The sequence below is a fragment of the Massilia sp. DJPM01 genome (assembly GCF_030348125.1).
Classification (GTDB): domain Bacteria; phylum Pseudomonadota; class Gammaproteobacteria; order Burkholderiales; family Burkholderiaceae_D; genus Telluria_A; species Telluria_A frigida.
Genome location: NZ_JAQOZV010000022.1, coordinates 1 through 110,463, shown reverse-complemented (window position 1 = coordinate 110,463; position 110,463 = coordinate 1). Strand labels below are relative to the sequence as shown.

General features: G+C 64.5%; 95 protein-coding genes and 1 riboswitch. Of the genes, 49 read left to right on the top strand and 46 right to left on the bottom strand.

The annotated features are described in order from the left end of the window. The 3 genes from PO883_RS16165 to PO883_RS16155 all read left to right on the top strand — a co-directional run. Positions 1 to 685: efflux RND transporter permease subunit (locus PO883_RS16165; protein ID WP_289310675.1), on the top strand; the 685-nt coding region annotated here is incomplete at its 5' end. 8 nt (positions 686 to 693) lie between these two features. After that, on the top strand, positions 694 to 2,079 hold the full coding sequence (locus PO883_RS16160; RefSeq protein WP_289310674.1) for an efflux transporter outer membrane subunit: 1,386 nt from the start codon (positions 694 to 696) through the stop codon (positions 2,077 to 2,079). 9 nt (positions 2,080 to 2,088) lie between these two features. Then, positions 2,089 to 2,589: an SET domain-containing protein gene (locus PO883_RS16155; protein WP_289310673.1), complete on the top strand. Its 501-nt coding sequence runs from the start codon at positions 2,089 to 2,091 to the stop codon at positions 2,587 to 2,589. Positions 2,590 to 2,591: 2 nt separating this feature from the next. On the opposite strand, the gene PO883_RS16150 is transcribed toward PO883_RS16155, so the two are convergent. The 3 genes from PO883_RS16150 to PO883_RS16140 are packed head-to-tail and all read right to left on the bottom strand — an operon-like array spanning position 2,592 to position 9,859. Next, a complete protein-coding gene (locus PO883_RS16150) occupies positions 2,592 to 5,759 on the bottom strand; it encodes a WG repeat-containing protein (protein ID WP_289310672.1) in 3,168 nt (1,055 codons plus the stop codon). A gap of 29 nt (positions 5,760 to 5,788) precedes the next feature. Beyond that, on the bottom strand, positions 5,789 to 9,022 hold the full coding sequence (locus tag PO883_RS16145; RefSeq protein ID WP_289310671.1) for a WG repeat-containing protein: 3,234 nt from the start codon (positions 9,020 to 9,022) through the stop codon (positions 5,789 to 5,791). Positions 9,023 to 9,067: 45 nt separating this feature from the next. Then, positions 9,068 to 9,859, bottom strand: a complete 792-nt coding sequence (locus PO883_RS16140) for a WG repeat-containing protein (protein WP_289310670.1) — start codon at positions 9,857 to 9,859, stop codon at positions 9,068 to 9,070. A gap of 217 nt (positions 9,860 to 10,076) precedes the next feature. On the opposite strand from PO883_RS16140, the gene PO883_RS16135 reads away from it, so the two are divergent. The 3 genes from PO883_RS16135 to PO883_RS16125 all read left to right on the top strand — a co-directional run bounded on the left by PO883_RS16135 (position 10,077) and on the right by PO883_RS16125 (position 13,425). After that, positions 10,077 to 12,224 carry a S46 family peptidase gene (locus tag PO883_RS16135; protein ID WP_289310669.1) on the top strand — a complete coding sequence of 716 codons (2,148 nt, stop codon included), beginning with the start codon at positions 10,077 to 10,079 and terminating at the stop codon, positions 12,222 to 12,224. Between the two features lie 86 nt (positions 12,225 to 12,310). Then, positions 12,311 to 12,907, top strand: coding sequence for a nicotinamide riboside transporter PnuC (gene pnuC, locus PO883_RS16130; protein WP_289310668.1), 597 nt, complete (start codon positions 12,311 to 12,313; stop codon positions 12,905 to 12,907). Beyond that, positions 12,904 to 13,425 carry an AAA family ATPase gene (locus PO883_RS16125; RefSeq protein WP_167084970.1) on the top strand — a complete coding sequence of 174 codons (522 nt, stop codon included), beginning with the start codon at positions 12,904 to 12,906 and terminating at the stop codon, positions 13,423 to 13,425. The genes pnuC and PO883_RS16125 overlap by 4 nt, the downstream gene beginning before the upstream one ends. A gap of 67 nt (positions 13,426 to 13,492) precedes the next feature. Here PO883_RS16125 and PO883_RS16120 read toward each other — a convergent pair whose 3' ends face one another. Together PO883_RS16120 and PO883_RS16115 are read right to left on the bottom strand one after the other, a co-directional pair. After that, on the bottom strand, positions 13,493 to 15,601 hold the full coding sequence (locus tag PO883_RS16120) for a TonB-dependent siderophore receptor (protein WP_289310667.1): 2,109 nt from the start codon (positions 15,599 to 15,601) through the stop codon (positions 13,493 to 13,495). A 76-nt stretch (positions 15,602 to 15,677) separates the two neighbouring features. Further along, positions 15,678 to 15,776, bottom strand: a riboswitch (TPP riboswitch). Positions 15,777 to 15,843: 67 nt separating this feature from the next. Further along, a complete protein-coding gene (locus tag PO883_RS16115) occupies positions 15,844 to 17,001 on the bottom strand; it encodes an iron-containing alcohol dehydrogenase (RefSeq protein ID WP_289310666.1) in 1,158 nt (385 codons plus the stop codon). Positions 17,002 to 17,159: 158 nt separating this feature from the next. Between PO883_RS16115 and PO883_RS16110 the strand changes: the two genes are divergently transcribed. Further along, positions 17,160 to 17,870: a glutathione S-transferase gene (locus PO883_RS16110; protein WP_289310683.1), complete on the top strand. Its 711-nt coding sequence runs from the start codon at positions 17,160 to 17,162 to the stop codon at positions 17,868 to 17,870. 132 nt (positions 17,871 to 18,002) lie between these two features. Here the strand turns inward: PO883_RS16110 and PO883_RS16105 are convergent, their stop codons facing one another. Both PO883_RS16105 and PO883_RS16100 read right to left on the bottom strand, forming a co-directional pair. After that, the gene (locus PO883_RS16105; protein WP_289310665.1) at positions 18,003 to 19,208 is read right to left on the bottom strand and encodes an MFS transporter; all 1,206 of its coding nucleotides are present in this window, start codon (positions 19,206 to 19,208) and stop codon (positions 18,003 to 18,005) included. Between the two features lie 146 nt (positions 19,209 to 19,354). After that, positions 19,355 to 20,248: a LysR family transcriptional regulator gene (locus PO883_RS16100; protein WP_289310664.1), complete on the bottom strand. Its 894-nt coding sequence runs from the start codon at positions 20,246 to 20,248 to the stop codon at positions 19,355 to 19,357. 100 nt (positions 20,249 to 20,348) lie between these two features. On the opposite strand from PO883_RS16100, the gene PO883_RS16095 reads away from it, so the two are divergent. Together PO883_RS16095 and PO883_RS16090 are read left to right on the top strand one after the other, a co-directional pair. Next, positions 20,349 to 21,341, top strand: coding sequence for a hypothetical protein (locus PO883_RS16095; protein WP_289310663.1), 993 nt, complete (start codon positions 20,349 to 20,351; stop codon positions 21,339 to 21,341). Positions 21,342 to 21,408: 67 nt separating this feature from the next. Further along, a complete protein-coding gene (locus tag PO883_RS16090) occupies positions 21,409 to 22,308 on the top strand; it encodes a LysR family transcriptional regulator (protein WP_289310662.1) in 900 nt (299 codons plus the stop codon). Positions 22,309 to 22,324: 16 nt separating this feature from the next. Here the strand turns inward: PO883_RS16090 and PO883_RS16085 are convergent, their stop codons facing one another. Both PO883_RS16085 and PO883_RS16080 read right to left on the bottom strand, forming a co-directional pair. After that, entirely contained in the window at positions 22,325 to 23,158 is an 834-nt protein-coding gene (locus PO883_RS16085) for an SGNH/GDSL hydrolase family protein (RefSeq protein ID WP_289310661.1), read from the bottom strand. A 173-nt stretch (positions 23,159 to 23,331) separates the two neighbouring features. Next, on the bottom strand, positions 23,332 to 24,126 hold the full coding sequence (locus tag PO883_RS16080; RefSeq protein ID WP_289310660.1) for an MBL fold metallo-hydrolase: 795 nt from the start codon (positions 24,124 to 24,126) through the stop codon (positions 23,332 to 23,334). A gap of 139 nt (positions 24,127 to 24,265) precedes the next feature. Here PO883_RS16080 and PO883_RS16075 point away from each other — a divergent pair, with 139 nt between their 5' ends. Next, the gene (locus PO883_RS16075; RefSeq protein WP_167084952.1) at positions 24,266 to 24,577 is read left to right on the top strand and encodes a thioredoxin family protein; all 312 of its coding nucleotides are present in this window, start codon (positions 24,266 to 24,268) and stop codon (positions 24,575 to 24,577) included. A 178-nt stretch (positions 24,578 to 24,755) separates the two neighbouring features. After that, complete coding sequence (locus PO883_RS16070; protein ID WP_289310659.1) at positions 24,756 to 25,103, top strand: hypothetical protein; 348 nt, start codon at positions 24,756 to 24,758, stop codon at positions 25,101 to 25,103. A 69-nt stretch (positions 25,104 to 25,172) separates the two neighbouring features. Here PO883_RS16070 and PO883_RS16065 read toward each other — a convergent pair whose 3' ends face one another. Then, complete coding sequence (locus PO883_RS16065) at positions 25,173 to 25,544, bottom strand: YXWGXW repeat-containing protein (RefSeq protein WP_373890074.1); 372 nt, start codon at positions 25,542 to 25,544, stop codon at positions 25,173 to 25,175. Positions 25,545 to 25,701: 157 nt separating this feature from the next. On the opposite strand from PO883_RS16065, the gene PO883_RS16060 reads away from it, so the two are divergent. The 3 genes from PO883_RS16060 (at position 25,702) to PO883_RS16050 (ending at position 28,599) form a co-directional block, all read left to right on the top strand. Next, on the top strand, positions 25,702 to 26,253 hold the full coding sequence (locus PO883_RS16060) for a hypothetical protein (RefSeq protein WP_289310658.1): 552 nt from the start codon (positions 25,702 to 25,704) through the stop codon (positions 26,251 to 26,253). Beyond that, positions 26,250 to 27,698 (top strand): NAD(P)/FAD-dependent oxidoreductase, encoded by a 1,449-nt coding sequence (locus PO883_RS16055; protein WP_289310657.1) that lies wholly within the window; start codon positions 26,250 to 26,252, stop codon positions 27,696 to 27,698. Before PO883_RS16060 ends, PO883_RS16055 begins: the two co-directional genes overlap by 4 nt. A gap of 154 nt (positions 27,699 to 27,852) precedes the next feature. Further along, positions 27,853 to 28,599, top strand: coding sequence for a hypothetical protein (locus tag PO883_RS16050; protein ID WP_289310656.1), 747 nt, complete (start codon positions 27,853 to 27,855; stop codon positions 28,597 to 28,599). Between the two features lie 39 nt (positions 28,600 to 28,638). Here PO883_RS16050 and PO883_RS16045 read toward each other — a convergent pair whose 3' ends face one another. Continuing rightward, positions 28,639 to 30,012, bottom strand: coding sequence for a sensor histidine kinase (locus tag PO883_RS16045; protein ID WP_289310655.1), 1,374 nt, complete (start codon positions 30,010 to 30,012; stop codon positions 28,639 to 28,641). Further along, positions 30,012 to 30,713, bottom strand: a complete 702-nt coding sequence (gene ompR / locus PO883_RS16040; RefSeq protein ID WP_229423363.1) for a two-component system response regulator OmpR — start codon at positions 30,711 to 30,713, stop codon at positions 30,012 to 30,014. Before ompR ends, PO883_RS16045 begins: the two co-directional genes overlap by 1 nt. A 267-nt stretch (positions 30,714 to 30,980) precedes the next feature. Between ompR and PO883_RS16035 the strand changes: the two genes are divergently transcribed. Together PO883_RS16035 and PO883_RS16030 are read left to right on the top strand one after the other, a co-directional pair. Then, positions 30,981 to 31,361 carry a hypothetical protein gene (locus PO883_RS16035; RefSeq protein ID WP_289310654.1) on the top strand — a complete coding sequence of 127 codons (381 nt, stop codon included), beginning with the start codon at positions 30,981 to 30,983 and terminating at the stop codon, positions 31,359 to 31,361. A gap of 197 nt (positions 31,362 to 31,558) precedes the next feature. After that, on the top strand, positions 31,559 to 33,451 hold the full coding sequence (locus tag PO883_RS16030) for a flagellar assembly protein A (RefSeq protein ID WP_289310653.1): 1,893 nt from the start codon (positions 31,559 to 31,561) through the stop codon (positions 33,449 to 33,451). A 35-nt stretch (positions 33,452 to 33,486) separates the two neighbouring features. Here PO883_RS16030 and arfB read toward each other — a convergent pair whose 3' ends face one another. Both arfB and PO883_RS16020 read right to left on the bottom strand, forming a co-directional pair. After that, positions 33,487 to 33,885, bottom strand: coding sequence for an alternative ribosome rescue aminoacyl-tRNA hydrolase ArfB (gene arfB / locus PO883_RS16025; protein ID WP_289310652.1), 399 nt, complete (start codon positions 33,883 to 33,885; stop codon positions 33,487 to 33,489). Then, a complete protein-coding gene (locus PO883_RS16020; protein ID WP_289310651.1) occupies positions 33,882 to 34,934 on the bottom strand; it encodes an HDOD domain-containing protein in 1,053 nt (350 codons plus the stop codon). Before PO883_RS16020 ends, arfB begins: the two co-directional genes overlap by 4 nt. A gap of 199 nt (positions 34,935 to 35,133) precedes the next feature. On the opposite strand from PO883_RS16020, the gene PO883_RS16015 reads away from it, so the two are divergent. Then, a complete protein-coding gene (locus tag PO883_RS16015; protein ID WP_308605917.1) occupies positions 35,134 to 35,634 on the top strand; it encodes a chemotaxis protein CheW in 501 nt (166 codons plus the stop codon). A gap of 95 nt (positions 35,635 to 35,729) precedes the next feature. On the opposite strand, the gene PO883_RS16010 is transcribed toward PO883_RS16015, so the two are convergent. The 4 genes from PO883_RS16010 to PO883_RS15995 are packed head-to-tail and all read right to left on the bottom strand — an operon-like array spanning position 35,730 to position 40,194. Beyond that, positions 35,730 to 37,727 (bottom strand): ATP-binding cassette domain-containing protein, encoded by a 1,998-nt coding sequence (locus PO883_RS16010; protein WP_289310650.1) that lies wholly within the window; start codon positions 37,725 to 37,727, stop codon positions 35,730 to 35,732. Positions 37,728 to 37,753: 26 nt separating this feature from the next. Continuing rightward, entirely contained in the window at positions 37,754 to 38,656 is a 903-nt protein-coding gene (prmB, locus tag PO883_RS16005; RefSeq protein ID WP_373890073.1) for a 50S ribosomal protein L3 N(5)-glutamine methyltransferase, read from the bottom strand. A 13-nt stretch (positions 38,657 to 38,669) separates the two neighbouring features. After that, the gene (dapE, locus tag PO883_RS16000; RefSeq protein WP_289310649.1) at positions 38,670 to 39,821 is read right to left on the bottom strand and encodes a succinyl-diaminopimelate desuccinylase; all 1,152 of its coding nucleotides are present in this window, start codon (positions 39,819 to 39,821) and stop codon (positions 38,670 to 38,672) included. 19 nt (positions 39,822 to 39,840) lie between these two features. Further along, positions 39,841 to 40,194 carry an ArsC family reductase gene (locus tag PO883_RS15995; RefSeq protein ID WP_289310648.1) on the bottom strand — a complete coding sequence of 118 codons (354 nt, stop codon included), beginning with the start codon at positions 40,192 to 40,194 and terminating at the stop codon, positions 39,841 to 39,843. Positions 40,195 to 40,493: 299 nt separating this feature from the next. Here PO883_RS15995 and PO883_RS15990 point away from each other — a divergent pair, with 299 nt between their 5' ends. Beyond that, on the top strand, positions 40,494 to 42,383 hold the full coding sequence (locus PO883_RS15990) for a hypothetical protein (RefSeq protein WP_289310647.1): 1,890 nt from the start codon (positions 40,494 to 40,496) through the stop codon (positions 42,381 to 42,383). A gap of 40 nt (positions 42,384 to 42,423) precedes the next feature. Here the strand turns inward: PO883_RS15990 and PO883_RS15985 are convergent, their stop codons facing one another. The 4 genes from PO883_RS15985 to PO883_RS15970 form a co-directional block, all read right to left on the bottom strand. Continuing rightward, a complete protein-coding gene (locus tag PO883_RS15985; protein ID WP_167084926.1) occupies positions 42,424 to 43,569 on the bottom strand; it encodes a PilT/PilU family type 4a pilus ATPase in 1,146 nt (381 codons plus the stop codon). A gap of 31 nt (positions 43,570 to 43,600) precedes the next feature. Further along, positions 43,601 to 44,428 (bottom strand): 2,3,4,5-tetrahydropyridine-2,6-dicarboxylate N-succinyltransferase, encoded by an 828-nt coding sequence (dapD, locus tag PO883_RS15980; RefSeq protein ID WP_289310646.1) that lies wholly within the window; start codon positions 44,426 to 44,428, stop codon positions 43,601 to 43,603. Between the two features lie 45 nt (positions 44,429 to 44,473). Next, positions 44,474 to 45,694, bottom strand: coding sequence for a succinyldiaminopimelate transaminase (dapC, locus tag PO883_RS15975; protein ID WP_289310645.1), 1,221 nt, complete (start codon positions 45,692 to 45,694; stop codon positions 44,474 to 44,476). Between the two features lie 61 nt (positions 45,695 to 45,755). Then, on the bottom strand, positions 45,756 to 46,775 hold the full coding sequence (locus tag PO883_RS15970; protein ID WP_289310644.1) for an AraC family transcriptional regulator: 1,020 nt from the start codon (positions 46,773 to 46,775) through the stop codon (positions 45,756 to 45,758). 118 nt (positions 46,776 to 46,893) lie between these two features. Here PO883_RS15970 and PO883_RS15965 point away from each other — a divergent pair, with 118 nt between their 5' ends. From PO883_RS15965 to PO883_RS15955, 3 genes are read left to right on the top strand one after another with little or no spacing between them, the layout of a single operon-like run. Next, a complete protein-coding gene (locus PO883_RS15965) occupies positions 46,894 to 48,489 on the top strand; it encodes an FAD-binding oxidoreductase (RefSeq protein WP_289310643.1) in 1,596 nt (531 codons plus the stop codon). After that, on the top strand, positions 48,486 to 50,072 hold the full coding sequence (locus tag PO883_RS15960) for a glycerol-3-phosphate dehydrogenase/oxidase (RefSeq protein WP_289310642.1): 1,587 nt from the start codon (positions 48,486 to 48,488) through the stop codon (positions 50,070 to 50,072). Before PO883_RS15965 ends, PO883_RS15960 begins: the two co-directional genes overlap by 4 nt. Positions 50,073 to 50,089: 17 nt before the next feature. Further along, entirely contained in the window at positions 50,090 to 51,652 is a 1,563-nt protein-coding gene (locus tag PO883_RS15955) for an FGGY-family carbohydrate kinase (protein WP_289310641.1), read from the top strand. On the opposite strand, the gene bluB is transcribed toward PO883_RS15955, so the two are convergent. The 7 genes from bluB to PO883_RS15920 form a co-directional block, all read right to left on the bottom strand. Beyond that, a complete protein-coding gene (gene bluB, locus PO883_RS15950) occupies positions 51,627 to 52,328 on the bottom strand; it encodes a 5,6-dimethylbenzimidazole synthase (RefSeq protein ID WP_289310640.1) in 702 nt (233 codons plus the stop codon). The two genes, PO883_RS15955 and bluB, sit on opposite strands and share 26 nt — an antisense overlap. 68 nt (positions 52,329 to 52,396) lie before the next feature. Further along, a complete protein-coding gene (locus PO883_RS15945) occupies positions 52,397 to 53,200 on the bottom strand; it encodes an alpha/beta fold hydrolase (RefSeq protein ID WP_289310639.1) in 804 nt (267 codons plus the stop codon). A gap of 145 nt (positions 53,201 to 53,345) precedes the next feature. After that, the gene (locus PO883_RS15940) at positions 53,346 to 55,460 is read right to left on the bottom strand and encodes a TonB-dependent siderophore receptor (RefSeq protein WP_289310638.1); all 2,115 of its coding nucleotides are present in this window, start codon (positions 55,458 to 55,460) and stop codon (positions 53,346 to 53,348) included. A 120-nt stretch (positions 55,461 to 55,580) separates the two neighbouring features. Next, a complete protein-coding gene (locus tag PO883_RS15935) occupies positions 55,581 to 56,774 on the bottom strand; it encodes a PLP-dependent aminotransferase family protein (RefSeq protein ID WP_289310637.1) in 1,194 nt (397 codons plus the stop codon). A 114-nt stretch (positions 56,775 to 56,888) separates the two neighbouring features. Next, a complete protein-coding gene (locus PO883_RS15930) occupies positions 56,889 to 57,350 on the bottom strand; it encodes a RidA family protein (protein ID WP_054263560.1) in 462 nt (153 codons plus the stop codon). Positions 57,351 to 57,710: 360 nt separating this feature from the next. Next, on the bottom strand, positions 57,711 to 58,589 hold the full coding sequence (locus PO883_RS15925; protein ID WP_289310636.1) for a DMT family transporter: 879 nt from the start codon (positions 58,587 to 58,589) through the stop codon (positions 57,711 to 57,713). A gap of 200 nt (positions 58,590 to 58,789) precedes the next feature. Beyond that, a complete protein-coding gene (locus PO883_RS15920) occupies positions 58,790 to 59,758 on the bottom strand; it encodes a threonine dehydratase (protein WP_289310635.1) in 969 nt (322 codons plus the stop codon). A gap of 111 nt (positions 59,759 to 59,869) precedes the next feature. Here PO883_RS15920 and PO883_RS15915 point away from each other — a divergent pair, with 111 nt between their 5' ends. After that, positions 59,870 to 61,315 (top strand): PLP-dependent aminotransferase family protein, encoded by a 1,446-nt coding sequence (locus PO883_RS15915; RefSeq protein ID WP_289310634.1) that lies wholly within the window; start codon positions 59,870 to 59,872, stop codon positions 61,313 to 61,315. A gap of 78 nt (positions 61,316 to 61,393) precedes the next feature. After that, entirely contained in the window at positions 61,394 to 63,313 is a 1,920-nt protein-coding gene (htpG, locus tag PO883_RS15910) for a molecular chaperone HtpG (protein ID WP_289310633.1), read from the top strand. A 105-nt stretch (positions 63,314 to 63,418) separates the two neighbouring features. On the opposite strand, the gene PO883_RS15905 is transcribed toward htpG, so the two are convergent. From PO883_RS15905 to PO883_RS15895, 3 genes are all read right to left on the bottom strand, one after another. Then, positions 63,419 to 63,964, bottom strand: a complete 546-nt coding sequence (locus PO883_RS15905; protein WP_289310632.1) for an alpha/beta hydrolase — start codon at positions 63,962 to 63,964, stop codon at positions 63,419 to 63,421. A gap of 73 nt (positions 63,965 to 64,037) precedes the next feature. Next, entirely contained in the window at positions 64,038 to 64,520 is a 483-nt protein-coding gene (locus PO883_RS15900; RefSeq protein ID WP_289310631.1) for a hypothetical protein, read from the bottom strand. Between the two features lie 136 nt (positions 64,521 to 64,656). Next, on the bottom strand, positions 64,657 to 66,465 hold the full coding sequence (locus tag PO883_RS15895) for a cellulase family glycosylhydrolase (RefSeq protein WP_289310630.1): 1,809 nt from the start codon (positions 66,463 to 66,465) through the stop codon (positions 64,657 to 64,659). A gap of 385 nt (positions 66,466 to 66,850) precedes the next feature. Here PO883_RS15895 and PO883_RS15890 point away from each other — a divergent pair, with 385 nt between their 5' ends. Continuing rightward, positions 66,851 to 67,501 carry a TonB family protein gene (locus PO883_RS15890; protein WP_289310629.1) on the top strand — a complete coding sequence of 217 codons (651 nt, stop codon included), beginning with the start codon at positions 66,851 to 66,853 and terminating at the stop codon, positions 67,499 to 67,501. 41 nt (positions 67,502 to 67,542) lie between these two features. On the opposite strand, the gene kynA is transcribed toward PO883_RS15890, so the two are convergent. Both kynA and kynU read right to left on the bottom strand, forming a co-directional pair. Continuing rightward, positions 67,543 to 68,385, bottom strand: coding sequence for a tryptophan 2,3-dioxygenase (gene kynA, locus PO883_RS15885; RefSeq protein ID WP_289310628.1), 843 nt, complete (start codon positions 68,383 to 68,385; stop codon positions 67,543 to 67,545). 23 nt (positions 68,386 to 68,408) lie between these two features. After that, on the bottom strand, positions 68,409 to 69,647 hold the full coding sequence (gene kynU / locus PO883_RS15880) for a kynureninase (protein ID WP_289310627.1): 1,239 nt from the start codon (positions 69,645 to 69,647) through the stop codon (positions 68,409 to 68,411). 534 nt (positions 69,648 to 70,181) lie between these two features. Here kynU and flhD point away from each other — a divergent pair. The 18 genes from flhD (at position 70,182) to PO883_RS15790 (ending at position 85,491) form a co-directional block, all read left to right on the top strand. Continuing rightward, a complete protein-coding gene (flhD, locus tag PO883_RS15875; RefSeq protein ID WP_054267168.1) occupies positions 70,182 to 70,499 on the top strand; it encodes a flagellar transcriptional regulator FlhD in 318 nt (105 codons plus the stop codon). Positions 70,500 to 70,556: 57 nt separating this feature from the next. Beyond that, a complete protein-coding gene (flhC, locus tag PO883_RS15870; RefSeq protein ID WP_289310626.1) occupies positions 70,557 to 71,159 on the top strand; it encodes a flagellar transcriptional regulator FlhC in 603 nt (200 codons plus the stop codon). Further along, entirely contained in the window at positions 71,156 to 71,974 is an 819-nt protein-coding gene (locus tag PO883_RS15865; RefSeq protein ID WP_289310625.1) for a class I SAM-dependent methyltransferase, read from the top strand. Before flhC ends, PO883_RS15865 begins: the two co-directional genes overlap by 4 nt. A gap of 186 nt (positions 71,975 to 72,160) precedes the next feature. Next, a complete protein-coding gene (gene motA, locus PO883_RS15860) occupies positions 72,161 to 73,021 on the top strand; it encodes a flagellar motor stator protein MotA (RefSeq protein WP_167084886.1) in 861 nt (286 codons plus the stop codon). 56 nt (positions 73,022 to 73,077) lie between these two features. Next, entirely contained in the window at positions 73,078 to 74,019 is a 942-nt protein-coding gene (gene motB, locus PO883_RS15855) for a flagellar motor protein MotB (RefSeq protein ID WP_289310624.1), read from the top strand. Between the two features lie 28 nt (positions 74,020 to 74,047). After that, positions 74,048 to 74,596: a chemotaxis protein gene (locus PO883_RS15850; RefSeq protein WP_289310623.1), complete on the top strand. Its 549-nt coding sequence runs from the start codon at positions 74,048 to 74,050 to the stop codon at positions 74,594 to 74,596. 58 nt (positions 74,597 to 74,654) lie between these two features. Then, a complete protein-coding gene (locus PO883_RS15845) occupies positions 74,655 to 75,020 on the top strand; it encodes a response regulator (protein ID WP_054267173.1) in 366 nt (121 codons plus the stop codon). 55 nt (positions 75,021 to 75,075) lie between these two features. Continuing rightward, entirely contained in the window at positions 75,076 to 77,223 is a 2,148-nt protein-coding gene (cheA, locus tag PO883_RS15840) for a chemotaxis protein CheA (RefSeq protein WP_289310622.1), read from the top strand. A gap of 29 nt (positions 77,224 to 77,252) precedes the next feature. Continuing rightward, on the top strand, positions 77,253 to 77,753 hold the full coding sequence (locus tag PO883_RS15835; protein ID WP_373890072.1) for a chemotaxis protein CheW: 501 nt from the start codon (positions 77,253 to 77,255) through the stop codon (positions 77,751 to 77,753). Between the two features lie 89 nt (positions 77,754 to 77,842). Next, complete coding sequence (locus PO883_RS15830; protein ID WP_289310621.1) at positions 77,843 to 79,540, top strand: methyl-accepting chemotaxis protein; 1,698 nt, start codon at positions 77,843 to 77,845, stop codon at positions 79,538 to 79,540. Positions 79,541 to 79,600: 60 nt separating this feature from the next. Next, positions 79,601 to 80,443: a CheR family methyltransferase gene (locus tag PO883_RS15825; protein ID WP_308605915.1), complete on the top strand. Its 843-nt coding sequence runs from the start codon at positions 79,601 to 79,603 to the stop codon at positions 80,441 to 80,443. Positions 80,444 to 80,472: 29 nt separating this feature from the next. Beyond that, entirely contained in the window at positions 80,473 to 81,081 is a 609-nt protein-coding gene (cheD, locus tag PO883_RS15820) for a chemoreceptor glutamine deamidase CheD (protein ID WP_181002760.1), read from the top strand. A gap of 31 nt (positions 81,082 to 81,112) precedes the next feature. Next, on the top strand, positions 81,113 to 82,177 hold the full coding sequence (locus PO883_RS15815; protein ID WP_167084872.1) for a chemotaxis response regulator protein-glutamate methylesterase: 1,065 nt from the start codon (positions 81,113 to 81,115) through the stop codon (positions 82,175 to 82,177). Between the two features lie 149 nt (positions 82,178 to 82,326). After that, positions 82,327 to 82,725 (top strand): chemotaxis response regulator CheY, encoded by a 399-nt coding sequence (gene cheY, locus PO883_RS15810; protein WP_054267179.1) that lies wholly within the window; start codon positions 82,327 to 82,329, stop codon positions 82,723 to 82,725. Between the two features lie 2 nt (positions 82,726 to 82,727). Continuing rightward, complete coding sequence (gene cheZ / locus PO883_RS15805) at positions 82,728 to 83,393, top strand: protein phosphatase CheZ (RefSeq protein ID WP_289310619.1); 666 nt, start codon at positions 82,728 to 82,730, stop codon at positions 83,391 to 83,393. Between the two features lie 74 nt (positions 83,394 to 83,467). After that, positions 83,468 to 84,676 carry an EAL and HDOD domain-containing protein gene (locus PO883_RS15800; protein WP_289310618.1) on the top strand — a complete coding sequence of 403 codons (1,209 nt, stop codon included), beginning with the start codon at positions 83,468 to 83,470 and terminating at the stop codon, positions 84,674 to 84,676. Positions 84,677 to 84,824: 148 nt separating this feature from the next. After that, positions 84,825 to 85,130, top strand: coding sequence for a cyclic-phosphate processing receiver domain-containing protein (locus tag PO883_RS15795; protein ID WP_289310617.1), 306 nt, complete (start codon positions 84,825 to 84,827; stop codon positions 85,128 to 85,130). Beyond that, positions 85,096 to 85,491, top strand: coding sequence for a hypothetical protein (locus tag PO883_RS15790; RefSeq protein ID WP_289310616.1), 396 nt, complete (start codon positions 85,096 to 85,098; stop codon positions 85,489 to 85,491). The genes PO883_RS15795 and PO883_RS15790 overlap by 35 nt, the downstream gene beginning before the upstream one ends. A 93-nt stretch (positions 85,492 to 85,584) precedes the next feature. On the opposite strand, the gene panC is transcribed toward PO883_RS15790, so the two are convergent. From panC to metG, 6 genes are all read right to left on the bottom strand, one after another. Continuing rightward, positions 85,585 to 86,424 carry a pantoate--beta-alanine ligase gene (gene panC, locus PO883_RS15785; protein ID WP_167084862.1) on the bottom strand — a complete coding sequence of 280 codons (840 nt, stop codon included), beginning with the start codon at positions 86,422 to 86,424 and terminating at the stop codon, positions 85,585 to 85,587. A gap of 35 nt (positions 86,425 to 86,459) precedes the next feature. Next, positions 86,460 to 87,371: a ScpA family protein gene (locus tag PO883_RS15780; RefSeq protein ID WP_289310615.1), complete on the bottom strand. Its 912-nt coding sequence runs from the start codon at positions 87,369 to 87,371 to the stop codon at positions 86,460 to 86,462. 17 nt (positions 87,372 to 87,388) lie between these two features. Beyond that, positions 87,389 to 87,598 carry a DUF3460 family protein gene (locus tag PO883_RS15775; protein ID WP_099876892.1) on the bottom strand — a complete coding sequence of 70 codons (210 nt, stop codon included), beginning with the start codon at positions 87,596 to 87,598 and terminating at the stop codon, positions 87,389 to 87,391. A gap of 103 nt (positions 87,599 to 87,701) precedes the next feature. Further along, positions 87,702 to 89,018, bottom strand: coding sequence for a hypothetical protein (locus PO883_RS15770; RefSeq protein ID WP_289310614.1), 1,317 nt, complete (start codon positions 89,016 to 89,018; stop codon positions 87,702 to 87,704). A gap of 187 nt (positions 89,019 to 89,205) precedes the next feature. Continuing rightward, positions 89,206 to 89,685, bottom strand: coding sequence for a GNAT family N-acetyltransferase (locus PO883_RS15765; RefSeq protein ID WP_289310613.1), 480 nt, complete (start codon positions 89,683 to 89,685; stop codon positions 89,206 to 89,208). An 8-nt stretch (positions 89,686 to 89,693) separates the two neighbouring features. Then, positions 89,694 to 91,844 carry a methionine--tRNA ligase gene (gene metG, locus PO883_RS15760; RefSeq protein WP_289310612.1) on the bottom strand — a complete coding sequence of 717 codons (2,151 nt, stop codon included), beginning with the start codon at positions 91,842 to 91,844 and terminating at the stop codon, positions 89,694 to 89,696. A 173-nt stretch (positions 91,845 to 92,017) separates the two neighbouring features. Here metG and apbC point away from each other — a divergent pair, with 173 nt between their 5' ends. From apbC to PO883_RS15740, 4 genes are all read left to right on the top strand, one after another. Next, positions 92,018 to 93,106, top strand: a complete 1,089-nt coding sequence (gene apbC, locus PO883_RS15755; RefSeq protein ID WP_289310611.1) for an iron-sulfur cluster carrier protein ApbC — start codon at positions 92,018 to 92,020, stop codon at positions 93,104 to 93,106. 85 nt (positions 93,107 to 93,191) lie between these two features. Then, the gene (locus PO883_RS15750) at positions 93,192 to 93,593 is read left to right on the top strand and encodes a DUF4399 domain-containing protein (RefSeq protein ID WP_289310678.1); all 402 of its coding nucleotides are present in this window, start codon (positions 93,192 to 93,194) and stop codon (positions 93,591 to 93,593) included. Between the two features lie 56 nt (positions 93,594 to 93,649). Continuing rightward, on the top strand, positions 93,650 to 94,432 hold the full coding sequence (locus PO883_RS15745; protein WP_289310610.1) for an ABC transporter substrate-binding protein: 783 nt from the start codon (positions 93,650 to 93,652) through the stop codon (positions 94,430 to 94,432). 165 nt (positions 94,433 to 94,597) lie between these two features. Next, complete coding sequence (locus tag PO883_RS15740; protein WP_289310609.1) at positions 94,598 to 95,797, top strand: hypothetical protein; 1,200 nt, start codon at positions 94,598 to 94,600, stop codon at positions 95,795 to 95,797. 55 nt (positions 95,798 to 95,852) lie between these two features. Here PO883_RS15740 and PO883_RS15735 read toward each other — a convergent pair whose 3' ends face one another. From PO883_RS15735 to PO883_RS15710, 6 genes are all read right to left on the bottom strand, one after another. Next, a complete protein-coding gene (locus tag PO883_RS15735; protein ID WP_373890071.1) occupies positions 95,853 to 97,010 on the bottom strand; it encodes a VWA domain-containing protein in 1,158 nt (385 codons plus the stop codon). Further along, entirely contained in the window at positions 97,000 to 99,276 is a 2,277-nt protein-coding gene (locus PO883_RS15730; RefSeq protein WP_289310608.1) for a DUF5682 family protein, read from the bottom strand. Before PO883_RS15730 ends, PO883_RS15735 begins: the two co-directional genes overlap by 11 nt. 7 nt (positions 99,277 to 99,283) lie before the next feature. Then, on the bottom strand, positions 99,284 to 100,366 hold the full coding sequence (locus PO883_RS15725; protein WP_289310676.1) for an AAA family ATPase: 1,083 nt from the start codon (positions 100,364 to 100,366) through the stop codon (positions 99,284 to 99,286). Positions 100,367 to 100,371: 5 nt separating this feature from the next. Next, positions 100,372 to 101,970 (bottom strand): DUF5691 domain-containing protein, encoded by a 1,599-nt coding sequence (locus PO883_RS15720; protein ID WP_289310607.1) that lies wholly within the window; start codon positions 101,968 to 101,970, stop codon positions 100,372 to 100,374. Continuing rightward, positions 101,967 to 103,322, bottom strand: a complete 1,356-nt coding sequence (locus tag PO883_RS15715; RefSeq protein ID WP_289310606.1) for an SWIM zinc finger family protein — start codon at positions 103,320 to 103,322, stop codon at positions 101,967 to 101,969. The genes PO883_RS15720 and PO883_RS15715 overlap by 4 nt, the downstream gene beginning before the upstream one ends. A 312-nt stretch (positions 103,323 to 103,634) precedes the next feature. Next, complete coding sequence (locus tag PO883_RS15710; RefSeq protein ID WP_289310605.1) at positions 103,635 to 105,134, bottom strand: vanadium-dependent haloperoxidase; 1,500 nt, start codon at positions 105,132 to 105,134, stop codon at positions 103,635 to 103,637. 303 nt (positions 105,135 to 105,437) lie between these two features. Between PO883_RS15710 and PO883_RS15705 the strand changes: the two genes are divergently transcribed. The 3 genes from PO883_RS15705 to PO883_RS15695 form a co-directional block, all read left to right on the top strand. After that, positions 105,438 to 106,700 carry a DNA repair exonuclease gene (locus PO883_RS15705; RefSeq protein WP_289310604.1) on the top strand — a complete coding sequence of 421 codons (1,263 nt, stop codon included), beginning with the start codon at positions 105,438 to 105,440 and terminating at the stop codon, positions 106,698 to 106,700. Continuing rightward, complete coding sequence (locus PO883_RS15700; protein WP_289310603.1) at positions 106,697 to 110,149, top strand: YhaN family protein; 3,453 nt, start codon at positions 106,697 to 106,699, stop codon at positions 110,147 to 110,149. The genes PO883_RS15705 and PO883_RS15700 overlap by 4 nt, the downstream gene beginning before the upstream one ends. A 68-nt stretch (positions 110,150 to 110,217) precedes the next feature. Then, on the top strand, positions 110,218 to 110,463 hold a 246-nt coding region (locus PO883_RS15695), incomplete at its 3' end, for a transposase (RefSeq protein WP_289310602.1).

Sequence of the window (110,463 nt, the reverse complement as noted above, 5' to 3'; positions counted from 1 at the left end):
CCTGGCGCAGGGCAGCAACCTGGCCGATGGGCAGGCGGCTGTGAAGCAGGCCGAGGCCGACATCGGCCTGCCGAACAATGTGCGCGGCAGCTTCCAGGGTACGGCGCGCGCGGCCGATGAATCGAACCAGGAGCAGCCGATGCTGATCGCGGCCGCCATCGTCGTCATCTACATCGTGCTCGGCATCCTGTACGAAAGCCTGGTGCACCCGATCACCGTGCTCTCGACCCTGCCATCGGCCGGCGTGGGTGCGGTGCTGGCCCTGCTGCTGTTCAAGATGGATTTTTCAATCATCGCCCTGATCGGCGTGTTCTTGCTGATCGGGATCGTGAAGAAGAATGCGATCCTGATCATCGACTTCGCGCTGGAAGCGGAGCGTACGCGCGGCCTGACGCCGCTTGAAGCGGTACGCGAAGCCTGCCTGCTGCGTTTCCGCCCGATCCTGATGACCACCCTGGCGGCGGCACTGGGCGCCTTGCCGCTGGCGATCGGCTTTGGTGAAGGCTCGGAGCTGCGCCGCCCGCTCGGCATCGCCATCATCGGTGGCCTGATCGCCAGCCAGATCCTGACCTTGCTCACCACGCCCGTCGTCTACGTCGTGATGGACAAGCTGCGCCGCCGCAGCCCCGCCGAGCGCCAGCTCGGCCATCACTCCGACAACGCTGCCTCACCCAATCCACAATGAGTATTCCTATGCGCGCCATTCCGTTGCTTCGTCTTTTACCGCTGGCGGCTTTCCTGCTTGGCGGCTGCGCCGTCGGCCCGGCGTACGTGAAGCCCACCACGCCTGAACCGGCCGCATTCAAGGAAGCCCAGGGCTGGTCGCCCGCCGCCCCGGCCGATGCGCTCGACCGCGGTCCATGGTGGACCCTGTTCAACGATGCCGTTTTGAACGAACTGGCCGGGCAGATCGAGGTCTCGAACCAGGACGTGGCCGCCGCCGTAGCCGCGTATGCGCAATCGCGCGCGCTGGTGCAGCAGCAGCGCGCGGCCCTGTTCCCGAGCGTGTCGCTCAGTACCAGCGGCGAGCGCTCGGGCACGCGCAATGCCGGCGCCGACAACAACTACCGGCTCAACATCGGCACCAGCTGGGAACCCGACCTGTGGGGCCGCTTGCGTGCCAGCGCGAGCGCGGCCAGCGCCAGTGCCCAGGCCAGCGCCGCCGACCTGGCATCGGCGCGCCTGTCGGCCCAGGGCGAACTGGCGGCCAATTACTTCGTGCTGCGCCAGACCGATGCCCAGGCGGCGCTGCTGGCGGCCACCATCGAAGGCTACCAGCGGGTGCTGCAGATCACGCAGAACCGCTTCGATGCCGGCATCGCCGCCAAATCCGACGTGCTGCAGGCCAGCACCCAACTGGCCAACGCCCGGATCGACGCCTTGTCGCTGGCGCGCCAGCGCGCCCAGTTCGAGCACGCCATCGCCATCTTGCTGGGCAAGGCGCCGGCCGACTTCACCCTGGCGGCGGCGCCGTGGCAAGCCTTTGTGCCCGAGATTCCGGTCGGCGTGCCATCGGCGCTGTTGCAGCGCCGGCCCGACATCGCCGCCGCAGAACGGCGCGTGGCGTCGGCCAATGAGCAGATCGGCATCGCGCGTTCGGCCTACTATCCCAACATCGGCCTGACCGGCTCCGTGGGCAATGCGGGCAGCCGGGTGTCGGACCTGTTCAGCGCCTCGAGCGCGCTGTGGTCCTTCGGCCTGAGCGCCGCGCAAAGCCTGTTCAATGCCGGCGCCACGCGCGCCAGCGTGGCGGGTGCCGAAGCAGGGCAGCAGGCGGCGGTGGCGCGCTACCGCCAGACGGTGCTCGATGCCTTTGGCGACGTGGAAAACCAGCTCTCCGCCACGCGCGTGCTGGCGCAGCAGATGGTGCTGCGGCGCCAGGCGTCCGAGTCGGCCGACCAGGTCGAGGCGCAGATGCTCAATCGCTACAAGGCGGGGCAGGTCGGTTACAGCGAGGTGGTGCAGGCCCAGGCCAGTGCGCTGTCGGCGCGGCGCGCGCTGGTGCAGGCGCAGGGCGACCGCCAGAGCACCGCGATTTCGTTAATCCAGTCATTGGGCGGCGGCTGGCAAGCGCAGTAAAATACGCGGATGACGACCACACCCTCCACATCCGGTACAACCGAACCCGCCTGCTACGAAGTACGGCGTTCCACCATCCACGGCAACGGCGTATTCGCCACACGCGATATCGAACCGGGCGAGCAGATCGCCGAATACACGGGCGAGCGCATCACGTCCGACGAATCGGCGGCGCGCGCCGAAGCTGGCGGCGGCCCGGTCAACCATACCTTTTTCTTTTCGCTGGCCGACGGCATGGTCATCGACGGTGGCCGTGGCGGCAACGATTCGCGCTTCATCAACCACGCCTGCGAACCGAATTGCGAAGCGCAGGAAGACGAGGGCAGGGTGTTCATCCATGCGCTGCACCCGATCATGCGCGACGAAGAACTCAAATATAACTACGCCCTGATCTACGAAGAGCGCCACACGCCGGCCGTGAAAAAGGCGTTCGAATGCCGCTGCGGCGCACCCACCTGCACCGGCACCATGCTGGCCCCCAAAAAGCGCAAGCGTGCCAAGGCCGGCTGACCTCAGCCAGCTTTACCGGTGCTGCGGAAGGCGGGCGGCACCCGGCTTTCGTGCTTGTTATTGGTGCGCACGGCCAGCGCGTACAGTGCGGCCGTCATCAGGCGCTTCGGCACATGGGCTACCGCCTCCGGGTCGATGCCGACCGCCAGGTCCACCATCGCCCGGGTGATGCGGCGCGCGGGGATTTGCGACAGCACCAGCGGATTGGAGCGCAGTTCATCGAGCAGCGTCGCCTCATCGGCCTCGTTGAAAGCGGTGCGCGCGATGGTGCGCAGCCAGTCCGTATCGACCGCCGGCCCGAATTCGGGCTCATAATCGCTGCATGAGGACAGCACGTTTGCTGCCTCCCCTGCGGCCCGAAACGCTTGCCCGTTCGCGCGGTATGCACTGGCCAGTACGTAGTGCATGTGCGCGGGATCGTCGACATGCCCGAGGGCCAGCAGCGCGTCGCTGATCGCGCCTTCCCAATTCCTGTTCCACAGCCGGGTCCAGGCACGCAGTGCATGCCAGCGGCAGCCGGTTTCCTTTGTCCCGGCCGGGCCCTGGTGGCGTGCGATGACGCTTGTAGCGATAACCTCCTTGAGCGCATCCGGCACGCCGGAAAACGCCTGCATGTTGCGCTTGATCGCCGCCAGGCAAAGCTCGGGGCTGCGCAGCCCTTCGGGCAGGTAGCCCAGCGACATCGGGTCGGTCTTGATCCAGTTCGCGCATACATCGGCGGTCAGGAACGCTTCCGGGATCAGCGCGAGATCGCTGGCATCGACGCGCATGACCATGTCCGCCGTGATGGACGCACGGGGGACGTGGCGCAGGTTGGCGCTGCTGCCGAGCCGGACCCTCGCGTACATGGTTTCGCTGCGCAGCCACAGGGGGACCGAGCCGAGACCGGCGCCGGCCGCCAGGGCGTTCATGCAAAATTGTTCGTCAATCAGGCAGCCCCAGACCTCGTACAGGCAGTTGACGTCAAACGTGGCTGGAACGCGCGAGCTGCGCTTGTCGCGCCGGCACCAGTCGTCGTCATCCCCGTACAGCGAGCGGGCCAGGGCCAGTCCCTCGGCCGTCATGCAGCTGCCCGGCACGTCGGCAGCGTGATCCGCACTGTGCCTGATGATCCGTTCCAGCCGGGCCGGCGTTTGCAGGTGCGCCGGCAGTTCCTGCAGGGCTTCCGCGTCGCGCTCGACGGCGTAGTCCGCGACGGCGTCGTCGATCAGTTCCGGCGGCATGTGCGTGATGGCGTGTTTCGTACCATAGGCCCAGTCAAACCATTCCTGCGCGGTTTGCGGCACGGGTTTTTCGTCGACGGGGGGCGCCGGAGCAACCGGACAGCGCCCTGCGAGCGCGGCCTCCAGCGTCTCTTTTGAAGGGGCGCAAAGCAGGCTGATATTGTGCCACTCGTTGCCGTCGCCATTGTCGCTTTCCAGCTCGATGGACAGCCATAGCTGGTTCGACTCGGGCCGGGTCGCATCCGGACCTGCAATCGGCTGGCGCAGCGCGACCTGCCACGCAGGCAGCCCGGCCGCCGGCGAGCCATCCGGAACGTCGGGGTCCGGGTCGGGCGGTCCGAAGTGGGCAACCAACCGCTCCATGCAGCGTGTGTACATCGCTTCGGACAACCGCTCGCGTTCAAAACTGAGGAATTCGTACACTGCGTTCACGTGTCCATCGACGTAGGACTGATAGATGCGGCGGGAGGTGCTGACCGATCTTGCCAGCCTCTCGTCGCTGTCGAGGTCATCGTCATCGTCCTCGTCCTCGTCGTCCTCTTCATCCTCAACTTCATCCGTGCCGTCGGCCGCGTGCAGGAGGGCGTCGATATTGTGCAGTTTTTCTTCCGTCTTCAGCATCATCGCTTGCGCGAAGGTGATCAGGTCGTCCACGCTATCGATCTCTTCGAGCAGCGCATCGGCGGACACCGAAAAAAACGGATGGGGCATATGCTGCGTCGCATGTGACGCACCTTGCCAGAGCAGGGCACCGGCGGCATCGTACAGTGCCGCGTGGCGGCCTTGCGGCCCCCACTCGGCGCGCAGACGATACGCCACGCGGGCGTCGCGATCGAGCAAGGCGATGCTCATGTCGCTGGCGATGAAGGCCGCCAGTGGCGTGTTTGCCTCGGCCGGTACGACCATGCAGTCGTCGTCCGTCAGCGGTTCGAGCACGCCGGCGGGCGGCATGGCAATGCTTGCGTCGTCCCTGGCAATGGCCCATACCGGCGGCAGGTCGACAGCGCCCTGCGGCGTTCGCTCGACGCCGGCAAAACGTGCGGTGCCGAATCCGAACTGGTTGAAACGGTGCGCCCAGCTGACGTACACGCCGAAGTCCAGCGTTCCTTGCGCGCTGACGTACTCGCTGTCGGCTTCCACCGCGATCCCGCACGACATGGCCTGCGACAGGCGCCGTTTGTGGCGGATCACGTGCTCGCCGCGCGCGTCGATGTAGCCGCCATCGTCCCAGCGCTCGCCGGCTTCTTCGCAATAGGCCAGGCCGTTGGCATTGAATGGGCCGATCTTCCGATGGCAAGGCTGCAAGAGCCACTCTCCCTGGAGGCCGATCAAGCCGAACAGCTCACCGTCTTCCGAGGCCGGTGCCACGCCTTGGGCGCCGAACGCCAATGCGCTTGCGAAGCGCGGCGCGATGGCCCAGGCGCCGGTGGTGTCGATGTAGCCGAACAAGTCGCGCTTGGTGCTCGCCACGGCCAGACCGGCATCGCTGAAACTGCGGGCCTCGCGAAAGGTGCCCTTGAAGGCGGGTTTACCGCTGGTGTCGATGTAGGTCCATTTGTTCGTGGCCGTTCGCACGGCCGCCCGTCCGGCGCAAAATGCCTGTGCGTTTTCGTACTGCGGCGCGATGACGGTTTTCCCTGTCAGGTCAAGATAACCCCATCGCCCATCGCTGCAAAAACGCGCCAGGCCGTTGTCGCCAAAGGTACGCGCGTTGTCGAGCGTCGGCTCGACCACCCACGTGCCGTGCGTATCGAGGTAGCCATAGCGGCCATCGGTCGCCTGTGCCGCCGCGATACCGCCGCCCTGGCCATTGTCGTGGAACGCGCCCAGGACGCGGTTCAGGGCCGGGGCGGGCTGCGTTACCTGACCGTGGCTCAGTACCAGCAGGTAGGGCTCTTCACCCGGGCCGTGCATGTAGTTTCGGATGAGGATTGGCTGCGCGATCATGTGTGGACGGCTTTCATGTAAGTGATTGTTCAGGCGGACGGCTTGGCGAGTGCGTCACGGACGGCTTCACGCAGTGGCGCCGGTACGTCGTCCATGACCCAGCTGCGTTCGCGCACCGATGCGATGCACAAGGCAAGGGTGCGCAACTCCGGCGGCACATGTTTCAGTTGGTAGCCTTGCGCATTCACGGCGGAGAGGCAAAACGCCTCGCTCATCACCGACGGCGGAAGCTGCTCGAACTGCTTGCAGCCTTCCCGGAATGCCAGTTCGTAGAGCGCCGTCGTCATCAGGCGTCGCGGCACGAATCGCACGGCTTGCGCATCGACGCCAACGGCCAGGTCGACCATGGCGCGCGTGATGCGTCGCCCCGGGATGGTTGCAAGCAGGTGTGGCTGCGATGCCAGTTCTTCCAGCAGCGTTGCGTCGTCCGCCTGGCTTGTCGCTCCCTGTGCCAGGGTGTTCAGCCAGGCGATGTCGGCGTCCGGATCGAACGGTGGAACGTAGTCGCTCCACAGCGACAGCACCTTGGCAGCTTCCAGTGCGGCGCGCTGAAGATCGCCTTTGCCGCGCCAGGCGCTGGCAAGCACGAAGTGCATGTGCACCGGAGCGTCGGTGTGGCCGAGCGCGCGCTGCGCGTCGGCGATGGCAGCATCGGGATCACCGTTGGCCAGATGTGTCCAGGCGCGCAAGGCGTGCCAGCGGCTTCCAGTGCCGTCAGCCGCTTCCGGATCGCGCGCGATCAGGGCGTGGACCACTGCCTCCCTGAGCGCAGCGGGCACTGCGGAAAACGCGTCCTCGTTCTTCAGAACCGCCCGCAGGCACAGTTCCCCGGTCAGCAGCGCGGGCGGGATGCGTGCCATCAGCTTGGCGTTGCCCCGGCTGGCCACGTACTCGGCAAGTTCCGGTGTGATCGCCGAACGGGCAATGAAATAGACGTTGTTGATGTTCGCGGCCAACGCCATGCCGACGATCTTCTCGCTGTGCAGCCACCACGGAACCTGGCGGATATCCGCATCATTGAACAAGGCGGTCTCGCACGTTTTCTCGTCGAGCAGGCAGCCCCAGATATGGTCCAGGCATTCATGATCGAGTTCCTGCGGGATCGCCGAATTGCGCGCGTCGTAATACTTCCACTCGGGATTGTCGGCATACAGTGAGCGTGCCAGGGCCAGGCCGTCGGCGCTCATGGCCACCGGCGGGATGCTGGACGCCGTCGACGCATCACGCCGGATCAGCGCCTCCAGCCGTGCAGCGGTTTGCAAACGCGGCGGCAGAAACGGGTAAGCCCGGATGTCGGACTCGATGGCGGCATCGGCGATTGCGTCGTCGATCAGTTCCTCGGGCATGGTGACGATGGTGTCGGGCGATGCGCGTACGCGGGCCAGCCAGTCGTTGCCAGCGCCGGGCGCGGGATCGCTGTCATCTTCGTCGCTCCCATGGTGGGCCAGGGTGCGGCCTCCCATAGCCGCTTCCAGCGTCTCTTTCGATGGCGCGCACACCAGCCAGATGTGGTGCCATACGTCGCCGTCGCCATAGCCGACCTGGGTGGAAAGTCCCAGCCACAGCTGGTTCGATTCCGGCCCTGCCAGTGCCTGGTCAAGTTGAATGCACCAGGCGATGGTGTCGGGGGTGGCCGCTTCGCCGGCGTAATCGGGGTCGCGCGCCGGCAAGCCAAAGTGCTCAGTCAGGCGCGCCACGCTGCGCGCGTGCATCGCTTCCATCAGCGCTTGCCGCTCGGCGGCGAGAAACTCATAGCGCGCGTTCTCGTCCTCGTCCAGATAGGAGCGGAAGATGCGATGCCGCGTGCGCATGGACTTCGCCAGCCGCTCGCCGATGTCGAGGTCGTCGTCGTACTCTTCGAAGTCCCCGGGCAGGTTGTCATATACAGGGTTCTGTTCGTCCTCACCGCTTTCCAGCGCTTGCAGCAAGCCGTCGATAGCGTGGAGCCGGGCCTCGGCTGCCTGCACCATCGATTCGGCCAGCCCGGTCAGCTCGTCGAACTTTCCAAGTTCAGTGAGGAGCGAATCGGCGGACGCTGAAAAGAAGAACAGCGGCGCATGCAGCACGGCGCTTGGTGCTCCTTTCCACAATAGCTGGCCGGCGCCGTCGTACAGCGCTGCGTATTTGCCCTCGGGGCATGGCTCGGAATACCAGCGGTAGGCGATGTGCGCATCGCGGTCGATCAGGACGATGCTCCTGGCGGGCGGGGCGCCATCCGGGCGGGCGAAACGGGTGTCGCTCGCCAGGAAGGCGACCAGCGGCGTGTTCGCTTCCGACGGAACGACATGCGCGTGTTGAACCCGGAGCGGTTCAATGACGTCGGCGGGTGTCGGGACGAAGGTGCCGTCGGTGCGCGCGATACCCCATGCAGGCGCTTGCGTTGCGCCGCGCAGATGCGCTACCGCGAAGCCGTCGGCGTTGAACTGGTCGCACCAGTCCAGGGACGCGTCAAATGCCAGCTCGCCTTGCGCAGTCATGCACGTGCGATGGGAATCGACGGCAATTCCGCACTGCATGGTCTGCGACAAGCGGTCCATGTCGCGAATGAGGAGCACACCATGCGTGTCGAGATAGCCTTCATGGTTGTACGACTCCCTGCAGAAGGCGAGATTATCGTCATTGAAGTCGTGGATTTGCTCGTAAGACGGCTCAAGAACCCATTTGCCTTGCTGGTCGATGAGGCCATATTTGCTGTTTTCTTCGGTTGCCGGCGCCACGCCTGCTGGCGCGAATGCGTAAGGCAGTGCAAAGCGCGGCGCAATCGCCCAGGCGCCAGTACGGTCGATGTAGCCGTATTTGCTCGAGGTGCCGCGCGCGGCGGCCAGGCCGACCACGCTGAACGAGTTGGCGTGGCCGAAGCTGGCGTCGAAAGCGAATTGACCGCTCATGTCGATGTAGCGCCACTTGTTTCGCCCCACCTGAACCGCGGCGAGGCCTTGCCGGAACGGTTCCACCCGCATGAACTGTGCCGGGATGACGGCCTTTCCACCCAGGTTCCGGTATCCCCATGAGCCATCTTCGCAGAAATGCGACAGTCCTTCGCTGAACGGAAACGCATATTCGAGCGTCGGTGCCACCACCCATTCTCCTTTGGCGTTCAGATAACCGTACATGCCGTTGACGGCCATCGCGGCGGCAATGGTCCCTCCAGCGCCGTCATCGAGAAATGGCCCGAATACTTGCAGCAGTCCGGGCGACGCGACGTGGACCTGTCCATCGTGCAGCATGAGCAGTTCGTTCCACTCGTCGGTTGGCCGAATCATGTAGTTTCGGATGAGGGCAGGCTGGGTAATCATATGTGGCATGTGTCAGTCGATTGGGCGGTGATAGTGGACGCTCAGGGAACGCGGTGGCTTGCCAGCGCCGTTTCCAGCGCTTCGCGGGACGCCGCTCGCATCGAGGTAGTCTTCGTGATCCCGGCCGGCCTGGAAGTAGGCCAGACCATCGTCGTTGAAGGCGTCGATCTGGCTGTGGCAGGGCGCCAGCACCCATTCGCCCTGCTGGTTGATGATGCCATACAGCTCGCCGTCTTCGGAGGCCGGGGCCACGCCGAGCGCTGAAAACGGCGCCGGCCGCTCGAAGCGCGGCGCAATGGCCCACGCGCCGCTGCGGTCGATGTAGCCGCATTTGCAGGTCGAGCCGCGCGCGACGGCCAGGCCGGCCGCGGTGAACGGCCCGGCATGGCGCAGGAAACCATCGAATGCGAACTGCCCGCTGGTATCGATGTAGCGCCATTGACGGCTGCCGGTCCTGACGGCGGCCAGGCCGAAATTGAACGCTTCCGCCTTTTCGTACTGGGCCGCGATGACCACCGCGCCTTTCAGGTTGCGGTAGCCCCACAGGCCCTGGTCGCAAAAGCGCGCCAGTCCATCGCTGCCGAACGAACGCGCGTCTTTCAAGGTGGGTTCGACGATCCAGTCCCCGCTGGCGTTCAGGTAGCCATGGCGCCCGTCGACAGCGACTGCCGCCACGATGGCGCCGCCGTCGCCGTCGCCGTCGTCGCAAAATGCACCGAGCACCTGCAACAGGGCAGGGACAGGCTGGCGCACCTGGCCGCGATGAAGTACCAGCAGATCGGGCGGCTCGCCCGCCGCTTTCATGGGGTTTCTGATGACGACGACAGAGGGCATGGACATGGAATGAGGGTGATTATTTGTCAACTGTCGATTGTAACGCAGGGCGTTGCCGATGCCATCGGCCCGCCGACTACCATCCGCTCCCGGTACGCCGGCCGTCAATACGCCGCCGACAAAATCATTTCCACCGCTTTGCATCAGCGATATACTCCCCGCTTGCTTTTATCTTCTGGGGTATATCTTGTTGAAATCCATCGCCTTACCCGTCGCCCTGCTCGGCGTATTCGCTACCGCGAATGCCGATGAAGGCCAGTGGCAGCCATACCAGCTTCCGCAACTGTCGTCGGAACTGAAACGCATCGGCATCACCATCCCTGCCGAGAAGCTGGCCGACCTGTCCAAGCATCCCATGAGCGCCATCGTGTCGGTGGGCGGCTGCTCGGCCTCGTTCGTGTCCGGCGATGGACTGGTGGTCACCAATCACCACTGCGCCTACGGCGCCATCCAGCGCAATTCGACCGCCGACAAGAACTACATCGTCAACGGCTTCCTCGCCAAGACGCGCGACGCCGAACTGCCGGGCGGCCCGAATACCCTGGTCTATGTCACGGAAAAAGTCGAAAACGTCACCGACCGCGTGCTCAAGGGCCTGTCGCCGTCGATGTCCGGGCGCGAGCGCAATGAGGAAGTCCAGAACCGCATCAAGGCGCTGACCGCCGAATGCGAGACCGACAAGGCGTATCGCTGCTCGGTACCGAGCTTTCACCGTGGCCTTGAGTATTACCGCATCCGCCAGCTGATGATCCGCGATGTGCGCCTGGTGTACGCGCCATCGGACATGATCGGCAATTTCGGCGGCGAGGTCGATAACTTCGAGTGGCCGCGCCAGACCGGCGACTACTCCTTCCTGCGCGCTTACGTCGGCAAGGATGGCCGTCCGGCCGATCCGTCGCCCGACAACGTGCCGTATAAATCGAAGGACTTCCTGGTCGTCTCGGCCGAAGGCCTGAAGAATGGCGATCCGATCCTGCTGGCCGGTTACCCCGGCCGCACCAGCCGCTACAAGCTGCCGTCCGAGATCCGCTTCGCGCGCGACGCCAACTTCCCGGTGCGCGTGGCCGAAATGCAGGCCGACCTGGCCGTCATCGCCGCCGCCACCAGGGGCAATGCCGCCCACGACGTGCGCTACGCCAGCGTGGTCAAGGGCATCAACAACGTGCTCAAGAAAACCCAGGGCCTGCTCGACGGCTTCGCACGCAAGGACATCGCCGCCATCAAGGATGTGCAGGACGCTGAGTTCCGCGCCTGGTTCAACAAGCCGGGTAACCAGCAGGGCGTGTCGCCGACGCTGCTGGCCGACCTGGACGCCGCCATCGCCGCCGACATGGCATTGTCGGAACAGGAATTCGCCTGGTCGGTCGCTGGTAACAGCGACCTGCTGAAAAGCGCGCGCACCGTCTACCGCCTGGCGCTGGAAGCGGCCAAGCCCGATGCCAAGCGCGAATCCGCTTACCAGGAGCGCGACCTGTCGTTCATCAAGGCGCGCCTGATCCGCCTTGAGCAATCGTACGTCGGCAGCGTGGACGAGGCGCGCTTTGGCGCCGGCTTGCAGCGCTACCAGAAGCTGGCCGCGAAGTTGCATCCGCAAGGCCTGGACGCGCTGCTGCCGGCGCCGGATGCCGTCGGCGCGCTGTACAAACAGTCGGACCTGGGCGACACCGCCAAGCGCCTGGGCTGGATCGGCAAGGATGCGGCGGCGTTTGCCAAATCGGACGACGCCTTCATCAAGCTGGCCGTCAAGCTGCATGAGGTGACCATGGCGCTGGAAAACCGCCGCAAGGAAATCGACGGCAACCTCGAACGCATCATCCCGCAATACATGTCGGCCGTGATCGCGTGGAAGAAGTCGCAAGGCAAGCCGGTCTACGCCGACGCCAACTCGACCCTGCGCGTGACCTTCGGCACGGTGGCGCCGTACTCGCCGCGCGACGGCATCGTCAAGGGCCCGTTCACGACGGTGGAAGGCATCGTCGAGAAGCACACCGCCACCGAGCCGTTCAACGCACCGAAGCCGCTGCTCGATGCGGTCAAGGAGAAGCGCTATGGCGTGTTCAAGGACCCGGTGCTGAACACGGTGCCGGTCAATTTCCTGTCCAGCGCGGATACCACGGGTGGCAACTCCGGTTCCGCGGTGATGAACAAGCGCGGCGAACTGGTTGGCCTGAACTTCGATTCGACCTATGAATCGGTAACCAAGGACTGGTACTTCGACGGCGACATCACGCGCGCCATTCACGTGGACATCCGCTACATGCTGTGGGTGATGAAGGAAGTCGACCATGCCGACAACCTGCTCAAGGAAATGACCATCAAGTACCCGCGTAAATAAATGCGCTCAAGGTGGGGGCCGCGTTCCCACCTTTTGGAAAGCGGCGCATACGCTACAATTGCGCCACTTTCCGCCACTCCCTCCGTATGAACGAATCCTTTGTCCTGCTTGGCCTGGCCACCACACGGCTCGAATTGACGGCGCTGGTCCTGTCGGTCATCACCGTCGTGCTCAATATCCGCCAGATTCACTGGGCGTGGCTGTTCGCCATCGCCTCGTCGGCCGTCTACGGCGTCGTCTTTTTCAACGCGCGCCTGTACGGCGACATGGGCCTGCAAGGCGTGTTCATCGCCGTGTCGGTATGGGGCTGGTATCAGTGGCTGCATGGTGGTGAGCAGCATGCGCCGCTGGTGGCGACGCGCTCGAGCCCCCGTGGCTGGATTGGCGGCATCGCCGCCTGGCTGGTGCTGTTCGCCGCGATCGGCTACGCGCTGCGCACCCTGACCGACACCGACGTGCCGCACATCGACGGTTTCCTGACGGCGGGCAGCCTGCTCGGCCAGCTGCTTTTATCGCGCAAGAAGGTTGAAAACTGGATTGTGTGGATCGTGGTCGATGTGCTGTATGTCGGTTTGTACATCCACAAGGACCTGCATGCGACGGCGGTGCTGTATGCGGCGTTTGTCGTGATGGCGTGCTTCGGATGGCGCGCCTGGGCGCGCGTTGCGGACGGCAAGCCATGACGCCGGTGCTGCGGGTTGCCATCCTGGGCGCCGAATCGTCAGGCAAGTCGACGCTGGCCGCCGCGCTGGCGACGCACTTCGGAACCGTGTGGGTGCCCGAGTACCTGCGCGAGTTTGTCGATGCCACCGGCCGCGTGCCGCAAGAGAGCGACCAGTTTCCGATCGCGCTGACCCAGATGGCGCGCGAAGACGCGGCGGCACGGCAGGCCAGCCGCTTCCTGTTCTGCGATACCACGCCGCTGATGACGGCTATTTATAGCCGCTGGTACTGGAACAGGGTCGATGCGCAGTTGTCAGTGCTGGAGCAGCGCCATGACTATGCGATAACGCTCGTGACGGCGCCGGATGGGCCGTGGGAGGCGGATGGTTTGCAGCGCGAATCGGAGGCGGTGCGCCAGACGATTCATGAGCAGGTGGTTCAGATGCTTGACGAGCGGGGGATCGGGTATTCGCTGGTGACAGGGAGTCTGGACGAGCGGATGGTGCAGGCGATACGGTTGCTTACCGCGTATCGCTAACTCTTCGCCGTCGTTTCTGCCAATGGCAGGAACGACGGTTTTCCGGTTAGCGGTGCCGGTACTTTACTTAAAAATCAAACTGCGCCGATACCCGCACCGTACGCGGAGCACCCGGCAGCAGATATCCACCCAGTTCCGGGGTCACATCGCGCCAGTAGAACTTGTCCGCCACGTTGTCGACCGTCGCGCGCACGGTCGTCGACACACCGGCGATGCGCGTCGCGTACGCGGTGCCCAGGTTGAACACGCTGTAACCCGGCACCATCGTCTTGTTCTCGATGTCGAATGCCTTCTTGCCGGTGTACTGCCACATCCCGTTGACCTTCAAACCCGCGACCGCTGGCACCGCATATTCCAGCACCGTCGCCGTTTTGAACTTCGGTACATTGGTCACGCGCTTGCCGTCCAGTGAGGCGGTGCCGGTGCCTTCCTGCTGCGTGTCGAGCGCCATCAGCGAGACGCTGTATTTCAAGTCCTTGCCAGCCTTGCCCTGGGCGGCCAGTTCCAGTCCATTGTGCTTTTGCTCGCCGCTGCGTACGAACGTATTGGCCGCGTTGGTGTACTCCAGCCCCTTGACGATGCTGAACACCGACGCCGACACGCTGAGCGCATCGCCCACCATCGCCTTCACGCCAAATTCCACCTGCTTCGAGCGGCTCGGTTCGAGCGACGCGAATTGATTGGTGGTGCGCTTGGGCGCCACGCCGCCGTGTTCCATTCCGTGCGCCAGCGAGCCGTAGATCGTCCAGTCGGGCGTCGGGTTGTACACCAGCGCCACGTTGGGCAGCAAAAAGCTGGTGTCGGTGGCCGCATTGCGCTTGATGGCCGCATGGCGCAAGCCGGTGTGCAGCTTGAACTGCGCGCCCAGCGACAGGATGTCCTGCACCACGAAGCCGCGTTCATGGTCGTTCAGGCGTTCGGTGATCGGTCCGGTCGTGCGGGCCGCGTCCACCGGAGGGACGATCAGGTTGTTGTAGATATTGCTGTAGCCGACGTAGTCGTACACATATGCGCCGGCCTTGTCGCTGCGTTCAAGATATGTCGCACCAAACGTCAGTTCGTGGCCTATCGCGCCGGTGGCGAACTTGCCCTGCAACAGGGCCTGCGCGCCGAGCGGCGACTTGCGTTCGCCCACGCTCTGGTAGTCGTACACGTCGTAGTCGCCGTTCGAGCAGTAGCCCGGATAGAAACCCTCGCCCTCGTTGCTGCAACCGTAAGGGAAGGCGGTGAAGTCGTCGCGCTTGAATTCATGCTTGTTGGCGGTAACCGTCGTGCGCCAGGCGTCGTTGATCAGGTACTCGAAGCGCAGGCCGATATTGCTGGTGCGGGTGTCGACCGGCTTGGTCCACGGCTGTTCATTGAGCAGCGTTTTCGGCGAGATATTGGCCGGCAGCGCGACGCCGCGAATCAGCTGGTAGCCGGGTGCGGTGATCTGCGTTTTCTTTTGATAGTCCATGTCGAGCTGCAGCAGCGCTTGCGGCGAAATCTGCCAGTCGAACGCGCCGGAGACGAAGGAACGCTCGCCATCCGCGCCCTTGACATAGGAGCGCAGGCGCTCGCCGGCGGCGTTGACGCGGTAGCCGAAGCGCTTGTCCTCGAAGCGCCCGCCCAGGTCCACGGCGCCATACACGGTGCCGCGCTCGCGCGCTTCCACGGTGACCGAGCGCAGTGGCACGGCGGTCGGGCGCTTGAGCGCGTAGTTGACGATGCCGCCCGGGGCGGTCACGCCGGCCTGCAGGCCGGACAGGCCCTTGAGGATCTCGATACGCTCCTTGTTTTCGAGCGGGATCTGGGTGTCGCCCGCGATGGCGATGCCGTCCTTGCGGTAGCTCGCGCCATTATTGAGTGCGAAGCCGCGGATCGAGAATTGCTCGGCGTAGCCGACGGCGTTGTACGAATCGCTGACGCTGGCGTCGAACTTCATGGCGTCGGTGCTGTTGCGGATGCTGTAGTCCTGCATCTGTTCGCGGCTGATCGACACCACCGTGGCCGGCGTGTACAGCAGCGGCGTGTCGGAGAAGCCGGCCACGCTGGCGCGGTCGGCGCCGAGCTGCTTGGCGCCGGTGACGACGACTTCAGGCATGGCCTGCGAGCTCGTTTGCGCGTGAACGGAAAAGGCGAACGCCTGCACGATGGACAGGGCGATGACGGACTGCTTGAATTTTGGCGATGACATAGTGTGCTCGTATTACGCGCCGGCGTGCGGTGCGTTGCTTGAAAAAGCCGGAGCCAACGGGGGAGCAAACAAAGGAGGGGACTACTTTGCGCTTTCCTTCGCTGGCATTATCCAGATCAGGTACGGAGGGTATCTCTCACCCGGAAAACAAATCCCAGGACCCCTAGCGAATGTCGATTTTATCACAGCCGGCCCGGGCGGCGCTGCCCGCGCCAGCGTGTGCGGCGTGCCTGGCGCCTGTGTTACAGGCTCATTTCCAGCACTTTGCGGCTGACCTCGAGCGTCACGTCGCGCTGCTCGCCGAGTTTGACCATGCGGTGCGCTTCGAGCGCGCCCAAGATACCGTCGAGGTCCTTGGCGCCCAGGCCGTAGTCGCCCAGGCGCGTTTTCACGCCCATCTGCTCGAAGAATTCCTCGGTGCGGGTGATGGCCGCCTCGATGCGGGTATCTTCATCGCCGCCGGACAGGTTCCACACGCGTTCGGCGAATTGCAGCAGCTTGGCGCGCTTGCCTTCCTTGCGCACGCGCAGCATGCTCGGCAAAACGATGGCGAGCGTCTGGGCGTGGTCGAGATTGTGCAGGGCGGTCAGCTCGTGGCCGATCATGTGGGTCGCCCAGTCGTGCGGCACGCCGGAGCCGATCAGGCCATTCAAGGCCAGCGTGGCGCACCACATGATGTTGGCGCGCACGTCATAATCGTCGGGATTGGCCAGTGCCTGCGGGCCTTCTTCGATGAGCGTGAGCAGCAGGCCTTCGGCAAAGCGGTCCTGGACCTTGGCGCCCACCGGATAGGTCATGTACTGCTCCATCACGTGCGCAAAGGCGTCCACCACGCCATTGCCGACCTGGCGCGCGGGCAGCGAGTACGTTTTGCTCGGGTCGAGGACGGCGAACTTGGGGAAGCACTTGCGGCTCATGAACGAGAATTTTTCATGCGTCGACTTGCGCGTGACGACACCGCCGCTGTTCATTTCGGAGCCGGTCGCGGGCAGGGTCAGCACCGCGCCGAACGGCATGGCGGCGACGATATTGTTACCGCGCTTTTCCAGGATGGTCCACGGATCTTCGTCGAGCAGGGCACCGGCGGCAATGAACTTGGTGCCGTCGATGACCGATCCGCCGCCGACGGCGAGCAGGAAGTCGATTTTTTCGGCCTTGACCTGGGCGATGGCGCGCATCAGCGTTTCGTAGCTGGGATTCGGTTCGATGCCGGCGAATTCGGTGACGGTGAAGCCGGCCAGGGCGGCCAGCACCTCGTCGTAGACGCCGTTTTGTTTGATACTGCCGCCGCCGTAGACGAGCAGCACGCGCGCGGACGCGGGGATCTGTTTGGCGATGGCGGCGATCTGGCCCTGGCCGAACAGGATCTGCGTCGGATTGTAGAAGTCGAAGTTGAGCACGGTGGATCCTTGTATGGGCAAACGAATGGTGGCAAATTATCGCTCAAGCAGGGGATTCTTGCGTGAGGAGGGCGAAAACCGCGCCGCTGCCGTCCGCCGGCCATGCGGCCGGATGGGCCATAATCCCCGCACGACTGATCCATGCAAGGGGGGGCACGATGACGTACGAACTTTACTATTGGCCAACGATCCAGGGACGCGGCGAATTCGTCCGCCTGGCGCTGGAGGAAGCCGGCGCCGCGTACATCGACGTGGGACGCCAGAAAAATGGCGCCGCCAAGGTTGCTGCCGCGCTTGCCGCCCAGGCCACGCCAGCGTTCGCGCCGCCTTTTCTGACGGCCGGCGCGCTGACTATCGGCCAGACCGCCAATATCCTGCTGTACCTCGGCGCCCGCCACGGCCTCGCGCCGCGCGCCGAAGCTGGTCGCTTGTGGGTGCATCAGTTGCAGCTGACCATTGCCGATCTCGTCAACGAAGCGCATGACACCCATCATCCCGTCGGCGTGTCGCTGTATTACGAGGATCAGAAAAAGGAAGCCAAACGGCGCGCCGCCGACTTTATCGGGAACCGGATTCCCAAGTTCTTGTCTTACTTTGAGGGCGTGCTCCAGCAGCCCAAGCGCCGCGGTGGGTTTTTGGTGGGCACGCGCCTGTCCTACGCGGATTTGTCAATGTTCCAGGTGATGGAGGGCTTGCGCTATGCGTTTCCCAAGGCAATGAAGCGGCTGGAACCGGACTATCCCGGGCTGGCCGCGCTGCATGATCATGTGGCACAGCGGCCGAATATTGCTGCCTATCTGGCGTCGAAACGCCGGATTGCGTTTAATGAAGACGGGATTTTCCGGCATTACCCCGAGCTTGACCGCTGAGTGCGGCGGGCGTGCGCCGGTCGGGTGGAGGACATGTTATTGGCTGCGGGTTCTGTCGCAGCCCGCAGCCTGCTGCCGCCCGCTGGTGCTCAGTGCGCCGCGACCACGCAACTTGTGACCGCACGCTGGTGCTCAGTGCGCCGCGACCACGCGGCTTGTTCCCGCCACATGCACCAGTCCATCGCGGCGGTCGAGCCAGCCGGCCAGCGTCGTCAGTCCCAGCGCGCCGAGCACGACCATGGCGCCTATCCATGGCGTGGCCATCAGTCCCACGTGGGCCACGATCAGCCCGCCACCCCAGGCGCCGAGGGCAATGCCGACGTTAAAGGCGGCAATATTCAGGCCCGATGCCACGTCGACCGCCTGCGGTGCGTCGCGTTCGGCGCGCTGCACCACGTACACTTGCAGGCCGGGGACATTGCCGAAGGCCACCGCGCCCCACAGCAGCACCGTGCCCAGCGCCAGCCACATGTTCGATGCGGTAAAGGTCAGCAGCAGCAAGACCACGGCCAGCAACGCAAACACGATTTGCAGGGCCTTGATCGGGCCTTTCTTGTCGGCCAGTTTGCCGCCCCAGATGTTGCCGAATGCGACCGATACGCCATACACCAGCATCACCAGGCTCACGCTCGATGCCGAAAAGCCAGACACTTCCTGCAGGATCGGGGCAAGGTAAGTGAAGGCGATGAAGGTGCCGCCGTAGCCCAGGGTGGTCATGGCGTACACCAGCAGCAGGCGCGGTTTCCTGAGCACGGCCAGTTGCGTCATCAGGCTCGCCGGTGGACTCATGGCGATGCTGGACGGCACCAGGATGTAGCTGCCGATAAAGGCGATCACGCCCAGCAGCGATACCGCCAGGAAGGTCGACTGCCAGCCGAAGCTCTGGCCGATCCAGGTACCCAGCGGCACGCCCGTTACCAGCGCGACGGTCAGGCCGGTAAACATCAGGGCGATGGCGCTGGCGGCTTTTTCCTTGCTGACCAGGCTGGTGGCGATGGTGGAGCCGATCGAAAAGAACACGCCGTGCGCCAGGCCGGTGAGCACGCGCGCGGCCATCAGGGCGAAGTAGCCGGGCGCCATCCAGGCGACCAGGTTGCCGACGGTGAACAGTGCCATCAAGCCCAGCAGCAACTGCTTGCGCGGCACGCGGCCGGTGAGGGCGGTCAGCACGGGCGCGCCGATGGCCACGCCCAGGGCGTACAGGCTCACCAGCAGGCCGGCGGAGGGAACGGACACGCCAAGGCTGGCGGCAATGGTGGGGATCAGGCCGACGATGACGAATTCGGTCGTTCCGATGGCGAAAGCGCTGAGTGTCAGCGCCCAGAGTGCGAGTGGCATGGATTCTCCAGTGAGGCGGTTTGCGATGCCATGCAGTGTGCGCGGAAAGAGGAGGAAGAAAAATGCCCTATGGCACACTAGACTTGTGACTGGGAGTCACGAATGGAGGCGCTGGTGACGCGCCTCGCGGAGGGCGGTGGGGGTCTTTACGCGCTGTAGCGCACATGCTCGATCAGGGCGCGCAATGCCGCAGGCAAATGCTTACGGCTTGGATAATACAAACAAAACCCCGGCCCCTCGGGCGTCCAGTCGGCCAGCACGCGGCGCAGCCGGCCTTGCGCGATATGCGGCGCCACGTAATCGAGCGCCGAATACGCCAGCCCCAGCCCGTCGAGCGCGGCGCGCACGATCAATTCCTGATCATCCATGATCAATTTGCCGCCGACGTGGACCACCCGCTTTTGCGCGCCGCGCTCGAATTCCCAGCCATACAGGGTGCCGGAGCTGAGCAGCCTGAGCTGGATGCAGGCGTGCGCGGCCAGGTCGTCCGGCGCTTCGGGCGCCGGATGGGCCTTCAGATACGCCGGCGCGGCCACGACGGCCATCGCCACCGGCGCGCTGATCGGCACCGCCACCATGTTTGGCTGCAAGGCTTCTCCCAGGCGGATGCCGGCATCGAAACCGTTCGCCGCCAGGTCCTGGAAACCGTCGTCCACGCTGATCTCCAGCTCGATGCGCGGATAGGCGCGCGCGAACGAGGGCAGCGCCCGCGCCAGCACGGTGGCCGCCGCCATGCGCGGCGCCGTGATGCGCAACCGTCCGGATGGCGTGTCGCGCACCTCGTTCAACTCTTCCAGCGCCCCGGCAATATCGTCGAGGGCCGGCTTGGCGCGCGCCAGCAAACGCTTGCCGGCGTCGGTCGGCGCCACGGCGCGCGTGGTCCGGCGCAACAGGCGCACGCCGAGGTCGCGCTCCAGCTTGGTCATGGCGTGGCTCAGGGCGGACGGCGTGACGGCGCGTTCCGCCGCCGCCGCGCGAAAGCTGCCGCAGCGAACGATGTCGGCAAAGGCGGACAAAGCGTCCAGATGGATAATAGTCATTGCTGAATCATATTCAGTTATCCGATGAGCGCAAAGCTCTTTTTCATGAATGCGCGAGCTGTCATGCTGTCTTTCATCGACTGCTTACAAGGAAACGGCAATGCATTCATTCCCCCACATGGCGCTGCGCGCGCGCAGTACAGCGTTCGCATTCGGCATCCATCTCTTCCTGGCGACGGGCGCTTCCGCGCAGCAGCTCCCGCCCCGCTTTTTCCCGGAAAGCCTGGCCGTCGCTGCGGATGGCAGCTTGTTCACCGGCAGCGCGACCGCATCGACCATCGTCCGGGTCGGTCCGGGCGCCAGCGCTGCCGAACCGTTCGTCGCGGCCGGGGAGGGTGGCTTGATGTCGGTGCAGGGCTTGCTGGCGGACGATGCGGCCGGCCGCCTGTACGCCTGCAGCGCCGACCTGGGCGTTGCCGGAACGCCCAGGAATGCGTCCGCCTTGCTCGCCTTCGACCTGGCCAACGGGGCCCTGCTGGGGCGCTGGCCCTTGCCCGAGGGTGGCTTTTGCAACGACCTGGCGCGCGGCCCGGATGGGCGGCTTTATATCAGCGATACCGCGCAGCCGCGCATCTTGCGCTTCGATCCCGCCAGGTCCACGCTGACGCCATGGATCACGCACCCGCTGCTGGGCGGCGCCCAGTTCAATGGCAACGGGGTGGCGCTCGACGGTGCCACGCTATACCTGTCCACATTTTCCGATGGCCGCCTGCTGCGCGTTCCCCTGCACACCGATGGCGCCGCCGGCACGCCGGTCGTGGTGCCGTTGCCGCGTCCGCTGGCGGGAGGCGATGCGCTGCGCACCTTGGTCCCCGGCGTCCTGCTCGCCTTCGAGAACGACATCGCCGGTGGCAACGGGCGGGTGACGATGGTCGACCTGCGCGGTCCGCAGCCCACCTTGAACTCGTTCGCAGAAGGGCTGGCCGAACCGGTCAGCGGCGTCGTACGGGACGGGCAAGTGACTGTCGTCGAATCGCAATTTGGCGTCTTGTTCGGCAAGCGGCGCGGGCAGGCGAGCGGGCCGTTTGCGCTGCGCAGCATTGCCCTGCCAACGATCCCGGCGCAGGCAGCCATGCCCGCGATGGTTCCCTGACCCGTCCGGCCGCCGCTCTCCCGTACAATGCCCGTCTGACACGGGTGCACACAAGGGAGAGCGAGCAATGATCGACGTCGAAGCGCTGAGTGCGTTTGCCGCAGTCATCGATACCGGTTCCTTCTCCGCCGCCGCCGAGCGGCTCGGGCAAACGCCATCCGGCATCAGCCGCGCCATTGCCCGCCTCGAATCCCAGCTCGGCATGACGCTGATGCACCGCACCACGCGGCGCCAGGACCTGACCGAAGAGGGCGACTGGCTGCTCGGCCGCGCGCGCAAGATCCTGGCCGAACTCGAAGATACCGAAGCGCAAGTGTCCGCGCGCCGCTCCCAGCCGTCCGGGCTGGTGCGTGTCAACGCCGCCACGCCCGCGCTCGACCATCTGGTCGCGCCGCTGGTGCCGGCCTTCCTGGATGCCTATCCCCTGATCCGGCTCGAACTGGCCAGCGGCGAGACGCTGGTCGACCTGATCGAAGAACGCGCCGATGTGGCGATCCGCATCGGCCACTTGGCCGACTCCAGCCTCAACGCGCGCCGTCTCGGCAGCAGCGCCCTGCGCCTGCTGGCCGCGCCATCGTACCTGGCCCGGCATGGGGTGCCGGCCACAGTGGGGGAGCTGGGTGCGCACCGCCTGCTGGGTTTTACCGCGCCGGCCTCGCTCAACATCTGGCCGCTGGCGGACGCGGGCGGGGAGGGCGTCGGCGTGACGCCGGCCGTGACCGCATCGAGCGGCGAAACGCTGCGCCACCTGGTGCTGGCCGGCGCCGGTATTGCGTGCCTGGCGGATTTCCTGACGCGCGCCGATGTCGCGGCGGGCCGGCTGGTGCCGGTGCTCGCGCCGCTCACCCTGCCGTGGTCGCAGCCGGTGTGGGCCGTGTTCTACAAGCAGGGCGCGCTGGCGCCGCGGGTGGCGGCGCTGGTGGACTTCCTGGCGGACCGGCTGGGCGCGACGGTGCTGACGCGCTGAACCGGCCCGCTTGCGCTTAGCGGTCGAGTTTGCGCAAGTGTTTGGCGATCACGTCCGCCGCTTGTTCGGCCGTCGCGTCGTCCGGATGGATGCCGTCGCCGATATGCGTGTAATCCTTCCAGATATCGAGCACGATGGCGCCCGGCAGCTCGGCCTTGAGGCGCGTCGCGCCGAGCGTGCGCAACTGCTTGTAATCCTGCTCGCCGATCACCCACGCCAGCCCGAACGAGGACTGGAACTTCGGCAGATCCAGATGGTCATACTGTGGAGCGACATCGAAGATCGGCGTGATGCCTTTCGACAGCGCAAACTTGCCTACCGAAACAAGGCGATCCACGCTGGCGTTCATGTCGGCCAGCGTGCATGGCTGCGATTCCGGCTGGGGTACGCCGGCGGCGTCCGCGTGCAGGCAATCGTTGGCGGTGGTCACCACCACGTACTTGGCCGTGTACGACGTAAAGGTCGGCGGCAGGGCCACGCGCGACAGGGCGCGGTCGAGCTGGGTCTGGTAGCTGTCCCAGCCGGCCGGTCCGCAGGTGGCGGCGCCGGGTGCGCAGAACGGATGGGCAAAGGTGCCCGCGCCGGCTTGCGCCTCGTTGATCACATAGCCGGGCAGTTTGCGGTGGCGGGTCAGTGCCTGGCCCAGGCTCAGGTAATTGCCGAAGCCGACGGCAATGCCGCCCAGCGGCGCATCGGCCCCTTGGTAGGGCGTTTTACCTTCGGCGAACGAGGCGCCGATCAGCAGCAGGGGAAATTGGGACGGCGGAGGCTGGGACGGTTTTTGCTGGGCGAACGCGGAGTGGAAAACCAGCAGACTACAAGCGGCGACAAGCCATTTTTGACTATGCATTTCCAGGGTGACTTCCAAAGTGACTGCCGCCGCGCAAGGCGCGCAGCGGACCAGTTGATCAACAACATCGCATCAACATCGCACGGCCGGGGAGTGGCGGCAGCTCCCCGGCCATGTCAGTACGATATTACTTCGGCAATCGTGTCGTGGGAATATTTATTTTTCCTCGGCAATTATCGGAGGGTGACGGTGATGCTGCGCGGCGCCTGGTACATCTCCTGGGTCATCAGGTCGACGCCGCAGGGCAGGGTCTCGATCCAGTCGAGGAAACGCGCGATCATGGCGCGGCCCTTGAACGGCGCGCCGTGCTGCGGCACCATCCATTCCGGATCGAGCTTGCGCACCATCTCGACCCAGTAGCGGCAGACCTTGTTCGACACCATGTAGCGCGAATGAAAGCCGCGCATGTAGGGCAGGTGCTTGTCGAAATCTTGCACCGGTTCCATCGCCAGCCCTTCCGGCAACATCGATGCGCCCATATCGCCCGAGAACAGGATGCGGCTGACCGGATCGTAAAACTGGAAATTTCCTTCCGCATGCAGGAAGTGGGCGGGCAGGATCTGGAACTCGGTATCGCCCAGCGGCAACAGGGTGCCTTCGTCCGGAATGGCGATGATGCGGCCTTCCGTCTTGCCTTGCGCGCAAAAATGCGGCACGAAGCGCGACCAGATGGACGAGATCAGCAGTTTGGTATCCGAACCGGCCAGCCAGCGCGGCAGCGAGGCGATGATGTCGGGGTCGGCATGGGAAGCGAACACGTAGCGCAGCTCCTTGGGCGGAAAGTATTTGCTCATGCCCATGTACAGCTCGTTGTAGGTCAGCACGCCGCCCGGATCGAGCAGGATGCCGGTGCCGTCCTGAACGATCAGGAACTGGTTCGACTGCACCGACGCTCCCTCGCCTTCATCGACCAGGTCGGAGAACATCAGGCAGATGTGCTTGCCGTTATTGAACAGTTCAATCGCCATGATAACCCTACTTTTGAAAGGGTTTATTGTAGCCTTTCAATTGGCTATTGGCAATGTTTCCGGTTCAAACCATGCGAGGCATGCTGCCATGCGCCCGGTTTTGCGGTAGGCTTATGCGAATGACATCAGGAGCAGACTCATGAGCACAGCATATTCCCCGGCACAGCCGGATCGCAGCGACATCGACGCCACGGCGGGCGTGGTGGTGCTGGACTTTGGCACCGACTGGTGCGGCCATTGCCGCGCGGCGGCGCCGCTGATTGAAGAGGCGCTGGCCGCCTTTCCGGACGCGCGCCATATCAAGGTGGAAGATGGCAGCGGCCGGCCGCTGGGCCGTTCCTTCAAGGTCAAGCTGTGGCCGACCGTGGTGGTCATGAAAGATGGCCAGGAAGTGGCACGCGTGGTGCGGCCGGCCGATGCCGGCGCGGTGCGCAAGGCGCTGGCGGCCTAGACCCACGCCATTTCCCACGCGCCAGAGCGCAGGTGATGGTGCAAATGGAGCAGGCTGATAAGGTCGGCGGTTCGGTAGCACGGCAAGTAGTCGCGCAATGTTGTTTTATGTGTTACGGTTGAGAGAAGGGACGGGCGCTGCCGCAAAAAGCATCACCCCGCGCTCACGATTGGACATCATGATCTTTGCCGCCGACACCGAAGAATGCTCCCTGCTCGTCTTCCCCGACGCGCTGACCGCGTCCGCCTATTGCGACGCGGTCGATGTCGAGGCGACGCTGTGGCGTTTCTGGGGCGATGAAGGGGCACCGCTGATGCCGGCATTCACCGTGCCCAACGAGCGTCACTTTTTCACCACCACCACAGGCGTGTACAGCCTGGTGCCGGTCAAGGATGGGCACTATGAATTTTTATGGGATGCATTGCGGCATATCCGCCAGGTGATCGGGGAAATGCCGTTTACCGACGTGCACGCGGTGCGCGACTACCTCGTCACGCAGTGCGGAGGCCAGTTGTCGCCGTGCTGAAGCTTGAGGCAACAGTACGCGGGCCGACGCGACGCGACGCGTGGCGCCGGGCCAGCCTGTCATCCTCAATTATTGACGATTCGGATTGTTCGGCCGTTCATCCTGACGGTTCGGAACGCCGTCGCCGTCATTGTCGCGCTGTCCACGCGCCCAGTTGCCGCGCTGCATTTCCCAGCGGCCGTCGCGCTCTTGCCAGGCCGGCGCGGTGTAATGGTAGCCCCTGCGGTCGCGCATCCACGAACCGCGCACCCACACGTGATGATTGTTGCGCCAGTCCCAGTGTCCCGGTGCCCATACATAGCCGCGCCGCGGTGGCGGCGTGCGTTCGGAACGCGGTTGCGGCGGCGCTTCGCGCACGATGATCACCGCCGAGCTGGCGGGAATGGCGGCGCTACCGAGCGAGCCGGCGATCAGGGCGGCAATTAACAGCTTCTTCATCATCTTCTTCTCCTGATTATGAACGGTGACGTACCGTTATACCCCTTGCATATATGCACGTATGTGCGGATTCGCGCTTAGCGCGTGCTTGCGAAAACGTTGACTTTTGCGCAGCGCACGCCTATCGTCATCGCCACCATCACCACACGAGAGCAAGCCCATGATCCTGCGCACCACTGCCATCGTCCTGGCCAGCGCGCTGGCGCTGCCCTGCCGCGCGGCCGACACGCCCGACCCGCGCGACGCCTTTTTCGCCAACCTCGGCAAGTTGTGCGGCGCCGTCTACGAAGGCGCGTCGGTCGCGCCCGACGATGGCGGCGCAGCCTTCGCCGGCAAGAAGCTGGTCGCCACGGTGAGCGCCTGCAATGCCAGCGACATCCGGATTCCCTTCGCCGTGGGCGAGGACACCTCGCGCACCTGGATCGTCACCCGCACGCCATCCGGCCTCACGCTGCAGCACGACCACCGCCACCCCGACGGCACCCCGGACGCGCAAACGATGTACGGCGGCGCGGCCGCCAGCAACGGCAGCGCCATCGCGCAAGCGTTCCACGCCGACGCCTATACCGCGCGCCTGATTCCGGCCGCCGCCACCAATGTCTGGACCCTGAGCGTCTCGCCCGACGGGCAGAAACTGAGCTACGCGCTCGACCGCGACGGCAAGCCGCGCTTCAGGGCCGAACTGGTGCAGACGCGCGTGCCGAACCGATGACGCTTCCCGAGTTCGACGCCGTCGTCATCGGCAGCGGCTTCGGTGGCCTGTGCGCCGCCGTGAAGCTCAAGCAGGCCGGCATCGACAATTTCGTGATCCTCGAAAAGGACGCGCAGTTCGGCGGCACCTGGCAAGTCAATACCTATCCCGGCTGCGCGGTCGACATCCCCAGCCATGTGTACGCGTTTTCGTTCGCGCCCAATCCGAGCTGGACGCGCCGCCTGGCCAGCCAGGCCGAACTCCTCGACTACACGCGCGCCATCGTGCGCGACTTCGGCCTGGCGCCGCACCTGCGCCTGGGCACCGCCTATGAAGGCGCGCAGTTCGAGGAAGAGGGCGGCTACTGGACCTTGCGCACCAGCGCCGGCCCGCTGACGGCCAGGTGCGTGGTCTCGGCCCTGGGCGCGATGAACCGCGCGGCGCTGCCCGCCTTGCCCGGCATGGAAACCTTCAGCGGGCCGTCGTTTCATTCGAGCCGCTGGAGGCACGACGTCGACCTGCGCGGCAAGCGCGTGGCGGTGATCGGCAATGGCGCCAGCGCGATCCAGTTCGTGCCCCACATCGCGCCCATCGTGGCGCAGCTCGATATCTACCAGCGCACCGCGCAGTGGATCGTACCGCGCCACGACCGCGCCATCGGCCCGCGCGAACGCTCGCTGTTGACCAGGCTCGCGCCGCTGCGCTTGCTGTACCGCGCCTTCAACTACACGATCTACGAAGCCAACGCGCCGCTCTATCTGTATCTGCCGCGCCTGTTCCGCCTGGCGCATGCGGTCGGCCTGCGCCACCTGCATCGCCAGGTGGCCGACCCGCTCCTGCGGCGCCAGCTCACGCCCGACTACAGCATGGGCTGCAAGCGGGTACTGGTGATGAGCGACTACTACCCGGCGCTCACGCGTCCCAATGTCAGCCTGGTCACCAGCGCGGTCGCCGAGGTGCGCGCCAACAGCATGGTCGATGCCGGCGGCACCGAGCGCCCGGTCGATGTGCTGATCTACGCGACCGGCTTTCATGTCGGCCATGCGCTCGGTGCTATCGAGGTGCGCGGGCGCGGCGGCAAACGCCTGTTCGAGCACGACCAGGATTGCTACAAGGGCTGCGCCGTGGCCGGTTTTCCCAACTACTTCTTGGTCACCGGACCGAATAGCGGGCTGGGTCACAATTCGATGATCTACATGATCGAATCGAGCGTGAATTATGTGCTTGAAGCGATCAAGGCGATCCGCGCGCAGGGCCTGCACTCGGTCGAGGTGAAGGCGGATGTGCAGCGCGACTTTGTCGCCAAGGTGCACAAGAAGCTGCACGGCACGGTGTGGAGCAGCGGCTGCAAAAGCTGGTACCTCGATGGGCGCGGGCGCAACTACGCGGTCTGGCCCGGTTTTACCTTTACCTACCGCTGGGCCACGCGCCGTTTCGACATCGGTAACTACCTGGTGCAGCCTTGATGCGGGCAGCGTAAAAGGCGCAAGCTCGCGCCAAAACAACACTCAATTGCAGCTGGGAATTCCGAGTGTAAATACGCGAATCGACGATATAATCCGCTGTAAGATCTATCGGGTTCCACATCTTCGATTTCAGTTAATTCATCCGGAGAATGCCATGACCATGAATACCTGTAGATTCCCTTCAGCAGATTCGCCAGTACGCTCCCGCCTTGTCCGTTTCATCGCAATGTTGCTGGTGGTTTTTTCAAATCCGGCCGTCTTTGCACAGGCAACTGCGGCGAAGGCGTGCGGCGCCGATGAAACAGCCCCCGGCATTGTGCTGTACGGCCAGATTTGTCACCTGCAAAATAGCTACGCGAACTGGACCGGAGGTTATCTTGACGTGCGCGACAGCGGCTGCAACGGCAATACCTTGTGTGTGTCCACCGCAGAATTCGACAATCGGGACCGAGGCAGTGGCAGCTGGATGATCCTTCCCGTGAATGTGTCGACGAAGAAGGGGGCGCCGGTGATCCACGGAGATCACGTGTATTTGGTAAATCAATATCCCGCGTCAACCGGGTCAGGCGATGGCGCTCCCGGCGGCTACCTCGACGCCCGTGGCGAGGGCTGTCAAAGCAACGTGCTGTGCGTGTCGACGTCCCTGAAAAAAGATACCAGCGTGAATAGCTCAAGCTGGATGATTCTCCCTATGGACGGGGTGCAGTCGGGCAAGCCTGTTAAGTTGAACCAGGAAATTAATTTCCAAAATCGCAAGACGATTAACGGCATACACACGTACCTGGATGTGCGAGCTAACACTTGCCAGCAAAATTGGCTCTGCGTGTCGACCAGCGTCGACGCGAATCGCGACAATGGCAGCGGAACCTGGCGCTTTCTCGGGACCGTGCCATCGCGCTGACAGCGCTGATCTGCGCACGCCGCCGCATGGCATGCGGCGTCAGCTCGCCAGCGGCATCACCAGCGCGATGCGCAGGCCGCCGCCGTCGCGGTTGCTGACCTGGAGTTCGGCGTTGTGGCGCGAGACCACCCGTTCCACGATCGCCAGTCCCAGCCCGGCGCCGTTGGCCTGGCCGCGCGCGCTGTCCATGCGCGTGAAGGGCTTGAGCAGCAGTTCGATATGGTCGTCCGGTACGCCCAGGCCGTGGTCCTGCACTTCGATCACCACGCGCTTGCCCAGGCCGTGCGGCTTGATGCGGCAAGAGATATCGAGTTCGGTAAAATCGCTGCCCTCGGTCTTGCCGTAGCGGCGCGCGTTTTCCACCAGGTTGTTGAAGACGCGCCGCAGGTCGGTCGCGTTGCCCATCACATGCACGCCTTCTTCGATGTGGGTCGTCACATGGATGTCGAGCATGCGCTCCGCTTCGCGCGCGGTGTCCTGCAGCAGGTCGCTGATATCGACCGGCACGAAGGTGGCCGCCTCGGTCGGCTTGGCGTAGTCGAGGAACTGGCCGATGATGGCGTCCATCTGGCCGATATCGGACTGCATGCCTTCGCGCGCCTCGTTACTGAGCTTGGCCATTTCCAGTTCGAGCTGCATGCGCGCCAGCGGCGTGCGCAGGTCGTGCGAGATGCCGGCCAGGATCACGGCGCGGTCCGATTCGACCTGCTGCAAGTCTTCCACCATCTGGTTGAAGCTGCGATTGGCTTCGATGATCTCCTTCGAGCCTTTTTCGGGCAGGCGGTCCGGCTTCTTGCCCTGGGCGATGGCGCGCGCGGCCGCAGTCAGGCGTGCCAGCGGCAGGTTGACCAGGCTCGAAATGAGCGCCGCGCCGACCACCGACAAGGCGCCTACCACGGTGGCCCAGCCGAGCCACTGCACGCCCGTCAAGCCTTCCAGGCGTTCGCGTTCCAGCATCAGCCAGTAACTGTCGTCGTCGATCTTGAAGCTGATCCAGAAGCCGGCGGTGCCGTTCACGCGGCTGGAAAAGCGCGTGTCGGCACCCAGCTTGGATTTGATGATCGCTTCGATTTCCGGCATCAGGGTGCTGTCGGGCGGCGGGTCGACCGCGTCCGAACTTTCCAGCGTGAAGATGCGGATGCCTTCGTTGCTGACCAGCTCAAACAGCAGCTCGCGCCGCAGTTCGGGCGCCGAGTGGGTCAGGGCGGCCTTGGTGATGGTCACCACCGAGATCACCAGGTCGGCCGTCTGCTCGACCTGGGGGCCGCGCTGCACGGCGCTGATCATCCCGATCCACGACGCCATGGACACCGTGGTCAGGATGCTCAGCAAGAGGAAGGTGCGCCAGAACAGGCCGCTCCTGAGCCAGTTCAGGCGCGTGCCGTCAGGCGTGGTCGAATCGCGCGAAAACACTAGCGTGGCTGGCCTTCAGGAATGAACACATAGCCCAGGCCCCACACGGTCTGGATGTACAGCGGCGACGATGGATCGGGTTCGATCAGCTTGCGCAGGCGCGAAATCTGCACGTCCAGGCTGCGGTCGAACACTTCGTATTCGCGCCCGCGCGCCAGTTCCATGAGCTTTTCGCGCGAGAGCGGCTGGCGCGCGTGGCGTGCGAACACCTTGAGCACCGAGAATTCGCCGGTGGTCAGGGGCACCGTTTCGCCATTTTTCTTGAGCGTGCGTGTGCCCAGGTCCAGCACGAACTGGCCGAATTCGAATGACTGCGGCGTTTCGGATGGCGCGCCGGGGATCTCGTCCGGGCCTTTGCGGCGCAGGACGGCGCCGATGCGGGCCACCAGTTCGCGCGGATTGAAGGGCTTGGGCAGATAATCGTCGGCGCCCATTTCGAGGCCGACGATGCGGTCCACGTCTTCGCCTTTGGCGGTGAGCATGATGATCGGGGTCTGGTCGCCGGCGCCGCGCAGGCGGCGGCAGATCGACAGGCCGTCTTCGCCGGGCAGCATCAGGTCCAGCACCAGCAGGTCGTAGCGCTCGCGCAGCCACAGCTTGTTCATGGCCGGCGCGCTCTCGGCGGTGACCACGGAAAAGCCCTGTTCGGTGAGGTAGCGGCGCAGCAAATCACGCAGGCGCACGTCGTCGTCGACTACCATAATTTTGGCGGCATGGCCATTGGCGTTGGCCTGCGTTGTATTGTTGCCTGAGATCGGGGTCGAGGGTGTGTTCATTTGGCTGTCAGATTTGTCAGATTCATGTCGCTATGGTAACGTCATATCGCCCGATAAAACACCCAGCACGAAGGTCATTACATACTGTTACAAACTTTACCCAATTCGGCTTATGCCTTGGTGCAAATGGTCATACACTGGGTTCAAGCAGGTCAAGCTTATATGTTTACCAGGCATCGCGGAAGAGGAATTATGATGAATAACGCGCACATTCAAACCAAGGCAGTCGCAAGCGCTCAGCGCTGCGGGCGTGCGTTCGTCCGTCGCGTGGCCGTGTGCTGCTTGTTCGCTTGCGCCAGTCTGTCCGTGGCCCAGGCCAACCCTGGCGACAAGGACCGCGACGCCCAGCGCATCGTCGATGCCCAGCGCGTCCAGCAACAGCAGCGCCAGTTCGAGGCGCGCGCCGAGGAGCAGCGCCGCCAGCTCCAGGCCCAGCAAGAGCAACATGCCCAGAACACGGCCGATGCGGCCCGCCGTGGCGGCCGCGTGATGACGCCCGACGAACGGCGCGACCTGCGGCGCCAGATCAACGAAGTCGGCGTCGATATCTACAAGAACGCGCCGCGCCGCTGACCCCCTCCCGGGCGCGCCACGGCGCCCGTTCCAGCCCGTACCATCCCCCGCTGTCCGCCTTCCCGCCCAAACGTTACATTTGTTGAGTATTGCGCATCAAAATGTTTCTTTGGGCGACACAAGCTGTTACGCTAGTAAAAACTTACCACTAGCGAAATATACTTGCCAGGTATATAAGCCCGTCATGGAGCGCCGTCGTGTCGAATGAATTTTCTGGCGTCAGCGCGCCGCGTCCGCCTGCGGTGGCGGGGACTGCGCCTCTTGAGCTGGACCAGTGCATCATCAAGCGCCCGGACGGCGTGTACGGCGACCCGAGCGTTCTCGGCACGACCTTCAGCGCCGCCATCGAGCGCATCTTCGCCACCAGCTACCTGGTCGAGCTCGACTATCCGCTACTGATCAAGGCCATTTACGGGGCCGGGCCGCCGTTGCCGCGCTCGCCAGACGGCCACGTGATCATCCGCATCGCTTCCGATATCCAGCCGTTCAGTCCGCTGCGCCGGCAGCTCTACAAGGCGGTCAAGATCAATCGCGGCAAGGCCGAATACGTTTTCGAGCCGGTGTATGTGAGCAACCCCGACGATCCGGACGGACCGGAGACCGTGGCCCGGCTCGACGTGGACGAATTCATCGCCGACATGTGGGGCAAGGGCATCCGCTTCGGGATCGACGTCGAGGCCGTGCGCGCGGCCATCGACGCCGGCAAATCCGAGCGCGTGGTGGTGGCCAGCCTGCTCGAACCGCGCGCGGGGCGCGACGCGCATGTGATCGAAGTGACCAGCGACCTGCATCGCAGCGACGCGCCGCTGCAGCTGGCCAACGGCAAGCTCGATCTGATGGCCTTCCAGAACCGCTTTCCGCAAGTCGACAAGGGCGTGCGCCTGCTCAAGAAGGTGCCGCGCGTGCCCGGCACGGCCGGTTTCGAGCTGTCCGGGCTGCGCATCGATCCGTCCATTCCCAAGGATACCGAAGTGGCGCCCATGGCCGGTCCGGGCACCGTGGTCGAGGTGTCGGGCGAGGGCGAATTCCTGGTCGCGCAGCAGGCCGGTTTTTTGAACGTGGACAGCGCCACCGGGCAGATTTCGGTGGGCGACAAGATCGTCAGCCGCGATGGCGTCAGTTCGCGCACCACGGGAAACCTCAAGCTGACCGGCGACTTCGAGGAATTCGGCGAAGTGCAGGAAAAGCGCGTGGTCGAAGGCGAGGGCATCATCATTCACGCCGACGTCTTCGGCAGCATCATCTCGCGCGGCGGCACGGTCCTGTTGAACAGCAACCTGGTTGGCGGCAGCGCGCACAATGCGCGCGGCGATATCCGAGTCAAGGGCGTGGCCTCGGGCTCGGTGATCCAGGCCAGCCTGGGCGAGGTGGTCATCAACCGCGCCGAAAGCTGCATCGTGTCGGGCACGCGCGTGACGATCACGCATGCGGTGAACTGCGAGATCATGGCCGATGAAGTGGTGATCAGCCAGGCCGAGGGCTGCGCCATCGCGGCGCGCACGGTCGCGATCAACAGCGCCGGGCCGCGCCGCCAGAGCGAGATGAGCATCTTCGCGCTGCAGCCCGACACCGCGCGCCTGGATGAAGTGATCGCGGCGATGTCCGCGCGGGTCACGCAGTTCGGCGAGCTGGCGGCGCGCCGCAAGGCCGAGATGGAAGCGATGACCAACGAGCAGGACGTGCGCAAGTACGTCATGCTGGCCTCCAAGGTGCGCAAGAAGGAGCTGATTCTCACCGAGGAGCAGGTGCCGATGTTCCAGAAGATGGCGCTGGCCGTGGGGCCGGCCTTGAAGGCGATCGCCAAGATATCGCTGGAGGTGAAGGCGGCCGAGACGGAGCAGCAGGCCGGCGCTACGCTGGTGGAGGAGCTGGTGCGGCAGCGCAGCGACAGCACCGGCGTCAGTTCGGTGGCGGTCAAGCGGCTGGAGGGCGAAACCGTGGTGCGTTCGATGAGCTACAACCCGGACGGCACCTGCATCTACGATTTCCCCGCCAAGGACATCAAGCTCAAGCTGCGCACCAAGCGCGCCGAGGGCGATGTGATTCTGGTTGCGGACGAGGGGGCGGTGGACTGGCAGAGCGGGGTATGAGTTAGCGCGACGGTGGCGCGCTATCGCCGATTCGCTTATTCGCTGACCTTCCCCCGCATCGCCTTGGTCTGTCCGCTGCGGGTCTTGGAGTCGAGCCGCTTGCGCTGCGAGCTGCGGGTCGGCCGCGTCGCGCGCCGCAGCGTGGGCAGCACGGCCACGCTGTCGACCAGCTCCTGCAGCCGGCGCAGCGCATCTTCCTTGTTCTGCTCCAGGCTGCGCGATTGCTGCGCCTTGAGCACCACCACGCCGGCCTGGGTGATGCGCTGGTCCGACAGGGCCAGCAGCCGTTCCTTGATGGCGTCCGGCAGCGACGACGCGCCCACGTCGAAGCGCAGGTGCACCGCGCACGATACCTTGTTCACATTCTGCCCGCCGGGCCCCTGGGCGCGGATCGCGGAAAACTCGACCTGGCCCGGATCGATGGTCGCGCTCACGGCGCCGGCGCCGTGGGCGCTGCCGCCACGTCGTCATCGATCGCATCGAGCTCGCGGTAGCACGCCATCGCCCGTGGCGAGAGGCCCTTGAACAGCACCGGATCGCCCTTGTCGAGGCGCTCGTTGTCGACCAGGATGCGTACCTTGCTCAGGTAATCGGACTGGGTCAGCAAGCGTCCCAGCGGCGACACCGGCACGCCCTTGCGCATGCCGGCCTGCTCGCCGATGGCGCTGACCACGCTCTCGGGGAAATTCCATTCGCGCCCGATGCTGCAGGTGAGGATGCGGGCGTCGCGCACCAGGCGCGCGCAAAACATCTCGGAACCCAGTTCCTTCTCGCTCTTGCTCATCTGGTCCATGATGCGCAGGGTGACGATCAGCCCCACGTTCTGCACCAGCCCCGCGAGGAAGGCCTCGAAGGGATCGATGCCCATGTCCTCGGCCAGCATGCGGTTGGCCACCGCGCAGCGCTCGGACTGGTCCCAGATGCGTGGCGCCAGCAGGCGCGTGTACTGGCCCGAATTGAGGTCGATGATGGGGCGGAAAGCGACGCTGGTGATCAGGTGGCGCAAGCCTTCCTGGCCGATCAGCATGACCGCGTGTTCGACGCTGGTGATGGTGGTGCCGCTGCCCTTGAACGAGGTATTGGCCATGCGGATCACGGCCGCCACCAGCACCACATCGTTGGAAATGGTGCGCGACAGTTGCGCGCCCGAAAAGTTATCGCTGCGCAGGCTTTGCAGCAGTTGCGGCAGCAGGCCGGGCAGGCGCCGCACCAGCGCCGCGCCCGACTGCTGCGACGCCAGGATGGCTGCCAGCGCGTCGAGCACCTGGTTTTCGTGCGGGGTGGTATCCAGGCCGGTCACATCGGTATTGTCGAACAGCCAATTGAAGTAACTGCCGTTGACCCCGTCGCGCTGCTCGAACGAGAGCTGGGCGGCGTTGCCCGCTGGCGCCGCGCTGGCGGCAACGGCGGGTGCCGGCTGGCTGCCTGGCGCCTGGCCAGGAGCATCCGGCGCCGGCCCGGAAGCCGAAAAAATTCGCTTCACCCATTGATACATTGTCCATCCTTCAAGTTTGCAATTGTCCCCCGGAATATTGCCGCCCCATTGTAAAGCGTTCCCGTTGCATTGCAAGCGCAGGCGGACCGCTGGAAACCTTGATCGCGCTCAACGAGAGCCTTGTACACGCGCATTACGATGGGGTTTCGCGACCTTGCCGCAGCCCCGCAAAGACGAAAGGACCACCATGCACACGATGTCAACGCAGTCTGCCCCGATCGGCAAGATGGAGTTCCTGAGCTTCCAGTTGGGGGGCATGGAATACGGGGTCGATTTTCGCAAGGTGAAGGAGTTGCGCACATTTAAGTCGCTCGAACGCTTCGCCTCGGAAGGCGCGATCGTCAAGGGGGTAGCGGTGTCGCGCGGCGTGATCATGCCGCTGGTGGACATGCGGGTCGCGTTCAACGAGCGCGTCGCGGAGCGCGCCGCCTCGCCCGACCCGATGACCGACGTGATCATCCTGCAGTTGTCGACGTGCGTGATGGGGATGGTGGTCGATGGGGTGACCGATGTGGTGCGCATGTCCCCGGACCAGATCTCGCCGATTCCGGGCCTGACCCGCGACAGCGGCTGCGACTACCTGATGGGGCTCGGCGAAACCGATGGACGGCGCCTGATTTTGGTGGACATCGACAAGCTGATGTCGATCCGGCGCGAGAGCGTCGCCGGTGCGCAAAAGGCAGCATGAGAATCGTCACCCCTGCATTTCTGCGCTCCCGCTAACCTGAAAACCGTCGCCACCACGCCGAGTGCCGCCTTGGCGCGGGGGCGACGCGCTCACAGTTAAGCCGCCAAACCTTCCAGCTGCTCCTGCAACTCCATCCATTCCGCTTCCAGCTGCGCCAGGTCCTTCTTGTAGAACGACTGGTCCGCCAGCAGCGTTTTCAGCTTGGCCTTGTTGGCCGCTTCATAGATGCTCGCTTCGCCGAGCTTTCCGTCAACCTCCGCCTTCTGCTCGTTGCGCTTGGCGATCTGCTCTTCCAGGCGCTTGATCTTGCCCTCGATCGGTTTGCGCAGCGCGGCCGTGCGCTGGCGCTGTTCCGCGTCCTGGCGCTTCTGGTCCTTCTTGTCGGCCACCGGCGCGGCTGGCGCGGCCACCGCGGTCGCGACCGGGAAAGCCGTCTTGTTGTCCTTGCCCGCCGCCGGCAGCACGGTGGTGCCCTTGCCAAGCTTGGTCTGGAACAGCCAGTCCTTGTAGTCGTCCAGGTCACCGTCGAACGGTTGCAGCTTGCCGTCGGCGACGATGATGAACTGGTCGGTGGTGGCGCGCAGCAGGTGGCGATCGTGCGATACCACCACCAGCGTGCCCTCGAACTGCGCCAGCGCCATGGTCAGCGCTTCGCGCGTTTCCAGGTCCAGGTGATTGGTTGGTTCATCGAGCAGCAGCAGGTTAGGGCGCTGCCAGACGATCAGCGCCAGCGCCAGGCGCGCTTTCTCGCCGCCGGAAAACGGGCGGATCGGACTGGTGACCATATTGCCCGGGAAGTTGAAGCCGCCCAGGAAGTTGCGCAGCTCCTGCTCGCGCACGGTCGGCGCAATTTTCGCCAGGTGCCACAGGGGCGATTCGTCATGACGCAGCATTTCCACCTGGTGCTGGGCGAAGTAGCCGATCGACAGGCCCTTGCCGAGCGTGGCGTCGCCGGTCAGCGGCATCAGTTCGCCGGCGATGGTCTTGATCAGCGTCGATTTACCGGCGCCGTTCACACCCAGCAGGCCAATGCGCTGGCCGATTTGCAGGGAGAACTTGATGCCCGAGACAATCACCTTGTCGCCGACCTTGTCGCCATGCTCGTCGAGGATGTGGTAGCCGGCGTCCACGTCTTCCATCACCAGCAGCGGATTCGGTGCGGACAGCGGCTCGCGGAATTCGAACGAGAATTCGGCGGCGGCGCGCAATGGCGCCAGTTCTTCCATTTTTTCCAGCGCCTTCATGCGGCTCTGGGCCTGGCGCGCTTTCGAGGCTTGCGCCTTGAAGCGGTTCACGAACGACTCAAGGTGGGCACGCTGGCGCTGCTGCTTGGCCAGGGCGCCGGCGGCCAGGATCATCTGGGCCGCGCGCTGGCGCTCGAAACCGGAGTAGTTGCCCGAGTAGCGTTTCAGCCTGCGCTCGTCGATATGCACGATGACGTTGACGATTTCGTCGAGGAAGTCGCGATCGTGCGAAATGATGATCAGGGTGCCGGCGTAGCGTTTGAGCCAGTCTTCCAGCCAGATGATCGCGTCCAGATCCAGGTGATTGGTTGGTTCATCGAGCAGCAGCAGGTCGGAAGGGCACATCAGGGCCTGCGCCAGGTTCAGGCGCATGCGCCAGCCGCCCGAGAAGCTGGCGATCGGCTGCTGCATCTGCGACAGCGAAAAGCCAAGGCCCAGCAGCAGCTGTTCGCCGCGCGACTGCACCGTGTAGGCGTCGGCGTCGGCCAGCGCGCTGTAGATCTCGCCGATGGCGATGCCGTTCTCGGTCGATTCCGGCTCGGACTCCAGGCGCGCCAGTTCCGCTTCCAGCTTGCGCAGGTGGACGTCGCCGTCGATCGCGTAATCGAGCGCCGCGCGTTCGAGCGGCGGGGTTTCCTGGGCCACGTAAGCCATGCGCCATTTGGCGGGGAAATCGATCTCGCCCTGGTCCGGGTGCAGTTCGCCGCGCAGCATGCCGAACAGGCTCGATTTGCCGGCGCCATTGGCACCAATCAGGCCGATTTTATCGCCCGGGTTGAGGGTAAGGTCGACGCCTTCCAGCAGCGGCTTGGTGCCGCGCATCAGGCTAACGTTCAGGAAACGGATCATGTTCTACTTTTTGTAATGAGTGGGGATTACTGTGCTTGCAATTGTTCTGCGGTGAGCAGGAAAACCATGTCGTCACCGGCGCTGGTGGTCACCCAGGTCAGGCCGAGGTGGCCGAAGGCTGCTTCCGCATAATCGCGCTCGTTGCCGATTTCGACCATCAGGATGCCGTTCGGCGTGAGGCGTTCAGCCGCGCCGGCGACGATCTTGCGCACCAGGTCCATGCCGTCGGCGCCGCCGTCGAGTGCAATCTGCGGCTCGCGCAGGTACTCGGGCGGCAGCGACGCCATCGACGCCGAATTGACGTAAGGCGGGTTCGAGATAATCAGGTCGTACTTTTTGAACGGGACATTCTGGTACAGGTCCGAGGCGATCGGATTGACCCGGCCTTCGAGCTTGTATTCGCGGATATTGTGCTCGGCCACGGCCAGCGCATCGTTGGAGATATCGACCGCATCGACCACGCTGTCGGGGAAGGCGTCGGCCATCATGATCGCCAGGCAGCCCGACCCGGTGCACAGTTCGAGGATGTTCTCGACCGCGTACGGATCTTCCACCCAGGGGCTGAACTGGTGCGGAATCAGTTCATGGATGAAGGAACGCGGCACGATCACGCGCTCGTCGACGTAGAAGGCGTAGGTGCCCAGCCACGCTTCGTTGGTGATGTAGGCGGCCGGCACGCGCTCGTTGGCGCGGCGTTCGATCACGGCCAGCACTTGCAGCACTTCGTCGGGCAGCAGGCGCGCGTCGAGGAAGGGATCGAGCTTGTCGAGCGGGAGCTTGAGCGTATGCAGGATCAGGTAAGCCGCTTCGTCCAGCGCTTCGGCGCTGCCGTGGCCGAAAAACAGCTTGGCGCCGTTGAAACGGGTGATCGCGTAGCGCAGCAGGTCGCGCGGCGTAGTAAAGGTCGATGTAAACAGGGTAGTGGTCATGGCTGTTCTCGGGTCAGGTGTTGTGCGGCGCAGGCGCCAGCAGGTTGTCGAGCGTGCGGCGATAGATATTCTTGAGCGGATCGATGAAACGCACGTCGATGTGCTCGTCGATCTTGTGGATGCTGGCATTCGGAGGGCCGAATTCTATCACCTGCGGGCAGATGCGGGCGATGAAGCGCCCGTCCGAGGTTCCGCCCGTGGTCGACAATTCGGTCTGCACGCCGGTCTCGGTGAGGATCGCGGCCGACAAGGCATCGGACAGCGTGCCGCGCGGGGTCAGGAAGGGCAGGCCGGACAAGGTCCACGCCAAATCGTATTCCAGGCCGTGCTTGTCGAGGATCGCATGCACGCGCGCCTCCAGGCCGTCGGCGGTGCTGGCGGTCGAAAAGCGGAAGTTGAAGTCGATCGTCACGTCGCCCGGGATCACATTATTGGCGCCCGTGCCGGCGTGGATGTTGGACATCTGCCACGACGTCGGCAGATAGTATTCATTGCCCGCGTCCCACTGCTCGGCGGCCAGTTCGGCCAGCGCCGGGGCACTCTGGTGGATCGGGTTGCGCGCCAGCTGCGGGTAGGCGATGTGGCCCTGGATGCCCTTGATCACCAGCTTGCCCGACAGCGAACCACGGCGGCCATTCTTGATCATGTCGCCCAATACGTGGGCCGATGTCGGTTCGCCCACCAGGCAGTAATCGATCTTTTCGCCGCGTTGTTCCAGCAGGCGGCACACCACCACGGTGCCGTCGGTGGCCGGGCCTTCCTCGTCGCTGGTGATGAGAAAGGCAATCGAGCCAGTGTGGTCCGGGTGCTCGGCGATGAATTCTTCGCAGGCCACGACCATGGCCGCGATCGAGGTCTTCATGTCGGCCGCGCCGCGCCCATACAGCTTGCCGTCGCGCTGGGTCGGAATGAAGGGCTGCGATTGCCATTGTTCGACGGGGCCGGTCGGCACCACGTCGGTATGGCCGGCGAACACGAACACCGGGGAGGCGCTGCCCTTGCGCGCCCACAGATTGGTCACGCCATTCGATTCGATGGTCTCGCACACGAAGCCGAGCGGCGAGAGCAGGTCGATCAGGTGCTGCTGGCAGCCTTTGTCATCGGGTGTGATCGAGGACAGCGCAATCAGTTTTTCGGTCAGCGCGAGAGTACGGGAAAAGGTCATTGTGGTCTTTGGCAGGACATTACAGTGAAAAGATCTGGCGGTACTGGTCGTCGGAAAAGCCGACCGACAGTTTGCCGGCGCCCGCGAGGACGGGGCGCTTGATGACGGAAGGCTGTTCGAGCATCAGTTCGAGCGCGCTGGCCTTGTCGACGATGGCCGCGCGCCGCTCGTCGGGCAGCTTGCGCCAGGTCGTGCCCTTGCGGTTGACCAGCACTTCCCAGTCGATCTGGTCTAGCCAGGCGGCCACGGTGGCGCGTTCGAGTCCCTGCTTTTTAAAGTCGTGGAAGTCGAACGCCTGCGCGTGGCCGGTCAGCCAGGTGCGGGCTTTTTTGACGGTGTCGCAGTTGGGAATGCCGTACAGGGTTTTTTTCATGGTCGATCAGGAGCGCGGCCAGCCGTCGCCCGGCATGCGGGCGCGGTTGCCATAGTATTCTTGGGGAACCCGGGAGGATACCACAGGCGCACCGCTGCCAGCGAAGGCATGCCTGATGAGTATCGGAAACTGTTGCAGTTTAAATGGCAATGGCGAGCAGGGCCGTGTTAGTGAATTTGTCGCCAGCGCCCTTTTTTACAATGCGTTGCTTTAATCGCACTTATTAATTTTCCTCTCATGGTTCATCTTCTTGCGCTATCCTTTCGCTGTATTGACGGGGTGACGCTCAGGAGAATTGAATGCCTATTTTTCGATCTGCTCTGAAAATGTTTCTTTGGTCGCTATTGATGGTGGCAAGCGCTGCCGCGTGCGCATCGGAGATAAGCATCGAGTGGGAAATAGGCAATCGATTCAGGATGTTCGACTATATTTCCTGGCATGAAGCACCCCATGCGGGATCTTCCGCCGCCTTGTTCGAAAAAATGGCGCCACGCAAAAACGAAAACAGCGCGTCCTGGCTCAGGCGGGTGCTTGCAGCGGGAGGTTCGCCCTATGGTGCTGAGCGGCCCGGCGCGTGGGTGGAGGACGACAAGGCTTTAAGACCCCGCTATCAGGACGGCTTTGCCGATGCGCCGCCTTTTTTCTCGATCAAGGCGCGCCTGGTGGTAGCCGGCTCCCATCCCGGCATGCCGGCCGACGCGCGCTGCGTCTGGAGGATGGATGGCCAGGTGATCGCCACGCATGCCTGCTCCGGCGAGATCGCCTCGGACGCGCTGCCCGCGACAGGAGCGCTGCTGGAGGTTAGCACCGGCGACGCGGTCCTTGCCCGGGAAAGGCTGGTGCCAACCGTGAAAATCGTTCTGGGGCTGGGCGACTCGTACGGCGCTGGCGAGGGCGCTCCCGATGTGCCCACGACGTGGCATCCGGCGCTCAAGGACGGCGACTGGCTCTCGCTTGGCCGGCGTGACATTGACGGGTTTGTGAAAAAGGCGCCGGTCTGGCTGTCGCAACGCTGTAACCGCTCATTTTATTCATACCAGAACATGGTTGCCTTGCGCATCGCGGCCGACACTCCCCACTCCACCGTCGCGTTCATTCATCTGGCATGCGCCGGAGCGGAAATCGTCGACGGCATGCTGGCGCCTCAGCGCATGGTGCCGGGGCAGGGCAGTCAATGCGACAAGCGGACAACGCGCGACGCGGTCGATCCCGCATGCGATACGCCGGTGTCGCAATTGACGGCGGCGGTGGGCGCGCTCTGCAAGGTGGGGACGCAGCCGCTCCCGGATCAGGACCTCGATCGCATCAAGGAGGCTTTGCTGCCTCTTGAGCATCAGCGTCACCAGCTGGCATGGATGAATGAACTGCGCGCCTGTCCCGCCGGCCAGTTGCGCCGGCCCGATCTGGTCTTGCTGTCTGTCGGCGGTAATGATATTGGCTTTAGCGGCGTCATTAAATGGGCGATTTTGCCGTCATTGCACAGCGATAAATTCATTCCAAGATTGATGCAGACGAGGAAAGTGGTGAGCGCAGTGAGGCGAAAAGGGGGCGTGGTATGTCCGTCGCCGGGCTCGCCATATTGCGAGGAGGCTGAGAAAACCAGCGCCGTCGAGCGCATTGGGCAATTGCCGCTGCGGTTTGTCGCACTCGATACCGCATTCAGAAAACTATTGGACGCCGATGCCGGTACAGTGGTCTTGAACACCTATCCTAATCCGCTGCAAAAGGTCGCTGGAACAATGTGCGGCGATAAGGCGAAGTCAAACACGCGCAATGCGTGGTATCTGATGCGGATACATATTCCCGAGATGGCGCAGCAAAAACATTGGCAATTCAATCTCACGGAAGGTGAGGCGGGCATCGTCAACCGGGATGTGATTCCCCGATTGACGCAGACGCTCGCTCGCGCGGCCAGCAAGCTGCGTTGGCGGGTGGCCGCCCAGGAACGGGTGATGGACGGTAAAGGATGGTGTACCGGCCGGTATCTGGACATGCTCAGTCCCGCCAACATCGGCCAATGGCAACCGTATGACGATAATGTGCGCATGGTGCGAACCGGCGCGGATTCGTTCCTGACCCAGTGGCCGGGCAATCAAGACAGGTCGGACGGCCTTCTGGGCGCCTTCCATCCCAACGCACAGGGTTATGCGGCCATGGCCGATGTGGTCCTCTACACGCTAAAAAAATAGCCACACGGCGCTTGGCGGTGTGGCTGGCGTTAGCGCGACATCAGCTATTGAGCGTGAACTCGGTAAACGAGGACGATTCCTCGACCGGCTTGGGTGCCGCTTCCTGGGTGCTGGCCGCGCGCACTTCCGGACCGTTGTTAAGAAGCCACAACAGATTGGTGGCCGAGTCCGCATTGGCCAAGCCTTCTTCCTGGGTGATCAGGCCGCTCTTGACCAGTTCGTACAAGGCCGACTCGAAGGTTTGCGAGCCCGGCGAGAGGCTGTTTTCCATCGCTTCCTTGATCTGGCCGATCTCGCCGTTGTCGATCAGGTCGGCGATGTAACGCGTATTGACCATGATTTCGACCGCCGCCTGGCGCGTGCCGCCAGCCGCCGAGCGCACCAGGCGCTGCGACACGATCGCCTTGACCGCCGACGACAAATCCTGCAGCAGCGCCGGCCGGTTTTCGATCGGGTAAAAACTGATGATCCGGTTCAGCGCGTTGTACGAGTTGTTCGCGTGCAATGTCGCCAGCACCAAATGGCCCGACTGGGCGTAGGCCAGGGCTGCAGCCATGGTTTCCTTGTCGCGGATCTCGCCGATCAGGATGCAATCGGGCGCCTGGCGCATCGAATTGCGCAGTGCCGTGTAGAAACTGCTGGCATCGCTGCCGATTTCACGCTGGTTGACGATCGATTTCTTGTTCTTGAACAGGTATTCGATCGGGTCTTCCAGGGTCAGGATGTGGCCGGCGCGCAACTCGTTGCGGTGGTCCAGCATCGAGGCGATGGTGGTCGACTTGCCCGAACCGGTCGCGCCGACCAGCAGCAGCAAGCCGCGCTTTTCCATGATCAGGTCGGCCAGCACGTGCGGCAGGCCCAGGTCTTCCAGCGCCGGAATCACGGCCGGCACAAACCGGAACACCGCCGAAATCGTGCCGCGCTGGCGGAAGGCCGACAAACGGAAGCGGCCCAGGTTGGCGACCGAAATACCCATGTTCAGCTCGTTTTCGCGCATCAGCTCATCCATCTGCGCCTGGGTGCAGATTTCCGCGAGCAGGGCGGAAATGTTTTCCGGCTCCAGCTTTTGCTGATTGATGGGAATCAGGTTGCCGTTGATTTTGATGTGGACGGGCGAATTGACCGCGAAGAACATGTCCGACGCGTTTTTTTCTTTCATCAGATGGAACAAGCGGTCCATTGCCATTTTTTTTCTCCTGGTTTGGACTTTTACTGTATCAGATACCGCGCAGCAATTCGTTGATACCGGTTTTCGCGCGTGTCTTGGCGTCCACACGTTTCACGATCACGGCGCAGTACAGGCTGTAGCTGCCATCTTCCGACGGCAGGTTGCCCGACACCACCACCGAACCGGCCGGCACGCGGCCGTAAGTCACTTCGCCGGTGGCGCGGTCGTAGATCTTGGTCGACTGGCCGATGTACACGCCCATCGAAATGACCGAATTTTCCTCGACGATGACGCCTTCGACGATCTCCGAACGGGCGCCGATGAAGCAGTTGTCTTCGATGATGGTCGGATTGGCCTGCATCGGTTCGAGCACGCCGCCGATGCCGACGCCGCCGGACAGGTGCACGTTCTTGCCGATCTGCGCGCACGAACCGACCGTGGCCCAGGTGTCGACCATGGCGCCTTCATCGACGTAGGCGCCGATATTGACGTAGGACGGCATCAAGACCACGTTCTTGGCGATGAAGCTGCCGCGCCGGGCCACCGCCGGCGGCACCACGCGGAAACCCCCACGCGCGAAATCGTCGGCCGTATAGTTGGCGAACTTGGTCGGTACCTTGTCGTAGAACTGCATGGTGCCGTCGGACGTCATCACGCTGTTGTTTTCGAGGCGGAAGGAGAGCAGCACCGCTTTCTTGATCCACTGGTTGACCACCCAGTCGGCACCGGTTTTTTGCGCCACGCGCATGCTGCCGTCGTCCAGGCCCGCGATCACGTGGGCCACTGCCTCGCGCAGTTCCGCCGTGCCGTTGGCCGGGGTGATTTCGGCGCGCTGTTCCCAGGCGGTGTCGATGAGGTTTTGAAGTTGTTGGGTCATGATCGGTATCTTATTAGGTGGTGTGGCGGATTCGGTGCGACGGATTCATTGCGACTTCAGGGCTTTGCAAAACTGGACGATGCGCTGGGCCGCTTCGACACCCTCGTCGACTTCGGCAACCAGGGCCATGCGGATACGGCCGCTGCCCGGGTTGACCCCGTGGGCGTCGCGCGCCAGGTAGCTGCCCGGCAGGACCGTGACATTATATTCCGCGTAAAGACGGCGCGCGAATTCGGTGTCCGACAGGCCGCTGCGGCGCACATCGGCCCACAGGTAAAAACCGGCGTCGGGCAGCTCCACATCCATCACCTCCTTGAGCAGCGGGGTGACCAGGGCGAACTTTTCGCGGTACTTGACGCGGTTCTCCTGGACGTGGGTTTCGTCGCCCCAGGCCGCGATGGACGCCGCCTGCACCGGTGGCGACATGGCGCCGCCGCAGTAGGTGCGGTACAGCAGGAACTTCTTGATCACGGCCGGATCGCCCGCCACGAAGCCGGAGCGCATGCCCGGCACGTTGGAACGCTTGGACAGGCTGGAAAACACGATCAGGTTCGCGTACGGGGTCTCGCCGCCGCTGCGTCCCAGCTGGTGCGCCGCTTCCAGCGCGCCCAGCGGCGCCGTGCTGGTATGGTAAATCTCGGAATAGCATTCGTCGGCGGCGATCACGAAGCCGTGGCGGTCGGACAGCGCGAACAGCTGCTTCCAGTCTTCCAGCGACAGGGTGGCCCCGGTCGGGTTGCCCGGGGTGCACAGGTACAGCAGCTGCACGCGCGGCCAGATATCGTCCGGCACGCTGGCGTAGTCGCAGCCGAAATTGCGGCCCGGTTCCGAATTGACGAAGTACGGCACGGCCCCGGCCAGGTAGGCCGCGCCCTCGTAAATCTGGTAGAACGGATTGGGGCAGACGATCAGCGGCGCCGGCCGGGAGGCATCGACGACGCAATGGGCGATCCCGAACAGGGCTTCGCGCGAGCCGTTCACCGGCAGCACCTGGGTGGCCGGATTGAGCGCCGGCACGCCATAGCGCCGTTCCAGCCAGCCGGCGATGGCAGCGCGCAGGGCGTCGCTGCCGGCCGTGGTCGGATAGGTGGCCAGTCCCGCCACGCCGTGCGCCAGCGCCTTCTGGATGAAGGCGGGCGTCGGGTGCTTGGGCTCGCCGATGCCAAGGCTGATGGCCGCGTAGTCCGGGTTCGGGGTCACGCCCGCGAACAACTGGCGCAGTTTTTCAAAAGGGTAGGGGTGCAGTTTGTCGAGATGTGGATTCACGGCGTTGCCAGGTTTGGCGCAGGGGAAGCGCAGGGTTAGCGTAGATCGGAACAGCGACGTATTATAGGCGCAAATGGCCGCCATCGCGCCACGCTCCGGGATTTACGCCGGACCATTCCTTGAACGCGTGGGAGAACGCGCTTTGCTCTTGATAACCCAGCAAAAACGCGATATCGACCAGCGACAGGCTGCCCTGGCGCAGGTAATCGGTGGCCAGCGCGTAGCGTGCCTGGTCGAGCACCTGCTGGAAGCTGGCCCCGGCCTCGCTCAGTTTGCGCTGTAGGGTGCGCGGCGAGAGCTTGAGTTCCTCGGCGATGCTGGCCAGCCGTACCCGGTCGTGCGCAAGGTTGCGGATGATGGCCGCATGCACCTGGGCCACCACCCCGTCGTCGCGCCGGCTGCGCTCGCGCAGCAGCTGTTCGGCATGCTGCTGCAGCACCGGATACAGGCCCACGTCGGCATTCGGCACCGGCCAGCCAAGCAGCTGGGCGTCGAAACCGGCCGCGTTGACCGGCGCGCCGAAGCGCGGCAGGGTGCCGAAAATGCGCTCGTACTCGGCGCCGTCGGCCGCCTGTGCGTGCGTGAACCCCAGTTGCGGGGCCGGCAGCGCCGCCCCGGCCAGCCAGGTGCTGAAGGTGCGGATCCCGGCAAACACGCTTTCGACCAGGTGCCGGCTGCCCTCGGGGTAATTGCTGACCCATTCGTAGTGCGCCTGCTGGCCGTCCAGATGCAGCACCGAGCGTCCCAGGTCGTGCGCCAGCTGCTCGTAGCGCAAGGTCTGCTGGAAAGCCTGGCCAAAATCGCGGCACGACAGCAAAATCAGTCCATACACGCTGTAGGTGCCCAGTTTGACCCGTTCGCCGACATGCAGGCCGAAATGCGGGTCGTCCGCCAGTTCGGCGCCGGCACCCAGCAGGCGCACGTAATCGGCCGCGCCGAGCGAGTCGGGCAGGCGCTCGAGCGCCGTCGCGGGCAGGCCGGCGGCGCAGGCCAAAGCGGCCGGACCGACGCCGCGCGCCTGGGCCGCGTCGAGCAGCGGCTGCAGATAAGACCCGGTGACGCGGCGCGCGTCAGGCCGCATTGGCGGAACCCCTGGCATGTTTGAACAAAGCGGTTGTCATAAAAGCGCAATACGTGAAGCCCGCCTTCGCATACGCTGGCGGCCGTGGATGAACAGCCAAGTATAACGGGAAAAAACGATGAAGCGGTGGAACGGATGGGGCGACGATGCCATTGAATTTGCGCTAAACGCGGACGCGCTGGCGTTTCTGGGCGAGCGCCTGGGGCCTGGAAGCGCGGGGGCGGAGACCAGCCACGCCGACGCCTGCGCGCGCATCGGTGGCAGCCGCCTGCCGCCGCATCCGCTGGTCGACACCTCGGCCGCGGCGCGCCTGGCCAATGCACTGGGCCAGAGCCTGCCCGACTGGCTACGCCTTCGCTACGGCAAAATCGACACCGCCCCGGATGGCGTGGCCTGGCCGGAAAGCGGGGAAGAAGTGCGCGAGCTGCTCGATTTTGCGGCCCGCAGCGGCGCCATCGTCATTCCCTACGGCGGCGGCACCAGCGTGGCCGGCCACGTCGGCGTGGAAGCGGGAGCGGCGCCGGTCCTCACCATCAACCTGACGCGCATGCGCGCCCTGATCGATCTGGACAAGGAAGCGCAGCTGGCTACGTTCGGGGCCGGCGTGCTGGGGCCTGACCTGGAAGCGCAACTGCGCGCCTTCGGCTACACGCTCGGTCACTTTCCCCAATCGTTCGAGTATTCGACCCTGGGCGGCTGGGTGGTCACACGCTCCTCCGGCCAGCAGTCGCTGCGTTACGGACGCATCGAACAGCTGTTCGCCGGCGGGCGGGTCGAAACGCCGGTCGGCACGCTCGACCTGCCGACCTTTCCCGCGTCCGCCGCCGGAACCGACCTGCGCGAGATCGTGCTCGGTTCCGAAGGCCGCCTGGGCATCCTGACCGAAGCGACGGTGCGCATCAGCCGCCTGCCGCAGTACGAAGCCTTCCACGCCGTGTTCTTTCCCGACTGGGAATCGGCGGCCGCCGCCACGCGCGAACTGGCGCAGGCCAAGCTGCCGCTATCGATGCTGCGCCTGTCGAATCCCCTCGAAACGCTGACCATGCTGACCCTGGCCGGCCACAAGCGCCTGATCGGCGCGCTGGAAACCTGGCTGCGCTGGCGCGGCTGCGCCGTCGGCAAATGCATGCTGATGATCGGCGCCAGCGGCACGGCCGCCAACGCGAAACACGCGCTGCGCGCCGCGCTGTCGGTCGCGCGCGCCGGCGGCGGCGTGCACGTGGGCCGCACCATGGGCGACAAATGGAAGCAGAACCGCTTCCGCAACGTCTACCTGCGCAACGCCGCATGGGAGCAGGGCTACGCCATCGACACGGTGGAGACGGCGGTCGACTGGCCGGGCGTCACCCCGATGATGCACGCGTTGGAGGAAGCCGCCACCCAGGCCATGGCCTCCTGCGGCGAGCGGGTGCACGCCTACACCCACCTGTCGCACCTGTATGCGCAGGGCGCCAGCGTCTACTCGACCTTTGTGTACCGCCTCTCGGGCAATTACGAGGAAGACTTGCAGCGCTGGCGCCGTTTGAAGAGCACCGTATCGGAAGCGGTCGTCGTCAACGGCGGCACCATCAGCCACCAGCACGGCGTCGGCACCGACCACGCGCCCTACCTCGCGTCCGAAAAAGGCTTGCTGGGCATGAGCGCCATGCGTACGCTGTTCCGCCACTTCGACCCGGACGGGCGCATGAACCCGGGCAAGCTGGTGTCGCCGTGAGCAGCCACTGGCAGAAGGGCTGGCATAGCGGTTGGCAAGATACGCTGCCGCTGCTGCTGGCGCGCGAATGGGACCTGTTGATCATTGGCGGCGGCATCACCGGCGCCGGCATCCTGCTGGAAGCGTCGCGCCGAGGCCTGAAAGCGCTGCTGGTCGAGCAGCGCGACTTCGCCTGGGGCACATCGAGCCGCTCATCGAAACTGGTGCACGGCGGCCTGCGCTACCTGAAAGAGGGCCGCTTCGCCCTGACGCGCGAATCGGTGCACGAGCGTGACGCGCTGCTTGCCGGGGCTGCCGGCCTGGTGGAACCGCAAAGTTTCGCCTTCGGCGACTACGTGGGCCGCAAACCGGGCCGCAAGACCTTCCTGCTTGGGCTGGCGATCTACGACCTGATGGCCGGAAAGCGCGAGCGCCACTACGTCGATGGCGGCGAATTCGCGATGATGACGCCCAACGCGGCGCGCGCCGGACTGCAAGGCGGCATGCTCTACACCGATGCCAAGACCGACGACGCGCGCCTGGTGCTGCGCGTGCTGCAGGAAGCCCAGACTCATGGCGGGGTGGCGATCAACTACATGGCCGCGCGCGCGCTGCTCAGGAGCGGCAGCACCGTCAACGGCGCGCTGCTGCACGACGGGCGCGATGGCGCCACCCACGAGGCGCGCGCGCGCGTGGTGGTCAACGCCACCGGCGCCTGGGCCGACGAACTGCGCGGCCATGCCGGCGCCGCGCCGCGCCTGCGGCCACTGCGCGGCAGCCACCTGGTGCTGCCGGCCTGGCGCCTGCCGCTGGCGCAGGCGGTCAGCCTGATGCACCCGGCAGACGGCCGCCCGGTGTTTGCCTTTCCGTGGGAAGGCATCACCCTGGTCGGTACCACCGACGTCGATCACGGCGATGGCCTGGCCAGCGAGGCCGCCATCACGCGGGCGGAACTGGACTACCTGATGGCGGCGCTGCACGCGCAGTTTCCGCAACTGGCGCTGAAGGAGTCGGACGTGATTGCGACCTATGCCGGCGTGCGCCCGGTGATCGACAGCGGCGCGGGCGACCCGTCCAAGGCCTCGCGCGACCATGCGGTATGGCTGGAAGACGGCATGCTGACCGTCACCGGCGGCAAGCTGACCACCTTCCGCGTGATCGCCCTCGACGCGCTGCGCCACGCCATGCCCTTGCTGGCCGGCTGGCGCGACGACCTGGCGCCGTGCCCCGTGTTCGCGCCATCGCCGTCGCTGGTCGCCCCGCTGCGCGCGGCGGTGGTGCGGCGCCTGCGCGGACGCTACGGCGCGCACGCGCAGGCATTGATCGACGCGGCCCAAGCGGGCGAGCTGGAAGCCATCCCCGGCACCGAATCGCTGTGGGCCGAACTGCGCTGGGCCGCGCGCAGCGAAGCGGTGCAGCACCTGGAAGACCTGCTGCTGCGCCGCACGCGGCTTGGATTGCAGCTGCGCGGCGGCGGCGCGCGGCACATGGCGCGCATCCGTGCGATCTGCCAGGGCGAGCTGGAATGGGACGACGCGCGCTGGAACGCGAACGAAGCGGCCTATCTGGCATTATGGCAGGCGCACTACGGCCTTCCCGCGTGACGAGAGAATCAACAGCCATGAATGATAAAACCATCCTCGCCATCGACAACGGCACCCAGAGCGTGCGCGCGATCCTGTTCGACCTGCAAGGTAATATCGTCGCCAAATCGCAGGTTCACTTCGAGAGCTATTTTTCCGAGCATCCCGGCTGGGCCGAGCACGACCCGGAAGACTACTGGCAGTCGCTGTGCCGCGCCTGCGAGCAGCTGTGGGAGCAGCCTGGCGCCGACAAGGCGCTAGTGCAGGGCGTGGCGGTCACCACCCAGCGCGGCACGGTGATCAATGTCGGCCAGGATGGCAAGGCTTTGCGGCCGGCCATCACCTGGCTCGACCAGCGCCGCACCGACCTGGCGCCGCGCGTCGGCATGTGGTGGAATGCGGCGTTCCGGCTGGCGCGCGTGAAGGGCACGATCGACTATTTTTGCGGCGAGGCCGAGGTCAACTGGATCAAGGCGCACCAGCCGGACATCTGGGACCGCACGCACAAGGTGCTGCTGTTGTCGGGTTACCTGAATTACCGGCTGTGCGGGCGCTACGTCGATTCGACCGGCTCGCAGGTGGCGTACCTGCCGTTCGACTACAAGCGCCAGCGCTGGGCCGGGCCGCGCGACTGGAAGTGGCAGGCGCTCGCGATCACCCCGCAGATGCTGCCCGAACTGGTGGCGCCAGGCACCGTGATCGGGCTGATCGACGACGCGGTGGCCGCGCTGACCGGCATCCCGGCCGGCACGCCCTTGCTGGCGGCGGCGGCCGACAAGGCGTGCGAAGTGATCGGCGCGGGCTGCCAGGCGCCGCATATCGGCTGCCTCAGTTACGGCACCACCGCCACCATCAACACCACCAGCCGCCGCTATGTGGAAGTGACGCCCTTCATTCCACCATATCCGGCGGCCATTCCCGATACCTACAGTACCGAGGTGCAGATTTTCCGGGGCTACTGGATGGTCAACTGGTTCAAGGAGCAGTTCGGCCACCACGAGCGCGCGCGCGCGCTGGAAGAGGATGTGGCGCCTGAGCAGCTGTTCGATGAACTGGTGAACGCGGTTCCGGCCGGGGCCATGGGGCTGATGCTGCAGCCTTACTGGAGTCCGGGTATTCGCGTGCCGGGGCCGGAGGCGAAGGGCGCGATTATCGGCTTTGGCGACGTGCACACGCGTGCGCACGTGTACCGCGCGATCCTGGAAGGGCTGGCGTATGCGCTGCGCGAGGGGAAGGAACGCACCGAAAAACGCAGCGGGGTGCCGATTACCGAGTTGCGCGTCTCGGGCGGCGGTTCGCAGAGCGACGCGGCGATGCAGCTGACGGCGGATATTTTCGGGCTGCCGACCGCGCGTCCGCATGTGTATGAAACGTCGGGGCTGGGGGCGGCGATCGCGGCGGTGGTGGGGCTGGGTCTGTATCCGGACTTCGCGGCGGCGATTGCGGGGATGACGCGTATCGGGCGGGTGTTCGAGCCGATTGAGGCGAACCGGGTGATGTACGACCGCTTGTACAAGCAGGTGTACCGCAAGATGTACGCGCGCTTGCAGCCGATGTATGCGCAGATTGCGGAGATTACGGGGTATCCGAAAAAGCCTTGATGCCGTCATCCCCGCCATCGGCGCGGGGTGAGTCCTTTTGCTCCCAGCGGTCGACAAACACCAGGCCGTCGAGCTTGCGGCGCTTTTCCCAGCCCTCCATCTCCAGCATCGGCATCGGATAAAACTGTTCCACATGCCCGATGCAGACCACCGCCACCGGCTTGGCCCCCTCGGGCATCGACAGCAGCGCGGCCAGCCTGGCGGGATCGAACAGCGACACCCAGCCCATGCCCAGCCCCTCCGCGCGCGAGGCCAGCCACATGTTTTGCAGCGCGCAGGCGACCGACGCCAGGTCCATCTCGGGCAGGGTGCGGCGCCCGAACACATACTCCTCGCGCCGGTCCATGAGCGCGGCCACCAGCAGTTCGCCGCATTCGCGGATGCCTTCGACTTTCAGCCGCATGAATTCCGAGCCGCGCTCGCCCAGCGCGTTGGCCGTAGCCAGGCGCTCCTCGTCGACCAGCTTCACGATGGCCTCGCGCACCGCGTCGCTGCGGATGCGGATGAAGCGCCACGGCTGCATCAGCCCCACGCTGGGTGCCTGGTGCGCCGCGCCAATCAGCCTGGCGAACAGCGCCTCGTCGATGGCGCCCGGCACGAAGTGGCGCACGTCGCGCCGCGCGGCGATGGCGCGGTAGACGGCGTCGATATCGCTCTGGATGAATTGGTCGGTCAAGGTGTTCTCGCAGGTTCGCGGCGGCGCCAGGGTGCGCCGCTTCGACCCGCATTATCCGGCAAGCGCGCTTACTTGAGCAAACGCGCGATGAAGGTCTGGATCAGTTCCGTGCTTTCGCTGGCCGCGCTCATATGCGGACAGTGCCCGATATTGTCGACATAGGCCAGCCAGCTCACCGGCAAGTGCTTGCGCATGTATTCACCCACTTCACGCGGGGCGATCATGTCGTCGGTGCTTTGCAGGATCAGCGTCGGCGTGTGCGAACGCGGCACGTCGGCGCGGTGGTCCGACAAGAAGGTGACGCGCGCGAAGTGGCGGGCGATCTCGGGATCGTTGCGGCAAAAGCTGGCGGTCAGCTCCTGCTGCAACTCAGGCCGGTCCGGCGCGCCCATGATCACCGGGCCCATGTTGGCGGCCCACTTCAGGTAGTTGTCGTGCATGAGGTCCAGCAGGGCGTCGATGTCTTCGCGGTTAAAGCCGCCGATGTAGTCGCCATCGTTGATGAAGCAGGGCGACGGGGCGACCATGACCTGGCCGGCGAACATGGCCGGCTCGCGGATCGCGGCCAGCATGCCGATCATGGCGCTGACCGAGTGGCCGATGAAGACCACCGGCGCGTTGGAAAATACGTGGATGATCTCGAGCAGGTCTTCCGCGTGGCGGTGCAAGCTGCCGTAGTCGAATTCGTTGTAGGCCGACAGGTCCGACTTGCCGCTGCCAACGAGGTCGTAGAGGATCGTCTTGTGGCGTTCGGTGAAGGCGGGCAGCATCTTGCGCCACATGTTCTGGTCGCAGCCGAAGCCGTGACCGAATACCAGGGTCGAGGGACCATTCCCGGAACAGTTCACGTTGTTGCGGTGCTCAATATCCATAGCGCATCCACCAGTGAGCCAGCCTGTGCTCCGATACCTGTCAGAGCGCGCTGTTGTCAGCCCATTCTAATCCTGTTAATGCAAGGGTTGTGTCTTTTGTATACCACGTGTGCGCCTATGCGGGATGGGTAGTGGCGCCGGCCCGTCACAGGGTGTGGCGCAACTCAAGCGTGAACGCGCGTCCCGGCATCGGCAGGTCGAAACGGATATTCCCGGGTGCGGCGCTCGGCTCGCGCACATCGCGGTCGAACAGGTTCGTCACCGAGGCGCGCAGCTGCCAGTTGCCGGACAGGCGTTCGCGCAGCACGCTGATGTCGGTCGTGGTGTAGTCGGCGATGGGCGCGCGCGCGTCGCCCGGCTCGCGGCGCCGGTCGGCCACGTGGTTGATGGTGGTGCCGATCTGCCACGACGGCGCCGGGCGCCAGTCGGCGCGCGCGAACAGGCGCCGCTGCGGCGCCAGCCCGGCATCCCTGCCACTGGCTTCATCGATGCTGCGCTGGTACGACATGCTGGCGGCGAGGCGCAGGGCGCGCAGCGGCGTCCAGGCGGTCTCGAACTCGAATCCGCGTCCGCTCTGGTCGCCCGTGTTGCGGAAGGTCTTGCCGGTGCCCGGATCGGCATTGGGCGCGGCCACGATGATGTCGCGCATGCGGTAGCGGAACAGATTGAGGCTGGTGCGCCAGTCGTTGGCCGGCTGCCACGACACGGCCAGTTCGCCGGTCTCGATGGTTTCCGGGTTGAGGTTCGGATTGCCCACGTTGACTGGATTGTTGATCGTGTACTGCTCGACGAAATGCGGCGCGCGGAAGGCGCGTCCGTAAATGGCCTTGATGATCACGTTGTACGCCGCGTCCCACACCAGCGCCGCGCGCGGATTGGTGGTGCCGCCGAAGTCCGAATAACGGTCGTGGCGCACGCCCGCGGTCAGGGTCCAGTCGTTGGCGATGCGCCACTCGTCCTGGACGAAGGCATACTGGATATCGCGCTTGTGCGGCGTCAGGTACACCAGCGCCGGATTGCCGGTGGCGTCCACCAGCGCCGGCAGGGGGCTGATGGTGGCGCCCACGCCCGGCACCAGCACGAAGCTGAAGTTCTTGGTCTCGGTGGCGCTGTACAGATCGTCGACGCGGTAGCCGGCGCCGATGCGGATACGGTGCGCATCGAAGCCGGTGTAGAAGGCCGACACGCTGGCGTTGTAATGGCGTTCGGCGTGGCCGGGATTGCCCACCACGCCGCCGGGCCAGGCGCCGCCGAAGGCGCCGGCCGGGAACAGGTGGTAGGCCGGCTCGCCGGGGCGGTTGTTGAGCGCATGGTAAGCCAGCGCCGCCGACAAGTCCCAGTGCGGCATGAAGCCCGCCTGGTGGTAGCCCAGGTCGAGGTAGGTGCGGGTTTCCGGTACGCGCGCCTCGGGGTCGAGCGCATCGGCCAGGCCGACGCCGACGCCCATCTCGCGCTTCTGGTAGGCGCCGCGCAGGCGCCAGTTGCCCCATTCGAGATCGGCGCGCGTGTCGAGCGCGCGCCGCCCGGCGCTGGCCGTGCCGGGTGCGCGCGAGGCGCGCGTGCCGAAGACGGTATCGAGGCCGCTCTGCAGATCCTGCTCGACGGCGCGCCTGGCGCCGTCGGTGCTGGCGCCGCGCAGATACAGCGCGGCGCGCAGCGGGCCCCAGGCGTGGCTGGACTGGACCCAGGCGTCGCGGCTCTTGAAGCTCCCCAGGCGCAGGCCCGATTCGATGCCGCGGATGTCGGCCGCGCTCTTGGTGACGACGTTGATCACGCCCGAAAAGGCATCGGCGCCGTACAGGGCCGAGCCGGGGCCGCGAATGACCTCGATGCGCGCCACGTTCTCGAGCGGCATGCCGCCCCAGGCCTGGCCGCGGTTGCCGGTAAAGACGGAGGTGATCGGCAAGCCGTTCACCAGCATCAGCACCTGCGGGTTGTAGCCGGTATGGATGCCACGGATGCTGTAGATCGGATTGAACGGCGCCGAGAAGCTCGATACGTGCAGGCCAGGCACGCTTTCCAGCACCTGATCGAGGTCGCTCGCACCCATGGCCGCGATGTCGGCGGCCGAGATGACCGAGGCCACGGCCGGCGCGCGCGCCAGCGGCTGCTGGCTGCCGGTGGCGATGGTGAGCACGGCGCGCTCGCCGTAAGTCAGCGCCAGTTCTTCTTCATCGGCGCTCTGCGCGATGGCCGCGCCGGGCCAGGCCAGCGCGATGGACAAGGCCACCAGTTGTGCGTTCGCGATCCGATTGACCATCCGCTTCCCCGACGCTGTTAAATGAGTCTCAAGATAACATGGGACCCATGCCGCATACAAATGCAAAAACGCCGCCCGCCAGTGAGCTGGGGGGCGGCGTCGACACTGGCGCGGCGAGGCTTACAGCTGCGCGGCGATCAGCTTGCCGAGGATGGCGATGCCTTCACGGATACGCTCCGGCGGCACGGTCACGAAGGACAGGCGCAGGGTGTTCGTTTCGGCTTCGTTGGCATAGAACGGCGCGCCCGGTACGAACGCCACCTTGGCTGCGATGGCCTGGTCGAGCAGCTTCATGGCGTCGATATGCTTGGGCAGGGTCACCCAGATGAACATGCCGCCTTCGGGCTTGGTCCAGGTCACGCTGGACGGGAAGAATTCGGCGATCGCGTCCAGCATCGCCTGGCACTGGTTGGCGTACAGCGCGCGGATGGTCGGGATGTGCTGGTCGAGGAAGCCATCCTTGACCACTTCGTAGACCACCATCTGGGTCAGCTGCGCGGTGTGCAGGTCGGCGGCTTGCTTGGCCAGTTCCAGGCGGCGCACCAGCGGCAGCGGCGCGACCACGTAGCCCAGGCGGATGCCGGGCGTGAGCACTTTCGAGAACGATCCCATGTAGATGACGCCGTCCGGGTTCATGTTCAGCATCTTGGGGAACGGCTCGCCCTTGTAGCTCAGCGCGCCGTACGGATCATCCTCGATCAGGGGCAGGCCGAGGCGGGCGCAGGTTTCGACCAGTTCCTGGCGGCGCTCGATGGACAGGCTGCGGCCGGTCGGGTTCTGGAAGTTCGGCAGCGCGTACAGCAGGCGCGCGCCTTCGGCCACGGCCGCGATCGAGGACGGCACCAGGCCATGCTCGTCTGTTGCGACCGACTTGAATTCGGGACGGTAGACCGAGAACGCTTGCAGCGCGCCCAGGTAGCTCGGCGTTTCGACCAGCACGCGGCTGCCTTCGTCGATCAGCACCTTGCCCAGCAGGTCGAGCGCCTGCTGCGAGCCGGAAGTCATCAAGACTTGTTCGGGGAGGATCTTGCAGGTGGTGGTGGAGAGCGAATTGGCGATCCACTCGCGCAGCAGCGGGTAGCCGTCGGTCGGGCCGTACTGCAGCGCCACTTTACCGTTTTCGGACAGGACCTTGTCGAAGGCCGCCTTCATGTGTTCGACCGGGAACGTGGCGGGCGAAGGCAGGCCGCCGGCGAAGGAGATGATCTCCGGACGCTGGGTGATCTTCAGGATTTCGCGGATGAACGAACTCTGAAGCTGGCTGGCGCGCTCGGAAAAACGCCACTCGATGGGGTTTGGATTTTCGATTTTCATACTGGTCTCACAGTCAAGGCGGCCGGGTTCGCACTGGGCCGATTATAGAGCACGCTGGGTAAGCGGCTGGAAAGACGCCGCCGGATAAGCAGCGTCCGGGATGTTGATGAAGCTTTAAGCGACTTCGACAATCATTTCAATTTCCACGCAGGCGCCGCGCGGGTTCTGGGCCACGCCGAAGGCCGAGCGGGCATGCTTGCCAGCATCGCCGAATACCTCGCCCAGCAGTTCCGAGGCGCCATTGGTGACGATGTGCTGGTCGGTGAAGCCAGGCGTCGAATTGACCAGGCTCATCAGTTTAACCACGCGCTTGACACGGCCCAGGTCGCCGCCGCAGGCTTCCTGGAGCGTGCCCATCAGATCGATGGCAATCGCGCGCGCGGCGGCGGTGCCCTGTTCGGTGGTGATTTCCTTGCCCAGCTGGCCGGCGTTCACGGAGCCATCGGCGTTCTTCGCGATGTGTCCGGAAATAAACACCAGATTCCCTGTTTGCACGTACATCACATACGCGGCGACGGGAGCGGCAGGCGGGCTGAGGGTGATATTGAGCGATTTCAGTTTGTCGTACACGGTCATGGCGGATCCTCGAGGCGGGTAGAAAGAACAAGGCAGTATTGTACGTCGGGCACGACCGGCTGCCCACCGGAATCGCGCCCTGCCGACAACTTGTCAGACCGCAGGGCAGACTCCGATAAACGAACTTCTAAAACCCCTACAACCGGGGTCTGACCTCTGACTTGAAACATTTTCCTTTAGTCAATATAAATCGTTTTCGGCCGGAATCAATTTTGACGCATCCCGGGCATCTCGACCCTGTTCGCCCAAGAAAATGTGCTTAACCGGGGTTGAGCAACAAAAAAGTTGCGAGTCAGAGCTCTGACCCCGGTTAAGCAATAAAAAAGTTTCGAATCAGAGGTCAGACCCCGGTGGGCGGTGTTAGCGCTTGATTTGCATGCGGCGGCCAATCGCGACCACGGCGATCACTGCCAGCGCGAAGCCGATGTTGGCCGCTGCCAGCGGTTCGCCCAGCAGCACCCAGGCGCCCGCCAATGTCATGAACGGTTGCAGCAGTTGCACTTGCCCCACCCGGGCAATGCCGCCGCGCGCCATGCCGCGATACCAGAAGAAAAAGCCGATGAACATCGAGAACACGGACACATACGCAAAGCCAATCCACGCCCCTGCGCCGGCCTCAGCCATCCGGTCCAGGTGCGGCCATGCCAGCCATACCACCAGCGGCAACACCAGCGGCACCGACAAGACCAGCGCCCAGCTGATCACTTGTTGTCCGCCCATGCTGCGCGCCAGCTTTCCACCCTCGGCGTAGCCCACCGCCGCCGCCGCCACGGCGCCAAACATCAGCAGGTCGGCCTGATGGAAGCTGCCGCCGCTCTGGCGCAGCGCGAAGCCGATGACGATGCCCGAGCCCGCCAGCGCGGTCAGCCAGAAACCCAGCGATGGCCTTTCGTTGCCGCGCAGCGCGGAAACGAGCGCGGTAGCCAGTGGCAAAATACCAACCAGTACCGCGCCGTGAGAAGCCGGCAGGCTGCGCAAGGCAATCGAGGTCAGCCACGGGAAGCCGATCACGCAGCCGAGCGAGACCATCGCCAGCGGCCACAGCGCCGACCTCGGCGGCAGCGCCGCGCGCTTCCATATCAGCCAGATGCCCGCCAGCAGCGCCGCCACCAAGGCCCGCCCCAGCGCCACGAACACCGGTTCCAGCCCGGCCACCGCCATCCGCGTGAACGGCAAGGTCAGGCTGAACATGGCCACCCCAACCAGCCCCAGCAGCATGCCGGCGCTCTCGTCGGACATGCCCCGCCGGGATAGGCCCAGCCGGGATAGGCCCCGCCGGGATAGGCCCAGCCGGGATAGGCCCCGCCGGGATAGGCCCAGCCGGGATAGGCCCCGCCGGGATAGGCCCGGCCGGGATAGGCCCCGCCGGGATAGGCCCAGCCGGGATAGGCCCGGCCGCACCGCACCGGTCACCGCACTCGTCGATATCGTCGCCATGCTCAAGGCCCTTGCAGGATGTGACGGAACAGCTCGGCGTCGACATTGCCGCCGGTCAACGGCAGCCCGATCTTCTTGCCACGGATTAAGGCGCTGTCCTTGATCTGCATGGCCGCCGCCAGCGCCGCCGCACCGGCGCCTTCGGCCAGGTTGTGGGTGCAGCGGTAGTACAGGCGCATGGCGCGCGCCACTTCGTCGTCGGTCACGGCCAGCACGTCGTCGGCGCATTCGAGCACCGCCACCAGCGAGGCCGCATCGGGCACGCGGCAGGCCAGTCCGTCGGCCACCACGGTGCTGACCGCCGCTTCGATGCTGCGCCCGGCCCGGAACGAGAGCTGGTAGGCCGGCGCATGGCTCGACACCACGCCGATAATCCGGGTCTTGACGCCCAGCGCGTGGCGCGCCGCGATCGCGCCGCAGATGCCCGAGCCCTGGCCGATCGGCACCAGCACCAGGTCCAGGTCGGGCTGGGCGCGGAACAGTTCGAGCCAGCCGCTGGCCACGCCCGCCACCAGATCCTCGTGATACGAGGGCACCATGTGCAGCCCTTCGTCACGCATCAGTGCCAGCGCATGTTCGCGGCTTGCCTGGAAGTCGTCGCCATGTTCGATGACCCGCGCGCCCAGTGCGCGCATGCAGGCATTCTTTTCCACGCTGTTCCCGTGCGGGACCACCACCGTCACCTGCAATCCCTCGCGCGCGCCGCTGAAGGCGATCGCCTGGCCGTGATTGCCACGGGTCGGGGCGATGATGCCGCGCACCTCGGGCGCGCGCCGCACTAGCGCGCCGAGGTAGACCACCGCGCCGCGCGCCTTGAAGGTGCCCAGCGGCGTGTGGTTTTCGTGCTTGACCCAGACCTCGGTGCCGACCGCTTCATTCAATAACGGCCACGAATACTGCGGCGTGGGCGGCATGGCGTGGTAGACGAGGGCGGCGGCGGCATCAAGTTCGGCGAGGTCGGGCAGGTACATGGCTGGCTTTCAAGGAGTGGAGCTGGAAGGTCGATGGGTGTATCCTAGACGAGAAAACCAGTACAGTACAAATACACTTTACCAATTAATTACGCATACTGTGACGGTGTCATGACCAATACAAGCAATCCCGCCATCGGCCTGCTCACGCGCGGCTCGGGCGAAACCCTGATCGACCAGATCGTGCGCTCGGTATCGAGCCGGATCGACGACAAGCTGCTGCGCAGCGGCGCGCGCATGCCGTCGATCCGCCAGTTCGCCGCCACCCACGGGGTGTCGTGCTTCACGGTGGTGGCCAGCTACGACAAACTGGTGGCCAAGGGTTACGTGGAGTCGCGCCGCGGCGCCGGTTTTTTCGTGCGCGAACGCTCGCCCCTGAACGCCGGCGAACGCTCCATGCCTGATGCGCCGCCGGCGCCGCTGGAAGCCAAGCCGCTCGACGTGGTCTGGCTGATCCGGAATATGTTCCGCCCCGCGCCGTCGCAGCGCGTGCCCGGTTCCGGCGTGCTGCCGCCCGAATGGCTCGATGGCCCGATGATCGCCAACGCCCTGCGCGCGGTCAGCCGCCAGAGCGGCGCGCTGCTGGTCAATTACGGCGTGCCGCAGGGTTTCCTGCCGCTGCGCCAGCAGCTCCAGCTGAAACTGGCCGAACTGGAAATCGACGCCGCCCCCGAGCAGATCGTCACCACGGTCGGCGTGACCCAGGCGCTGGACCTGGTGGCGCGCGAATTCACCCGCCCGGGCGACACCATTTTCGTGGACGATCCGGCCTGGTTCCTGATGTTCGGCGCGTTCGCGGCGATGGGCCTGAAAGTGGTCGGCATTCCGCGCCTGGCCGACGGTCCCGACATCGCCCGCCTGGCCGCGATGGCGGCGCTGCACAAGCCCAAGCTGTATGTGATCAATTCGGTGCTGCACAACCCCACTTCCACCTCGCTGTCGGCGGCCAAGGCGTTCCAGGTGCTGCGCATCGCCGGGGAACACGGCTTTACCATCGTCGAAGACGATATCTACTGCGACCTGCATCCCGGCAGCGCGGTGCAGCCGGCCACGCGCATGGCGGCGCTCGACCAGCTCGACAGGGTGATTTACCTTGGCGGCTTTTCCAAGTCGCTGGCGGCCAACCTGCGGGTCGGCTTCATCGCTACCTCTCCCGAGTGGGCCCAGCGCCTGTGCGACCGCAAGATGCTGGCCACCCTCACCACCAGCGACATCGGCGAACGGGTGGTGTACAAGGTGCTCTCGGAGGGCTTGTACCGCAAGCACGTGGACCGCCTGCGCGGACGGCTCGACGCGGTGCGCGCACGCACCGTGCGCCAGATGGAAAAAGTGGGCTTGAAGGTCGACGTGGCGCCGCCGGCCGGCCTGTTCGTCTGGACCGACACCGGCATCGACACCAGCGCCCTGGCCGAACGCGCCATGGCCGACGGCCTGCTGCTGGCCCCGGGCGCCCTGTTTTCGCCCAGCCAGCTGCCCTCGACCCGGATGCGCATGAACGTATCGACCTCGCAGGAACCGGGCGTGTGGGAGTTCCTGGCCCGGGAGCTCGGGCGCTGAGCTTGCGGGCCTTGAAATCGCTTAAAACACCCCCATTTCTCTCCAATCCGTTCAACCCGTCATACACGAGGACTAAAAATGGCTGTCGCCGAAAAAGAAACCCTTGGTTTTCAAGCAGAAGTAAAACAGTTACTGCAACTGATGATCCACTCCCTGTATTCGAACAAGGAGATCTTCCTGCGCGAGCTCATTTCAAACGCGTCCGACGCGGCCGACAAGCTGCGCTTCGAGGCGATCAATAACGATGCTTTGTACGGTAACGACCACGAACTGAAAATCCGTGTCGCCTTCAACAAGGAAGCGCGCACGGTCACCATTTCCGACAACGGCATCGGCATGAGCCGCGAGGAAGTCATTTCGCACCTGGGCACCATCGCCAAGTCGGGCACCAAGGAATTCTTCGGCAAGCTCTCCGGCGACCAGCAGGCCGACGCGGCCCTGATCGGCCAGTTCGGCGTGGGCTTTTACTCGGGCTTCATCGTGGCCGACAAGATCACGGTCGAAACCCGCCGCGCCGGCGCCGACGCTTCCGAAGGCGTGCGCTGGGAGTCGGCGGGCGAGGGCGATTACAGCGTCGAAGCGATCGAGAAAACGGCGCGCGGCTCCGACATCATCCTGCACCTGCGCGAAGGCGAGGACGAGCTGCTGTCGAGCTGGAAGCTGAAATCGATCATCCGCAAGTACTCGGACCATATTTCGCTGCCGATCGTGATGCAAAAGGACGAGTGGGACGCCGAGAAGAGCGAGACGGTGCTCAAGGATGAAGTCGAAACGGTCAACCAGGCCAGCGCGCTGTGGGCCCGCAACAAGGCTGACATCACGCCCGAGCAGTACGAGGAATTCTACAAGCACGTCTCGCACGACTTCCAGTCCCCGCTGACGCACACCCACAACCGGGTCGAGGGCCGCAGCGAGTACACGCAGCTGCTGTACGTGCCGAGCCACGCTCCGTTCGACCTGTGGGACCGCAACAAGCGCGGCGGCATCAAGCTGTACGTCAAGCGCGTGTTCATCATGGACGATGCCGAGCAGCTGATGCCGGCCTACCTGCGCTTCATCAAGGGCGTGATCGACTCGAACGACCTGCCGCTGAACGTCTCGCGCGAGATCCTGCAGGAGTCGCGCGACGTGAAAGTGATCCGCGAAGGCTCGACCAAGCGCGTGCTGGGCATGCTGGAAGAACTGGCCAACGCCGACGAGCAGGAAAAGAAGGACAAGTACACGACCTTCTGGACCGAATTCGGCCAGGTGCTCAAGGAAGGCATCGGCGAGGACGCCGGCAACAAGGACCGCATCGCCAAGCTGCTGCGCTTCGCTTCGACCGCCAACGACAACGCCGACCAGAATACCTCGCTGGCCGACTACATCGCGCGCATGAAGGAAGGCCAGGAGAAGATGTATTACGTGGCAGGCGACAGCTATACCGCTGCCAAGAACAGCCCGCACCTCGAAATCTTCCGCAAGAAGGGCGTTGAAGTGCTGTTGATGACGGACCGCGTCGACGAATGGATGCTGTCGTTCCTGACCGAGTTCGAAGGCAAGGAGCTGGTGTCGGTGGCCAAGGGTGGCCTGGATCTGGGCGGCCTGGAAGACGAAGCCGAGAAGAAGGAACACGAACAGACCGAGACCTCGTACAAGGAACTGGTCGAGCGCATGAAGGCGGCGCTGGGCGAGAAGGCCAAGGATGTGCGCGTGACGTTCCGCCTGACCGATTCGCCGGCCTGCCTGGTGGCCGACGAGAACGAGCTGTCTGGGAATCTGCTGCGCATGTTGAAGGCGGCGGGGCAGAGTGCGCCGGAATCGAAGCCGATCCTGGAGATCAACCCGAACCACCCGCTGGTGACGCGCCTGAAGAATGAAGACGCGGCCAGCACCCAGTTCGGCGACTGGGCGCACATCTTGTTCGATCAGGCTTTGCTGGCTGAAGGCGGTTCGCTGAGCGATCCGGCGACGTTCGTGAAGCGCTTGAATGAGATGCTGCTGGCTGGGACGAAGTAAGCGTCGTTAGTACCACGTCGTTCCCGCGCCAAGGCGGGAACGACGGTTTTGAGGGTAGCGATTGTCAGTTCGCGTTCGCCGTCACCTTCACCTTCACCTTCACCTTTATTCCGACACCTGCCGGCACAACTCCCCCAGCAGCTTTTCCCCTTCCGGCCAGTCCCCATACCCGCTATCCCCATTGATATGCCCCGCGTCGCCAATCTCGACGAAGCGGCTGCCCCACGCCTGGGCAAACGCGCGCGCGCGTTCGATCGACACATAGGGATCGTTGGTGCTGGCCACCACAATGCTCGGAAAAGGCAGCTTGTTCAGCTGCATCGGCGCAAACCCCACCGCTTCGGACGGAAACGCAGCGCTTTCCGCATCGGCCGGCGCCACCAGGAACGCGCCGCTGATACTGAGCGCCGACTCCGAGCGCGCCCAATGCGCCACCAGCCCGCACGACAAACTGTGCGCCACCAGGATCGGCGGCCCTTCGCTCATGGCGATCGCCGCATCGACTTCATCGACCCATTCCTGGCGGTCGGGGTTATTCCAGTCGCGGTGCGCGACACGCTTCCATGCCGGGTTGCGCTGCTCCCAGTGCGTTTGCCAGTGCGACGGGCCCGAGTTCCAGATCCCCGCCAAAGTCAGTACATCGCAATCCATTACCCCTCCGTCGTTAACAAGTCGATAGACGATTGTACGACCAAAGTGAATTGCGCCTGCGGCGCCCGGTGCGTCAGAAGGTGAGGGTCAGCGTTCCGTGGAATGGCACGGCCATCCAGCGCGCGCTCAAGTCCAGCGCGCCCTGGTACAGCAGCCGCTCGGCATCGATGCCGGCCAGGTTGAAGGGCGCCCGCTCGCGCGCCAGGCACGCCATGCGCACCGCTTCGGCGAAGTCGGCATCGTCGAACTGGCCGCTCCAGAGCTGGGTCTGGAGCGCTTCGAGCACCGCTTCGACCTGGATCGCTTCGGTGTCGACTTGCAGGCCGGCCGGGTCGTGCGCCATCTCCATGGCAAAGCTGGCTTCGGCACCGCGCGCCACCAAGCCGGTAAAGCCGTTGCGCAGGCCAGGCGTGGACTCCACCACATAGTGGACCAGGTCATGCGGCAAGATGCCCTGGCGCGGCATCGCGGTCTGGGTACTGCTGCCGTCGTCGCGCAGGTAGCGCAAGCGGTCGAGTTTGTCGGATTTGCCGAGTTTTTCCGCAATCAGTTGCATCGTTAAACGCGCAAGTCGTACCTGCTTCGGGCGCAGTGAAGTCGACAATGGTAGCAGTCGATGGCTTGCAACGGCACGATAATTTACACGTATTGCAACGTGCCGCCGCAAGCATGCGCTAGCGCGCCTGTCCGGATTACTGCGCGCCCTTGCTCACCTTGATCCAGTTCAGGTTCCAGCCGCCTTGTTTGGCGTAGACGCCGAACGAATGGCTGCCGGCATTGAGCGTGACGGTTTTCTTGACCGATGCCCAGGTTTGCCAGCCGCCCGTGGCCGGAACCGCGACTGTCGCGTAGGTCGGCTTGCCGCCGGCTTCCTCGAAACTCAGTTCACCGCCGCCCACGCTGGCGACCCGGAATTCGATGGTGTAGGTGCCGGTGTCGGGAATCGTGACGGGCGCGTTGGTGTAGGACATCCAGTCGCCGGTATCGATATGGCTCGCGTTCCTGCCGCCGCCGGCGTCGGTGGTCTGCTCCGACTCCACGCCGCTCATGGCTGCATGGTCCTCGGCCTGGATCAGCGCGATCTGCCCGCCCGAGCCGGCCGCGGCGATGCTGATCCAGTTCAGGTTAAAGCCGCCGGCCTTGGCCGCGAAGCCGATCGATTGCTTGCCGGCGGGGAGCTGCACGTCGTGCGAAATGGTGTTCCAGGTCTGCCAGCCGCCGGTCGCCGCCACCGCTTTGGTACCGAATACCGGGCTGCCGCCGGCCCGTTCCAGGCTGATGTTGCCGCCACCGCTGGCGCTGGCCACGCGGTAGGAAACCGTGTACAGGCCGGCGGCCGGCACGTCGACCGTGTAGTTCATCCAGTCGCCGCTGTCGATGTAGCCGACATTCTGGCCGCCGCCGGCGTCGCTGGTGGTTTCAAGCTGCACGCCGCTCATCTGGCAATAGGCTTCGGCCTGGATCGTGGCCGGTACCGTGGCCGTGGTGCAGCCGGTGTCGGACGACGACGGCCAGTTGCGCACCGTTTCGCGGGCTTGCTTGCCCGATTCGGTCAAGTCCCAGTTGGCCCAGCCGCCGGTGGAGCTGGCGCCGGGCACCAGGCTGGCCGAGCCCTCCCTGGCGTCGTCCAGCGCCCAGTTGGCGTTGCTGATGTTGTGCTTCTTCATGAAGTCGATCCAGGCATTGGTCTCGGGGTAGTTCACGCCGCCGTTGCCGTCGGCGTTGACCGAACCCCATTCGGTCACGAACAGGGCCAGGCCGTTGTTCATGGCGGTGCTGGCCTTGTCGCGCAGGTACTGGGTGTGGGTGCCGGCGTAGAAGTGCAGGGTGTAGGCGATGTTGGAAAATCCGGTGATCGGGTTGCGCGAGGCAATGTCGGCGTCTTGCGACCAGTGCGGCGAGCCGACGATGATCAGGTTGTCCGGGTCGATCGCGCGGATCGCCGCGATCACCGCTTGCGCGTACGGCTTGACGTTGGCGTCCCAGGTCACGTCGTCCTTCGGCTCGTTGTAGATCTCGTAGATGACGTGCTTGTTGTGGCCGTAGGTGCGCGCCATCTCCTGGAAAAAGGCGATCGCTTCGTTTTGGTGGCGGAAGGCGTAGTGCGAGTGCCAATCGATGATGACGTACATGTCCTTGGCGATGGCGGCGTCCACCACGGCCTTGACGCGCGCCTTGTTCGCGGCCGGGAACTGGAGGTAGCCCCCTTGGTCTTCCACGCCCATGGCGGCGCGCACCAGTTTGGCCTTCCAGTCGTCCTTGAGCCAGCCCACCGCGCCGGCGTTGTAGAAGCGCTCTCCGGGCCAGCCGGTGTTGGACCAGTACAGGCTGCTGCCGCTGATGCTGCCCGGTTTGCCGCCGACCAGCACCTGGTTGCCGCTGACCGAGAGGGCCGGCACGTCAGCCAGCGCGGCGCCGGCGCACAGCGACAAGGCCAGGGCGATGAGGGTGGTGCGGAAAGTCGGACGGGATGCTGCTGCGTTGCTAAGGGTCATGCTCATCGCTGTTGTCTCCTGAGTGGATGTCTGTGAGCGAGGGGCGACGCGCCAGTGGCGGGTTCAGGCTTGCTGCCATCTCGGTGCTGCGTGCGGCGCGCGCTGGCGCCTGGCGTCCCCGAATAGGTTTGAAATCGTTTTCAGGTGACTGTGTGGCATTTGACATCACACCCTTGGCGAAGTCAATGGAAACCTTTCCGTTTTGCGGCCTGGAAGAAACACTGACTTACTGCAAGTATTGGGATTTCCTGCCAGCGGCAGGCACAAGGAATGCCATCAGGCAAATTTTTGGACTAGAATTCGCGCATTGGAATGATCTTGCCGTTCAGTTTGAGCAGCTCACATTCCGGAGCCGGCACGGTGCCGGGTTCAAACATTAGAAAGCTTGAGCGTGATCAAAAAATTGTTCCAAGTGGGCGCAGTGCTGCTGACTTCACTCGCCGCCGTCACTGGCTGGGCCCAGGACGCGAGTGGCGGATTCCGTCGAGTGGCCGTGATCGCCTGCAACCCACCCGGGTGGACCGATGAAGCCCGGCGCTATGAACTGGAGGGAACGACGGTTCTGCAGTACGACGTCGGCGACGACGGGCGGCCCTCATCCGTTCGGGTGACGCGCGGCAGTGGCTGGAAAGTCCTCGATCACATGGCCATCCGTGACATTGAAAGCTGCCGCTTCGAGCAGACCTCCGACCCGCAAGTCGTCCGTGCCGGATTGATGGTGGCTTATGAGTGGAAGCTGGCCGACAATGGGCAAACGCCAGAACCGGCCGCGCTGGTGGCTGGCAGCTGCCAGGCGTCGAAGTCGCCGTATTTTGGCGCCTTCCTGCCCGTCACAGGCAAGCTCGTTCGTCGGGCTGATGGCATTGCGGTGCGCTTTCTTCTTGATGAAGCAGGCAATACCTTCGGTATGAAAACCGAGGAAACCGACCCTGCCGCCGTGAGCGCGGCAAGCGCATTCATACAGTCTTGCCGCTTTACGCCAGCCACGCTCGATGGCAAGCCGGCACGCGGCAATTTGTACGGCTGGCTCATCGTGAAATAGCCGTATGGGGGAGGAGGACCTGCCCGCCGCGCGTGAGCGACTTACAGGGCCGTGCGCAGGGCGAACAGCTCGGGAAACAGCACCACATCGAGCATCTTGCGCAGGTAGCTCACGCCGGCCGTGCCGCCGGTGCCGGTCTTGAAGCCGATGATGCGCTCGACCGTCGTCACGTGGCGGAAGCGCCAGAAGCGGAACGCCGTCTCCAGGTCGACCAGCTTTTCGGCCAGTTCGTACAAGGCCCAGTGCTGCGACGGTTCCTGGTACACGGCCAGCCAGGCCGCCTTGACCGATTCGTCGGCCGTCGTCGGCAGGGTCCAGTCGGCGTTCAGGCGTTCGGGCGCGATGGCAAAGCCGCTGCGCGCCAGCAGCATGACCGCTTCGTCGTACACCGATGGCGCGCGCAGCTCGCGCTCGAGCACGGCGTGGGCCGCCGGGACTGTTTCGTGGACGCCCAGCAGGGCGGCATTCTTGTTCCCGAGCAGGAATTCAAGTTCGCGGTACTGGTGCGACTGGAAGCCCGAGGAGGCGCCCAGAAACGGGCGGATGGCGGTGTATTCGGGCGGCGTCATGGTGGCCAGCACGTCCCAGGCGTGCACCAGCTGGTCCATGATGCGCGCCACCCGCGCCAGCATCTTGAAGGCGGGCGCCAGTTCGCCGGCGCGCAGGTTCACGCGCACGGCCTGCAGTTCGTGCAGCATCAGCTTGAGCCATAGTTCGCTGGTCTGGTGCTGCACGATGAACAGCATTTCATTGTGGTTGGGCGAGCGCGGATGCTGGGCATTGAGGATCTGGTCGAGCCCCAGGTAATCGCCGTAGCTCATCGCTTCGCTGAAATCCATCTTGGCCCCGTGCCATTGGGCCGGGCATTTTGCTTCATCGGACATGATTGCACTTTCAGGTAACTGGGTCAGGTAACTGCGCCGCGGCTGGCGGCGATATCGTAGGCTTGGTCGTCGAGGATCTGGCGCAGGATCTCGACCGCATCCCACACATCGGCGAAGCTGGTGTACAGCGGCGTGAAGCCGAAGCGCATGATGGCCGGCTCGCGGTAGTCGCCGATCACGCCGCGCGCGATCAGCGCCTGCATCACCGCGTAGCCGTGCGGGTGGGTGAAGCTGACCTGGCTGCCGCGCCGGGCGTGCTCGCGCGGGGTGGCAAGGTCCAGCGGATGGCTGGCGCAGCGCGCTTCCACCAGGGCGATGAAGGCATCGGTCAGGGCCAGCGACTTGGCGCGGATGGCTTGCATGTCGGTTTGCTCGAAGATCTCCAGCCCGCATTCGACCAGGGTAAGCGAGACGATCGGCTGGGTGCCGCACAGCGCGCGCCCGATGCCGGCGGCCGGCGCGAATTCGGGCACCATGGCGAAGGGATTGGCGTGGCCCCACCAGCCCGACAGCGGCTGGGTGAAGGCTTGCTGGTGGCGTTCGGGCACCCAGATGAAGGCTGGCGCGCCGGGGCCGCCGTTGAGGTACTTATAGGTGCAGCCGACGGCCAGGTCGGCGCCGTCGCGTTGCAGGTCGACTGGCACGGCGCCGGCCGAGTGGGCCAGGTCCCACAGGATCAGCGCGCCTTGTTCGTGCGCGTGGCGGCTCATGGCGCCCATGTCGTGCTGGTAGCCGGTGCGGTAGTTGACGTGGGTGAGCATGACCACGGCGCAGTCGGCGCCAATGGCGGCGGGCAGCTGGTCCACCGAGTCGACCAGGCGCAGCTGGTAGCCGCGGTCGAGCCAGCTGGTCAGGCCCTGGGCCATATACAGGTCGGTGGGGAAGTTGCCGCGCTCGGTGACGATGATCTTGCGCTGCGGCGCGCCCGACTGCATGTGGAGGGCGGCAGCGAGCGCCTTGAACAGGTTGAGCGAAGTGGTGTCGTTGACCACCACTTCACCGGGGCGCGCGCCGATCAGCGGGGCCAGGCGGTCGCCAAGGCGCTTGGGCAGGTCGAACCAGCCGGCCGTGTTCCAGCTGCGGATCAGGTCCTGGCCCCATTCGCGCGCGATGACGTCCTGGGCGCGGGAGAGCGCCGCGCGCGGACGGGCGCCCAGCGAGTTGCCGTCGAGGTAGATCACGCCGTCCGGCAGGTCGAAATGCTGGCGCAAGGGGGCCAGGGCGTCGCCGGCGTCGAGGGCAAGGCAGTCGTTACGGTTCATCGTTCACCTTAAAAATACTTTAGGCTTCATCTAATTTGAGCCAATGCGGGAGTGTAGCAAGAAAATTAAGGGGGGAGGAGGGGGGGGCTGTCACTGTTGCCAGCGCCGTCGTTCCGCCAGTCCCCGTCGGGCGAAAAAATATGTTCACATCCCCCTCAAGTTCCCCCGCCCACCCGCCGTAAAAGACTCGGACACGCGGGACTTTAAAAATCTTTTCAGATTTTTCGAAATTATTTTCAAAAAACCCTCAAGTTCTCCAAAAGTTTGACGTAACCGGTACAAGACGACAGAAATACAACGTCGACGGGTCTGCTGCAGCGCGCCCCGCAATTCAATTTTCCGCCCCGGTTTCATAGGGGCGCGACCATGATCCGGCAGGGTTCGTAGGACGAACACCTACGGACTCGCCTCATCTGTACCTCACCCAAAATACAGGCGCGCGCCTATTCTCGTATTGTTGCTGTACAGTCAGAATCTATCTCACTGGCAATACGAACACAGCGCCAGATTTCAACGGATTGAAGGAGACGGAAAATGACTGCGAACGACATGATGGCTGAAATTCGTGATGCGAACCTGAGCTACCTGATGCTCGCCCAGCAGATGATCCGCGCCGACAAAGTGACCGCGATCTTCCGTCTCGGGATTTCGGCGGATATCGCCGAGCTGATCGAAAACATGAGCAATTCCCAGATCCTGAAGCTGGCCGGCGGCAACATGATGCTCGCGCGCTTCCGTTTCGACGACAGTGCTATTCTGTCGATGTTGACCAACAATAGCAAAGACCGTGTTCTCGCCCAGTCCCACGCCGCCATCCTGATGGCCGGCCAGGCTGTCGAAGAAATCGTTTAACGCCCGTTGGCTTTTTTGCAGCCATCGCCGCTGAAAACAGCAACGCCGGGAGTCTTCATGTCCAAGAAAAGCGTCGTATCGGAAGCCCAGGAAATCCAGCTGGCGATCGAATTGATTCACCTTGGCGCCCGCCTGCAACTGCTCGAAACCGAGGTCTCGCTCTCGCGCGAACGCTTGCTCAAGCTGTACAAGGAACTCAAGGGCGTCTCGCCGCCGAAGGGCATGCTGCCTTTTTCGACCGACTGGTTCCTCACCTGGCAGCCGAATATCCACTCCTCGCTGTTCATCAATATCCATAAATTCCTCACCGACCACGCCGGCGCCAGCGGCATCGAAGCGGTCATGAAGGCGTACAAGCTGTACCTCGAACAAATGCCGCCCGAGCCCGGGGTCGAGCCGCTGCTGTCGCTGACGCGCGCGTGGACCCTGGTGCGCTTTTTCCAGAGCAAAATGCTGGCCATGGCCCCGTGCGACAAGTGCCAGGGCAAGTTCGTGGTCGATTGCCTCGACCTGAACCACGCTTACCAGTGCGGCCTGTGCAATATGCCTTCGCGCGCCGGCAAGACCAAGAAGGTCAAGGATGCCAAGGATGCCAAGGATGCCAAGGACGCGAGCGATGCCAGGGACGCGCACGCCGCCGCCGCGCTCCTGAACGCGTGACCGGCCCCGGCCACGTTGTGCGCGGCAAGGCCGAAGGGCAGGGCGCAAGTCTTGCCCTTCGCCGCATCTGGCGCGCGCCCGCAGTGCAGGCACTGGTGCTGCAATGCGCCGCCTGTCCGCTGACCCTGGTCGTGGTATTCCTGCTGGCGCGCGCCGGCGCCAGCATGTCGTATGCCGACGCGGCCCTGGTCCAGGGCATCCTGGCTTGCGCCCTCACGCGCCTGCGCGGCCTGGCCGTGTGGTGGCTCGGCATCCAGCTGGTGTTTCCACTGGCACTGATGGGCACCCACCGCCTGCAAATTCCGCCGCTGCTGTTTCTCGGCATCTTCCTGTTCCTGCTGGCGCTGTACTGGTCGACCTTCCGCACCCAGGTGCCGTACTACCCGTCCGGCAAATGGGTGTGGAATGAAGTCGACCAACTGCTGCCGAACGACAGGCCGCTGCTGGTGGTCGATATCGGCAGCGGCCTGGGCGGGTTTACGATGGAGATGGCGCGGCGCCGCCCGGCCTCGCAATTCGTGGGCATCGAGCTGGCGCCGCTGCCGTGGCTGCTCAGCTGGCTGCGCGCGCGCCTCACCGGCAGCCGTGCCCGTTTCGTGCGTGGCGATTACGACAATCTTGATCTGAGTAACTACGACGCGGTGTTCGCTTATCTGTCGCCGGCGGCCATGAGCGCCCTATGGAACAAGGCCTCGCGCGAGATGCGTCCGGGCGCGATGTTGCTCAGTTATGAGTTTCTGATAACGGAAAAAACACCGGATATTATTCTTATGCCTACAGGGCGTGGCGCGCCTCTGTACGGATGGCACTTTTAGGAGACAACCGGGAGGGTTTTCCTTGCCGCTCGGGCCATCTCACGCTATTGTAGTTCCGTATGTAAATTAAATGAATCGAGCTTTTTAAAGATCCGCCAGCATAAATTGCCATTCATATACTGGCGTTGTTATCTTTAAAACGTCGGGCGCTGCCCGAGCTCTTTCCACCTTGGGAGTCAGCGCACTTTGTTAGTCATACTCGGATACATCATCGTTTGCGGGTCGGTCTTCGGTGGCTTTGCCGCCAGTGGCGGCCACCTCGCGTCGCTGTTCCAGCCGCTCGAACTGGTGATGATCGGCGGTGCGGCTCTGGGCGCTTTCTTTGTCGGCAATAATGGCAAATCGATCAAGGCCACGCTCAAGGCGGTGCCCGCCCTGTTCAAGGGCTCGCGTTATACCAAGGACCTGTATATGGAAATGATGTCGCTGCTGTTCGACGTCCTTTCCAAAGTGCGCAAGGAAGGCTTGATGTCGATCGAAGGCGATATCGAAAACCCGGAACAAAGCCCGGTATTTTCAAAATATCCCGGCGTGCTGTCCGATCACCATATTGTTGAATTCATGACCGATTATCTACGGCTGATGGTATCGGGAAATATGGACGCTTTCCAGATTGAAAATCTGATGGATAACGAAATTGAAACGCACCACCACGAAGGCGCGGTGCCGGCGCATTGCATCGCCAAGCTGGGCGATGGCTTGCCGGCGTTCGGCATCGTGGCCGCGGTGATGGGCGTGGTGCACACCATGGAATCGGTCGGCATTCCGCCGGCCGAACTGGGCATCCTGATCGCCAAGGCGCTGGTCGGTACGTTTCTGGGCATTTTGCTGGCGTACGGCTTCGTCGGCCCGCTGGCCAGCCTGCTCGAACAGAAGCTGGAAGAGTCGACCAAGATGTTCCAGTGCGTGAAAGTGACCCTGCTGGCCAGCCTGAACGGTTACGCGCCGGCGCTGGCGGTCGAATTCGGCCGCAAGGTGCTGTATTCGACCGAGCGCCCGACCTTTGCCGAGCTGGAAGAGCACATCAAGAAATCGAAGACCAAATAAGCCCATCATGCACAGCGCCCCTTCTTCCCGCATGATGCCGACCGCACGGAGCGCTTATGTCCGATGAAGGCCTGCGCCCGATTATCGTCAAACGCATCAAGAAGACCGCCGGCGGCCACCACGGCGGCGCCTGGAAGATTGCCTACGCCGACTTCGTGACAGCGATGATGGCCTTCTTCCTGCTCATGTGGCTGCTGGGCTCGACCAGCAAGGGTGACCTGAATGGCATTTCCGATTTTTTCCAGACCCCGCTGAAGGTGGCGCTGGCGGGCGGCTCGGGCAGCGGCGACAGTTCCTCGATCGTGCAGGGCGGCGGGCAAGACCTGTCGCGCCGCAACGGCCAGGTCAAGCGTGGCAGCAACGATCCGGGCAAGAAAAGCGTGGATCTGAAGACCGCCAAGGCGATCCTCGAAGCGGCCGAGGCGGACCGCCTGAAAACGCTCAAGGCCAAGCTGGAAGCGACCATCGATGCCAATCCGCTGCTGAAAAAGTACAAGAACCAGCTGTTGCTCGATATCACCAGCGAAGGCTTGCGGATCCAGATCGTGGATGAATTGAACCGGCCCATGTTCAACCTGGCCAAGGCCGAACTGCAGCCGTACACGCGCGACATCCTGCACGTGATCGGCATCGTCCTGAACGAAGTACCGAACCGGATCGGCCTGTCGGGCCACACCGATTCGACGCCCTACATGAGCGACACCGGCTACAGCAACTGGGAATTGTCGGCCGACCGGGCCAACGCCTCGCGCCGCGAACTGGTCATCGGCGGCATGAGCGACGCCAAGATCCTGCGCGTGGTGGGGCTGGCCGCGGCCGCGCCGCTGGACCGCCAGGACCCGTTTTCCGCGATGAACCGGCGGATCAGCATTATCGTCATGAACAAACGGACCGAAGAAGCGGTGATGCGCGATGGCGCCTCGCTGGAGGTGCCGGAGCAGCCGGGCGTCGCTACGCCGGCGGCAGGGCAAACAGCGGCACCGAAGGCAGCGCCATGAAGGACAGGAAAGACAGGGGAGAGGGCGAATGACAAGAAAGAAAATACTGGGCTCGCACGTGAAGCGCTTGCTGTCGGGCGTGTCGGATCACGGCAAGAAGCACCTGACGGAAGTCGAGACCGATCTGATCCAGACCGAGCTGCTGCTGGAGGAAGCCATCGACAAGCTCACCAGCAGCTTCATGGCGATCCACACTGCGGTCGGGGCCCGGCAGGACACCATCAACCTGCTGCTGGCCGGCGGCACCCCGAGCGCGGAGGATGGCGCGCGCCTGAGTGCCATGTCCGACGAAATCGGTGCCTACGTGAACACGGCCATCACCAGCATGCAGTTCCAGGACATGACCAGCCAGCTGATCGACCGTACCCTGAAACGCGTGACCGGCCTGCGCGAATTTCTCGGCACCCTGGGCTCGCATGGCGCCGACATCGTGCCGGAAGCGGGCAGCGAGGAAATCGTCGAACTGCTCGGCAAGGTCAGCATGGCGCTGGCGATCCAGTCGCTCGAATTACGCAGTGTACTAAGAAAAGCAGTCAATCAGCAGCATCTGGAAAGTGGCGACATAGAACTGTTTTAAGGTTCACTCTCGATGATTAGGGGCGCTGTGCCCCGATTTAAAAAAAGCAGGAGCAAAAATGGCTAAAACAATACTCGCAGTCGATGATTCCAGTTCGCTGCGCCAGATGGTGGCATTCAGTCTCAAGGCCGCGGGCTACCTCGTGGTGGAAGCGGTCGACGGCCAGGACGGGCTCGAAAAAGCCAAGCAGCAGACGGTCGACCTGGTGCTGACCGACCAGAACATGCCGCGCATGGACGGCCTGTCGCTGATCAAGCTGCTGCGCGGCCTGCCCGCGTACCAGAAGGTGCCGATCCTGATGCTGACCACCGAATCGTCCGACGAAATGAAGACCAAGGGACGCGCGGCCGGCGCCAACGGCTGGCTGGTCAAGCCGTTCGACCCGCAGCGCCTGATTGAAGTGGTCAAAAAAGTCATCGGCTGATGACCGGGGTGGGAGTAGGCGCAATGATGCATCGCGAAATTCACGGAGTCTGAACATGACCATCGACATAAGCCAGTTTTTCCAGGTCTTCTTCGATGAAGCCGAAGAACTGCTGGCCGAAAAAGAGCGTCTGCTGCTGGCCGTCGACATTGCGTCGCCGGATCCGGAAGACCTGAACGCCATTTTCCGCACCGCCCACTCGATCAAGGGCGGTTCGTCGACGTTCGGCCTGAACGACATGACCGAAGTGACGCACATCCTGGAGTCGCTGCTCGACCGCATCCGCAAGGGCGAAATGGCGCTCACCGCCGAGCATGTGGACGCGTTTTTGGCGGCCAAGGACATCCTCAAGATGCAGCTCGACGGCCACCGCAACGGCGCCCACGTCGACCAGGATGCCGTGGCCGACGTGCGCATGATGCTGCAGGAGCTCTCGCAAGACGTGGTGCCGGTAGCCGCGCCGCCCGCGCCCTCGTTCATCCAGAGTTCGATCAAGGCCAATGTGAGCAGCGGCGGACGCCGCTTTCGCATCGAGATGCCGCACGTGGAGCAGCGCGACGTCAATGCGCTGACCGCCGAACTGGGGCTGCTCGGGCGGGTGTCGGTCATGCCGCTGCCGGGCGAGCGGCATGCGATCACCGTCACCACCCACGAGTCGCTCGATGACATCATCGCGATCTGCTCGTTCGTGCTCAATCCCGACGACCTGAAGATCTTCGAGGCGCCCGCGCTCACGCCCGAGCAGCAGGTCATCGAAGACCGCGAACGGGCCAAGGTCGAAGGCGACATGGGCTACGGCTTCTTCGACCCGATCGACGCCCCCAGCCAGGACAAGACCGACGAAGAGCGCGGCTACGGCTTCTTCCAGCCGATCGAGCACATTCGCGCCACGGCCGGCATCGTGGCGCCGCCGCCGGCCAGCGCCGCGCCGGCCGCCGCGCGCGCCGAGCCGCTCGACGTCACCGAGCCGGCCGAGAAAAAGGTCGTCAAAAAAGACGACAAGCACGCCGCCGCCGAATCGTCGTCGATCCGCGTCTCGATCGAAAAGGTCGACCAGCTGATCAACCTGATCGGCGAACTGGTGATCACCCAGGCCATGATCGAGCAGCGCAGCGACGTCCTCGACCCGATGCTGCACGAGCGCCTGTTGAACAGCGTCAGCCAGCTCACGCGCAATACGCGCGACCTGCAGGAAGCGGTTATGTCGATCCGCATGATGCCGATGGATTTCGTGTTCTCGCGCTTTCCGCGCATGGTGCGCGACCTGGCGGCCAAATTGGGCAAGAAGGTCGACTTCATCACCAACGGCGCCGCCACCGAACTGGACAAGGGCCTGATCGAGCGCATCGTCGATCCGCTCACCCACCTGGTACGCAACAGCATCGACCACGGCATCGAAATGCCGGAAGCGCGCGCCGCCGCCGGCAAGACCGAAGCGGGGCGCCTGTTCCTCTCGGCCGGCCACCAGGGCGGCAATATCGTCATCGAAGTGTCGGACGACGGCGCTGGCCTGAACCGCGAACGGATCCTCGCCAAGGCGGTCCAGAACGGGCTGCCGGTAAACGACAACATGAGCGACGCCGACGTCTGGCAGCTGATTTTCGCGCCGGGCTTTTCGACCGCCGAAACGGTGACCGACGTGTCGGGGCGCGGGGTGGGCATGGATGTCGTCAAGCGCAACATCATGGCCATGGGCGGCTCGGTCGACATCCGCTCGGCCAAGGGCTTCGGCACCACCATCTCGATCTCGCTGCCGCTCACCCTGGCGATCCTGGACGGCATGTCGATCCGCTGCGGCGAGGAAGTCTACATCCTGCCGCTCGGCTTCGTGGTCGAGTCGCTGCAGCCGTCGCTTGAGGACATCAAGGAAATCTCCGGGCGCGGCCCGGTGATCAAGGTGCGCGGCGAATACCTGCCCCTGATCCCGCTGTACCAGATGTTCGACATCGTGCCGCGCTTTACCAATCCGTGCGAAGGTATCGTGGTGATCCTGGAGTCGGACGGGCGCAAGGCCGGCCTGTTCGTCGACGACCTGGTCGGGCAGCAGCAGGTGGTGGTCAAGAACCTCGAATCGAACTACCGCAAGGTGACCGGGATTTCCGGCGCCACCATCCTGGGCGATGGCGGCGTGTCGCTGATCCTCGACGTCTCGGCGCTGATGCGCTCATCGCGCCAGTTGGCCGACGACGCCATCTTCTCTTAACCAATACAGCAACCAGATAGGAATTAATCATGTCAATGACCTCAAGCTCCTCCAAGAATGGCGACGTCAAGGATGGCGCCGGAAGCGAATTCCTGGCTTTCACGCTCGGTTCCGAAGAATACGGGATCGACATTCTGAAAGTGCAGGAAATCCGCGGCTACGAAGCGGTCACCCGCATCGCCAACGCGCCGGAGTTCATCAAGGGCGTGATCAACCTGCGCGGCATCATCATTCCGGTGGTGGACATGCGCATCAAGTTCAACCTCGGCACCCCGGTGTACGACCAGTTCACGGTGGTCATCATCCTCAATATCGGCGGGCGCATCATGGGGGTGGTGGTCGACAGCGTCTCCGACGTGACCACCCTCACGCCCGAGCAGATCAAGCCGGCCCCGGAAATGGGCACCGCCTTCGGTTCCGACTACCTGGTCGGCCTGGGCACGGTCGACGAGCGCATGCTGATCCTGATCGACATCGACAAGCTGATGTCGTCCAGCGAAATGGGCCTGATCGAAAAACTGGCCGCCTGAGACGCGCCGGATCAGCAAGCGCAACGCCGGTGCGAGGAGCTCGACAGAAGCGCCACGCCACATCATATGAAAGTATCGAGGAGAGAACCATGAATCTGCGCGATTTTAAGATTGGTACGCGTCTGGCGTTTGGTTTCGGCAGCATTCTGCTGATTCTGGTGGCGATGGCATTGACGGCGAGTTTTCTCAATTCGCGCAACAAGAACAGCCTGATGACGGGCCTGGCCAGTTCCAGCGCCCAGAACCTGCATGCCGCAAGCATGAAGAGCGCGATGCTGGAAACCGGCATCGCCATGCGCAATATCGGCCTGCAGGCCGACGTCGCGCTGATGCAGAAAGAGCAGGACAAGGTCAAGACGCAGAGCAAGCGCTATGAAGAGGCGCGTACCAGGCTGCAGGCCACCGGCCTGGACGAAGCCGAAACCAAAATGCTGTCCGACATCGCCGCGCTCGACAAGGAAGTCGACGTCGCCTTCAAGGAAGCCATCGGCCAGGTGCTGGCCTTTAACAGCGAAGGCGCGGCCAAGGTGATCGCCCAGCGTATCGATCCGCTGAACCAGAAGACGCTCGATGTCCTCAACAAGCTGGTCGACAAGCAGCAGCTCGAAGCGGACGACTTCCTCAAGAAATCGGTGGAAGCCGACCAGCGCGTGGGCATGATCATGTTCGTGGTGTGCGCCCTGGCCGTGGCGCTGGGCGTGGTGTGCGCGCTGGTCATCACGCGTTCGATCACTTCGCCCCTGCTGGGCGCCGTACGGGTGGCCAAGAAGGTCGCCGCCGGCGAGCTGACCTCGGAAATCCGGGTCGAGGGCAAGGATGAAACGAGCGAACTGCTGCAGGCGCTCAAGGACATGAACGACAGCCTGTCGAAGACCGTGGGCGACGTGCGCTCCGGGACCGAGATGATCACGGTGGCCTCGCAGGAAATCGCCTCGGGCAATGCCGACCTGTCCTCGCGCACCGAATCGCAAGCCAGTTCGCTCGAAGAAACCGCCAGCTCGATGGAAGAACTGACCAGCACCGTCAAGCAAAATGCCGACAACGCGCGCCAGGCCAACCAGCTGGCCGTGTCGGCGTCGTCGGTGGCGGTCAAGGGGGGCGCCGTGGTATCGCAGGTGGTTGATACCATGGGCTCGATCAAGGAAAGCTCGCGCAAGATCGTCGACATCATCGGCGTCATCGACGGCATCGCCTTCCAGACCAACATCCTGGCGCTGAACGCCGCGGTGGAAGCGGCGCGCGCCGGCGAACAGGGTCGCGGCTTCGCGGTGGTGGCTTCGGAAGTGCGCAACCTGGCGCAGCGCTCGGCCGGCGCGGCCAAGGAAATCAAATCGCTGATCGGCGACTCGGTCGACAAGGTCGATGCCGGCAGCAAGCTGGTCGATGAAGCCGGCCAGACCATGGACCTGATCGTGACCTCGATCAAGCAGGTGGCCGACATCATGGGCGAGATCACGGCGGCCACCCAGGAACAGAGCAACGGCATCGAAGAAGTCAACCAGGCCATCACCCAGATGGATGAAATGACGCAGCAGAACGCGGCCCTGGTCGAGCAAGCCGCGGCGGCGGCCGAGAGCATGCAGGAGCAGGCCCAGTTGCTGGCCGCCGCCGTGAGCATCTTCAAGCTCAATGGCGACGAGCGCAAGGCGGCCGTGCATGCGCCGCTGCGCGCCGCTCCGGTGGCGCAGCGCGCTGCGACGCGCGCGGTGGCCACCGTGGCCAAGCCGGCGGCCAAGCCGCGCAAGCTGGCCGCGGCGGCACCGGGAGACGACTGGGAAGAGTTTTAAGCTGCCTGCGGGCCGCCCGGCCCGACGCGCATACAAATGGAAACAGGGTGAAGCAAGGTGATGCAAACGAAAATGGAAACCGTCAAGGAATTCGACTTCACCAAAAGTGATTTTGAGCGCGTGCGCGCACTGATTTACCAGCGCGCCGGCATTTCGCTGGCCGACAGCAAGCAGGAAATGGTCTACAGCCGCCTGGCGCGGCGCCTGCGCGCCACCGGCATCGTCTCGTTCGGGCGCTACCTGGACGACCTGGAAGCGGGGCGCCTGGGCGAGGAGTGGGAATCGTTCACCAACGCGCTCACCACCAACCTGACCTCGTTCTTCCGCGAGGCGCACCACTTTCCGCTGCTGGCCGAGCATGTGAAAAAGCTGCGCGACCATCCGATCCAGATCTGGTGCTCGGCCGCGTCCACCGGCGAGGAACCGTATTCGATCGCCATGACCGTGTGCGAAGCGTTCAACACGCTCACCCCGCCGGTGCAGATCATCGCCACCGACATCGACACCAATGTGCTGGCCACGGGCGCCAACGGCGTGTACGGGATCGACCGCATCGAAAAGCTCGAACCGGAACGCGCGCGGCGCTTTTTCTTGCGCGGCAAGGGCGACCAGGAAGGCATGGTGCGCGTGCGTCCCGAACTGCGCCAGCTGGTCACCTTCAAGCAGCTCAACCTGCTGGGCGACGGCTGGCCCGTGAAAGGCCCGTTCGACGTCATTTTCTGCCGCAACGTGATGATCTATTTCGACAAGGCGACCCAGCGCAAGATTCTCTCGCGCTTCGTGCCGCTGATGAAGCCCGATGCGCTGCTGTTTGCCGGCCACTCCGAAAATTTCCTGTACGTGTCGGAGTCGCTCAAACTGCGTGGCAAAACCGTGTACGAACTCGATGGTCGCCGGAGCTGATGCGACCCGCAGTGAACTGAGAACTGAACATGGCTATCGAAATCAAAGAACAATTCGCAACCAACGTGTACTACGACCGCACCTTCGACTGCGACGCGGCCAAGATCCTGCCGGGCGAGTACTACTACACGCCCAAGGACATGCTGATCGTGACGGTGCTCGGTTCCTGTGTCTCGGCCTGCATCCGCGACAAGGTCACGGGCCTGGGCGGCATGAACCACTTCATGCTGCCGGACGGCGGCAGTGACCCGAACAGCCCGATCTCGGCCTCGATGCGCTACGGGACGTACGCGATGGAAGTGCTGATCAACGACTTGCTCAAGGCTGGCGCGCGGCGCGAGAACATGGAAGCCAAAGTGTTCGGCGGCGGCGCGGTGCTGCGCGGCTTCACCGCGATCAACGTGGGCGAGCGCAATGCGGCGTTTGTGATGAACTTCCTGAAGACCGAAAAGATGCGCGTGGTGGCCGAAGACCTGAACGACATCTGGCCGCGCAAGGTGTATTTTTTCCCGCGCACCGGCAAGGTCCTGGTCAAGAAGCTGATGCAGACCCATAACGATACCCTGGCGCGGCGCGAACTCGATTACGCCAGCCGCCTCAAGGTCGAACCGGTCGGCGGCGCGATCGATCTGTTCTAGCCGACTGCCCCGTCAATCCTGAAAGCCCTATATGAAGATCAAAGTACTGATCGTGGACGATTCGGCGCTGATCCGCAGCGTCATGAGCGAGATCATTTCGAGCCAGCCCGACATGGAAGTGGTGGGCGTGGCGCCCGATCCGCTGGTGGCGCGTGAACTGATCAAGCAGACCAACCCGGACGTGCTCACGCTCGACGTCGAGATGCCCAAGATGGACGGCCTCGATTTCCTCGAGAAGCTGATGCGCCTGCGACCGATGCCGGTGGTGATGGTGTCCTCGCTGACCGAGCGCGGATCCGAAATCACGATGCGCGCGCTGGAACTGGGCGCGGTCGATTTCGTGACCAAGCCGAAGATCTCGATCCAGAGCGGGATGCGCGAATACACGGAACTGATCTCGGACAAGATCCGCGCCGCGTCCAAGGCGCGCATCAAGCCGCGCACCGTGACCGGCGAAAAGGCGGTCGGCGCGCTGCCGGCCCTGCGCAATCCGCTCACCTCGTCGGAAAAACTGATCATCATCGGCGCCTCGACCGGCGGCACCGAAGCGATCCGCGAATTCCTGATGCAGATGCCGTCCGACTGTCCCGGCATCCTGATCGCCCAGCATATGCCGGAAGGGTTCACCACCTCGTTCGCGCGCCGTCTCGACACCCTGTGCAAGATCAGCGTGCGCGAAGCGGCCGGCGACGAGCGCGTGCTGCCCGGCCACGCCTACATCGCGCCGGGCCACTCGCACCTGCTGCTGGCGCGCTCGGGCGCCAACTATGTGACCCGCATCGAGCAGAGCGAACCGGTCAACCGGCACCGCCCCTCGGTCGACGTGCTGTTCCGCTCGGCGGCGCAGGCGGCCGGTAAAAATGCGGTCGGGGTGATCCTGACCGGGATGGGCAAGGACGGCGCCGCCGGCATGCTGGAAATGAAGACGGCGGGCGCCTACAACTTCGCCCAGGACGAGGCATCGTGCGTGGTGTTCGGCATGCCGCGCGAAGCGATCGCCATGGGCGGCACCCACGAAGTGGGGGCCCTGAGCGCGCTGCCGGGCATGGTCCTTGGCTATCTGGCAACGCATGGCAGCCGCGCGTTGCGCGTTTGATCCGGTTTGGTCTGGTTTGGTCCGAATTACTGTCTTTTTGCTGCTCGTTTATTCGCTTCACAGCAACAAAACTGCTATCCTTTAGTCTGCTTCGCCAGTAGGGGGAAGTCTGTCAATAACCAAAGTAAGAGAATCAACGGAGTAATTTAATGGCTGATCCAAAGATGCGTTTTTTAGTTGTTGACGATTTCTCCACGATGCGCCGCATCGTGCGTAATCTGTTGAAAGAACTGGGTTATGCCAATGTCGACGAAGCGGAAGACGGCGTCATGGCGCTGGCCAAGCTGCGTAGCGAAACCTTCGACTTCGTGGTCTCGGACTGGAACATGCCCAACATGGATGGCCTGACCATGCTGCAGAACATCCGCGCCGACCCCGCGCTGGCCAAGCTGCCGGTGCTGATGGTGACGGCCGAAGCCAAGAAAGAGAACATCATTGCCGCCGCCCAGGCGGGCGCGAATGGCTACGTGGTCAAGCCGTTCACGGCTGCCACCCTGGATGAAAAGCTGAACAAGATTTTCGAGAAGCTCGAAAAAAGCGGAGCGTGACCATGAGCGAGCACCTCACCGGAGGCGCAGGCCAGGCGGTCGGTGGATCGGAGGAGCCGGGCGTGCACGACGAGTTCCTCAGCCGCATCGGGCACATGACGCGCGCGCTGCACGACAGCCTGCGCGGCCTGGGCCTCGACAAGCTGATCGAAAAAGCCGCCAGCGACATTCCGGATGCGCGCGACCGCCTCGACTACGTGGCGCGCCTGTCCGAACAGGCCGCCCAGAAGGTGCTCACCGCGACCGAAGCGGCCGGCCCGCTGCAGGACCGGATCGACAGCGGCGCGGCCGGCCTGTCGGCCTCGTGGCAAGCACTGCTCGACGCACCGGCCACCAGCGACGCCGAATGGCGCGCGCTGGCCGGGCGCAGCGTGGCGGCCATGGCCCAGGCACGCACGGCCAGCAGCGCCACCAAGGGCTACCTGATGGACATCATGATGGCCCAGGACTTCCAGGACTTGACCGGGCAAGTGATCACCAAGGTGACCACCATTACCCGCAACCTGGAACAGCAACTGGTGCAAATGCTGGTCGATTTCGCGCCGGCCGAGGTCAAGCGTGAATACGACAATGGGCTGCTCAATGGCCCGCAGATCGATCCGACCCGGCACGACGTGGTCTCGAACCAGGGCCAGGTCGACGATCTGCTGGACAGTCTGGGCTTTTAATCCGGCTGAGATTTTGAGTCAGGCGGGGCGCATTGCCCCGCTTTCGCATCGGCAACACCTTAACGACCCATACAATGCACGAATCAAATTTTATCGTCCGCGAACCCCTGCTCGATCCCAAGCAGCGCGTGATCGGTTATGAATTATCCTGGCAGCATCAAGAAGACCAGCCCGTCACCGACGAAGAGCTCGAAGCGCTGATCGGCTTCGTCGCCGAAAACGTCAATGACGACGAGCATGGCTGGCTGCTGAAAGACAAGATCCTGTTCCTGGACGCGGTCCCGAACATGCTCTCGACCGACGCCCTGTTCGCCATGCCGCCCGAGCGCACCGTGCTGACCATGAAGGCTTCCGACCTGGCCGACCCGGACACCCTGGCCGCGGTGCAGGGCTTGCGCGCCGGCGGCGTCGGCATTTCGGTGCGCGACGGCGACCTGGCCCACCTGGGCCCGAATCTCGGCATGAGCGCTTCCTACATCGAAGTGCGCTTCTCGGGCGCCGACGTGGCGGCGCAGGCGCGCACCTACGCGGCGGCCAAGCAATCGTCGGTGCGCATGGTCGGCCGTCCGGTCACCACCTGGTCCGACTTCGACGCCTGCGCCGCGCTCGGCCTGGACGCCTTTGTCGGCAAGCTGCACCTGACCCCGCGTCCTGGTATGCCGGTCAAGGGCATGAACCCGGCCCAGACCATCATCCTGCAACTGATGCAGATGGTGCAAAAGAACGAAGACATCCCCAAGATCGAAAGCGTGCTCAAGCGCGATCCGGCGCTCTCGTACAAGCTGCTGCGCTTCATCAACTCGGCTGGATTTGGTGTCGGGCGCGAGATTCAATCGCTGCGCCAGGCCATTACCATGCTGGGCTACTCGCCGATGTACCGCTGGCTGACCCTGTTGCTGGCCACGGCCAGCACCAGTGGCTACTCGCCGGTCCTGATGGAAACGGCGGTCGTGCGCGGGCGCCTGACCGAGCTGCTCGGCAACAAAGGCTTGCCACGCAGCGAGAGTGAAAACCTGTTCATGACCGGCATGTTCTCGCTGCTCGACCGCCTGCTGGGCCTGTCGATGAAAGAAGTGCTCGACACCATCCAGTTGCCGGACGAAGTGGTGCGCGCGCTGCTTACCCGTGGCGGCGCGTACGGACCGTACCTGGCGCTGGCCGAAGCCTGCGAGCTCAACTCGCAGCTGGTGGCCTCGCTGGCCAAGTCGATCAACATTGCGCCGGTCGACGTCAACAAGGCCCACCTGTCGGCGCTGGCCTGGGCGCAAAACATCAGCACCTGACCATCGGCCTTGCCGCACGACTTTATTGCACAACCGGGGTCAGAGCTCCAATCAGAAATCTTTCTGATCGGAGCTCTGACCCCGGTTGTTTTTTTGCCATTTTTTTGGCGAACCGGGTATGCTCTCGCGGGGAAGGCGGCAGGTGTTGATGAAAGTGTATCTTGACGATGAACGTGCCACGCCCGATGGCTGGGTGCGCGTCTACTGGCCGGACGAGGCCATCGCCTTGCTGGCGGGCGGCGCGGTTACGCACCTCAGCCTGGACCACGACCTGGGCGACGATGCGCGCGGCACCGGCTACGATGTGGTGTTGTGGATCGAGGAACAGGTATTTACCGCCGGCTTTCGGCTGCCAGCGATGCGGGTGCACTCGGCCAATGCCTCTGCACGGGAAAAAATGGAAGCGGGAATCCGAACAATTGAACGTTACGCCGGCCGTGCTGGCACTGAATAAAGGAAGTTCTGTGGGGAAACGAATGATCTCACGCCTGGTCGCAGGCGTCCTGATCGCCGCGCTGTCGAGTGCGGCCAGTGCCAATCCGGTTCACATGCAGTTGGCAAAGATGACGCAAACCAAGCGCAAGGCGGCGCTGGCGGAGGCGGTGACCGATGCGGGCATCCGCTGCATCGGCATCAAGCGCGCGATCTACCAAGGCAGCGATGAACGCGACACGGCGCTGTGGAGTGCCCGCTGCGTCGATGGCAGGCTGTTTGCGGTGGAGATCGACAACGACGCACAAGGCACTACCCGCGTCGAGCGCTGCAAAACGCGCAAGCGCGGTGCCAGCAACTGCAAATTCAAGGGCAGATTCTAAATCCGGATCAGCTTACCTCCTAGAATGACTTTCCACACCGGGGTCTGACCTCGACTTTCCACACCGGGGTCAGACCCCGGTTTTGTTGTGGGGTCAGATTTCGAGGTTGTCGATCAGGCGGGTGGTGCCGAGCTTGGCCGCAGCGAGCACAACCAGCGGCGCGCCTTGCGCCAGGTCGCCCGCCGTCGGCGGCTGCAAATCGTTTTGCTTGCGGATCGAGATGTAGTCCGGCTTCCAGCCGCGCCGCGCCAACTCTTCCATCGCCTTGTGCTCAAGCTGGAAGATATCCAGGTGGCCGGAGCGCACTTCATTCGCCACCGCATTCAGGCTCTGGTACAGCGCTGGCGCTTCAGCCCGCTCCGCTTCCGATAAATACATATTGCGCGACGATAGCGCCAGCCCGTCGTCCGCACGCCAGGTCTCGGCCGCGATAATCTGCGTCGGCAGGGCGAATTGACGGCTCATATTGCGCACCATCATCAACTGCTGGTAATCCTTCTTGCCGAATACGGCCACCTTGGGTTGCACGCACGAAAACAGTTTCAGCACGATGGTGGTCACGCCCGTGAAGAAGCCCGGACGGAATTCCCCTTCCAGGGTATTGCCGAGGTCTTGCGGCGGGCTGACGCGGAACTCTTGCGGCTCCGGGTACAAATCCTTCTCGGTCGGCGCAAACAGCACGTACACGCCTTCCTTTTCCAGCTTTTCGACGTCGGCCTGGAAGGTGCGCGGGTATTTGTCGAAGTCTTCGTTCGGCCCGAATTGCAGGCGGTTCACGAAAATCGAGGCCACCACCGGGTCGCCATGCTTGCGCGCCAGGCGCATCAGCGAGAGATGCCCTTCGTGCAGGTTGCCCATTGTCGGCACGAAGGCCGTGCGCAGCTGGCCGCTGAGCTGGTCGCGCAGTTCTTCAACGGAAGAGATGATTTTCATGGGGCTTTCCTCAAACGGGTATCAAATGGATCGGCTTACGCCGGGGAGTAGGCGAGGCGCACGTAAATCGGCGCGAACGGCTCGGCCTGGGTAATTTCTATCAGGGTTTCCTTGGCCAGTTCCAGCATGGCCACGAAGTGCACCACCACGATGGGCACGCCGCCCTGGCCCTGGAACAAGTCGGCAAATTCGACGAAGCGCGCCGATTGCAGCTGCCGCAAGATCGAGGTCATGTGCTCGCGCACCGACAGTTCCTGGCGGCTGATGCGGTGATGCTGGGTCAGCTTGGCGCGCTTGAGCACGTCCAGCCAGGCGCGCTGCAAGTCGAGCGGGTCGACATCGGGCCAGTTGGGAATGTTGCTCTGTTCGACGAACAATTGCGGCCGGGTGAAGTCGCGCTCGAGCTGGGGAATGGCGTTGATTTCGTAGGCGGCCAGCTTGATCTGCTCGTAGTCGAGCAAGCGCCGCACCAGGTCGGCACGCGGATCGTAGGTGTCGAGCAGGTCGTCCTCGGCCACGCGCTGCGGCAGCAGCATGCGCGATTTGATTTCGATCAGCATGGCGGCCATCAGCAGGTATTCGGCGGCCAGTTCCAGGTTGTGCAGGCGGATCTGGTCGACATATTTCAGGTATTGCAGGGTGACCTGCGCCATCGGAATGTCGAGGATGTTGAAGTTTTGCTTGCGGATCAGGTACAGCAGCAAGTCGAGCGGACCTTCGAAGGCGTCAAGGAAGATTTCCAGCGCGTCGGGCGGAATGAACAGGTCGGTTGGCATGCGCAGCAGCGGCTCGCCGTACAAACGGGCAAACGCGGGTACCTCTTCCGGCGTCTGCAGCACCGCCGGCAACTCGACCGGCGCGGCAGTCGGTGCGTCACGTAGTGCGTCACGTAGTGCGTCGCCTGGCTCTGTGGCGAGTTCTTCCGTCGCCGCCTCATCTGGCAACATGGTCTCGCCCTGGGATGTCAGAGTTTGTTCTGGTACACGTAGGCCTGTTGGCTGACGCGCGATTCCTTGGTTTTATCCTGCTCGGCCAGGGAAGTCGGGGCCTTGTCCCACAGCAGCGCGCGGCCGGCAATCTGACCGGCTTCCATCTCGGGATTCTTGGCCTTGAGTTCGCGGATGAACTTGGTGTGGTCGGATTCGTAAAGCTGGAATTGTTTGGTCAGTTTCATGGTATGGACTTGGGTAGCGGACAATGCTATTTTACCGCGAGCAAGGCGGCAGGGGGAATTCGTCGGCCGCCAGGGCGGGCCGACGAGGCGTGCGCTCGCGCGCTTATGGGTGCAGCAGGTTCAGTTGCCTGGCGATGATGTCGTGATTGAGCCACAGCACCGGGGCGATTTTCTCGGATGCGCCATAAAACATCAGCGGACCGGCGCTTTCCAGCACCAGCGCGCTCAGGTGGTCGGTGATCAGGGCCTTGCGGTCCTTGTGCAGCTTGGTCATGTCGTCCGAGGTGCCGATCATGACCTCGGCCAACGGCAGCGTGTTGTCCATCGGCCAGGCGTCGAAGTTGCGGAAGCTGGCGCTGACCGGGTCGTTGTTGTAGGCCTCGATCTGGTCGATCAGGCTTTGCACGGAGACGCCATCGTTCAGCAGTTCCTGGCAGGCGGCCCATTGCTGCTCGGCCCAGGCGGCGCCGCCTTCGCGTTTCAGCGCGCTCAGAAGCGGGAACAGCGACAGTTCGACACCGGCAAAAATGTCGGACGAGTTGGTGCGGATTTCCGGGCAGTTGAAGACGGTGGCGCTGATCCCTTGCGCCCAGGCTGCCTGCGCGACGCTTTCGAGGCGCATCTTGGCGTAGCCCTGGGTGTAGTTGGTGTAGGTCTGCCACTGGTACTTGCCGTCGATCAGGATCTCGCTGCCGTGGTAACCGTAGGCCGTGTAGCGCACCTGGCCGCCCTTGGCGACGACGCGGTCGCGGATGGCGGCGCTGGCGGTCATCAGGTGTTGCAGGGTGTTCGCCGTGACTTCGTCGAAGTTCATCAAGATCAGCTTGCCGAGGTCGCTATCGAGCAGTTCGCGCGAGGACATGAAGCGCTCGCCGCGACCCTTGTAGATGCGGTTGGCGATGGCCAGGAAGGCCTTGATCTTGGGAATGCCACCGGCCATGGTGTGGGCGAAGAAGACATTGCTGCCGTCGGGAATCAGTTTGTCGATCTCCGCCATGGCTTGGGCGGCGGAGCTGGTGAAGCGGCGCACGCCGACTTCACGGCAGCGCTCGACAGCGGCCCAGTCCAGCTTTTCTTCCTGCCAGCCTTTGAGGGTCAGGCCGGCCAGCATTTCGGTCGGGTTCTGTTCGCCTGCGGGCGCGTCGAGGTCGAAGCCGGCCATCAGCGGCACATTGATGATGCGCCCGCCCAGCTTGGCTTCGGCTTCGGCCAGTTCTTCTTCGTTGAGTGCGCGCAGCGCGTTGTTTTCGTCACGGCGGCCGACGGTGATGCCGACGATGGTCATGCCGGCCTTGCGTGCCTCATCGATCAGGCCGTTAGCGTAGCCGCGGCCGAACAGTTCGCCGAACAGTACGAACACATCGCCCTTGCGAAACAGGTTGGCGTGCGGGATGTGCCTCAAGGAAGTCAATTCGGTCATAGATACCACTCAAAAGTAAGAAGGTTCGGGCCCCGGGCCCACCACCCCGGCCGGCGCCACGAGGGCGCAAGTGCGGGGCATGTTGTTTTTCTCGTCAAGCGCGACATTATAGCGCCCGCTTGCGGCCTTCGATATCGCGGTTCCGATAGCGGCACTCATGTGATGCATTGCAAGGATGGCGATGGCGTCAATGGCGCAGCACGCGCCGCATCACGCGCGGCGGCGGTTCCGCCGCATTGGCGTGGGAATAGTCGAGTTCCTCGGCCAGTTCGAATGCATAGGCGGCGTACAGGTCGAGCAGCTTGGGCTGGTCGCTGCGCACCGCCAGCCGCAGTTCCTGCACGCCGCTGGCCAGGCTTTGATGGATCACCGCTTCGAGCAGATGCTGGGACAAATTGCCGCCGCGGCAGTGCGGCAGCACGCCCATGCGCCGGATTTCCCACACGTCCGGTTCAAGGTCGTGCGGCGCCCAGCGCACCGAACCGACCGGCGCATCGTCTTGCAGCAGGATGAAGGCGCCGCCGCAGCGCAGCTGTTCGGCCACGCGCTGGGCGGTTTCGCGGTGCCCGCTCGACGTCACCGTCACCGTGCCGGCCCAGGAGGCCCGGGTCAGGTCGGCGATCAGCTGGGCGTCGTCGTCGCTTGCCGGGCGCACCACGAGGTTCATGTGCGTCCTTAGCCGATGCGCATGCCAGGCTGCGCGCCTGGCCATGGTTCGAGGACGTAGAGGCCAGGCGGTCCGTCGATACGGTTGGCCTTCTCGTCGGCGGCCGAGGCGCACAGGACCATGCCTTCGGAGCTGCCGAATTTGCCGATCTTGCGCGGCGCCAGGTTGGCCACCATCACCGTCAGCTTGCCGATCAGTTGCTCGGGCGTGTAGGCCGATTTGATGCCGGACAGTACGTTGCGCAGGCGGCCTTCGCCGACGTCCAGGGTCAGGCGCAGCAAGCGTTCGGATCCATCCACCAGTTCGCAGTTGACGATTTTGGCGATGCGCATGTCGATCTTGCCGAAGTCGGCGAATTCGATCGTGGGCGCGATCGCTTCGATGTCGCCGGCGACTGGCGCTTCCAGGACGGGCGCGGCGAGCGCGGGTGCCGGCACGGGCGCAGCGGCCACGGCTGGTTTTTCAATCAGCGCCTCGACCATTTTCGGGTCGATGCGGGTCATCAGGTGGCTGTAGGCGCCGATTTCGCGCCCGAGCATGGTTTCGTACACGGCGGCGCCCGTCGTGTCGCTCCAGCTCAATGCATCGTCGCGCAGGAATTCGGCGACCTTGGCGGCAATCTGCGGCAGCACCGGCGACAGCATGATGGTGATCTGGCGGAACAAAATCAGCGCCGTGGTGCACACATCGTGCAGTTGCGCGGTTTTTTCCGGGTCCTTGGCCAAGATCCATGGCTTGTTTTCATCGACATACTGGTTGGTGATGTCGGCAATTTCCATGATTTCGCGCAGCGCCTTGCCGAACTCGCGGTTCTCGAAGTTGGCGGCGATGCTGGCCTGGCGTTCATTGCCGTCAACCGTCAGCGCGCGGCCGATCCACTGCTGCGCGTGCGGCGACAGGGTGGCGGTCAGCTTGCCTTCGAAATTCTTGGCGATGAAACCGGCGCAGCGGCTGGCGATGTTGACGTATTTGCCGATCAGGTCGCTATTCACGCGGGCAATGAAGTCTTCGCCATTGAAGTCGAGGTCTTCGACCTTCGAATTGAGCTTGAAGGCGATGTAGTAGCGCAGCCATTCCGGATTCATCTTCAGCTTGAGGTAGCGCAGCGGCGAAATGCCGGTGCCGCGCGACTTGGCCATTTTTTCACCGTTCAGTGTCAGGTGGCCGTGCACATTGACTTTGAGCTTGTCGATCACCGGGTGGCCGGCGAAATTGAGCATCGCTGGCCAGAACAGCAGGTGGAAGGAGACGATATCCTTGCCGATGAAGTGGACTTGCTCGGTGTCCGGGTCGTTCAGCAGGGCATCGAAATCCATCCCTTTCTTGCTGCAATAATTTTTCAGGCTGGCCAGGTAGCCGACCGGCGCGTCCAGCCAGACATAGAAAAACTTGCCTGGTGCATCGGGGATCGGGATGCCGAAGTAGGGCGCATCGCGCGAAATATCCCAGTCCGCCAGTTTTTCGCCGGCCTCGCCAAGCCATTCGGAGACCTTGTTGACCATTTCCGACTGCAAACGGCCAGGCGTGTTCAGCCATTCCTTGAGGAAGGTGTAGCAGCGCGGGTCGGACAGGGCGAAGAAATACTGTTCCGACGGCTTCAGGATCGGCGTCGAGCCGGTGAAGACCGAGAACGGGTTCACCAGTTCGGTCGGCTGGTAAGCCGCGCCGCAGACTTCGCAATTGTCGCCGTACTGGTCCTTGGCGCCGCATTTCGGGCACTCGCCCTTGATGTTGCGGTCGGCCAGGAACATGCCTTTCACCGGGTCGAAGAAGCGGTCGACCGTCTTGGTGACGATCAGGCCGGTATCGCGCAGCTTGCGGTAGATGCCTTGCGACAGCTCCACGTTTTCCGGCGAATCGGTCGAGTACCAGTTATCGAAGGCAATGTGGAAGCCGTCCAGGTATTGCGGACGGTCGGCCGCGATCTTGGCCACGAATTCCTGGGGCGTGATGCCTTCCTTTTCGGCCGCGATCATGATTGGCGTGCCGTGGGTATCGTCGGCGCAGACGAAGTGGACTTCACGCTGGGCGTCGCCGTCGCGTTGCATTCGCTGAAAACGGACCCAGATATCGGCCTGGATGTATTCCATCATGTGGCCGATGTGAAAGGCGCCGTTGGCGTAAGGCAGGGCGGTGGTGACGAACAGCTTGCGAGTCATGGTTGAAATGCGCTTATTGGAAAGTTTATCAAGAAAAACAGAGAAGCATTTTACCAGCGGATGACCCGACTGCGCACAGGGGTTTGCCCGGATTTGCCATTCAGGCAAGGCTTGACAAGGCGATTTGCGCTAAACTCCGGCATGTTTCGGCATCCTATTCCCTGGAGATTTACATGAGCATCACAGTAGAAGACGTCAAGAATGCATTGACGGCGGTTATCGATCCGAACACCCAGAAAGATTTTGTGTCGTCCAAGACGATCAAGAATATCAAGCTCGATGGCAACGATATCGCGCTCGACGTCGAACTCGGCTATCCGGCCAGGAGCCAGATCGATGGCATCCGCAGCGCCATCGTGGCCGCCCTGCAGGCGCTGCCGGGCGCGGGCCGCATCAATCCGAACGTGTATTCCAAGATCATGTCGCACACCGTGCAGCGCGGCCTGAAGATCATGCCGAACGTGAAGAACATCATCGCGGTGGCGTCCGGCAAGGGCGGCGTGGGCAAGTCGACCACGGCGGTCAACCTGGCGCTGGCCCTGGCGGCCGAGGGCGCCAGCGTGGGCGTGCTGGACGCGGATATTTACGGTCCGTCGCAGCCGATGATGCTTGGCATAAACGGCCGTCCGGAAACTTCCGATGGCAAGACCATGGAACCGCTGGAAAACCACGGTTTGCAGGTGTCCTCGATCGGCTTCATGATCGATCCGGACGAGCCGATGGTGTGGCGCGGCCCCATGGTCACGCAAGCCTTGCAGCAGTTGCTGGAGCAAACCAACTGGCGCGACCTCGATTACCTGATCGTCGACATGCCGCCGGGCACCGGCGACATCCAGCTGACCCTGTCGCAAAAAGTGCCGGTCACGGGCGCGGTGATCGTCACCACGCCACAGGACATCGCCCTGCTCGACGCCCGCAAGGGCTTGAAAATGTTCGAGAAAGTCGGCATTCCGATCCTCGGCGTGGTGGAAAACATGAGCACGCATATCTGCTCGAACTGCGGCCACACGGAAGCCATTTTCGGCCACGGCGGCGGGGCCAAGATGTGCGCCGACTTCGGCGTGGAATTCCTGGGCGCCTTGCCGCTGACCATGTCGATTCGCGAGCAGACCGATTCGGGCCGTCCGACCGTGGTGGCCGAGCCGAACGGGCCGGTGGCGCAGATCTACCAGGACATCGCGCGCAAGGTGGCCATCAAGATCGCCGAAAAGGCGAAAGACATGACCAGCAAGTTCCCCAGCATCGTCATCAAGAACGACTAGCCACGCACCATTGAGCCCGGCAAGCGTTGGCGTGCACAGCGCCAAGGGCTTGCTTTTCCACTGTCGTTTTTTCAACCGCAAAGGAATCCACTTGACATCCTTCATCAAGCACATCGTCTTCTCCGCATCGCTGCTGGCCATGGCGGCCGCGTCGGCACAATCGGTCTCCTTCGTCGAACCCGCCGATGGCGCGGCCGTCAAAAGCCCGTTCAAGGTCAAGTTCGCCGTCGAAGGCATGGACGTCAAGCCGGCCGGCGCGCTGGTCGCCAATTCCGGCCACCATCACCTGGTCATCAACGGTGCCGCGATCAAGGAAGGCGAATCGATCCCCTTCGACGACAAACACTTGCATTTCGGCAAAGGCCAGACCGAATCCGATGTCAAGCTGGCGCCGGGCGAGTACACCCTGACCCTGCAGTTCGCCAACGGTGCGCACCAGTCCTACGGCACGCCGATGAGCAAATCGATCAAGGTAACCGTCAAGTAATTCCCCCGCGAGCGCTGTGGGCAGTACAATTGTTTTATGAGAAAACAATTTTTGCCATGACGCGCTCCGATTCCCCTGTCGACGCCGCCAGACGCGCCCTGTTGCTGGGCGCGGCCGCGGCCTTGGCCTTGGCCCTGCCGGCTGGTGCCGCGCCGCGCGAGCTGCTCGTGGTGGGCGCCCATTTTGCACGCGTGTACGAGCGCGCCAATGGCGAGTTTTCCGGCATGGCGGTCGAAATCATCCGCGCCATCGGCGGCGAACTGGGCCAGCCGGTGTATTTCGAGCTGTATCCCTGGGCGCGCGCGCAATCGATGGTGGCGCAGGGGCAGGCCGACATCCTCGTCGGCCCCTACAAATCGCCCGAACGGCTCGAACTGTTCACGTTTTCCGAGCGTCCTTTCTATCAGGACCAGATGGTGTTTTTCTCGCGCAGCAGCGCCCCGTTTGCCTGGGACGGCACCTTCTCCTCCCTGCGCGGCAAGCGCATCGTGATCATCAACGGCTGGGCCTATGGCGACGAGTTCAATGCCGGGATCAAGGATTTGGCGGTGAGCGTGACCAACTCGGTCGAGTCGGCGCTGACCATGCTGGCGCACGGGCGGGTGGATTTGTTTGCCAGCAATGTGCGCAATACCGAGCCGGTCATCCCGCTGCTGGCGCTGGAAGGCAAGGTGGTGCCGGTGGGACGCACGATTTCCCTGCAGCGCGGCTTTTTCGCTTTCCCCAAGCGGCCCGAGTACGACGTCATGCGCTCGCGCTTCGACCGCGCCTTCAATGCCTATGTCGACAGCGGCGAACTGCGCAAGCTCGGCAAGCGCCTCAACGTCCAGGTTCCCTGAGCGGGTAATCAGGCCTCAGGCGCGACGGCGCCCACAACTTCCTCGTAGAATCGACAGCTTGCGGTTACTATACGCAGCATGACGCTTTGACAACGGTCATATTTCTAGTTGATTTTTCGCAGGGATGGCGTCTGTGCGTTCACCTGCTCCCCAGGAGATAAAATAATGGTAAAGAAAAACATACTGCGCGCGGCCTGCGTGTCGGCCGTGGCAGTGCTGGGCATGCAGGGTGTCGCCTCGGCCGCGATCCTGAGCGTCGGCCCGGGCAAGACTTACGCGACCCCGTGCCGCGCGATTGCGGCGGCAAAAAACGGCGACCGGATCCAGATTGAAGGTGGTGTGTTGTACAGCGGCGACGTGTGCGCCATTTACGCCAGTTACCTGACGATCCAGGGCGTGAACGGCCGTCCGCGCATCGATGCGGCCGGCAAGAATGCGATGGGCAAGGCGATCTGGGTGGTGGTCGGCAACACCGTGCTGATCGAAAACGTGGAAATGTTTGGTGCCAAGGTTCCTGACCGCAATGGCGCGGCGCTGCGCCTGGAAGGTGCCGGCTTCACCTTGCGCAACAGCTTCCTGCACGACAATGAAAACGGCATTCTCAGCGGCGCGAACCTGGCCAGCGACATCGTCATCGAAGGCACCGAATTCGGACACAATGGGTACGGCACGGGGCAGACGCACAACCTGTACATCGGCAACGTGCGTAGTTTGATGTTCCGTCGCAACTTTTCGCATGATGCGCACGTCGGGCACAACCTCAAGTCGCGCGCGCAGACCAACCATATCCTGTACAACCGTTTTTCCAGCCTGCGTCCGGGCGAGACGGGTTCGACGGCGTCGGGACAGCCGAGTTACGAGATCGATTTGCCGAATGCCGGCACCTCGTACGTGATCGGGAATGTGATCCAGCAGCCGGCGGCCAATCAGAACGGGGCGATGCTGGCCTACGGGGAAGAGGGCGCCACCAATCCCGGGCATAATTTATATGTGGTGAATAATACGTTCGTGAATGACGATACGGCGCGCGGGGTGTTTGTGATGGTCGGTTCGGGCGTGACCAAGCCGGCGCTACTGCAGAATAATATCTTTTCGGGGATCGGGACCTTGAGTACGCAGGTCAGCACGGTGGCCAAGACCAATTACCGTTCGATCGCCCCGGGGTTTGTTAACCGCGCGACCTACGATCTGCGGCCGACGCCATCGCCGCTGGTGATCAATGCGGGTACCGATCCCGGGGTGTCGGCGACGGGTTATTCGCTCACACCGGTGGCGCAGTACAAGCACGTGGCATTCTGGATCGGCCGGCCGGTAACCAGCCAGCTCGATATCGGGGCGTATGAATCGACGTCGATTGCGCCGTAGTCGTTCAAGCGCTGAACGTTGAGCCGTCGTTCCTGCCAATGGCAGGAACGACGCGTTACGGCTTAACCCCCACAATCCCCGCCTGCGCAGCCCACTGCCCCACATCACTGCGCTTGATCGCGGCCGCCATCAGCTCCGGAAACAAATCCGGTGTACACGCAAAACACGGTGCTCCCAGCGCCGCAAAATACGCCGCATTGGCGTGGTCATACCCCGGCGCCCCATGATCATCGAGCGCCAGCAGCACAATCACCTGCACGCCCGCCGCCACCATCGCCGCCGCCCGCCTGCGCATCTCGGCGTTATTCCCACCCTCGTACAAATCGCTGATCAGCACGAAAATGGTATCGGCCGGCCGTTCGATCAAACCCTGGCAATACCCCAGCGCCCGATTGATATCGGTACCGCCGCCCAGCTGCGTGCCAAACAGCACGTCGACCGGATCGGCCAGCATCGGCGTCAGGTCGATCACGGCCGTATCGAACACCACCACGGACGTACTGACCGCCTTGATACTGGCCAGCACCGCCGCGAACACGCTGGCGTACACCACCGACGGCGCCATCGAACCGCTCTGGTCGATGCACAGCACGATGTCGCGCAGCGATTGGCCCTTGCGCCCGAACCCGACGCGCGTTTCCGGAATAATCGTCCGATATTCCGGCTGGTAATGCCGCAGATTGGCGCGGATCGTGCGCAGCCAGTCGATCTCGTGATGGCGCGGACGGCGCTTGCGCGTCGCCCGGTTCAGGCTGCCCGTGACGGCTTGCCGGAACGGATTGGCCAGCCTGCGCTCCAGCTCGTCCACGACTTGCCGCACCACCATGCGCGCCGTTTCCTTGGTCTTGTTCGGCATCACCCGATTCAGGCTGAGCAGGGTGGCGACCAGATGCACATCCGGCTCGACCGCCTTGAGCATTTCCGGTTCCAGCAGCATGCGCTCCAGGCCCAGCCGCTCCAGCGCATCTTTCTGCATCACCTGCACCACGCTCGATGGAAAATACTGGCGGATATCGCCCAGCCAGCGCGACACGTTCGGCGCCGATGCGCCCAGCCCGCCATTGCGTCCCGGCGCCGGGTTGTACAGGGCCGACAGCGCCCGGTCCATGGCCAGGTCATCCGCGCCCAGCGACACTTCCGGCTGGTTCGGCTCGCTGCCCAATACCATGCGCCAGCGGCGCGTTTGTTCCTGCTGGGTGAGCTCATGCGACATGGGAAGTCTCCGGTGTTGATAATGCAGCGCTGCCGCCGAGGATCATGCCGAGCACGGGCAGCACCAAGCGCGCGCGCGCTTCATCGACGCTGCCGGCGGACGCGGTAATGACCAGCGTGCCGCCCGCGCTGCCGGCGCGTTCGCTCAACTGGCGCCGCTCCGGCGCTTCAAAGGCGCCAAAGGTGCGCCGCAGCAGCGGCAGCAGTTCGACGAAGCTGTCCGGATCGAGGCGGTTGATCCAGTTGTTGACCAAACTCCACAGGCTGTCGTTGTGCAGCAGCAGGGCGGCGCTGCCTTGCAGGAAACCTTCCAGCCAGTTGCCGCTGGCCAGCGGCGCACTCGCATGCGAACAGCGCAAGGCCAGCGCGCGCGCGGTGCGTTCCTGGTCCCAGTGGCCTTGCTCCGACAAGATGCGGGCGCAGCGCCCGCTGATCAGCGAATGCGACAGTTCATTGCCCGCCACCTGGTCGAGCGCGCCGAACCAGGCGTCCAGCAGCGCTTCTTCCTGGATCAGGCGGATGGCGCGGTCGGCGGCGATCAGCTGCCTGACCAGTTCGGCTGCCGGTTCATCGGCCATGCCCAGCACGCCGAAGGGCAGGGCGATGCAGGCGCGCGTGACGAGGCCGTCGACCACCTGGCCGATGGCGCTGGTATCGGTGCCGCGCACGCTGCCGTAACGCATGACGCTGGCCAGCGGCGGCAGGGCGGCCAGCATGAAGCCCACGTCCGGCGTGAGCGCGCCGACTTCCTGGATGCGCTGCATCAGCAAGTCGACCGCTTGCGGCAGGTCGGCCAGCAACACTTGTTCGATCAGCGCGGTCAGCTCGGGCAGGGTGCTCGCTTCATTGGCCTGGCTGACCGCCTTGCCGGTGGCGGCCGCTTCCACGGTGCCGCCCCAGACGTTCGCTTCGATCAGGCGAATCGCATATTCCGGCTCCCATGCCAGGCGCCACCATTCGTGGAAGGTGCCCGACTTGCCGCTGACCCGCTCGGCGCGGCCCCAGTCGACGCCGAGCAGCGCCAGGCGGTGCAGCAGCACGCTTTTTTCCAGGTGGGCCGGCTGGCGCAGGTCGAGTTCGAGCTGGCTGTGATCGGCCTTGACCGGCAGGCGCAGGCGCTTTTGCTGGGTTTGCACGTCCTGCGGCAGCGGCAGGGTCGGCACGCCTTGCGGCACCTCGCCCAGGCGGTCGTTGATCAACAGGGCGTCGTGGATCAGGCGCAGCGGGGTGTCGCTGTCGTAACAGAACACGGCGCGCACCGCTTCCTGCAACTCGCCCAGGCCCGCACGGGGCCGCTCGCGCATCGCCGCCAGCGTATCGGCCAGGCGCACCGCTTCGATGATGCTGGCCGACGAGGCATCCAGGTCGTGCTTGCGCAGCAGGATGGCGACATCGGTCAGCCAGTACAGGCTGGCCTGGGCCGGGTGGCCCCACATATGGTGATACCAGCCCGGCGCGCTGACACCGGCGCCGTAGCCGCTGCGAAACGCCAGGCGGCCGTAGCTCCACGGCGTCCAGGTCGCGGCCAGCTTGACCTTGGGCAAGCCCTTGAGCAAGTCGTTGTCGCTTTTGGCGGACGGCATGGTCGCCAGCGCCGGCACGTGATACGCGCCGCAGACCACGGCGATGCGCTGGTGGCCCTGTTTCTCGGCCAGGCGGATGGCGTTGCGCATCCACGCTTCGCGCTGCTGCTCGCGCAGATCGGGCGGGGCGGCGATGTCGGTGCGCACCGTGGTCATCATTTCAGCGATGGCGGCGAACAGGTCGAGGCTGTCGGAACGCTGCTCGACCAGATGGTCCCACCAGGTATCGGTGTCGGAAAAACCGGCCGCGTTGGCCAGCCATTGCAAGGGGTCCTGGTGCAGCTGGTCGGTGCCGGAACCGGATTCGGAATCGGATTCGGATTGCCCGGCTGTCGATTGGTCGGCAGCCGGCGCGGCCGCTTCCGGCTCGGCCAGGCGGTGCGCCTGCGGCAAGTCGCAAAAACGTACCGGGACGCCGTTGGCGGTGGCGTAGCGCATGGCTTGCCACTCCGGCGAAAACTCGGCGAAAGGGTAGAACACGGCGCGCTGCGGCGTGGCCGGCACGTAGACCAGCAGCGCCACCGGCGGCTTGATGGCCGGGTCGGCGGCGAAGCCAATCAGCTCGTCGGCCTCGGGCGGGCCTTCGATCAGGATGCAGTCCGGCTGCAGCGCCTGCAAGGCTTGCGCCAGGCTGCGCGCGCAGCCCGGACCGTGGTGGCGGATGCCGAATAAATGAACGCTCATCGGCCAGTCAATTCATCACGTCGCGGCAGGCCCGGTACAGGTCTTTCCAGCCTTCGCGTTCCTTGACCACGGTTTCGAGGTATTCCAGCATCACGACGCGGTCCTGGACCGGGTCCTTGATGATGGCGCCGATCATGCCGGCGGCCACATCGGCGCCGCGCATGGTGCCGTCGCCGAAGTGGGCGGCCAGCGACATGCCGTTGGTAATGACCGAAATCGCTTCAGCCGTGCTCATGCTGGCGCTGGGAGCCTTGATCTTGCGCTTGCCGTCGGTGGTGACGCCGGCGCGCAGTTCGCGGAACACGGTGACGACGCGGCGGATTTCTTCCAGCGCCGGCACTTCGCCCGGCAACTCCAGTGCGCGCCCAAGGCTGGCCACGCGCGTTTCGACGATGCGTACTTCTTCGTCGGCGGTGGCCGGCGGCGGCAAGACGACCGTATTGAAGCGACGCTTGAGCGCGCTCGACAGTTCATTCACGCCACGGTCGCGGTCATTGGCGGTGGCGATGATATTGAAGCCTTTTTGCGCCAGCACTTCGTCGTCGAGCTCGGCGATCGGCAACATCTTTTCCGACAGGATGGTAATCAGGCTATCCTGCACTTCGCTCGGGATGCGGGTCAGTTCTTCCACGCGGGCGATTTTGCCGTCGCGCATGGCGCGCATGATCGGGCTTGGGACCACTGCTTCCATCGACGGGCCCTTGGCCAGCAGTTGCGCGTAGTTCCAGCCGAAGCGCACCGCTTCTTCGCTGGTGCCGGCGGTTCCCTGCACGATCATGGTGGAATCGCCGCTGATGGCGGCAGCCAGGTGTTCCGATACCCACGACTTGGCCGTGCCCGGCACGCCGAGCAGCAGCAGGGCGCGGTCGGTGGCGAGCGTGGCCACGGCGATTTCGATCACGCGCGCATTGCCGATGTACTTGGCGCTGATCTCGACACCATTGTCCAGCGTGCCGCCCAGCAGGTAGGTGGACACGGCCCACGGCGACAGCTTCCAGCGCGGCGGACGCTGGCGCGTGTCGGCCGCGGCCAGCGCTGCGAGTTCCTCGGCGTACTGCGTTTCAGCGTGCTGGCGCAGGATGGTAGAAATGGCGGTCATGCAGATTGCTCCTGAAAAGGGGAATACATATCGTGTCGGAAACGCAGGGTGCGCAGGAATTTGTCGACCGTGTCCTGCCATTGCGCGAACTCGGGGATGGCGGTCGGCCAGCCGTTTTCGTAGGCCTCGATGCCACGCGGGTCGAGCACCAGCGCGAGCGAGGCCATGGTGTAGGTCAGCGACCAGCTCTGCAGCGTGTTGGCCGCGCAGCCGGCCTGGATGCGGCTGACCACGGCCTTGGACAAGGCCAGCGGCCAGTTGCGCTGCGCGCTCTTGGCGGCGTCGTCGAGCAGGTCGATCAGGCTCGAATGGGCGCGCATCCACGCTGCCGGGGTCGCTTCTACGAGGGTGCTGAGCAAGTCGTCGGCGGCGTCGCTTGGCAGGGTGCCGAACAGGCTGAAAAAGTCGCGCGGCATGTGGGTGTGGATGCCGGACGACTTTAAATACAGGTCGAGGAAGGCGGTGAACCAGGCGTGCAGGCCGGCATCGTAGCCAGCTTGCAGGCTGCGTTGCAGCGCGCTCGACCAGCCCAGCAGCAATGTATGTTTGAACTCGCTGGCCATGGCCAGGGTCAGGCAGGTGCGCGGCGAAGCGTCGAAGCTGTTCGACCAGTAAGTTGGCGGTACGGCCGCCAGGATATCGACCAGCCAGCCCGATTTTTCGCCCATGGCGGGGTACAGGCCGGCGCCGACGCCGTCGCGCTGCATGCTCTTGTCGCGCTCATGCGGTACCTCGGCCAGCAGGTGGGCCGAGTCGCCGTTGCGCTCCACCCGCAGCAGCGGCACGGCGCGCGCCAGCATGCGCTGCGCCATTTGCGAGCCGGGCAGGCCGGCCAGCAGGCGCTGGGCGGCGCTGCGCACTTCCTTGCGTTTGTCGTCGAGCGCGCTTTCCAGGAAGCTCTCGTCGGCCAGGCCCAGGCCCACCGACAGGCAGCCGAGCAGGGTGGCCCGGTGTTCCGGCGTTTCGCTCGGCCAGGTTGCTTGCAGTGCTTGCAGGGCGGCGGCGCCATCCTGGGCGCGCATGTCGCGCAGGGCATGGGCACGCTGTTCGATATGGCCTTCGTCCCACAGCAAGCGCACATCGTCGGTGTCGGCGCCCACCCAGTTCCAGGCGGGATTCTGTTTCGCCAGCCAGTGGCCGCGCGCGCCGAGTACGCCCTCGATCAGGCCGCGCAAGGGACGATGCGCGCTACCCATGTCCAGCACGGCTGGAAGCAGGCGCGGCGGCAGGCGGCACTGGCAGGCGTTGGCCAGGCGCAGCCATTCGGAGCGCACTTGCGGATATTCATCTTGCACCAGCAGCGCCAGCGCGCGTTCGGCCTGCGCCGGACAGGCGCGCAGGGTATCGCTGTCGCTCGATGGCGTCGCTGGCGCGGCCAGTTCCGGCGCAGTGGGCTGATGGCCGGCGCGCTGCCACAGGGTGTGGGCGGCCAGCGACAGCCACAGGTTTTCTTCGGGTGTGGCGGCAGCGGCGCCGGGACGGCCGCGCACGCTGTCGCGCAAGGCCGGCGGCAAGTCGTCGTCGACGCCGGGCGCGGCGCGCGAGGTGCCGATCTGCAGCGTCTTATGCATTTTCAAAGGGAGCGGGGAACTCATGCTACGGTCTCGTTGTCGAAGGAATGTAAGCGGTCTTCGGCGAACACGCTGAGCGGGACGATGGCCTCACCGTCCCATTCGCCGATCACTGTCACCGGATGGCCGCCGCTGAGCGCAAGCAGGGGCCACAGGTGGCGAAAGCTGGCATGCAGCGCAACGACGCGGCCATCGGCGCCGGCCAGGTGGGGCGTGGCACCGGCACGCGGCACCATGGCGTCGAGCACGAGCGGAAAGCGGTCGAGGAAAGGGTTGCGTGCCAGGGCGTCGGCGTAGGCCGCCAGCGAGGCGTCGAGCGTGGGGGCGTTCGCCAGTCGGGTATCAAGCGGGCCGAAGGCATCCTGCTGCCTGATCAGGGCGCGCAGCGGATAGGCGCTGTGATAGAAGCACAGTTCGCCGTCGAACTGGGTGCCGGGCGCGAGCACCCTGTCGTAGCCCTGGGTGCCTGCGGCGTACTGCAGGATCATGGCCCAGCGTCCGCTCGCCACCCCGCGCAGCCAGGTGGTGCGCGCGCGGATGCGCTCGTTGTCACTGGTGTGCTGGGCCAGCACTTGCCAGCGGTCTTGCACGCCGGCTTGGGCCAGCACCTCTTCCTGGCTGACGCTCCAGCCGATCAGGGTGCGCACGTCGCTTTGCAGTTCCGGCGGCAAGTCCGGCAGGCGGCGGAAGGCGGTACCGAGCAGGTAAATGGATGCCAGCTCGCGCGCCAGCCGGGTTTCCCAGTCGGGCAGGGTGGTGTCGAAGCACATGCCGCTGGCGCGGCGCAGGCGCGCTGCGAGGCCGCCGGCCTGGGCGTCGACCATGCGCGCGGCAATGTCGTTCCAGAAGGCCGGACCGCGTGCGCGCAGGGTGGACAAGCCTTCACGCGCCAGGTCTTCGAGCCAGGTGTGCAGTTCGGTAATGCCGGCCGCGACTTTGCTGTCGCGCTTGTCCTCGCGCTTTTGCGCCGCCGCGGCCTGGGCTGCCGCCTGTTCGGGCGTGGGAGCGACGGCCTTGTCGGCGACGCTCTGGAGTTTCTTTTCGCTGCGCTGCTGGCGGCTGTCGAGCCAGTCGCTGACCCACTGCGGCGGCGCGCCGGCCGCGAACAGGGGGCTGTTACTGGCTAGTAACAGATACAGGCCGATGCCGTGCTTGCAGGGAAACTTGCGGCTGGGGCAGGAACACTTGAAGGCCGGCTCGCCCAGGTCGATCTGGGTACGATAGGGGACTTTGCCGCTGCCCTGGCATTCGCCCCACACGGCGCTGTCGGTCCGGCCCAGGTTGCCCCACTTGGCGGGCCCTGCCAGCTGGCTGCCGGCTTTGGCGGAACTCGCATCGGGCGCCAGTGCGAGGATTTGATCGGCATTCAAAGTCATGGAGGAGCAATGCCACCGGCCTATGACCGTTGGCAAATGATTAAAGATAGTAAGTTAACCGCTGACGTTAATTTTGGGAAGTCTTTTTTGCCGGGATGGCGATGAGGATAGCCGGGGCCGGGTGCGTTCGCGGCCCGGGCTGTCGGCTCAGCTTGTCGCCTTAGGCGACAGCACGGACCGTTTGCATTCCCGGCTCGGGCTGTCGGTTCAGGCGTGACCGAGCCAGAGCGCTTGCGCGCGAACGGTTGCGGTTGCGGTTGTCGCCTTGGGCGACAGCATGGACCGTTTGCATTCCCGCCCCGGGCTGTCGGTTCAGGCGTGACCGCGCCAGAGCGCCTGCGCGCGTGCGAACACGGCGGCGCCAACTCGCCTGCCCAGGGCCCGTCCATCGATGCTGGCGCGCTCGAAATGAATGCCGGCGTAGACGCGCGAGATGCTCGCTTCGGCCACGGCATCGCTGAACGTGTTCCACGCCAGGGTGACTGGCGCGGACGGCAGGGCCGGGTCGAACAGCAGCGAGCGCGCCGGTATCGTCACCGTGTGGCGGAAGCTGTCGCTACCGGTGAAGCGGCGCAGGATCTCGGCCGAGGCGGCGCTGAAGGTGCTGTGGCCGGACACGTGGTCGGGAAAGGCGGGCGTGGGCGCGCTGGCCAGGTGGAAGGGCATCCAGGCTTCGCCGGCCACCGGGCGCAGTCCGCTGGCGGGACCGCCGGGGCCGAAACTCTGGACGATGTGGCCTTGCATCAGGTAGCGGATGGCGCTGAGCGGGCGCGCCGAATCGTAGGCGCGCTTGGCGTCCCAGGCGGCAATGCTGGCGTCGAACACCGCATTGGCCAGGGCGAAGAACAGCTTGACGTCGTCATCGTCGCTGTAATCGTGGCGTTCCGATATCAGTTGCGCGAAGCGGCACCAGTAGGAACCGGGCAGTTCGCCGATGGAGCTGCCGGCCCAGTAGTCGGCGATCACCTTCTGGCGTTCGGTCAGGGTGGCCTGGATCTGCACGACCTGCTCGGCCTGCTCGATGAATTCCTGGCTGCCGAAGGCGGCGGGCGGAGGCGGGCGGAACTGGCTGCCGGTGCCCAGGGCGAACGGGCGCACGGCGTCCCAGAATGGCGTCAGGAACGCTTGCGTGCGGCGCACGCCGCCGGCATCGATGAACGACAGCGGCTGCCACAGGCCGGGGAAAGGGATGCTGGCGCGCGGCGTGGGCTCGCTGACCAGCAGCGGCGGGTTGCGCGGCTGGTAGCCGCTGTAATCGGCGAACGGGATGCCGCCGGGCGCCAGCTTGCCGTCCTGGTTGGCGCCATCGTTGCGGCGCTGGTCGAGCACCGCGTGGGCGGCAATGTTGCCGACACGAGGAGCGGTGGCGCTATTGTTATACGCGTCGACAGGCCGGCTGTTCATCGCGGCAAGGTGGGCGCCGAAGGCGGCTTGCTGGCCGGGAAATTGATCAAGCAGGGCCGCGTAAGCGGCGAAGCTGATCGCCAGCGCCTTGTTGGCGCGCGTGCATTCGGCGGGCGGCTGGCGCAGCTGGGAACCAAGGTACTGGCCAAGCGCGACGCTGTCGTAGGCGGCCCAGGCTTCGTACATGGCGCTGTGCACGATTGCCAGGGCGCGCGCGGCGATGGGCGGCGGCATGCGGGTGGCGCGCACCGCGTCGAGCGCAAGGGTATTCCAGGCGATCACCGTGCCCGAATGCATGGGCGGTTCCGGCTGGGGCCGAGGTGGCGGCTCGTGCGACCCGCCGCACGCCGTCAGGGCGCTGCCGAGAGCGGCGGTGCCGCCTATCGTTAAGAAGGTGCGTCGTTTCATGGTGGATTCCCAGAGAGGTGGCTTCCGGCCGGGAAGCGCGGGGATGCCTGGCGGCACGGTCTGCGGTGAGGGCTTACGTGGCGACGATAGCCCGCTACCGCCGCGCTGGCCTTGAGCAGCCGCAGCCGCAATACCGCAGCGAAAACAGGAATCGACGCATGGCCGGAGAGCGGACTGTCGATGCCCGACGGTGGTCCAGACGGCGGACGCATGATTGGCGCTTCACAAGAGCCAGCAAATCCTTTCCACTTGCCACTACAATACGGCTGCCCTCTGTCGAGCTCACTTTCCAAGGTCAGATTCATGAAATTTATCCATGCCGCCGATTTGCACATCGATAGCCCGTTGCGCGGGCTGAACGGTTACGATGGCGCGCCGGTCCAGGCGTTGCGCGGCGCCACGCGCCGGGCCTTGTCCGCCCTGGTCGACCTCGCCATTGAACAAGCGGTCGATTTCGTCATCCTGGCGGGCGACATTTACGACGGCAACTGGGCCGACTTCCGCACCGGCCTGTTTTTTCGCGACCAGATGGTACGCATGACGCGCGAAGGCATCCTGGTCTACATCGTCAAGGGCAACCACGATGCCGAAAGCCAGATCACCAAACAGCTGCCGCCGGTCGAGGGCGTCCACACGTTCAAGTCGACCTCGGTCGAGACTTTCACGATAGCCCAGCTCGGCGTAGCCCTGCACGGACGCAGCTTCCCCAACCGCGCCGTGCCGGAAGACCTGGTAGAGCACTATCCCGACGCCAGCGCCAATATGTTCAACATCGGCGTGCTGCACACCAGCCTGAACGGGCGCGGCGGGCACGACGTGTATGCGCCGACGACGGTCGATGCGCTGTGCGGCAAGGGCTACGATTATTTCGCGCTCGGCCACGTGCACGCGCGCGAAGTCGTGCGCGAGGCCGGTCCGCGCATCGTTTATCCCGGCAATCTGCAAGGCCGCCACGCCAAGGAGACCGGCCCCAAGGGCTGCGAACTGGTCACGGTGAGCGCTGGCGCCATCACCAGCGCGCAGTTCGTGCCGCTCGACGTGGTGCGCTGGCACCGCCTGCAACTGGACGCGGGCGGCGCGGCCGACGTCAATGCCTTGCGCCAGCGCTTCATGAAGGCGGCTGGTGAGCTGGTGGCCGGCGAGCATGAACGCCTGCATGCGCTGCGGGTGATCGTCAGCGGCCAGACCGAGCTGCACCGGATCGAGGCCGAACAGCCCGGCACCATTGCCGCCGCGATCCAGGCCGGCACCCAGGACTTCGAGGGCGCCGACCTGTGGGTCGAGGAAGTCCAGCTCGACCTGCGCTCGCCGCTCGACCGCGATGTCGCCCTCAAGCGCACGGACGCGGTCGGCGAGGTGGTGCAACTGGTTGACGAGATCGCGTCGAGCGAGGAGCAGCTGCGCGCCTGGGCGCTGGCGCAGCTCGGCAGCCTGGGAACCTTGCCGTCCGGCCTGGCCGATTGCGACCCCGCGCTGTTGACGCCGCAAGCGCTGCGCGCGCTGCTGGCCGACGCCGAGGCGACCGTCCTGGCCCACCTGGGCGGCATGGAAGGAAGCGCACGATGAAACTGCGCGAACTGCACCTGACCGCCTTCGGTCCCTTCACCGACCGCAAGCTCGATTTCGGCAGCGCCGGACAAAACGTGGTGTTCGTGCACGGTCCGAATGAAGCGGGCAAATCGTCGACCCTGCGCGCGATTTCGGACCTGCGCTTCGGCATACCGCAGCTGAGCCGCGATAATTTCGTGCATGAGCACCGCGACATGCTGCTGGGCGGCGTGCTGGTGGACCGCAACGGCAAGTCCTATCACCTCACGCGCCGCAAGGGCCGCACCAACACCTTGCACTATGCCGACGGCAGCCCGGTGACGCCCGATATCGAGGCGCTGATCACCTGCGGCCTGTCGAAGGACGATTACGAGGCCATGTTCGGCCTGGACCACGACCGCTTGCGCAAGGGCGGCGAGGCGCTGCTGGCCGGCCAGGGCGAGGTCGGCGCGGCGCTGTTCGAGGCCAGCGCCGGGGTGCGCAGCATTCCGGCGGTGCTGGCGCAGCTCGAGCTGTCGGCCCGCAACTACTTCATGCCGGGCACGCGCGCAAAGAACGGGCGCATCAACGAGGCGCTGCGCAGCTATGGCGAACATCATCACGCATTCAAGGATGCGCAGGTCAAGCCGGCGTGGTGGGCGGAACGCTTCAAGGAGCACCAGGCGGCGGCCAAGCGGCTGGCCGACCTGGAGGTGCGGCACGAGGAAGCCAACCGCCGCCAGCTGCGCCTGTCCGAGCTGCGTGGCGTCGGGCCGCTGATCCGCAGCCAGGATGCGGCCAGCGAGATCCTGTCCGAACTGGAAGACGTGCGCGTGCTGGCGGAAGACGCCGCCACCGAAAGGGCGGCGGCGCAGGCGGGATTTGCCGCCGCGCACCAGAGTGCGGAAGCGGAGCGGGAAGCCGTGCAACGCTTGTCCGCCCAGCTCAAGGCGCTGGCGCCGGACCAGGCGGCGCTGGACGCGGCCGCCCGCATCGAACGGCTGGCCGTGAGCGCCGAAGCGCTCGACAGCCTGCGCGACGCGATTGCCGAGGCGTCGGACCAGGTCGCCGGCGCGCATCGCCTGCTCGAGCAATACGCGGGCGGCATCTTGCCCGGTGCGGCGGCGGATGCCGTGCTGGCCCTGGCGCCGGCGCCGGCCGCGCGCGCCCGGATCGACGAGGTGCTGGGCGAGTTCAAACTGGCGCAACAGCGGCTGGACCAGCATCTGGAGTCGGCACTGCCCGTGGACGACGACGAACAGGCGAGCGACGCCTTGCCGGCGTCCGGGCTGGTGAGCGTGCTGCATGCGGTCCGGGACGAGGCCAAGCGCAAGGAAGCGCTGATGAAGCGCAAGGAGCAGCTTCCGGCCGAGATCCGCCAGCTGGAGCGCTTGATCGAGGCCGATGTGACGGCGCTGGGCCTGGCCGATCACGCGGCGCTGCCCAAGGTGCGCGCGCTGCTCGACAGCGAAATCGATGCCGCGCGCAGCGCGTCGGAATCGGCGGACACTGAAATGGCCACCTTGCGCAAGCAGCTTGCGCAGCTGAAAACCGAGCACGCGGCCGCCGCAGCCAGGCGCGACCAGTTGCTGGCCGCCGGCGCGGTGCCGACCATGACACAGGTGCGCGCCGCGCGCGGCCAGCGCGACACCCGCTGGATGCAGGTGCGTGATGCCAACAGCGGCGGCAGTCCGGCGCCCGCCGCCCTGCTCGACAACGTCGAGGCCGGCATCCGCGATGCCGACCGGCTGGTCGACGAGCTGGCCCGCGACACCGAGCGCGCCACGCAGTTGCAGGGCAGCCAGGACGAGCTGGCACGGCTTGCCCAGCAGTCGGCCGATCTGGAACACGAACACGCGGCGATCGAGGAGCGCAGCGCGGCGGCGCTGGAGCGCTGGAACGCCAGGCTGGAAGCGCACGGCTTGCCGCCACTGGCGCCGAAAGCGCTGCGCGAATGGCAGTCACTGCTTGCCAGCGCGCGCGCGCGCAGCGGCGACCTGCAAGCGCTGACCGACGAGCTGGAGGTGGCGCGCACGACCGAGCGCGCGCTGGTCGACGACTTGCTCGATGCAATCGCGGCGCTTGGCGTGGCGGCCCCCGCCAGCAGTTCCCTGACCACCCTGTCGTCGCTGGTGGACGATATCCAGGACGACATCGAACGGCGCCAGCGGGTGCTCAGCACGGCGGCGGGCAAGCGCATCGAGCGCGAACAGCAGCGGCGCCGCTTCAAGACGCAGCAGGCGACGCTGGAAGAGCAGCTTGCCGGCGCGGTGGCGGCGGTGTCGTCGCACGTCTACGGCGCGCTGCACCTCGATCCGGAGGCGGGTATCGCCGCTGCGGGCGCGCGCCTGGCCGAATTCGGCCGCCTGGGCGATGCCAAGACCGAGCTCGATGGCGCCAGCGCGCGCGAATTGCGGGCGCAGCAAGCATTCGAGCGCTTGCAAGGGCAGGGCCGCGAACTGGCCCAGGCCATGGGAGATCCGCCGGCCGCCGACCTGCGCCACTACGTCGAACAGCTGGAGGCAAGGCTGGCGCAAGCCAGGCGGATCGACAGCGAGCGCGCCCTCAGGCAGCAGGCACTGGACGACGCGCAGGAACGCTGGCGCGAACAGGAAAGCCTGGCGCAGCGCCATCAAGCGGAACTGGAGCGGCTGTGCCGCGCGGCCAATGTCGATGCGCCCGAGGCGCTGCCGGCGGCGGAAGCGCAATCGACGCGCAAGCGCCTGGCCCAAGCCGACGCCGACCGCGCCCGCAAGGACCTCGCCGTGGCCTCCTCGCGGCCGCTGGACGAGTTGCGCGCGCTCCTGCGCGACTACGATGCCGGGCGCATGGACGACGAGCAAAGCCAGGTCTCGGCCGAGCTGGACAAGCTGGAGGAGGATTTGCGCAGCGCGCGCCAGGCCGAGGAAACGGCGCGCCGTGCCCTGGAGGCGGTCGACTCGGCCGATACCGCTGCCGCAGCGCGCGAGCTCATGGAGCGCGATGCGGCAGGGGTGCGGCTATCGATGGCGCCGTGGATGCGCTCGCGGCTGGCGCATGCCTTGCTCGACGAGGCGCTCAAGCGCTTCCGCGAGCGTGCCCAGGGGCCGATGCTGCTGGCGGCATCGCGCTACTTCCAGCAAATGACGGACGGCCAGTTCGTGCGGCTGGTCAGCGACGACGCCGGTCCGAAGCCGGTCTTGCTGGCGCAGCGCGGCACTGGCGGCCAGGTGCGTGTCGAGGGCTTGAGCGAAGGCACGCGCGACCAGCTCTACCTGGCGCTGCGGCTGGCCGCACTCGAAATCCGGCGCGACGCCGGCTACGACCTGCCGGTGGTGCTCGACGACGTGTTGATGACCTCCGACGACGGCCGCGCGGCGCTGGCCTTGCGCGCGATCGCCGATTTCGCCAGGGACCACCAGGTGATCGTGTTTACCCACCATGCGCACCTGCTGAGCGTGGCCGAGCGCAGCGTGCCCGCGCAGATGCTGCAGGTCGTCAGCCTCTAGTCTTACTATGTCACAAAATCAATTATGTGCGTATACTGTTGAACTGTCTATAACGACAGGAGACGGGAATGACGAATTTGGCGGAGCTGGATATGTATCTTGAGCGGCTGTGCAGCGCGTTGGGTCATATGGATCGCAGGACAAGTCTGAAAGACTACTGCCAAGGGCTGATGCTGCCGATCGCGCGCAAGAGCGTCGAGCCGTTGGCGGCGCACATCAAGCCGACGCAGGTACGCGCCAAACACCAGTCGCTTCACCATTTCGTGGCGAAATCGGCGTGGTCGGACAACGCCGTCCTGGCATCGGTGCGCGAC

Excerpts from the sequence above, each read along its gene's own strand:
- PO883_RS16160 (WP_289310674.1), top strand. The coding sequence starts at position 694 with ATGCGCGCCATTCCGTTGCTTCGTCTTTTACCGCTGGCGGCTTTCCTG.
- PO883_RS16155 (WP_289310673.1), top strand. The coding sequence starts at position 2,089 with ATGACGACCACACCCTCCACATCCGGTACAACCGAACCCGCCTGCTAC.
- PO883_RS16150 (WP_289310672.1), bottom strand. The coding sequence starts at position 5,759 with ATGATCGCGCAGCCAATCCTCATCCGAAACTACATGCACGGCCCGGGT.
- PO883_RS16145 (WP_289310671.1), bottom strand. The coding sequence starts at position 9,022 with ATGATTCGGCCAACCGACGAGTGGAACGAACTGCTCATGCTGCACGAT.
- PO883_RS16140 (WP_289310670.1), bottom strand. The coding sequence starts at position 9,859 with ATGAAAGCGGCGGGCGAGCCGCCCGATCTGCTGGTACTTCATCGCGGC.
- pnuC (WP_289310668.1), top strand. The coding sequence starts at position 12,311 with ATGAACGAATCCTTTGTCCTGCTTGGCCTGGCCACCACACGGCTCGAA.
- PO883_RS16125 (WP_167084970.1), top strand. The coding sequence starts at position 12,904 with ATGACGCCGGTGCTGCGGGTTGCCATCCTGGGCGCCGAATCGTCAGGC.
- PO883_RS16120 (WP_289310667.1), bottom strand. The coding sequence starts at position 15,601 with ATGTCATCGCCAAAATTCAAGCAGTCCGTCATCGCCCTGTCCATCGTG.
- PO883_RS16110 (WP_289310683.1), top strand. The coding sequence starts at position 17,160 with ATGACGTACGAACTTTACTATTGGCCAACGATCCAGGGACGCGGCGAA.
- PO883_RS16105 (WP_289310665.1), bottom strand. The coding sequence starts at position 19,208 with ATGCCACTCGCACTCTGGGCGCTGACACTCAGCGCTTTCGCCATCGGA.
- PO883_RS16100 (WP_289310664.1), bottom strand. The coding sequence starts at position 20,248 with ATGACTATTATCCATCTGGACGCTTTGTCCGCCTTTGCCGACATCGTT.
- PO883_RS16095 (WP_289310663.1), top strand. The coding sequence starts at position 20,349 with ATGCATTCATTCCCCCACATGGCGCTGCGCGCGCGCAGTACAGCGTTC.
- PO883_RS16090 (WP_289310662.1), top strand. The coding sequence starts at position 21,409 with ATGATCGACGTCGAAGCGCTGAGTGCGTTTGCCGCAGTCATCGATACC.
- PO883_RS16085 (WP_289310661.1), bottom strand. The coding sequence starts at position 23,158 with ATGCATAGTCAAAAATGGCTTGTCGCCGCTTGTAGTCTGCTGGTTTTC.
- PO883_RS16080 (WP_289310660.1), bottom strand. The coding sequence starts at position 24,126 with ATGGCGATTGAACTGTTCAATAACGGCAAGCACATCTGCCTGATGTTC.
- PO883_RS16075 (WP_167084952.1), top strand. The coding sequence starts at position 24,266 with ATGAGCACAGCATATTCCCCGGCACAGCCGGATCGCAGCGACATCGAC.
- PO883_RS16070 (WP_289310659.1), top strand. The coding sequence starts at position 24,756 with ATGATCTTTGCCGCCGACACCGAAGAATGCTCCCTGCTCGTCTTCCCC.
- PO883_RS16065 (WP_373890074.1), bottom strand. The coding sequence starts at position 25,544 with ATGATGAAGAAGCTGTTAATTGCCGCCCTGATCGCCGGCTCGCTCGGT.
- PO883_RS16060 (WP_289310658.1), top strand. The coding sequence starts at position 25,702 with ATGATCCTGCGCACCACTGCCATCGTCCTGGCCAGCGCGCTGGCGCTG.
- PO883_RS16055 (WP_289310657.1), top strand. The coding sequence starts at position 26,250 with ATGACGCTTCCCGAGTTCGACGCCGTCGTCATCGGCAGCGGCTTCGGT.
- PO883_RS16050 (WP_289310656.1), top strand. The coding sequence starts at position 27,853 with ATGACCATGAATACCTGTAGATTCCCTTCAGCAGATTCGCCAGTACGC.
- ompR (WP_229423363.1), bottom strand. The coding sequence starts at position 30,713 with ATGGTAGTCGACGACGACGTGCGCCTGCGTGATTTGCTGCGCCGCTAC.
- PO883_RS16035 (WP_289310654.1), top strand. The coding sequence starts at position 30,981 with ATGATGAATAACGCGCACATTCAAACCAAGGCAGTCGCAAGCGCTCAG.
- PO883_RS16015 (WP_308605917.1), top strand. The coding sequence starts at position 35,134 with ATGCACACGATGTCAACGCAGTCTGCCCCGATCGGCAAGATGGAGTTC.
- PO883_RS16010 (WP_289310650.1), bottom strand. The coding sequence starts at position 37,727 with ATGATCCGTTTCCTGAACGTTAGCCTGATGCGCGGCACCAAGCCGCTG.
- prmB (WP_373890073.1), bottom strand. The coding sequence starts at position 38,656 with ATGACCACTACCCTGTTTACATCGACCTTTACTACGCCGCGCGACCTG.
- dapE (WP_289310649.1), bottom strand. The coding sequence starts at position 39,821 with ATGACCTTTTCCCGTACTCTCGCGCTGACCGAAAAACTGATTGCGCTG.
- PO883_RS15995 (WP_289310648.1), bottom strand. The coding sequence starts at position 40,194 with ATGAAAAAAACCCTGTACGGCATTCCCAACTGCGACACCGTCAAAAAA.
- PO883_RS15990 (WP_289310647.1), top strand. The coding sequence starts at position 40,494 with ATGCCTATTTTTCGATCTGCTCTGAAAATGTTTCTTTGGTCGCTATTG.
- PO883_RS15985 (WP_167084926.1), bottom strand. The coding sequence starts at position 43,569 with ATGGCAATGGACCGCTTGTTCCATCTGATGAAAGAAAAAAACGCGTCG.
- dapD (WP_289310646.1), bottom strand. The coding sequence starts at position 44,428 with ATGACCCAACAACTTCAAAACCTCATCGACACCGCCTGGGAACAGCGC.
- PO883_RS15970 (WP_289310644.1), bottom strand. The coding sequence starts at position 46,775 with ATGCGGCCTGACGCGCGCCGCGTCACCGGGTCTTATCTGCAGCCGCTG.
- PO883_RS15965 (WP_289310643.1), top strand. The coding sequence starts at position 46,894 with ATGAAGCGGTGGAACGGATGGGGCGACGATGCCATTGAATTTGCGCTA.
- PO883_RS15955 (WP_289310641.1), top strand. The coding sequence starts at position 50,090 with ATGAATGATAAAACCATCCTCGCCATCGACAACGGCACCCAGAGCGTG.
- PO883_RS15945 (WP_289310639.1), bottom strand. The coding sequence starts at position 53,200 with ATGGATATTGAGCACCGCAACAACGTGAACTGTTCCGGGAATGGTCCC.
- PO883_RS15940 (WP_289310638.1), bottom strand. The coding sequence starts at position 55,460 with ATGGTCAATCGGATCGCGAACGCACAACTGGTGGCCTTGTCCATCGCG.
- PO883_RS15935 (WP_289310637.1), bottom strand. The coding sequence starts at position 56,774 with ATGAAAATCGAAAATCCAAACCCCATCGAGTGGCGTTTTTCCGAGCGC.
- PO883_RS15930 (WP_054263560.1), bottom strand. The coding sequence starts at position 57,350 with ATGACCGTGTACGACAAACTGAAATCGCTCAATATCACCCTCAGCCCG.
- PO883_RS15925 (WP_289310636.1), bottom strand. The coding sequence starts at position 58,589 with ATGTCCGACGAGAGCGCCGGCATGCTGCTGGGGCTGGTTGGGGTGGCC.
- PO883_RS15920 (WP_289310635.1), bottom strand. The coding sequence starts at position 59,758 with ATGTACCTGCCCGACCTCGCCGAACTTGATGCCGCCGCCGCCCTCGTC.
- PO883_RS15915 (WP_289310634.1), top strand. The coding sequence starts at position 59,870 with ATGACCAATACAAGCAATCCCGCCATCGGCCTGCTCACGCGCGGCTCG.
- htpG (WP_289310633.1), top strand. The coding sequence starts at position 61,394 with ATGGCTGTCGCCGAAAAAGAAACCCTTGGTTTTCAAGCAGAAGTAAAA.
- PO883_RS15905 (WP_289310632.1), bottom strand. The coding sequence starts at position 63,964 with ATGGATTGCGATGTACTGACTTTGGCGGGGATCTGGAACTCGGGCCCG.
- PO883_RS15900 (WP_289310631.1), bottom strand. The coding sequence starts at position 64,520 with ATGCAACTGATTGCGGAAAAACTCGGCAAATCCGACAAACTCGACCGC.
- PO883_RS15895 (WP_289310630.1), bottom strand. The coding sequence starts at position 66,465 with ATGAGCATGACCCTTAGCAACGCAGCAGCATCCCGTCCGACTTTCCGC.
- kynA (WP_289310628.1), bottom strand. The coding sequence starts at position 68,385 with ATGTCCGATGAAGCAAAATGCCCGGCCCAATGGCACGGGGCCAAGATG.
- kynU (WP_289310627.1), bottom strand. The coding sequence starts at position 69,647 with ATGAACCGTAACGACTGCCTTGCCCTCGACGCCGGCGACGCCCTGGCC.
- flhD (WP_054267168.1), top strand. The coding sequence starts at position 70,182 with ATGACTGCGAACGACATGATGGCTGAAATTCGTGATGCGAACCTGAGC.
- flhC (WP_289310626.1), top strand. The coding sequence starts at position 70,557 with ATGTCCAAGAAAAGCGTCGTATCGGAAGCCCAGGAAATCCAGCTGGCG.
- motB (WP_289310624.1), top strand. The coding sequence starts at position 73,078 with ATGTCCGATGAAGGCCTGCGCCCGATTATCGTCAAACGCATCAAGAAG.
- PO883_RS15850 (WP_289310623.1), top strand. The coding sequence starts at position 74,048 with ATGACAAGAAAGAAAATACTGGGCTCGCACGTGAAGCGCTTGCTGTCG.
- PO883_RS15845 (WP_054267173.1), top strand. The coding sequence starts at position 74,655 with ATGGCTAAAACAATACTCGCAGTCGATGATTCCAGTTCGCTGCGCCAG.
- cheA (WP_289310622.1), top strand. The coding sequence starts at position 75,076 with ATGACCATCGACATAAGCCAGTTTTTCCAGGTCTTCTTCGATGAAGCC.
- PO883_RS15835 (WP_373890072.1), top strand. The coding sequence starts at position 77,253 with ATGTCAATGACCTCAAGCTCCTCCAAGAATGGCGACGTCAAGGATGGC.
- PO883_RS15830 (WP_289310621.1), top strand. The coding sequence starts at position 77,843 with ATGAATCTGCGCGATTTTAAGATTGGTACGCGTCTGGCGTTTGGTTTC.
- PO883_RS15825 (WP_308605915.1), top strand. The coding sequence starts at position 79,601 with ATGCAAACGAAAATGGAAACCGTCAAGGAATTCGACTTCACCAAAAGT.
- cheD (WP_181002760.1), top strand. The coding sequence starts at position 80,473 with ATGGCTATCGAAATCAAAGAACAATTCGCAACCAACGTGTACTACGAC.
- PO883_RS15815 (WP_167084872.1), top strand. The coding sequence starts at position 81,113 with ATGAAGATCAAAGTACTGATCGTGGACGATTCGGCGCTGATCCGCAGC.
- cheY (WP_054267179.1), top strand. The coding sequence starts at position 82,327 with ATGGCTGATCCAAAGATGCGTTTTTTAGTTGTTGACGATTTCTCCACG.
- cheZ (WP_289310619.1), top strand. The coding sequence starts at position 82,728 with ATGAGCGAGCACCTCACCGGAGGCGCAGGCCAGGCGGTCGGTGGATCG.
- PO883_RS15800 (WP_289310618.1), top strand. The coding sequence starts at position 83,468 with ATGCACGAATCAAATTTTATCGTCCGCGAACCCCTGCTCGATCCCAAG.
- PO883_RS15795 (WP_289310617.1), top strand. The coding sequence starts at position 84,825 with ATGAAAGTGTATCTTGACGATGAACGTGCCACGCCCGATGGCTGGGTG.
- panC (WP_167084862.1), bottom strand. The coding sequence starts at position 86,424 with ATGAAAATCATCTCTTCCGTTGAAGAACTGCGCGACCAGCTCAGCGGC.
- PO883_RS15780 (WP_289310615.1), bottom strand. The coding sequence starts at position 87,371 with ATGTTGCCAGATGAGGCGGCGACGGAAGAACTCGCCACAGAGCCAGGC.
- PO883_RS15775 (WP_099876892.1), bottom strand. The coding sequence starts at position 87,598 with ATGAAACTGACCAAACAATTCCAGCTTTACGAATCCGACCACACCAAG.
- PO883_RS15770 (WP_289310614.1), bottom strand. The coding sequence starts at position 89,018 with ATGACCGAATTGACTTCCTTGAGGCACATCCCGCACGCCAACCTGTTT.
- PO883_RS15765 (WP_289310613.1), bottom strand. The coding sequence starts at position 89,685 with ATGAACCTCGTGGTGCGCCCGGCAAGCGACGACGACGCCCAGCTGATC.
- metG (WP_289310612.1), bottom strand. The coding sequence starts at position 91,844 with ATGACTCGCAAGCTGTTCGTCACCACCGCCCTGCCTTACGCCAACGGC.
- apbC (WP_289310611.1), top strand. The coding sequence starts at position 92,018 with ATGAGCATCACAGTAGAAGACGTCAAGAATGCATTGACGGCGGTTATC.
- PO883_RS15745 (WP_289310610.1), top strand. The coding sequence starts at position 93,650 with ATGACGCGCTCCGATTCCCCTGTCGACGCCGCCAGACGCGCCCTGTTG.
- PO883_RS15740 (WP_289310609.1), top strand. The coding sequence starts at position 94,598 with ATGGTAAAGAAAAACATACTGCGCGCGGCCTGCGTGTCGGCCGTGGCA.
- PO883_RS15735 (WP_373890071.1), bottom strand. The coding sequence starts at position 97,010 with ATGTCGCATGAGCTCACCCAGCAGGAACAAACGCGCCGCTGGCGCATG.
- PO883_RS15730 (WP_289310608.1), bottom strand. The coding sequence starts at position 99,276 with ATGAGCGTTCATTTATTCGGCATCCGCCACCACGGTCCGGGCTGCGCG.
- PO883_RS15720 (WP_289310607.1), bottom strand. The coding sequence starts at position 101,970 with ATGAGTTCCCCGCTCCCTTTGAAAATGCATAAGACGCTGCAGATCGGC.
- PO883_RS15715 (WP_289310606.1), bottom strand. The coding sequence starts at position 103,322 with ATGACTTTGAATGCCGATCAAATCCTCGCACTGGCGCCCGATGCGAGT.
- PO883_RS15710 (WP_289310605.1), bottom strand. The coding sequence starts at position 105,134 with ATGAAACGACGCACCTTCTTAACGATAGGCGGCACCGCCGCTCTCGGC.
- PO883_RS15705 (WP_289310604.1), top strand. The coding sequence starts at position 105,438 with ATGAAATTTATCCATGCCGCCGATTTGCACATCGATAGCCCGTTGCGC.
- PO883_RS15700 (WP_289310603.1), top strand. The coding sequence starts at position 106,697 with ATGAAACTGCGCGAACTGCACCTGACCGCCTTCGGTCCCTTCACCGAC.